Here is a 113,225-nt window from a genome sequence, read left to right as displayed (position 1 = left end):
CGGCGACGATCGGCGCGAGCCAGTCCCGGGACGGGCGGCCGTTCTCGGCGACGTCGATCTGGTCGGCGCGCAGCAGCGCGTTGTTGATCCGCCGCACGACGGCCGGCACCGAGCTGACCGGGTACAGGGACTGGTCCGGGTACGTCTGGCCCGCGTTGTTCGCGTCGGCCGCCACCTGCCACCCGGACAGGTAGATCGCCTCGAGGCCGGCCTTCACCTGCTGTACGGCCTGGTTGCCGGTGAGCGCGCCGAGCGCGGGCACCAGCGTCCGCTCGTGCAGCAGCTCCCAGAGCCGCTCGGCGCCGCGCCGGGCGAGCGTGTGCTCCTCGTGGACCGATCCGCGCAGGGCGACGACGTCCTCGGCCGTGTGGGTGCGGACGATGCCGGCCCACCGGGGGTCCAGCTCCCACTCGGTGGCCAGGTCGGCGGCCGTCTGGGAGTAGCCACCGCTGCGCCGGCCGGTGTGCTCGCCGCTGTGCGTGCTCATCATCGCCTCCGTGAGTGTTCCGGGTTCTTCTCGGCCTCGTCGCCGTGAGATCCAGGTTGAGGCCGCCGCCGCCAGCGGGAACCCCTCGGAGGGGCAGAAGATCGGCACTCCTTCTTCTCGACAGAACAACATCCCGGGTGCGACGGTGGACGGCATGACGTCGACGACGACGACACCGCCCCGCACCCCCTCCACCACGAAGGGCGTCGCGGTCGCGCCCGCCGCGACGCACCACGCCGACGGCCTCGACACCCTGGTGCTCGGCCGGCGCATCCGGCACCTGCGGACGCTGCGCGGCATGACGCTGGACGACCTCGGCGCCGCCATCGGCCGCGCCGCCTCGCAGGTGTCGATGCTGGAGAACGGCCACCGCGAGCCCAAGCTGTCGCTGCTGAGCCACGTCGCGGACGCGCTCGGCGTCCCGCTGACCGACCTGCTGCGCACCGAGCCGCCGTCACGCCGGGCGGCGCTGGAGATCGAGCTCGAGCGCGCGCAGCGCGGGCCCCTGTTCACCTCCCTCGGCATGGGGCAGGTGAAGGTGGGCAAGTCGCTGCCGGGGGACGCCCTCGAGGCGCTGGTGTCCCTGGTCGGCACGGTGCAGCGGCTGCTGACCGAGCACGCGGCGACCCCCGAGGAGGCACGCCGGGCCAATGCCGAGCTGCGCGCGCAGATGCGGTCGCAGGACAACTACTTCCCCGAGCTCGAGGAGCACGCCCGGACGCTGCTGCGCGGCATCGACCACGCCGGTGGACCCCTCGGCCAGCGGGCGACGGCGGACATCGCGGCCCACCTCGGCTTCACGCTGCACTACGTCAGCGACCTGCCGCACTCCACCCGCAGCGTCACCGACCTGGCGAACCACCGCATCTACCTGCCCGCGGGCAACCCGGGCTCGTCCGACTCGCGCTCACCGCTGCTGCAGGCGCTCGCCTCGCACGTGCTGGGGCACGGCGAGCCGCGGGACTACGCCGACTTCCTGCGGCAGCGGGTGCAGGCGAACTACCTGGCCGCGGCGCTGCTGCTGCCGGAGGACAGCGCGGTGCCGTTCCTGCAGGAGGCCAGGTCCGAGCGGCAGCTGTCGGTGGAGGACCTGCGTGACCGGTTCGCGGTGCCGTACGAGACCGCCGCGCACCGGTTCACCAACCTGGCGACCCGCCACCTCGGCATCCCGGTGCACTTCATGAAGGTCCACGAGGGCGGCACGCTGCACAAGGCCTACGAGAACGACGGCGTGGTGTTCCCATCCGACCCGCTGGGCGCCATCGAGGGGCAGCCCGTGTGCCGGCAGTGGACGGCGCGCGTCGTCTTCGGCCTGGCGGACCGGTTCAGCCCCTACTACCAGTACACGGACACCACGTCCGGCACGTTCTGGTGCACGTCCCGGGTGCAGCCCTCGTCGCAGGGGGCGTTCTCCGTCAGCGTCGGGACGCCGTTCGCGCACGTGCGCTGGTTCCGCGGCCGCGAGACGACGGAGCGCACCGCCTCCCGCTGCCCGGACCCGACGTGCTGCCGGCAGCCGCCGGAGCCGCTGGCCGACCGCTGGGCGGACCGCTCGTGGCCGTCCGCCCGGCCGCACGCGTCCCTGCTCGCCGCCCTGCCGGTGGGGGTGTTCCCCGGCGTCGACACCACCGAGGTGTACGAGTTCCTCGACCGCCACGCACCGCAGACCCCCTGACCCCGTCCCGCCCCGTGGGGCCCGCGTGGGCGGGCGCGGGCGTGTGCGGCTGCGGGCGGGTGCGCGCGGGTGGGGGTGCGGGGCAACGTGGGGGCCGACGTGGGCGGGCGCGGGCCGGCGTGGGGGCAGGTGCGGGTGGAGGACGGGATCGGCGTGCCACCCCGCCTCCCGGACTTCCTTTTCGGCTGTACGCCTGGTGTACGTACACCGGGCGTACAGCCGAAAACGAGTGCCCGTCGGCGGGAGCCACGCGTGGACGGTGCGTCGCACGAGGCCGCTCGGCATCCTGCATCGCGGGCCGGAGATCGAGCCGGGCACGTCGGCGAATGCGCCGGGACGGACCGCCAGTCGACGCATCGCGGGCACCGGAGTGTCCGGCTCGACGCACCGCGGGGACCCGACGGTCCCGCTCGGCGCACCGCGGGGTCCGAAGGTCCGGCTCGGCGTCCCGTGGCGGGCTGGCACGCTGGCATCCGTGAGCTCGCCGACGTCGTCGCCGCTGTCGTCGCCCTCGCCGTCGCCCGTGCCGTCGCGGCGGCCCGGCAGCACGCCAGGTCGGCGGCGGCGCGCGCCCGGGTGGGTGCCGCAGCAGCACGGGGCCTGGGCGATGCTCGTGGTGCCGCCCGTGGTGGGTGCGCTGATGTCCGGCGTGACGTGGCGGCACGCGCTGCTGCTGGTCGCCTGGCTGGTCGCCTACCTCGCGTACAACGCTGTGGGCTTGTGGTTGCGGTCCGGACGCAAGGCTCGGTACCTCCCTCCGGTGCGCGCGTACGGCATCGCCGCGGTGCTGGTGGGCGGTGGGCTGCTCGTCGTGACGCCCGGGCTGCTGGTGTGGGCGCCGGCGTACGCGGTGCTGCTCGGCGTGAGCCTGGCTGCCTCCGTGCGGCGGGCCGACCGGTCGTGGTCCAACGACGCGGTGACGGTGGTCGCCGCCTGCCTGATGACGGTGGTCGCGGCCGGCCTCGGGTCCCGGGCACCGGCCGAGGCCGCGCGGTCGGCGGTGGCGTGGGGCCGGTCGTTGGTCGACGGGTCCGGGGTGGCGCCGGGACACGTGGTGCTCGCGGCCGTCGTCCTGCTCGCGTACTTCTGGGGGACCGTTCTGTACGTCAAGACGATGATCCGCGAGCGCGGTCGGCGCGACGTGCTGGCGTGGTCCATCGGGTACCACGTGACGATCGCCGCCGCCGGGTTCGTCGTGCACCCGCTGCTGGGGACGGTGGGGGTGCTGCTCGCCGTGCGGGCAGCGGTCGTGCCGCGGCGCTGGCCCCGGGCCACCCCCAAGGCCATCGGCATCGGCGAGATCGTCGCGACCACCGCGGTGGCCGTCGTCACCCTCGCGGTGCTCTGAGCGCAGAGACCGCTGCTCCGGTCGGCACCGCTCCCGTCCGCCCTGCTCCAGGCCCCGCCCCTCAGCGCGGCGGCAGCTCGGGGGCCAGCTCGAACGCCGCGAACACCTGCGCGTCCTGGAAGACGGCGTTCCGCTCGATCCCCAGCGCCCCGACGGTGAGCACCTGCAGCGTGTGGAGCCGATGCCCCCCGCCGGGCTCCGGGGCGTAGGCCGCCACGGCCGGCTGACCGTTGGCCCGCAGGAGCAGCATCCGCCACCCCGTCCCACGCCTCGCGAACACGCGAGCGATGAACCGGCCGTAGTCGTCGGCACCGAGGAACCACAGCAGCACCGGCGGCATCTCGAGCACCACGTCGGCGGTGAGCAGCCGCACCAACCCATCGACGTCGGCCGCCTCGAAGGCCGCGACGTACCGCTCGACCAGGTCACGGACGGAGCTGTCGTCCGGGTCGCCGAGGAGGTCCTCCTCGGGGGCAGCCGTCGCGATCGTGGCCCGCGCCCGCTGGAGCGCGCTGTTCACCGAGGCGGTCGACGTGCCCAGCTGGGCCGCGACCTCGGCAGCGGTGAACGCGAGGACGTCCCGCAGCACCAGCACCGCCCGCTGCCGCGGCGGCAGCAGCTGCAGCGCCGCGACCAGGGCGAGCCGCACGCTGCGGCGCGCCGCCGACCGCTCCGCCGGGTCCTGCGTCTCGGTCCGCACGTACCGGTCCGGCAACGGCTGCAGCCACGGCACGTCGAGGTCCGGCCGGAGAACGGCGTCCGGATCGGTGCTCGGCGCACCGAGACCTGACGGGAGCGGACGGCGGGCCCGTCCGTCCAGCGCGGTGAGGCAGACGTTCGTCGCGATGGAGTACACCCAGGTCCGCACGGAGGCGCGTGCCGCGTCGTACCGCTCGGCGGCACGCCAGGCGCGCAGCATCGTCTCCTGGACGGCGTCCTCCGCCTCGTGCACCGAGCCGAGCAAGCGGTAGCAGTGCACCACCAGCTCGCGTCGCAACGGCTCGACCGCCGCGACGAGCGCCGTGCCCGTCGTCACCTCCGCCACGCGCGTCCCCCCGTCGTCAGGCTCGCAACCGAGCGACTCACCGGCTCGCACCCGAGCGTGCCGTCACCCACCGATGAGTCTGCGCCGGCCCGCCGGTATCACCCGGTGTCAGGACGAGAGCACGGCCCCCGGGGCCGGGAGGGAAGCGACATGCACCAGGTGATCATCAGCGAGTTCGGCACGCTGGACGGCGTGGTGGAGGACCCGGACGGGTCCGGCGGCGGCGCCGGCGGCGCCTGGGCGTTCCGTTTCGGACCAGAGGCCATCGCGGGTGACGTGTTCCGCCTCGGGCCGCTGCTCGAGACCGGCACGCTGCTGCTGGGCCGGCGGACGTGGGAGCTGTTCAGCCAGCTGTGGCCGACTCGGACGGATCCGTTCTCGCTCGCGATGAACCGGATCGAGAAGGTGGTCGTGTCCCGCGGGACGCCGGACCTCAGCGGCTGGGACCGGTCGACGCTGCTCGCCGGTGACCTGCTCGAGGAGGTGCCCCGACTGCGCGACCGGGCGGACGTGCTGGTGCTCGGCAGCATCGGCGTGGCGCAGAGCCTGGTCGCGCACGACCTGGTGGACGAGTACCGGCTGCTCACCTTCCCGACGCTGGCCGGCACGGGCCGTCGACTGTTCGAGCCGGATCGGCGTCCGGCCGAGCTCACGCTCGGCTCGGCGGAGCAGATCGGCGAGACCGTGCTGACCACGCACCGGCGCCAGCGCTGATCCGGGCGGTCCGGTGCCGGCTGCTGGGCAGTCGGCACCGGACTAGCGTGGCGGAGTGCCACCGCTCGGATCGTCGTCCGTCCTGCTCACCCCGGGTTCGATCCACGGCTGGTCCGGACCGGACGTCGTGCTGCTCGTCGGCCGGGACACCGCCGGCTCCGGGGTGCACACCGCCTTCCCGGTGTGGGCGCGGGCGCTCGGGCTGGGCAACGTGGTGCTGCGGGACGTGGACGTGCACGCCGACGCGGCCCGGCAGGTGTGGCGGGACCTCGTCGGGGCGATGCGGAACAACCCGCGGGTGCGCGGTGCCGTGGTGACCGACGACAAGCTGCGGCTGTACCGCGCGTGCGCGGACCTGGTCGACGTGCAGGAGCCGACCGTCGGCCTGATGGCGGAGATCAACAGCCTGCGGCTGGACGACGGCCGGGTCTGGGCCTTCGCGCGGGACGCACTGGCGCTGCACACGGTGCTGGGGCACGCGCCCCTGCCGGCGGCACCGCCGGCGGTCGTCTGCCTCGGCGCAGGCGGTGCCGCGACCGCGTTGCTCCTGGCCACGGCGTTGGACGTGCCGGCGACGACGGCGGCGACGACCCAGGAACCGGTCGCCGCTCCGGCGATACCGGCGCTGACGTTCGTGGACCGCGATCCCGACGCGCTCGACGCGCTGCGCCGGGTGCTGGACCGGCTGCCCGTCGACGCCGCCGCGGTGCGGATGCTGACGGCACCGACCCCGCAGGCCTGTGCCGAGGTGGTCGCCGCGGCGCCCGCCGGCGCGCTCGTCGTGAACGCCACCGGCCTGGGGAAGGTCGGTCCCGGCTCACCGCTGCCGGACGGTGCCGCGTTCCCGGCCGATGCCGTGGCGTGGGACTTCAACGACCGCGGACCGCTGACCTTCCTCGCGCAGGCCCGCGCCGCCGGGGTCGCTGCCGTGGACGGTCGGGACTACTTCCTCGCCGGCTGGGCGTGCGCGCTCGGGGCTGTGTTCGACCTGGACCCGGCACGGGCGCTGACCGCGATCCGCGGCACCGAGCCGGCGGCCGCCTGACCGCTCAGGGGCTGCGCAGCGCCCGGGACGACCCGGAGGCGCCACGCACGCGCCGGCTCACGGCACCGCCCGGGACGCCGGGCTCACGCGGCCGCGGGGCAGGTGCTGGTCGGGGAGACCCCGGCCAGCCGGTCCTGCGTCCAGGCCAGCAGCACGCCCGTCGCCCGCCGTCGCCGCCGTGCCGTCCCCACCGCCATGTCGCCCCCCGTGTCCCCTGCGGCCGTGCGGCGCACACGGCAGAGCACAGCGCGCGGCCGGTGGCGCGCACAAGAGTCGCTACACCGCCGGCGCGGCCTCCCGGAGCACACGCGCCTCCCACGGCCGGAGGGCGGCCAGCGCGGCGGTCGGTCCAGCGTGGTTGCCGAGCACCTGCTCGGCGTCGGCCCAGCCGGCCAGCTCCGGCGGCAGCTCGCGCGTGGTGCCGGACCAGTTGGCCAGGATGAGCAGGGACGGGTACCCATCGAGCGCCCGCTCGAACACCCAGAGGTGCTCGTCGTCGGGCAGCAGCAGCCGAAACGACCCGAGCGCCACCACCGGGTCCTTGTGCCGCAGCGCGATCAGCGCCCGGTAGTGCTCGAACACCGAACCGTCGGCACCGACCTGCGCCGACGCGTTCAGCCAGCGGTGGTTCGGGTTGACCGGCAGCCAGGGCGTGCCCGTGCTGAACCCGGCGTGCGGGCCGTCGTCCCACTGCATCGGCGTGCGGGCGTTGTCCCGGCCCCTGGTCAGCAGCCCCTCGAACGCCTTGGCGGCCGGCACCCCGGCCGCGAGCGCCTCGGCGTAGTAGTTGATCGACTCGATGTCGCGCAGCTGGTCGACGTGCTCCCACGGCGCGTTCGTCATGCCCAGCTCCTCGCCCTGGTAGACGAACGGCGTCCCGCGATGCAGGTGCAGCACGGTGGCCAGCGCCGTGGCGGACTCGCGCCACCACCGGCCGTCGTCCCCGAACCGCGACACGGCACGTGGCTGGTCGTGGTTGGACCAGTACAGGCTGTTCCAGCCGACGTCGCCGAGCCCCTCCTGCCAGCCGGCCAGCGACCGCTTCAGCGCCGGCAGGGACAGCGGCACCGGGTCGAACTTGGTGCGCCCCTGGTCCAGCGACACGTGCTCGAACTGGAACACCATGCTCAGCTCGCCCCGTGCGGGGTCGGTGAACAGCCGCGCCTCCTCCCACGTCACGCCCGGCATCTCGCCGACGGTGAGCAGGTCGTCGCCGTCGGCGAGCACCTCGCGGTGCATCTCCGCGACGAACTCGTGGATGCGCGGACCGGTGGCGTAGTGCGGGAACCCGTCACCGTGGGCGGCGCCGGGCGCGACGACGCCGTCGGGCAGGGCCGGGTCCTTGGAGATCAGGTTGATGACGTCCATCCGGAAGCCGTCGACCCCCCGGTCCAGCCACCACCGCATCATCGCGTGGACGGCAGCCCGCACCTGCGGGTTCTCCCAGTTCAGGTCCGGCTGCTTGGCCGCGAACAGGTGCAGGTAGTACTCGCCCGTCGCCTCGTCCCACGTCCACGTGGGGCCGGAGAAGAAGGAGCCCCAGTTGGTGGGCTCGGCGCCGGGCGTGCCGCCGACGAACCCCGGACGCGGCGGCCGCCACCAGTACCAGTCCCGCTTGGGGCTGGTGCGCGACGACCGCGACTCGACGAACCACGCGTGCTCGTCCGAGGTGTGGTTCACGACGAGGTCCAGCACGATGCGGATGCCCCGCTCGTGCGCCGCGGCGATCAGCTCGTCCAGGTCGGCGAGCGTGCCGAACATCGGGTCGATCGCCTGGTAGTCGCTGATGTCGTACCCGTTGTCGGCGTGCGGCGAGGCGTACACGGGGGACAGCCAGATCGCGTCGATGCCGAGCGTGGCGAGGTAGTCGAGGCGGGCCGTGATGCCGCGCAGGTCGCCGATGCCGTCGCCGTCCGAGTCGGCGAAGCTGCGCGGGTACACCTGGTAGACGACGGCGGAGCGCCACCACGGCTCGGCGCTCACCGGGCACCGTCCAGGTCCACGACCACCAGCTGCCAGGTCGCCAGGGGCGGCAGCGTGGCGGCGGCGTACTCGCCGTCCGGCACCACCGGGACCGGCGTGAGCCGCCCGGTGCCGTCGGGGTCGGCGACCAGCACGCTCGGCAGCGCCCACCCGGCGCGCCGCACCCGCAACACCCCCGCACCGGGGTCGCCCGGCGGCTGGTGCGGCGCGTCCCACTCGGTGTCGGCCTGCCCCACGAGGTTCACCAGGTGGATCACCAGCCGCCCGTCGACGTCCACCACCCGCCGCCACACGGTCCCCGCCACGGCATCGCTGCTGGTCGCGGCCTCGGGATAGGTCACGTCGAGCGCCTCGTTGTAGGCGCCGACCCACGCCCCGGTCACGTCGGCCGCCTGCGGCGCGAGCAGCAGCTCGTCGTGCTCGGCCAGGAAGTCGTACCAGCGGTGCAGCAGCGCGAGCGTCGACGGCTCGGCAGCGTGGTGGCGCACGTAGTACGGGTCGACCAGCACGTGCCCGGTCTCCCCGGCCAGCAGCTGCGTCGCGCCGTGCGAGAACAGCGTGGCCATGGTGAGGGCGGTCGCCTGGTCGGCCTCCGCGGCCCGGGCCGTCGAGTAGACGTGCTGGTAGGCGGCGATGACGACGGGCCGGCCGGCACCCGCGGCACGGGCGCGCGTCACCACCTCGGCCAGCGACGCCAGCGTCGTGTGCGGCGGCCAGACCTCGATGTACACCGCGTCCTGCGGGGCGTCGGCCGTGGCCCACGTCGGGAAGTCGTTGACGTTGTTGAACACCAGCCGCTGCTCCGGCAGGCCCGCGCGGACCGCCTCGAGGAACGACCGGAACGACCGCGCGAGGTCCACCGGCGTCCCGTCCACCAGCTGCGCGCGGCGCGGGAACCCGTACTGGTCCAGGTGGAACCCGGCGAGGCCGAGGTCCCGGACGGCGCCCTGCAGGTCGCCGACCAGGTGCTCCTGCCAGTCCCGGGCGGCAGGGTCGACCAGCCACAGGAAGTCGCCCAGCGTCCACGGCTCGCCGTCGGTGCGGAGCATCGCCCGGTGCGCCCAGGCCGCCCACTCGTCACGGCCCACCGCGTACACCGCGGCGTACCCGAGCGCGTCGCTCCCGGCGTCCGCGAGCGCGGCGGCCAGTCGCCGCACGGTGGTCAGCGAGATCGTCTGGCCCAGGGCGTCCTGGTACTCCGGGCCGCCGCCGAGCAGGTCGGCGTGCCGGTAGGCCCAGTCGTAGAGCTGGACGGCGTCGAGGTGCAGCCGGCGGGCCAGGTCGACGACGCCGGCGACGTCCTTGTCCTGGCCGTACGACGCGACGAACCCGTACCGCATGCGGGCCCGCGGGTGGTCCGTGACCAGGACGGCCGTCCGCAGCGGGCCGGCGGGTGACGCGTCCGACGAGGCGTCCGACGCGCGGGAGGCGACCAGCCCGTCCGGCCCGTCCGACGAGGGCACGAGCCGCACGCCGTACCCACCCACCGGCAGCGCGCCGAGGTCGACGACCCCGGCAGCGGTCACCGGAACGGTCCGCACCAGCTCGCCCAGGTGGTGCACCTGCAGCTCACCGGTGACGTCTCCGCGCACCTCGACCAGCACGGGCTCGTCGGCGGCGTAGCGCGCCTTGGTCGGCAGCAGGTCGGGCGCGGCGGGCGGGACGGATGACGTGGGCATGGTGCTCCTGCACCCCGGGGGTGCTCGGTCGTGGCGGGAAGGGTCGTGACGGGAAGGGTCGGGACGGACGGGGTCGGTGGTGTGGCCCGCGCGGGTGTGGCGGGGGCCGGCGGGTCAGCTCTTCAGGGCGCCGTTGGTCAGCCCGGCTACGAGCTGACGCTGGAACGTCACGTACACGGCGATGACGGGGACGACGGCGATCACGGAGGCGGCGAACACCAGCCCCCAGGACGTGCCGTGCTGCCCCTGGAACAGCGCGATGCCGATCGGCAGGGTCCGCTTGGACACGTCGTTGATCACGGTCAGCGCCCAGACGAACTCGTCCCAGCTGCCGAGGAAGGTGAAGATCGCCACCGTGGCCAGCGCCGGCTTGGACAGCGGGATCGCCAGGTTCCAGTACCGCCGCCAGGCGCCGGCGCCGTCGATGATCATCGCCTCGTCGAGCTCCATCGGGATCTGCTCGAAGAAGGCGCGGAGCAGGAACGTCGAGAAGGCGATCTGGGTGCCGACGTAGAACGGCACCAGGCCGGGCAACGAGTCCAGCAGGCCCAGGTTCTTGGCCAGCAGGAACTGCGGGATGATCAGCAGCATCGTCGGGATGGTCAGCCCGACCACCACCGTGCCGAACAGGACGCCCTTGCCGGGGAACCGGAACCGGGCGAACCCGTAGGCCATCATCGAGGCGAGCAGCACGGTGCCGACCGTTGTCGCGATCGCCACCGATGCCGAGTTGAGGAAGTACCGGCCGAAGTTGTTGGCCCCCCACGCCTGGGCGTAGTTGTCCAGCGTCGGGCTCTTCGGGATCAGCCGCGGCGGGTACTCCAGCAGCAGCGTGTGCGCCTTGAGCGACGTGGACACCATGTAGCCGAACGGCAGCGCCAGCACCACCGCGGCGCCGACCAGCAGCGCGTACCGCACGCCGGCGACGGTGACCCGCCGCGAACGCGGCCCGGCGATCACTTCGCACCCCCGTCGGCCGTGCGCCGGGCCCACCAGTACTGCAGCCCGGCGATGACCAGCACCAGGCCGGTGAGCAGGAACGAGATCGCCGACCCGTACCCGAAGTCCAGGTACCCGAACGCCTGCCGGTACATGTAGGTCAACGGCACCTGCGTCTGGTCCAGCGGACCGCCGTTGGTCATCAGCAGCACCGAGGTGAACACGTTGAACCCGCCGATGACCAGCAGGATCACCACGGTCACCATGGTCGGCCGGATGAACGGCATCGACACGTGCTTGAACCGCCGCCAGGCACCGGCTCCGTCCAGCGCGGCCGCCTCGTGCAGCTCGCGCGGCACGCCGGTCAGCGCCGCCAGGAAGATCAGCATCGACCAGCCGACGCCCTTCCAGACGCCCAGCGCCCCGATGGCGACCATCGCCGTCCACCGCTGCCCGAGCCAGTTCACGGGGTGGCCCACCACGCCGAGCACGTCGACCAGGAACCAGTTGACGACGCCGTGGTCGGTGGCGAACAGGTACTGGAACAGCAGGGAGACGACCACCCAGCTGGTGACCACCGGCAGGTAGAACAGCACCCGGAACAGGGTGCGACCGGGCAGGACGGTGTCGAGCAGCACCGCCAGGCCCAGGCCGATCAGGATCTGCGTCGGCACCGTGGTGAGCATGTAGACGCCGGCGTTGACGAACGACCGGGCCAGCACCGGGTCGTGCAGCGCCCGGGTGTAGTTCGCGAGCCCGATCCAGGGGCTCTCGGCTCCCGGGGTGATCTTGTAGTCGCGCAGGCTGATCAGCAGCGCCTGCACCGCCGGCCAGCCGATCACCAGCAGGTACAGCGCGAAGCCGGGGACGATGAAGACGAGCCCCGCCCAGCCCGCCCGCCGGCGGGGCGAACCGGGCGTGCGCCGGTCCGTCCCGCCGGGGGCGGTGCGGGTGACCGACCCGATCGCCGGGGTGGTGGTGGTCATGGTCGATCCGTTCTCGTCGTCACTGCGGTCGAGCAGGGTCAGCCGGTGGGGCTCAGCCGGCGTACTTCGCCAGCAGCGGGTCGATCTGCGCGGCCGCCTGGTCGAGGGCGTCCTGCACGCTGACGCCGCCCTGCAGCGCCTTCTGGATCTGGGCCTTGAGGATGTCGTCGATCTTCGGCCAGGCCGGCGTCGGCGTCCGCGGCCGGGCGTTGGCCAGCTGTGTGACGAACGGCCCGTAGTAGGCGTTGATGCTGGTCAGCTGGTCACCGAGGTTGGACAGCACCGGCATCTGGCCGACCTTGGCCATCGCCAGCTGCGCGTCCTGCGAGAGCAGGTAGCGGAGGAACTCGGCCGCAGCGTCCTTGTTCTTGGACGACTTGGTCAGCACCACGGACTCGCCGCCGACCACGGAGATGCTGCCGCCGTCACCGGACGGCACCGGCGCCGCCTTGAGCTGGAACTGCGGGTACTGCGAGGCGAAGATCGGGTACATCCACGGGCCGTCGAGGATCGTGGCGTACTTGCCGGTCGCCAGGCCGTCGGACGTGGCGGTGCCGCCCGTGCCGCCCAGGATGATGTCCGGGATCGCCTTCTGCTTGTACAGGTCCACCAGCAGCTGCACCCCGGCGACGGACGCCGCGGAGTTCAGGTAGCCGGTCGCCTTGGTCACCTTGTCGTCGGTGACGGAGCCGCCGGCGCTCCAGATCCACGGGAGCACGTTCCAGCCCGAGGTGCTGTTGTCGGCGAAGGTCGAGACGCCGGCGGCGGTCAGCTTCGGGGCGTCGGCGCGCAGGTCGGCGAACGTCGCCGGCGGCGCGGTGATGCCGGCCTTGGCCAGGGCGTCGGAGTTGTAGAGCAGCACGCGCGTGTTCGTGTCGAGCGGCAGGCCGTAGTAGTGGCCCTTCCACGCGTTGGTGGCCAGCGCGCCCTTGTAGACCTGGGCGGAGTAGGTGCTGAAGTCGGGCATCTGCTGGTCGAGCGGCACCAGCACGCCGAGGTCCGCCAGCTCGGGGACCCACATGATGTCGGAGCGGACCAGGTCGGGCAGCGTGTCGCCGGCGACGGCCGTCACCAGCTTCTGGTGCAGCTGGTCGTAGGGCACCGCCACGTCCGTCACCTTCACGCCGGGGTGCAGCTGCTCGAACTTGGGGATGATCACCGTCTCGAGCGTCTTCACCTCCTGCGAGTCCGCCGAGTAGGCGTGCCAGAAGGTGACGGTGCCGGAGATGGTGGCGCCTGCGGACGCGATGGGCGTCTGGGCGGCGCCCGCACCACCGCCCGAGCTGCAGGCGGTGAGGGTCAGAGCGAGGGCCGTGGCCGCCCCGAGGGCGGTGAGGGCGGTCCTTCGGGCGGTGCTGAACATCGTCGGCCTCCGGTGTTGGGACGTCATCGTCTCGCCACGCCTCCGGCTGACCCTGCCCCCGCCGGACCCGGTCCGGCAACGGCCACCCTGTGGCGTGTTTTCTTCGTGCCAACACAAAGTGGCAGACGCCCAGGGATCCGTCAAGCCAGGTGAAGTCACGTTCCGATCACGGGGCGGTGGCCGAGGATCGTTCCGTTGCGGCATAATCTGGCCACGTCGTCCGACGCCGAACGAGGGAGCGCCGATGCCCGCCACACCGTCGCGGTGGACCGAGCTGTCCGTGTCCGAGCGCCGGGTCGCCCTCGAGGTGCTGGTGCACGGCCCGCTGGCCCGGACCGAGCTGGCGCAACGGCTCGAGCTGTCCACCCCGAGCCTGACCCGGCTGACCAAGCCGCTGGTCGACACGGGCGTGCTGCACGAGGTCGACGACCCGACGGACCCCGCGGCCCGCAACGGCGGCCGCCCGCTGCAGCCGCTGGACGTCGACCCCGGCCTGGACCACTTCGTCGGCATCAAGCTGACCGGCACGCGCGCGTTCGCCGCGCTCACCGACCTGCGGGCGGAGATCGTGCACGCCGCCGACCTGCCGGTGGAGGACCACCGGCCCGAGGCGGTGGTCGAGCTGCTCGCCCGGCTGGTCGCCCAGGTCAGCGAGGGGCGGCCGGACGCGTGCGTGTGCGCGGTCGGCGTGGGGCTCGGCGGGATCGTGCGCGAGGACGTGCGGGTGGGCCGGGCCCCGTTCCTCGGTTGGCGCGACGTGGACCTCGGGGTGCTGCTGCGCGAGCGGCTGGGCCTGCCGGTGGTGCTCGCCAACGACCTCGACGCGCTGATGGAGGCCGAGCACTGGTTCGGCGCCGGGCGGGACGTCAGCGACTTCGTCGCGCTGACCATCGGGGCCGCGGTCGGCTGCGGCCTGGTGGTGCACGACCGGCTGGTGCACGGCCGCGACTCCGGCCTCGGCCTGCTCGGCCACTTCCCGCTCGACCCGCTCGGGCCGGCGTGCCCCGACGGTCACCGCGGCTGCGCCAACGCGCTGCTGTCCATGGACGCGATCCAGACGCAGGCGGCCCTCGCGTCCGGCCGGGCGCTGACGTACGACGAGGTGCTGGACCTCGCCGAGGCGGCCGACCCGATCGCCGACCAGATCGTCGGCAACGCCGCGCGCGCCTTCGGCGTGCTGATCGCCGACGTGGTCAACATCGCCCAGCCGCAACGCGTGGTGCTGACCGGCGAGGGGATCCGCCTCGCGGAGGTGGGCTGGGACCGGCTGGTCGCGAGCATCCGCGAGCACCGCAACCCGGAGGCCAGCGACGTCGACCTGCTCCTGGTCAAGGACGACCCCACCCTCTGGGCCCGGGGCGCGGCCGCCGTCGCCATCCAGCGCACCGTGCTGGCCACCCTGCCCTGACACCCCCGCCACGCGCGTGGCGCGGGGTACGGCCGCGCGGACCCAGGCTGTTCACCGGCGTCGATCGTGCGCGTACTGGCCCCCGAGCCCTGCAGCCCACGCCCGGCCACCTCAGGACCGCCCACCCCAGTGGCCCTCCACCTCCGTGGCTCTGCACCCCAGCGGCCCTTCACCCTCAGCACCGGTGTCAGCCTGGGGAGGACGCCTCACCCCTTCGCGCTGTACGCCTCGTGTACGTACGCCAGGCGTACAGCGCGAAACTGCACCCCGGTCCCCACCGCGGCGCGCCGGGCGGGCTCCCGAGGGAGACGGCCGCCGAGACGCCTGCGTGATCGCGCGCACGGCGACCGGCGCTCCCGTGGACGCGCGGCGCCCGTGCGCCGGGGGTTCGATGGCGGGGTGGTCAGCACCGAGTGGTGGCGCAACGCCACCGTGTACCAGGTCTACCCGCTGAGCTTCATGGACTCCGACGGGGACGGCATGGGGGACCTGCGCGGCATCGTGCAGCGGCTGGACCACCTGGCCGGCGGGCCGAGCAGCCTGGGCGTCGACGCGATCTGGCTGTCGCCGATCTACCGGTCGCCGATGGTGGACTTCGGCTACGACGTCGCCGACCATTGCGACGTCGACCCGCGGTTCGGCACCCTCGCGGACGCCGAGCACCTGGTCGAGCAGGCGCACCGGCGCAGGCTGCGCGTGCTGCTCGACTACGTGCCGAACCACACGTCCGACCAGCACCCCTGGTTCGAGCAGGCGCGCAGCTCCCGCGACGACCCCTACCGGGACTTCTACGTCTGGCGGGACCCGGCTCCGGACGGCGGCCCGCCGACGAACTGGCTGTCCGCCTTCGCACGCGTCGGCCCCGCGTGGACCCTGGACCCGACCACCGGTCAGTACTACCTGCACTCGTACACCGCCGAGCAGCCGGACCTCGACTGGCGCAACCCCGCCGTGCGGGAGGCGATGCACCAGGTGCTCCGGTTCTGGCTGGACCGGGGCGTGGACGGCTTCCGCATCGACGCCCCGCACCGGCTCGGCAAGGACGCCCTGCTGCGGGACAACCCGGCGGACGTCGCCCACCTGCGGATCGCGACGCAGCTGGACGACCGGGAGCACCGGAGCATGGGCGACCCCTTCGTGCACGACGTGCTGCGCGGCATCCGGGCGGTGGTCGACGAGTACCCGGGGACCGTCCTGGTCGGCGAGGTGGGCGTGCACCACCCGGTGCGGCGGCTGGCGTACCACGGCAGCGGCGACGAGCTGCCGCTGGTGTTCGACTTCGGGTTCTGGAGCAACCCGTGGAGCGCTGACGCGTTCCGGGCGGGCGGCGAGCAGATGGGCGACGTGCTGGCGGTGGGCGGTTGGCCGACTCATGCGCTGTCGAACCACGACATCCCCCGGCACGCCACCCGCTACGCGCTTCGGCAGCCGGATCCGTCGCACGCCGACGAGCCGCACCTCGGCGCGTCGAATCCCGACCCGTCGCAGCCGGACCCCCGCACCCGCGTCGCCGCGGTGATGCTCACTACGCTGCCGGGCGCCACGTTCCTGTACTACGGCGAGGAGATCGGCATGACGGACGTCCCCGTCCCGGCCGAGCTCGCCACCGACCCCAACGGCCGCGACCCCCTGCGCACCCCGATGCAGTGGGACCTGTCCCAGCCGGACGCCGGGTTCACGACGGGTCACCCGTGGCGACCGGTCCCGGCGGCCGGGCTCGACGTGGCGACCCAGGCAAGCGACCCGGGCTCGCTGCTGAGCCTGTACCGAGACCTGCTGCGGCTGCGTCGGACGCATCCGTGCCTGGTCGGCGGGGACTATGCGGCGCTCGACGCCGGCCCCGAGGTGTACGCCTACCGCCGGTCGGCGCAGGGCGCGACGCTCGTCGTCCTGCTCGGCTTCGCCGACGCGCCCCGGCACGTGACGCTCGACGGACTCGCCACCGGCCGCGTGCTGATCGCCAGCCACGGGCCGACCCCCGGCACGCCGGTCGACCTGGCCGCGCTGGACCTCGAGGCGAACCAGGCGCTGGTGGTGGAGCTCGACCGGCCCTAGGCGGCCGCGTGCGGGTCGAGGCGGTTCAGCGTGGCCACCACCTGGTCGTAGTCGCCGCGGGCCTCGCCGTACCGGAGGAACTTCACGTTCTCCACCTGGATCTCGTGCGCGTCGGGGTCCGCCTCGACCAGCGCCATCACCTCGTCGACGAAGTCGTCCAGCGGCATGGCGAAGTCGCTGCTCTCCTGGCCCGGCATCAGCTCGGTGCGCACCGCCGGCGGCTCCAGCTCCATCACCTGCACCGACGTGTCGGCCAGCTGCAGCCGCAGGCTCTCGCTGAGCAGGTGGATCGCGGCCTTGGTCGCGTTGTAGCTGGGCGTCACGCGCAGCGGGGCGAAGGCCAGGCCGGAGGAGACGGTCATGATCGTCGCGTCCGGACGCGAGGCGAGGTGCTCGACGAAGGCGGCGATCAGCCGGATCGGGCCGAGCAGGTTGGTGGTGACGGTCGCCTCGGCGGTGGCGAGGAAGCCGGATGCGGTGTGCCAGTCCTCGGCCCGCATGATGCCGGCCATCGTGATCAGCACGTTCAGGTCCGGGTGCCGCTGGAGCACCTGCGCCGCGGCGGCCGTGATGCTGGCCGGGTCGGCCGTGTCGATCGCGACGGTGTCGAGACCGGGGTGCTCGGCGGCGATCGACGCCAGCAGCTCGGTGCGCCGGCCGCCGATCACCACCGTGTTGCCGCGAGCCTGGAGCCGGAGTGCCAGCGCGAGGCCGATGCCGCTGGTGGCGCCGGGGATGAAGACGGTGTTGCCGGTGATCTGCATGGGACGCAGTCTTCGTCGGGCGCCGTCGGTGCTCCAGGCCGCAGTCGTCCAGGGACCGCCGATCCCTGGCTCAGCACCGGACCGTGCCGCACGATGGCTCGGTGGACCGTGCCGCTCTCGCCGACTTCCTGCGCCGCCACCGGGAGCAGCTGCAGCCGCAGGACGTCGGCCTGCCGGCGGGCCCCCGGCGTCGGGCGCCCGGCCTGCGCCGCGAGGAGGTCGCCCAGCTGGCCACCATGTCCGCGGACTACTACACCCGCCTCGAGCAGCACCGCGGCCCGCAGCCCAGCACCCAGATGCTCGCCGCGCTGGCCCGTGCGCTGCGCCTGACGGACGACGAGCGCGACTACCTGTACCGCGTCGCGGGCCACGCCGCCCCCGACCGGGACGCCGGCTCCGACCACGTCTCGCCCGGCATGCTGCGGGTGCTGGACCGCCTGACGGACTCACCGGCCCAGGTGCTGACGTCCCTGAACGAGACGCTGGTGCAGAACGACCTGGCGCGGGCGCTGTTCGGCGACCAGACGTCGTTCACCGGCCTGGAGCGCAGCGGCATCTACCGCTGGTTCGCGCACCCGGACGACCGGGGCCTGTACCCGCCGGAGGCGCACGAGCGGCAGAGCCGGTCGATGGTGGCGTCCCTGCGGGCCGCCCACGGGATGGCGTCGACCCGGGCGCGGGCCGACCGGCTGGTGCGCGAGCTGAGCCGGATCAGCCCCGAGTTCACCGCCCTCTGGGCGCGGCACGAGGTCGGCCGGCGGTTCGAGGCCCACAAGGTGCTGGTGCACCCGGAGGTCGGAGCGATCGAGGTGGACTGCCAGGTGCTGTTCACCGAGGACGGCTCGCAGACCCTGCTGGTGCTGACCGCGGCGCCACGCAGCGAGGCGGAGGGCCGGTTGCGGCTGCTGTCCGTGCTGGGCACGCAGGCGTTCACGGCGGGGCCGTCGGTCGGGACCGCGTAGGACGCGACGACGCCCCGATGGCGGGTGCTGTCAGGATGACCCCCGGGAAGCCCGACTCGAACAGAACGGATGTCACCTGATGGGTCTGCTCGACGGCAAGAAGATCCTGGTCACCGGCGTGCTGACGCAGGGCTCGATCGCGTTCCACGTGGCACGGCTCGCGCAGGAGCAGGGTGCCGACGTGGTGCTCACCTCGTTCGGCCGGCAGTACAAGCTCACCGAGGTGATGGCCCGCCGGCTGCCGGTCGAGGCGCCGGTGGTGCAGCTCGACGTGACGTCGGACGAGGACCTGGCGGCGCTCGAGGGCCGGCTGCGCGAGCACACCGACCACCTGGACGGCGTGGTGCACTCGATCGGGTTCGCGCCGCAGTCGGTGCTGGGCGGCAACTTCCTCACCGGCCAGTGGGACGACGTGGCCACCGCGCTGCACGTCTCGGCGTACTCGCTCAAGGCGCTGGCGGTGGCGAGCCTGCCGCTGCTCGGCACCGGCGGGTCGATCGTCGGGCTGACGTTCGACGCGCAGTTCGCGTGGCCGGTCTACGACTGGATGGGCGTGGCCAAGGCCGCCTTCGAGTCGACCTCCCGCTACCTGGCCCGCGACCTCGGCCCGCGCGGCATCCGGTGCAACCTCGTCTCCGCCGGTCCGGTGCGCACGACGGCCGCCAAGTCGATCCAGGGCTTCGAGACGATCGAGGGCCGCTGGTCCGACCGCGCGCCGCTCGGCTGGGACATGACCGATCCGGTACCGACGGCCCAGGCGGTCGCCGCGCTGCTGTCCGACTGGTTCCCGGCGACGACGGGCGAGATCGTGCACGTCGACGGCGGCGTGCACGCGATGGGCCAGTGACCGACCCGTCCCGAGTGGCCCCGTCGCCCGAGTGACCCGGCCGCAGAGTGACCCCGTGGCGAGGGTGACGAGGCCGACACCGTTCGGAACGTGAGACCGCCGGTCTCAGGACGAAGGTCACGCGCCATCGTCGCGACCCTCAACCTACGGTGACGTAACTTACGCCACCGTAACCTGCGGAGAGGGTCCTCGTGACCGCCCAAGCCGATGCGCCCGTCTCCGCCACCCTGCCGGGGCGACCCCCGCACGGGTCAACCGTGGGTCCACCCCTGCAGGGGCGACCCCTGCCGAGGGTGATCCAGGGCGGGATGGGCGTCGCGGTGTCCTCGTGGCAGATCGCCGCGTCCGTCGCCCGCGCCGGTCAGCTCGGCGTGGTGTCGGGCACCGCGCTGGACCTGGTGCTGGCCCGGCGGCTGCAGGACGGCGACCCCGACGGTTCGGCACGCCGCGCGCTGGCGGCCTTCCCCGTCCGCGCCGTGGCCGACCGCGTGCTGGCCCGGTACTTCCTGGACGGCGGTCGCCGCCCCGGCACCCCGTACTCCCCGGTGCCGAGGCTGGCGGTGCGGCAGAGCCGACCGGCGCAGGAGCTGGGCATCCTCGGCAGCTTCGTCGAGGTGTGGCTGGCCAAGGAGGGGCACGACGGGCTGGTCGGCGTCAACCTGCTGGAGAAGATCCAGATGGCCACGCCGACGGCGGTGTACGGCGCGATGCTCGCCGGTGTCGACCACGTGCTGATGGGCGCCGGCATCCCGCGGGACATCCCGCACCTGCTGGACGAGCTGGCCGCGCACCACGCCGTCGACCTGCCGGTGGAGGTCTCGGGTGCCGCGGGCGGAGGGCACGCCGTGCACCTCGACCCGCACGCCCTGCTCGGCGCGGAGCTGCCGGCGGTTCGTCGTCCGGCGTTCCTGGCGATCGTCTCGGCGCACGCCCTGGCGTCCTACCTGGCCAAGGACGCGCACATCCGGCCCGACGGCTTCGTCGTCGAGGGGCCGCTCGCCGGGGGGCACAACGCGCCGCCGCGGGGTCAGCTGGTGCTCGACGAGGACGGCCAGCCGGTGTTCGGCCCGCGGGACCAGGCGGACGTGGCGAAGGTGGCCGCCGTCGGGCTGCCGTTCTGGCTGGCCGGCTCGCAGGGAACGCCGGAGGCCCTGGCTGCCGCACTGGCCGCCGGTGCTGCCGGGGTGCAGGTCGGGACCGTCTTCGCCCTGTGCGAGGAGACCGGGCTGACCACAGCCCTGCGCGACGACCTGCTGACCCGCCTGCGCGCCGGCACCCTCACCGTCCGCACCGACCCGCTCGCCTCGCCGACCGGCTTCCCGTTCAAGGTGGCGCAGCTGCCCGGCACCCTCTCGGACCCGCCGGTGGTCGCCGCCCGCGAGCGCCTGTGCGACCTCGGCTACCTCCGCACGCCGTACCTGCGCGACAACGGTGCGGTGGGCTACCGCTGCAAGGCCGAGCCGGTGCACGTGTACGTCCGCAAGGGCGGCGCCGCGGAGGACACCGTCGGGCGGGCCTGCCTCTGCAACGCGCTGACCGCCGACATCGGCCTGGGCCAGACCCGTGCCGACGGCTACCAGGAGCCTGCGCTGGTCACCCTCGGGTCCGACCTCGACGGCGCGCGGCGGCTCGCCGCGCAGCACCCGGGCACCTGGACCGCCCGGGAGGCCCTCGACTGGATCCTCGGAGCGGCCTGAGCCGGACGTGTCCGGACGCGGGGACCACTAGGCGTACGCTTCAATAGTTGTCCCGACAATCTTGGAGCCTGTCGTCATGCCGCTTGCCGTGGAGCTCGACCGTTCCGCCGTCCTGACCGGGGGCGCACCGGCGCCCGCCCCGCTGCTGCTCCTGCTGCACGGCTTCGGGTCCGACGAGCGCGACCTCCCCGGGCTGACCGCCCACCTGCCGGCGCGCGTCGGCTGGGCGTCCCTGCCCGGGCCGTTCCCGGCGTCGCCGTATCCCGGCGCACCGGGCCGCGCCTGGTTCCCGATCACCACCCCCGGCAGCCCCGAGCCCGAGCCCGTGCACGCCGCCACGGCCTCGATCCTCGAGTGGCTGGACCAGACGGTCCCGGCCGACCGGCCGGTGGTGCCGCTCGGCTTCTCGCAGGGCGGCCTGATGGTGACGCAGCTGCTGCGGGCCCGTCCCGAGCGGTTCGCCGCCGGCGCGGTGCTGTCCGGCTTCGTGCTGGCGGACGAGCAGCCGCACGACGACGAGCTCGGGGAGGTGCCCGTGTTCTACGGCCGCGGTGACGCCGACGGGGTGATCGCTGCCGATGCCGTCGCCCGCACGCAGGCCTGGCTCCCGGCCCGCACCAAGGCGACCGTGCGGGTGTACCCCGGCCTGCCGCACTCGGTCAGCGCCGCCGAGCTGGCCGACGTCGCCACCTTCCTCGAAGCGGCCCTCACCGCCTGACCTCGGCTCTCACCGCCCGACCTTGGCTCGCCCCGCCAAGCCCCCGACCTCCTTCTTCGCGTTGGACGCCCGGTGTACGTACACCAGGCGTACGGCGGTCAGCTGCATCCTGATCTCCCCGGGCCACGAGCACGCTCGCGCGTGCGACGACCGCGCACGGCGGCGAGACGACGGTCTCCAGGCCCGATGTCCCCCGGAGCGGTAGCTGCCTGGACCCGAGCCGCCCCGCCTCGTGCGCCCTCTCTGGCTGGCCTGACTGGCTGGCACGGAGCGCGGGCCAGACCGGCTGGGTTGACGGCGAGCGCTCCGTCAGCCGGCCGGGGCCGGGGCCAGCGAGACCGCGAGGATCCGGTCGTCGCCGGGGTGCGGGGTGCCGCGGCCGTCGGTGTTGTCGGTGAGGATCCACAGCCGGCCGTCCGGCGCGCGCACCACGTCGCGGATGCGGCCGTGCCGGCCCTGGTACAGCGGCGTCGACCGGCCGAGGTCCGCCACCGGCACCGCGCGCAGCACCGTGCCTCGCAGGTTGGCGACGAACACCGTGCCGTCCACCACCGCGAGCCCGGAGGGGCTGGCCTCGTCCGTCGGCCACGTCTGCACCGGGTCCACGAAGCCGCGCGCCGTGCCGCCCGTGCCCTCGACCAGCGGCCAGCCGTAGTTCTTGCCCGGCACGATCACGTTGAGCTCGTCCCAGGTGTCCTGACCCAGCTCGCTGGCGACCATCCGCCCGTCGGCGGTCCAGCCGATGCCCTGCACGTTGCGGTGCCCGTAGCTGTAGACGGGTGAGCCGGGGAACGGGTTGTCGGCCGGGATGCCGCCGTCGGGTGTGATCCGCAGGATCTTGCCGCCGAGGAATCCGAGGTCCTGAGCCCGGGACCGTTGGCCGGTCTCGCCGACGCCGACGTAGAGCATCCCGTCGGGGCCGAGCTCGATGCGCCCGCCGTTGTGGATCTGGCCGGACGGCAGCTGGTCGATCAGCGTCGTGGACGGGCCGAGCCCGTACGAGCCTGGTGCGCCGGTGAGCGCGAACCGCTGCACCCGGTTGCCGTCGGCGCCGGTGGAGTACGCGTACAGCCGGTGCTGGCCGTCGACCGCCAGGCCCAGCAGCCCGCCCTCGCCACCGTGCTTCACCCCCGGCACGGTGCCGACCACGCGCGTCCCGCCGTTGCCGGTCAGCTCGACCACCTGGCCGGTGTCCCGCTCGCTGACCAGGGCGGTCGCCCCGACGAAGACGATGGACCACGGAGAGCGCAAGCCGGTGACCACGTCGACCGGGTCGCCGGTCGGGAGCACGGCCGGCGGAGCCGTGGGCGTGGGCGCGAAGGTGCCATCGGGGGCCGGCGTAGACGGACCGCCCGCACCGGCTGACGAAGGACCACCGGACCCGGTGCCGCTGGGGCCGGGCTGGTTCGGCGTGCTCGTCGTGCATCCCGCCACGAGCAGCAGCGCGATCGCGACCGTCGTCACCGCCACCGCGGCACGCACTCGGATCGTCGCACCCCGACCGTCATCCACCGGCCTGCCTGTCGCACCCCAGAGCATCGCCGCTCCCCCCGTCGGCCGGCCGCCTCCTCCGACGATGCGCTCGCGGCCCCTGCTCCGCCAGAGGTGGCGCGAACCGGTTGACACCTGCGGTACTCGGTGTCACCGTGTACCGGTACCTAGTGCTACTGGATACCAGCGACACCGAGTAGAGGGGGTGAGGCGATGAAGGGCCTGACGGAGCTGCTCAAAGGAGCGCTCGAAGGGTGCGTGCTCGAGCTGATCGGGCGCGAGGAGACGTACGGCTACGAGATCACGCGAAAGCTCAACGTGCTGGGTTTCGACGACGTGGTCGAGGGGACCGTCTACACGATCCTGCTGCGGCTGGAGAAGAACGGTCTGGTCGTCGTCACCAAGAAGCCGTCCGAGGTGGGACCGCCGCGCAAGTTCTACGCGCTCAACGATTCCGGTCGCGCCGAGCTGGCGGACTTCTGGGCACGGTGGGATTTCGTCACGTCGAAGATCGACCAGCTGAAGGGGCACAGCGATGTTTAGGTGGCTCACCGTCGCGTACTGGCGCGACGTCTCGCGGCAGAAGCGCGAGTTCAAGGCGACGCAGGCGCGCGTGAACGCACTGCCGGACGACTACCGCTTCGTGTACCGGCGCATCGAGAAGTACCTGTGGCACCGCGCCGGCGGTGACGGCATGGAGATGCTGACCGTGCTCACGGACCTCACCGAGCTCTTCGAGTCCGGGGTGGCCAACGGTCAGACGGTGCTCGAGCTGACCGGCGAGGACGTCGCGGCCTTCGCGGACGAGCTGCTCGCCAGCACCCGCACGTACACGGGCGACTGGCACGAGCAGCTGAACAAGGACGTGCGCCGGCACCTGGGCGGGGGTGAGGGACGATGAGCGCCGCGGCGATCGAGATCCGTGGGCTGCGCAAGTCCTTCGGCACGACGACCGTGCTCGACGGGGTCGACCTGCACGTGCAGCAGGGGCACATCGTCGCGCTGCTGGGCTCGAACGGGGCCGGCAAGACGACGACGGTCAACATCTGCGCGACGCTGCTGAAGCCGGACGCCGGCGAGGTGCTGGTCGCCGGGTACGACGTGCTGCACGCCGGTGACCAGGTGCGTCGCAGCATCTCGCTGACCGGCCAGTTCGCCGCGGTCGACGGGATGCTGACCGGCCGGGAGAACCTGGTGCTGATCGCCCGCCTGCGGGACCAGAAGGACCCGGCCGGCATCGCGCGGCGGCTGCTCGAGCGGTTCGGGCTGACCGACGCCGCCGACCGCCGCGCGGACACCTACTCCGGCGGCATGACCCGTCGGCTGGACATCGCGATGAGCCTGGTCGGCAACCCGTCGGTGATCTTCCTCGACGAGCCGACCACAGGCCTGGACCCGGAGGGGCGGCTCGAGGTGTGGGCGACGGTGAAGGAGCTGGCCGCGGCCGGCGCCACCGTGCTGCTCACCACGCAGTACCTCGACGAGGCGGAGCAGCTGGCGGACCGGATCGCCATCCTGCACGGCGGCCGGATCATCGCCGAGGGCACGCTCGCGGAGCTGAAGGCGCTGTTCCCGCCGGCCCAGGTGGAGTACGTCGAGAAGCAACCGAGCCTCGAGGAGATCTTCCTCGCCATCATCGGAAAGAAGGAGGCGGCGTGATGAGTGCCCTCTCGCACACCACGGCATTGACCGGTCGTTCGATGAAGCACATCCTGCGCAGCCCGGACACGATCATCACGGTGGCGGTCACCCCGATCGCGATGATGCTGCTGTTCGTCTACGTGCTCGGCGGCGCCATCTCGGCGGGTGGCGGTCACTACGTCAACTACCTCCTGCCGGGGATCCTGCTGATCGCGGTGGCCAGCGGCGTCTCCTACACGGCTTTCCGCATCTTCACGGACACCCAGAAGGGCATCTTCGCGCGGTTCCACTCCATGCCGATCGGCCGGTCCGCCGCATTGTGGGCGCACGTGGTGACGTCCGTGGTGTCCAACTTCATCTCGTTGGCGCTGATCGTCGGCGTCGCCCTGCTGATGGGTTTCCGGTCGAGCGCCGGGGTCACGGCATGGCTCGGCGTGGTGGGCATCCTGGCGCTGTTCACCCTGGCACTGACCTGGCTGGCAGTGATCCCCGGGCTCACCGCCAAGTCCATCGACGGTGCGAGCGCCTTCGCCTACCCGCTGATCTTCCTGCCGTTCATCAGCTCGGCCTTCGTGCCGACCGCCACGATGCCGGGACCGGTGCGCTGGTTCGCGCAGAACCAGCCGGTGACGTCCATCGTCGAGTCGCTGCGCCACCTGATGGAGGGGCAGCGAGTGGGCGGCGCGATCTGGACGGCGCTGGCCTGGTGCGTCGGCCTGGCCGTGGTCGCGTACGTCCTGGCGATGCGCCTGTACCGGAAGACGGCGTAGGGGGGATCAACCCCACAGGGACCGCAGCCACGCTGCGGTCCCTGCTACGTGGGCGGCGAGCGGACTGCGCCCCGCATGCGACTGCACCGCTCATCCGGCTGCACTGCTCCATCCGGCTGCGCGTCTCGCCTGACCGAGTGGCCGCACTCACGACCCTCGCACCCTTCCCGCGCCGGGCGCGCGGGAGAGGCGATGTGTCTTCGGGCTGTACGCCTGGTGTACGTACGCGAGGCGTACAGCGTCGGAAGGTGTGTCGGCTCCCGGCGGCGCCCGCCAGCTGCTCACCAGCGCGGCGCGCGGCCCGTGCCGAGCACCGTCTCGCGGAGCCGGCCCGCGGCGTCGAGCTCGACGACGGTGTCCAGGTCGAGGCAGCGCAGGAACGGGTGGTCGTGGCTGACCACGAGCACCGCGCCGCGGTAGGCGCGCAGCGCCTCGACCAGCTGGTCGACGCTGGTCAGGTCGAGGTTGTTGGTCGGCTCGTCGAGCACCAGCAGCTGCGGGGGCGGGTCGGCGAGCAGCAGCCGGGCGAGCGCCACGCGGAAGCGCTCACCGCCGGACAGGGCGGAGACCGGGCGGTCGACGGCGTCGCCGCGCAGCAGCAGGCGCGCCAGACGGTTGCGCAGCTCGCCCGTCGGCACGCTCGGCGCAGCGGCGCGGACGGCGTCGAGCGCGGAGCCGTCGTCGTCCAGACCGTCCAGGCGCTGCGGCAGGTAGCCGACTCGGTCGGTCAGCACCGTGGCAGTGGCGACCCTCGCGCGGGCGGGCGTGCCGACGGACGTCGCGGCGGCGGTCGTCTTGCCTTCGGGGATGCCGCTGACCAGGGCGGATGCATCGCTGGCGCCGTGGACCAGCCGTTCGAGCAGCGTCGTCTTGCCGACGCCGTTGGGGCCGGTCAGCGCCACGCGCTCCGGGCCCTGGATCACCACGGTCCGGTCGGTGCCGACCAGCTCCGCCAGGCGGCGGCTGCGCGGCACGTCGGGATCGGGCAGGTCCAGGCGGATGTGCTCCGTCTCGCGCACCCGCGCGGCGGCCTCGTCGGCCGCGGCCTGCGCTGACGCGATGCGCGCCTCGAGCCCCGTCCTCGTCTTGCCGGACGTCACCTGCGCCTTGCGCTTGCGACCGCCGAGCAGGATCTTCGGCATCCCGCCGTTGTCGCGGTCTGCGCGTCCGGCTCGGTCGCGGCGGGCGATCGCCGTCTCGGCCGCCACGCGTTCACGCTTCTCCACCCGCACCGCCTGCTCCGCCGTCCGCAACGCCTGCTCGGCAGCGGCCTGCTCCGCCTCGAGGTGCTCGCGCCAGGCGCTGTACGGGCCGGCGAACACGGTGAGCCGGTTGGCGTGGAGCTCCGCCGTCTGGTCCATCCGCTCCAGCAGCTCCAGGTCGTGGCTGACCACCACCAGCGTGCCGGGCCAGCGATCGACCAGCGCGGCGAGCGCCGCGCGGGAGGAGCGGTCGAGGTTGTTGGTCGGCTCGTCGAGCAGCGTGATCGGCGTGCGGGCCAGGCGCAGGCCAGTGATGGCGACGAGCATCGCCTCCCCGCCGGACAGCTGCCCGACGCGTCTGTCCAGGTCAGCGGCGGTGAGGCCGATGTCGCGGAGGGAGTCGGCGGCGCGCGTCTCGACGTCCCAGTCGTCGCCGACGGCCTCGAAGTGCCGCTCGTCGACGTCGCCCTGCTCGATGGCGCGCAGCGCCGCCAGCGTGTCGGCGATGCCCAGCAGCTGCGCGACCGTCGTGCCGCTGGTCAGCGTGAGGGTCTGCGGGAGGTAGCCGACGTCGCCGGTGGTGGCGATGCGGCCGGACGTCGGGGTGAGACGGCCGGCGATCAGGCGCAGCAGCGTGGACTTGCCGGCGCCGTTGTCGCCGACCAGCCCCGTGCGGCCGGTGCCGAGGGTGCCGGTGAGGCCCGCGAGCGCCGTGGCGCCGTCCGGCCACTCGAAGGTGACGTCCCGCAGGGTGATGGCGGGTGCGGGAGTGCTGGGGGTGCTCGGCATGGAGTGCTCCGTGGGTCGACGGGGGTCGTCGCGCCACCGGCAGCGCTGGGCTGCGGCTGGCTGGGGGACGACCGGGGCGCCGTCGAGGCGACGGCTGCGGTCAGTCGACGTGGATGAGCACGGCAGCAGGGTGCCGTGGCGGTGGCGCGTGCGTCGAGCGCATTTGCGGGGGGCTCCGAACCCCGGGGCCTGGACATGCAAGTCGTGACTTGCCTATCGTCGGGCCGTGGGTGACGTGTTCAAGGCGCTGGCCGACCCGACGCGGCGCACCATCCTCGACGAGCTCGCCGAGCACGACGGGCAGTCGCTCTTCGAGATCTGCTCGCGCCTGACGATGCGCCACCAGAACACGTCCACCCGCCAGGCCGTCTCGCAGCACCTGGCCGTGCTGGAGGAGGCCGGCCTGGTCCGGTCCCACCGCGAGGGGCGGACCAAGATCCACCACCTCGACACGTCGCCGCTGCGCTCGATCGTCGAGCGCTGGCCCGTGCCCGCCGACCCACCCTCACCCGAGCCCGCACCCGAGCCCCCACCCGAGGAGGAGCAGCCATGCCCCGCATCACCCTGACCAGCGTGCTGGTCGACGACCAGGCGAAGGCCCTCGCCTTCTACACCGACGTGCTCGGCTTCGTCGTGAAGAACGACGTGCCGCTCGGTGAGCACCGGTGGCTCACCGTGGTCGGCGCGGGCGAGCCGGACGGCGTCGAACTGCTGCTCGAGCCCGACGAGCACCCGGCCGCCCGCGTGTTCAAGGAGGCGCTGGTGGCCGACGGGATCCCGTTCGCGTCGTTCGCGGTGGACGACGTGCACGCGACCTACCAGGTGCTCGCCGCGCGTGGCGTCCGGTTCACGCAGCCGCCCGCCTCGATGGGCCCGGTAGTGACCGCCGTGCTGGACGACACCTGCGGCAACCTGATCCAGCTCACCAGCCCGGCGAGCTGAGCACGCCCCCCGTCCGGAACACGGTTCAGCGTCGTCACAACCCCGTCTGGTCGACCCCGTACGTGGCTTGCTCGGCGGTGTAGCCCTCGAACTCCAGCTGTTCGATCAGTCCCGACCTCGAGAAGGACGTGTAGCTCAGGTAGGCCTTCGCCGCCTTGGCGGCCTGAGCGTTCCAATCGGCATTCTGACTGTCAGCTCCGTAGGTCGCGTCCGCCGTGGAAAAACCTTCGAACTCGAGCTGCTTGATCAGACCGGAGCGGGAGAACGCGGTGTAGCCGAGATACTGCGCCGCCGTTTGCGCCGCATTCTGCTGGCTCACCGTCACAGCTGCAGCAGCCGCAGCTGCGTCGGCCGCAGCCTTGTCCGCTGCAGCCTTGGCAGCCGCCACCGCGTCGGCTGCAGCCTTGTCTGCCGCAGCCTTGTCGGCCGCAGCCTTCTCCGCCGCAGCGTTGTCGGCCGCCACCTTGTCCGCCGCAGCCTTGTCCGCCGCAGCCTTGTCCGCGGCTGCCTTGTCGGCCGCCGCCTTCTCCGCCGCAGACTGTGTCTGCTGAGGGCTGGACGACGTACTCGGCGTCGAGCTAGATACGGCCGAGACCTGCGCAACGGGCTTGGCGTCCGGTGCCGCCGCGACAGCACTCCCCACGACCAAGAGCACGAGACCGCCACCGAGGACACCGGCCGCGACTCCCCGCGACGACCGCCCGAGCCAGGACCTGCGGCGGATCAGGGCGTAGACGCCGGTACCCATGACATACAACCCTGCGAAGAGGACTGCGCCACCGAGACCGGCGCTCAAGCCGAGCAGGGCGACCACGACGAGTCCTGCTGCGCCCAGGATCTGCGAGCGCCCGAACCGTGGGGCTCCGCCGGCATTCGCCAGGACCTTCGAGTCCTCGATCCAGAACTGATGGCCCGCCGGGGCCGGCCCCCATGCCGGGTCCGGCGCCCATCCCTCTGGCGGACGCCAGTCAGGCGTCGGCGGCGCCGGCCAGTTCGGTGGTGAGTTGTACCTCTTGTGACTCGACGCGCCGTTCATTGCCGCCGCCCCTGCTCCTCGACATCAGCGCCACATGTTGTGGCTAAATCATGCTGGCAGAGGAGGGTCGAGCGCCGGGCCGGAATGGAGATCTTCATCCTGCCGGCGAGTGGCAGCGTGGAGCGCACCGTCGGGCGCTCTCGCGCCTCGAGCGGGGCTCGAATCAGCGCGCGGGTCTGAGCAGCGACCGCAGCTTCGCCTGCGTCTCCTCGTCGGTGGAGAAGAGCACGGTGCCGACCATTCCGCGGGTGAGCAGCACCTTGTAGACGTTGCGGACCAGGCGGTCGAACGTCGCGTCGTCGACGGTCTTCCTCGACCGGAGGTCGGGGTCGCGGTTGTGCTCGCGACGGGCGACCCAACGGTCGCCGCGCCAGACGAGGTCGGGGCCGAGGATCACCCCGTTCCACGAGTACTCGAACCCCTGTGCCGTGTACACGCAGCCGACCTGCTCGAACCCGCCCTCGGCGGTGGCCCACAACGCAGAGGGCGGCGCGTCGCCGACCGCACGCTCCCCGCGCACGTTCCACGGCCGCGCCCAGTCCCCGACCACGACGTCGTCGACCAGCGTGCCGTCCGGCCGCGGATCGCTCCACGGCCAGCAGTAGCCCGCCGTCATGCGAGCGTTCATCCCCGATGCGAGTCGGTCCCGGAGGCGTGACTCCAGGTCCGCAGGGGAGTCGGCCACCTCGACGACGAACCGGTCGTCGCCCGTCCACGGCTCGGGGCCACCACCGTCGAGGCCGAGCAGCCGCAGCACCCACTCGACCCAGGCGTCGCTGCCGCCTGACCGGAACTGACCCGTGAGGTCTACCTCGAGGACACGCAGACCGCGACGCTCCGCGTGCTCCCGGATCTCGTGCACGGAGCCCATCTCGCCCGGCCGCACCACCTGGTACTGGTCGAGCAGGAACACCGGGACCCGCGCCGCATCGAACAGCTCGTCGACCTGAGGGCGGGCCTCGGCACGGACCTCCTTGCGCGTGTACCGGTTGACCGAGGTGGCCCTCAGGCGGTGCGCCTCGTCGAGGATCAGCACGTCGAGACCGTTGCGCTCAGCGGTCATGAAGCTGTTGAAGTACGCGAACAGGTTCTTGGTGCGCGGTGAGCCGCGCCCGGCGACCGCGCGCAGCGTCTGCGTGAACGACCGCGACCCCGTGCCGTGCATCACCGTCCGACCTTCACGGGCGAGCTCGCCGAGGAGCGACAGAGCGATCACGCTCTTGCCGCTGCCCGGACCGCCGGACACCACCACGACGGTCTTCGTGTCCGCGCGGCTCGCGGTCCGGACGGTGTTCATCACCAGCTCGTACGCCACACGCTGCTCGTCGAGCAGCTCGAACTGCTCACGCTGCCGGATCTCCTCGGCCGCGACGGACAGCAGCTGCCGCGACGGTGCGACGTGCGAGGACAGCAGCCGGTCCGCCGCCCGCACGCCCGACACCGGCGCCAGCCGTGAGCGCAGAAAGTCGTGGAACTCCCCCCGGTGCTGACCGGTGAACAGCCTCGACGCGGCGCCGACGCCCGGAGACCGCAGGTCCGTGATGCCGTCCTCGGACGCATTGTGCAGATAGGCCGCTCCGACGATCGACTCCGGTGCCGACGAGAGGACCGCGGTGAAGTCGCGCAGGTAGTCGACGTAGCCGTCGACCTGCAACGCCGGGTGCAGGACGGGTCGGTAGCGGGCCCCGTCGACGTCGAGCAGCGTCTCGCTGCCTTCCCAGCGTCGCGCGCGACTCCACTGCTTCAGCTCGATGGCGACGTAGCTGGGGTCACCGGTCCTCGGGTGGACTCCTGCCAGGACCACATCCGCGCGCTTGCTCGTCATCGGCATCTGGTACTCCAGCAGCACCTCGACGGCACCGAGGTCCGCCTGACGAAGGTCGTCGGCCAGCACGCTCAACGACGAGCGCCACGACCGGCGCTCGCTCTCGCCCGGCCTACCAGCACCCTGGTACATGAGGAAGTCAGCGAGCGCTCGTTCGATGACGCTGAAGTCCGAGCCCACGTAGGCGATGAGCTCCGCGGCGCTGCGACGCAACGCATCCACGACGGGGTCCCCCAGGCAGCACGAATGAACGTGCGGGGGGACATGTCCGACCGCTCACGCGGGGAAGTCCGTCGATCCGCTGACGGGGGAACACTAGCCAGCCTCACTGGCCTCGCTTCTGATGCTGATGCGCGCGGCGCTGGCGGATGGAGACCGACGGCGTGATTCAGCGGGTTCCTCAGGTGGCTGACGTGCGAAGGGCAGTCTGGAGGCGGGCAATGATCCGCCCGAGCTCACCGGTGGACAGCAGGCCCGGGCCGAGCGGTCCCGACGAGTTCTCGCCGACCGGCGGCAGGGTCAGCAGTGCGGCTCGCACCTCGTCGGACGCGTGGGCGACCTGCCACTCGATCTCCGCGCTCGCCGCATCCGGCTGATCCGGGTGTGCCAGGCCGACGGCCAGCGTGGCGTACCCGGCGGCACCCAATGCGTGCGCGCCCATGTGCGCGACGCCCGACGCCTGCGCCCCCGCTCTCGCAGCCGCCACGGCGGCCGCCCCGTGCACCTCCCGGGCGGCTCGGCCGGCGACGAACCGTCGTGCGATCTCACCGGCTGCGTCGAGCTCTCCCCGGCCGAAAGCGCGGGCACGCGCGATGGCGTCCCGCGGGCGGTCGTCGTCGGGCGCCTCGGCCTCGAACAGGTCGAGCACGCGCTCCGCGCAGTCTGCCGCCCACAGCGCGACGGTGCGGCGGTCGGGCTCGCTGAGCGACTGGGGGGACGGCACGTCGCCACCCTGCCACGGCGGTCCCCGCAGGCCGCCGGAGCGGCGAGCGCGCAGCGAGGCGAGGACGGCCGGGCCTCGGCGGCACCGCCGGCCCGGCCGTCCCGCGTCGGCCTACCGGGCGCTCGCCAGCTGCGCCACCGGTCCCAGGCTCTGCCGCTCCAGCACGGCCACCACCGCGGCCTTCTCCTCGGCGTTCAGGTTCTGCAGCGGCGCCTGGAGCAGGTCGTTCTCGATGATGCCGCGGTGCATCTGGGCCGCCTTGAACGCCCCGAGGGTGGCGCTGAACGGGCTGATCCGCTTCGCCGCGATCTTGGCGATCAGCCGCAGCTTGTGCAGCCGCTCCTGCTCGGCACGGGCGGTGTCCCAGTCGCCGGCCACGGCGGCGTCGTACACGCGGACGAACCCGTGGGGGTCGATGTTGGCGACGCCGACGATCATCCCGTGCGCCCCCTGGAAGATGGCGGCGTCGCCGGTGATGTCCGAGCCGGTGATCACCGCGAAGCCCGGCAGGTCGCGGGTCTCCTCGATGATGTAGCGGAAGCCGTCCTCCTCGTCGCTGGTGTCCTTGACCCCGGCGATCACGCCGTCGTGCGCCAGCTGCACCGTGAGCTCCGCGGGGAGCTTCACGCCGACGAAGCCGGGGATGTCGTAGGCGTACAGCGGCAGGTCGGGGTGGGCGGCATGGATGGCGCGGAAGTGGGCGTCGATCTCGGTCCAGCCGACCGAGCCGTAGAACGGCGGAGTGCTGACCAGGCCGTCGATCGCGTAGCGCACCGAGATGGCGGCGTTGTGCAGCGCCCGACGGGTGCCGATGTCGGTCACGCCGACCAGGACGGGGATCCGCCCGGCGACCACGCGGGTCACCGTGTCGAGCACCGTCTCGCGCTGGTCGTCGGTCAGGTACGGCCCCTCACCGCCGGTGCCGAGGGCGAAGATCGCGTGCACGCCGGCGGACACCTCGAACTCGACGAGGCGTTCCAGGGAGGCGACGTCCACCTCGCCGTCAGGGGTCAGCGGCGTGGTGATGGGCGGGATGACACCGTGCAAGGGCACGTTCGGGTCGATGCTGGTCATGTTCCTGCAATTCTCTAGCGGGTCGGAAAGAACAGAGAAGGCGCTCAGCCCCACTGCGCCTCGGTCATCGGCCGCAGCGCCGTCTCGAGGATGCGGAAATGGCGCGGACGGGTCAGGACGAAGTAGATGAGCTCGGCGATGTCGTCGGGCCGCATCATTCCCTGCAGCTGCTCGCTGCCGTCCGTGCGGCCGCGGTGGTCGTCGATCGCGAAATGCGTCCACACCCCGCCGGGCGCGATGTTGGTGGCGCGCACGCCCTTCTCGCGCAACTCGTTGTCCAGGGCGCGCGTCAGGCCGATCTGCGCGAACTTGCTGGCGGAGTAGACTGCCTCGCCGGGCAGCCCGCGGCGGCCCGCCTCGCTCGCCACCGTCACCAGGTCGCCACCGCCGGCGGCCACGATGTGCGGCACGGCGGCGTGGTAGAGGTTGATGGTTCCCTGCACGTTGGTGCGGATCATCTCGTCCTCGTGCGCCGTCGGGACGTCGAGGAACTGCCCGTAGCTGCCGACCCCGGCGTTGGCCACCGCGATGTCCAGCCGCCCGAACTGTGCCGCGGTGTCGGCGACGAACTCCTCCACCACCGCGCGGTCGCCCACGTCGCCCGCCCGCACCAGCGACCCCTCGAGCCCCAGGTCCTTGCCGGACCGGGACAGCAGCCCCAGCTTCACGCCGTGCGCGTGCAGCAGCCGCGCCAGCGACTCCCCGATGCCGGAGCTCGCGCCGGTGATCACGGCCACCTTGCCGCTCAGGTCCACCGTCTCGTACGTCATGTCAGTGCAGTCCTTCCGTGTGCCAGCGGGTGGGAGTCAGAGAGCCAGCGCGTGCGCGCGCAGGTAGTCGCGGTCGAGCGTCAGCCCGTGGCCCGGGGCTGTGGGCGGGTGGTAGCGGCCGTGCTCGACGCGGCCGGCCGAGGCGACGATGCCCAGGTCGGTCCACGTGCCGCCGTCCGTCATCTCGGCGCTGGCGATGTTCGGCACCGCCGCGAGGATGCTGGCGCTCAGCTCCATGACGAAGTGCGGCGTCATCGGCAGGTTGCGGGTCCGGGCCGCCGCCGCGATGTCGAGGTAGCCGGTGATCCCGCCGACGCGGCCGAGGTCCGCCTGCACGAAGTCGACGGCCTGGGCGTCGAAGTACTGCACGAACTGCGCGGCGGTGTACACGTTCTCGCCCAGGGCGATCGGCGTGCTCACGTGCTCGGCGAGCCGGCGGTGGGACGGGATGTCGTCCGACGGCAGCGGCTCCTCGATCCACAGCAGGTCGAACTGCTCGAACCGCTTGAAGGCGCGCACGGCGGCCGGGTAGTCCCACCCCTGGTTCGCGTCCACGGCCAGCGGGAACATGCCGACGGCCTCGCGGATCTTCGCCAGCCGCTCGACGTCCTCCTCGAGGTCCGGCTTGCCCACCTTCACCTTGGCCGCGACGTACCCGTCGGTCTGCCAGCGGCGCACCTGCTCGACCACCTCGTCGACCGACTTGTTCAGGTTGATGCCGCTGCCGTACAGCGGCACGACGTCCCGCACCCGGCCGATCAGGTCCACCACGTTCACGCCGAGCGACTTGCCCAACAGGTCCCAGAAGGCGATGTCGAACGCGGAGATCGCGTGCGTGGTGACGCCCGCGCCGCCGACGTCGTGCACGTACTTGTACATCTCGTGCCACAGCCCCCGCGGGGACACGGGGCGCCCGACGACGGTCGGCGCGATCTCCCGCGCCAGCGCCCCGATGGTCGCCGCGCCCATCCCGGACGTGTGGCTGAACCCCGTCCCGACCAGGCCGTTGTCGCCCCGGACGTCCACCACCGTGACCTCGATGTCGGTCACCCGGTGGATCTGGTCGCCCCACGGCCCCTCGGGCAGCGGCACGCGGGCCAGGGTGATCTCCACCTCGTCGATCCGCGGCACCGCGACCGGCGCTCTGCGGGCCGACGAGACCTCGGCGGCAAATGCGATATCAGACATTCGTCTTTCCTATCTGTGAAGTCGAGCTCAACCCTTGACGGCCCCCGCCGCCAGCCCCCCGATCAGCTGCTTCTGCACCAGCATGAATCCGACGAGCACCGGAACCGCCGCGATCACGCCGCCGGCCGTCAGCAGGTCCCACCGGATCTGGTAGTCGCCGATGAACAGCTGCAATCCGACGGGAATGGTCTGGCTGGCGGTGCTGGACGTGAACGTCAACGCGTACAGGAACTCGTTCCACGCGAAGATGAAGATGTACGTCCCGGCGGCGGTCAGCCCCGGCCGCAGCAACGGCACGAGGATGTGCCGCACCATCTGCATCGGGCTGCAGCCGTCGACCGTCGCCGCCTCGTCCAGCTCCTTGGGCAGCCCGTCCAGGAACCCCTTGAGCAGGTAGGTGGCGAACGGCGTCGCGAACGTGACGTAGATCAGCACCAGGCCGGCGCGCGAGTTCAGCAGGTGCCCCGAGCGGAGCATCGTCGACAGCGGGATCACCAGCAGCACTGCGGGGAACAGCTGCGCCACCAGCAGGGCGGTCAGCACCGTCGTCCGGCCGCGGAAGCGGAACCGGGACAGCGAGATCGCCGCGGCGCTGGCCACCACCAGGGCGAACAGCACCGTCCCCAGGGCGGTGATCGCGCTGTTCACCATGTAGTGCACGAACGGCGTGGTGGCGAACAGCTCGCGGTACCCCTGCACCGAGAAGTGGGTCGGCAGCCGGCTCATGCCGTAGGCGATCAGCTGGTCCTGCGGCGTCACGGAGGTCACGGCCATCACCACGTACGGCCCGAGCGTGCACACCATCCACAGCGCGATCACCACGTACAGCGCCGGCTTGCCGAAGGTCCGCTTCAGCCCGGCTCCCAGCGGGACCGACCGGCGCTCGGCGACGGCACGCGACCGACGCTCGCCCCGGGCGCGGCCACCGGCGACACCGGCCCTCTCCAGCACCACCATCACGCCTCCCTTCGCTGCGTCAGCCGGATGTAGACGGCGACGAGCACGGCCAGCACGGCCGCCTGCACCACCGCGTAGCTGGCGCCCGAGCCGAGCGCACCCTGCTTGTAGGCGGTCAGGTACGAGGCCAGCGGGATGGTGGTCGAGGCGATCCCCGGACCACCGCCGGTCAGCACGTACGCCAGGTCGATGTAGTTCGCCGTCCAGATCAGCCGCAGCACCAGGGTGATCAGCACCGTCGGCAGGATGCTCGGCACGGTGATGAACCAGAACACCCGCAGGAACCCGCACCCGTCCGTCCGTGCCGACTCCTTGAGCTCCTCCGGAACCGCCTGCAGGGCGGCCAGCACCATCACCGCGAAGAACGGGATGCCCTGCCAGGCGTCCACCACGATCAGCGTGCCCAGCGCGGAGTGCGCGTTGCCGAACCACGCCACGGGCGAGTGCATCAGCCCCGTGCGGGTCAGCACCGCGTTGACCAGGCCGTGGTTTGGGTCCAGCAGCCACATCCAGATCAGCGCGACCAGGACGCTGGGCGTCGCCCAGGGGATCATCGCGAGCCCCCGGACGACGCCGCGCAGCCGGAACCGCTGGTTGAGCAGCAGCGCCCCGATCACCCCGAACACCAGCTGCAGCCCCACCCCGCCGAGCGTCCACACCACCGAGTTCCGCAGGAACGTGCCGAAGCTCGGGTCGGTGAACAGGGCGCGGAAGTTGTCCAGGCCGACGAACCCGAGGGTGCCGCCGAGCAGGCTGGTCTCGGTGAACGAGAGCCAGATCGCCCGCAGGAACGGGTAGGCGACGAAGACGACGAGCAGCAGGAGCGTCGGCGAGAGGAACAGCGGCACGGTCAGGTCGAGCCGCCGCTTCCTCCTCGTCGGCCCCGTCGGCCCGCTCGGCCGGACCGGCCGTCGCGTGGTCAGGGTGGTCATCGGTCGACTACTTCGACAGGTCCGCGGACAGCTTCTGCAGCATCTGCGCACTGCTGGACTGGCCGCCGAACGCCTGCTGGATGGTCGGCGACCACGTCGCGTTGACCACGTTGGTGGTGCCGTTCAGCTGCGGCCAGCTCTGCGCCGTCTGCGCCGCCTTGAGCGCCACCTGGTAGCCGTCGTCCTTGGTGAACGCCGCGTTCGCCGCGACCGCCGTCGTCACCGGCAGCTGGCCCTGCGGCGAGGTGCTCATCTTGAGCATCTGCGCGTCACCCAGCAGCCACGTCTCCCACTGCCAGGCGAGCTCCTGCTTCTTCGACGACGTGAAGACGACGTTGCCGCTCATCGTCTGCAGCGACGACGGCTTCGACGGGTCCTGGGACGGGACGGGGATCACGCCGACGTCCTGACCGAACTGCTTACGGACCGCGGCGAGCGAGCCGACGTGGTGGATCATCATCGCCGTCGTGCCGGACAGGAAGTTGCTCTGCACCTGGGCGAACGCCGCTGTGGCCGATCCCGGCGGCGCGAACTTCACCAGGTCCAGGTACGACTGGTTCACCTGCTCGCCCGTCGGGCTGTCCAGCGTCACCTTGCCGCTGGAGTCGACGAACTGGGCGCCGCCGGCGTACATCCACGCCGCCCACTGGTCCTGGCCACCGGCACCGCCGCGCACGTCGAACGCGTAGTGGCCGTTGCCCGTCAGCTTCGGCGCGTCGGCGATCACGTCCGCCTGCGTCTTGGGCGCATCGAGGCCGGCCGCGCTGAACAGCTTCTTGTTGTAGTACATGTACAAGGCTGTGTTCTGGTGCGGCATCATGTAGATCTCGCTCTTGCCGGGCACCTTGCCGGCGTTCCAGCTCGAGTCGATCACGCTCGACTTGCCGCTCCAGGCGTCGATCTTCTTGCTCAGCGGCGCCAGGACCCCGGCCTTGACGAACTGGCCGATCCACTCGTCCTTCATGCGCGCCGCGTCAGGGCCGTTGCCGCTGCTCAGCGCCGTCTGCAGCTTGTCCAGGTACTGCGCGGCGGGCACCACCTGCAGCTGCACCTTGCCGTGGCCGCTCTCGGCGTTGAACTGGTCGGCCAGCTGCTGCCAGGTCTGGTCGGTGGCGTTGTCCACCCACAGCCAGTAGTTCAGGGTCTGGCCGGTGGTGTCGGTGCTCTGGCTGGCGGCCGGGGCCGACGACCCGGACGGTGAGCTGCTGCTGCAGCCCGCGAGCGCGATGGCTCCGGCCGTCAGCGCCGCACAGACGGCTCCGGCCCGACGCCATGAAGAGTGCTTCATTGCAGTCCTCTCTCTCTTGCGGTTCGGGGGACCTCAACGGCCGGCTTGCGTCGCCTCTCGGGAGGCGGCCGGGCCGAGCGCCCGTTCCTTCGCCCGCAGGGCGGTGAACCGGGCGCGGACGTCGAAGAAGTGCACGTTGAGCTCGTGCGTCGCCAGCGAGGTGTCGCCGGCCTCGAGCGTCTCGACGATGCGCAGGTGGCGCAGCGCCGTGCTCTGCAGGTCGCCGCCCACCTGGAACTGCTCGGACAGCTCGTCGAACAGCCGCCAGAACGCGGCGATCAGACCCTGCAGCGTCTTGTTGCCCAGCTGCTCGTAGAGCGCCTGGTGGAACTGGGCGTCCTCCTGGACGAACGGCTGCCCGCGACCCGCCTTGGCGACCATGCGCTCGGCGATCCGGCGCAGCTCGCGCAGGGTGTTCGCGGACATCTTGGCGACGGCGATCGGGAAGAAGGCCGCCTCCAGCACCCGCCGCACGTCGAGCATCTCGAGCATCAGCTCGGTGGTCGGCTCCATGTAGCGGGTCAGCGACTCGACGACCGTCTCCATGTCGAAGGTGCCGAGCGTGCGCCGTGCCCCCTGCCGCGAGACGACGAACCCGAGGGCCTCCAGCGCGGCCAGCGCCTCCCGCAGCGCTGGCCGGCTGACCTGGAGGTCGTGCACCAGGTCCTGCTCGCGCGGCAGGGGGTCGCCGGGCACCAGCTCGAGCAGGCGGAAGTGGCGGATCAGTCGGAACTCGAGATCGGAAGCCACGGCGCTCACCACCACTTGTCTGACAGGTTCGGGCCTCGTCGCCCTCGCAGCGAGCCTGACTGTAGGAACGACGCGGCGAATGCCTCAATAGCGGGGGCCGGATAGGCCCCACATGTCAGACAGGTGGCCGCTGGCCGGACCCGGGCGTGCCGCGCGGACCACCGGCACCCGTTGGGCGCTGTACGCGCGGTGTCTGGCTCGCCGCAGCTCAGCCGAGCGCGCCGACCGCCCCGCGCAGCTTCGCCAGCGCCTCCCGGACCAGCGCGACCAGTCCGGGTCCGCCGTCGGACGCCGTCCACGTGGCGAACCCGTCCCGGAAAGCCAGCATCCCGATCTCCGCGGCGAGCGACGCCACCGGGTCCGGCACTCCCCGGTCCTGCAGCGCCGCCGCGACGTCCGCCACCAGGCTGACGTGCTTGAGCTGGTCGCGCGCCTGCAGCTCGGCGCTGCTGGCGATCACCGCGCGCACGCGCGGGGCCAGCTCCCGGTTGAACGACGTCATCGAGCCCGCGACGTTGTCGAGGCCTGCCGCGACCGCATCGAGCGGGCCGGCCCCGGCGGGGGCGCCGGCGATCCCCTCGACCAGCAGGCGGGACATCACGGCCTGTCCGGCGGCCAGCACGTCGCGCTTGTCGGGGAAGTACCGGAAGAAGGTGCTGCGGGTCAGGCCGGCGCGCTCGGCGATCTCGGCGACCGTCACCTGGTCGTACCCCCGCTCGGCGAACAGGTCCAGGGCGGCGGCCACCAGCCGTTCGCGTCCGTCCGGTTCCCATCTCGCCATGCGCGCAGCATAGTGATGCGACACCAGTCGCATCGCGGCGCTACAGTGATGGGACACGAGTCGCATCACTTCGATGTCGACCGCGAGATCTGGAGGTCGTCATGCGCGTCTTCGTCACGGGTGCCACCGGCGGGATCGGCTCCGCCGTCGTCGCCGAGCTGCTGTCCACCGGCCACGAGGTGCTGGGTCTGGCCCGGTCGGACTCGTCGGCCGCACGTCTCGAGGCCGCGGGCGGGTCGGTGCTGCGGGGCGACATCTCCGATGCGGACGTCCTCCGGGCGGGCGCGCAGCAGGCCGACGGCGTGATGCACCTCGCGTTCGGCCACGACTTCACCGACTTCGCCGGGGCCATCGCGCAGGAGGGTGCTGCCACGCGGACGCTGGGCGAGGCGCTGGTCGGCACCGGGAAGCCCCTGGTCATGGCCTCGGGCACCCCGGCCGTCCCCGGTCAGGTCACCACCGAGGAGACGGTGGCGAACGAGGGCACCGCCGGCGGTCGAGGTGTGAACGCGCAGCACGTGCTCGGCCTGGCCGAGCAGGGCGTGCGCAGCGCGGTCGTCCGGCTGCCACGCTCCGTGCACCAGGCCGGTGTCGCGTTCGGCTTCGCCGGGATGCTGATCAACGCCGCGCGGCGCACGGGCGTCTCGGGCTTCGTCGGCGACGGCTCGCAGCGCTGGCCGGCCGTGCACCGGCTGGACGCCGCGCACCTGTTCTGCCTGGCGCTCGAGCACGCCGAGCCCGGCACCGTCCTGCACGCGGTGGGCGACGAGGGGGACACCATGCGGTCCCTCGCCGACGAGATCGGCCGCCAGCTCGGGCTGCCCGTCGAGCAGGTGCCGGCCGAGAGCTTCGGCTTCCTCGGCACGATCTTCGACGTCGACCAGCCCTCCAGCTCCGCGCTCACCCGCGAGCGCTTCGGCTGGGAGCCCACCCACCCGAGCCTGCTGGCCGACCTCGCGACGGGCGACTACCCGGCGTGACCCGACGCCCCGCGGAGCGGATCACCCCACGACGCGCGCGGCGAGGCCGCGGATGAACCGCACGATCTCGTCGGGCCTCTGCTCCGCCATGTAGTGACCGGCGTCGATCGGCTCGTACGTCACGTCGGGCGCCCACGCCCGCCACAGGGCGGAGGCGTCGAACCCGAGCTGCGACCCCCAGTCCTGCGAGATCACCCCGACCGGCATGCCCAGGGTGCGGCCCGCGGCACGGTCCTCCCGGTCCATCTCGAGGTCGATGCCGGCCGAGGCCCGGTAGTCCGCGACGATCGAGTCGACGGCCGCGACGGAGCTGTCGACGTAGTGCTGCCGGACCTGCGCGGTCAAGGTCGACCCGTCGGCGTCCCACGCGTCGAGGAACGACGCGAAGAAGTCGTCGGCGACGGCACGGATCATGCGCTCGGGCAGGCCGGCAGGCTGCGCCATCAGGTACAGGTGCCACGCGACCTTGGCGTCCACCCCGTGCAGCACGCCCCAGGTGTCCAGGGTCGGCAGCACGTCGAGGATGCCGAGGTACTGCACCGCCTCGGGGTGGTCGAGCGCCGCTCGGACGCCGACCAGCGCACCGCGGTCGTGACCCACCAGCCCGAACCGCTCGTGACCCAGCGCACCGGCGACCGCCACGACGTCCTGCCCCATGGTGCGCTTGGAGTAGGTGTCGGCACCGTCCTCCGCCGGCTTGCCGCTCTCGCCGTAGCCACGCAGGTCCGGCACCACGACGGTGTGCCGGTCGGCGAGCAACTGGGCGACCTCCCGCCACATGTAGTGGGTCTGGGGGAAGCCGTGCAGCAGCACGACGGCAGGGCCGCTGCCGCCGACCGCGACGTTCAGCTCGACCCCTCCGGCCCCGGGCAGGCGCTGGTAACGGAATCCGTCGATCGTCAGCGTGGTCATGCGGGTCCTCCTGGGGTGGGGACGGTGTGGTGGGCGGTGTGCCCGGAGAAGATGCCGGCGGGCAGGGGGTGGGGCCGGTCCGCCGAGGCCCGGAGGGCCGGGACGAGGACGACGTCGACGAGGTGTTCCAGGTACGCGTCACCGGTGTCGAGGCCGTTGAGCCGCCGCAGCAGCAGCGCCGCGCCGGCGACCTCCTCGAAGGGGAACGGCTGCGCGCCTGCCGGGAGCTCGCCGCGCTGCACCGCGGCCGCGAGGACGTCGGCCGGCAGGCGGGAGCCGGTCGGCCCGACCGCCTGCTCGATGGCGTCGCACAGCTCAGGGTCCTCGAGGCCCGCCTGCAGCAGGAGCAGCGCCGTCTGACCGTCGGTGGACCGCATCGTGGTGATCAGCCGGCGGCAGAGGGCGAGCAGGTCGCCGCGCAGGCTGCCGGTGTCGATCACCTCGCCGGCCTCCCGACGAGCAGGTCCCGCCTTGACCGCGGCGACCACCATCTCGCGCTTCGACGTCCAGCGCCGGTACAGCGTCGCCTTGGAGGCACCGGCACGCCGGGCGACCTCCTCGAACGTGACTCCCTCGTAGCCCCGCTCGGCCAGCACCTCGGTGACGGTGCGCAGCACGTGCGCCTCACGCTCGTCGTCGCGCGGGCGCCCGACGCGATGGGTGGCGAGCTGCGATCGTGGTTCATTTGGATACGGCACGTTCCGTATCGTAGCCCATCGCCGCTCATCGGCGCCTTGAGGTCACGTCCGCACGCAGGTGGGGCGGGGTCGCTTCCCCCTGCGGAGCGACCCCGCCTCACCTGCCAACCGGTTCAGCGCCGGGGCCTCACGGCACCGTCAGCCGCACCGGTGCAGCCTGTACCCGGGTGTCCGTCCCGTCCGGCAGCACCAGGTCGGTGTAGGCGTAGATCGTGTAGCTGCCCGACGGCCAGGTGGTGCCCCATGCCGTCGTGCACGTGTACGGACCGACACTGGTCTCCAGGTCCAGCGAGCCGCCGCTGGTCACCAGCGTGCGGGGCGTCCACGACGTGGTCGGGGCGCCGAGAGAACCGGCGACACTCGTGTCGGGGATGCCGAGGTTCCCGGCGTGCATCACCAGCCCGGCCGCGAGCGGCTGGCCCTTCCCGTCCGGGGCGTACGGGTCCGGAATCGGGTTGTCGTTGACCACGAAGTAGGACGGGTACCTGATCTCGACGTCGTTCACCGCCGCACCCGTGTTGGTCAGGTGCATCCGCACAACAAGGTTCCCGCCGTCGAGCGCGGCCGACGCCTGGCCGGTGACCGCTCCCGTGGACGCCGGCCACGTGTCCGACGAGATGTGGGGATCGAGGGCGCAGAAGGACTGGTCGCTGTGCGAGTCGAGCCGGACGGTGCCCGCAGGCAGGTAGGTCCGCGCCGGCGGCACCCCCACCTCCCCGCCGGCGGTCGACGTGGGAGTCGGACCGACCGTGCCGTAGGCGGGACCCCATGCGGAGCGGGTCTGCCCGTCCTTGACCACCTGGAGCTTGGTCCAGGCGACGTACTCCCCGGCCGGTGGCGGGCCGCCCGCCCCCTTCACGCCGGGGCACATGACGAAGGAGAGGCCGACCGGCAGCTGGACGCCGACGCCGCCCGGACCGAGGAGCGCCTCGGGGGTCGCCGTGAGCACCTGCGGGGAGAGACCCGCCATGGGCTGCGCCGCCACGCCGACCACTCGGGACGACTGACCGCTCCCGCTCGGTTGACCCGGGTCGACCAGCACGGCGGCCACGGGTCCGGCCGACACCTTGTCACCCACCGCACCGCCGAGCATCACCTGGTAGTGGGCGAGCAACGACCCACCGACGTCCGTCGACCACACCTCCGAGCCGAACGCCTGGAAGTCGCCGGACAACACGTCGGGCGCCGCCGTCCCGCACGGCTGCAGGTCGGGCCGGAAGGCGGCGGGGGCCGTCGCCGACGGCGAGCTGCTCGGCGTGGCGGTCGGGGTCGGGGACGCGGTCGGGGACGGCGTGGGCACCGGAGCCGTCGTCGTCACGACCGGGGCGGGCGGCGCGGGATGCTGCTCGAGCCGCCCGCCGAGGCCGACGCCGGCGACGGCCACCGCCGCGGCCGTGCCGATACCCGCCGCGCTGTACCCGGTCCGCACCAGCGCCCGCCGGCGGCGCGCCAGCGTCACCAGCGGAGCCGCGGACAGCTCGGGCGCCCCTCGGCGCGCGTCGTCGTGCATCGACCGCAAGGCGTCACGCAGGTCGGTGGTCATCATCGCCCCCCTACTCGTCCGGCCGCAGGCAGGACGTCGACGGTCTCGCCGGGAGGCGGGGCCAGCGGACCCAGCCGCGTCTCCAGCTTGTGCGTGGCGTTGGAGAGGTATCGCTTGACCGTGCCCTCGGCGAGGTTCAGCTCCCGGGCGACCTCGGCGACGGTGCGGTCCGCGAAGAACCGCAGGACGACGCACGCCCGCTCCTGACGGGACAGGACCGCGAGCGCGGCGCGCACGTCGAGGGCGGCGTCGTCCTCCTGCTCCCGCGTCTCCGGCTCCATCAGAAAGTGCTCGAGCCCGGCGTAGCGGCGTCGGCGCCGGTAGCCGTCGATGTACAGGATCGCGATGGTGCGCCGGGTGTACGCCTCGGCCGACGTGGCGTCGAACCCCGTGCGGAACCGCCCGAACACCTTGACGAACGCGTCCTGCACCAGGTCCTGGGCGGACGCGAGGTCGCCCGTGAACAGATAGGCGTAGGCGACGAGGTCACGGCCTCGGTCCCGCGCCAGACATGTCAACAGCTCGTCGCTGCCGGACATCGAACCCCCCTGCTCCAACTTCCTGCCGCGTCTACGAACGGCGCGGCGGTTTCGTTGTAGCGGAAGGCGAAGCCCAGGACGGAGAGGCGCGGGGAGAGGTCAGTCGGTGGTGGTGGTCCGGGCGCCCCGGCGGTTCGGCGGCTCGACGGGGCCGGCGTCGACGAACGTGCGCGCCAGCACGGCACCGGCGTCGTCGACCAGCCACACGTGCAGCCGCGCGGACGCCACCGGCCCCGGCGCGGGCACGCGGACCGTCGTCGGACCGCTGAGCACGAACGGTTCCACGTCGACCGGCGCGGACTCCGCCGCGGGCGGCACAGGGTCCGCACCGAACGCGGCCCCGGCCGACACCCACGCCGCACGGACGCGCCCGCGCACTGCCGCCCGCCCGTGGTGCGACACCCGCACGACGAGGTCCCACGGCTGCGTCGGCACCGGCACGTCCGCCCCGGCAGCCGCCGGGACGAGGTCCAGCACCAGCACGGTCGTCGCGTTCACGTCCGCCGGGTCCAGCCCACCACGGTCCTTCTCGCGGCGGTCGGCGTCCACCAGACCGGCCGCCTCGTGCTCGACGTCGGTCAGCTCGGTGTAGACGTAGCCCGCGTACCGGTCGTGGCGACGCAGCTCCTGCGTCTGCCAGCGCAGGTGCCAGGCGCGTTCCAGGTTGGTGAACCCGGCGCCGTACTCGCTGTTCAGCAGGGGGATGCCGGTGCGCGGGTGGTCCGCTGCGCCGTACAGCGACTTGTCCACGGTGAAGTCCGGGCCCAGCATCACCGGGAAGTCCTCGCGGCTGCCGTCCGCGAGCGCCGCCACGTTGGCGGCCCACGCCGCGGGGTCCACGTCGTAGTAGTGCCAGTCGACCAGGTCGGTGCGCACGTGCGACCAGCCGGAGTTCTCCACGATCGGCCGGGTGGCGTCCAGCAGCCGCATCACGTCGTAAGCATGGGCGGCGGCCTCGGCACGGTCGGGGCTGCCGGGGATGTCCCAGTCCAGGCCCCACTCCTCGTTGTACAGGCCCCAGACGACGATCGACGGGTGGCTGCCGTCGCGCTCCACCAGGTCCGGCAGCTGCGCCTCGAACGCACCGGCCGCTTCCAGCGAGTAGCGGCTCGGCGCCGGCGGCTCCGACCACACCAGCATCCCCAGGCGGTCGGCGTGGTGCAGCCACCGCGGTTCCTCGAGCTTGATGTGCTTGCGCACCAGGTTGTAGCCGTACCGGCGCGCGAGCTCCAGGTCGCGGACCAGCGCGTCGTCGTCGGGCGCCGTCAGGCCCGTGCGCGGCCAGTAGCCCTGGTCCAGGACGCCACGGACGTAGAGGCGCTCATCGTTCAGCGTGAGGTGGTCGCCCTCGACGGCGATGCGGCGCAGGCCGGTGGTGGCGACGACGCGGTCGGCGGCGGCGCCCGCGCCGGTGGTCAGCTCGACGCGGTACAGGTGCGGGTCGTCGGGCGACCACAGGTGCGGGTCGGTCAGCTCGAGGCGGCCGGCGAAGCGGCCGGTGGCGTCGGGCTCGAGCACGACGGCGGCGGCCGACGAGCGGTCCGCGCCCGACGAGCCGTCGGAGCCGGCCGTCCCCGCCGCCTCGTCGAGCACCCGCACGTGGACCGGCGCCGTCGGCGCGTCGCCCACCACGGTGCCCACCACGTCGATGCCGGTCAGGGAGTCGCCGCGCAGCGCCAGCTCGGCCACGTACGACCGGCCGCGCGCCTCGAGCCACACGCTCTGCCAGATGCCGGACGTCGGCGTGAAGGACACGCCGTCGTAGTCGTCGCGCGGGACCGACCGCTGCTTGCCGTGCGGGATCGACCGCTTGTCCGCGGGTGCCTCGACCTCCACCGTCACCACCACCGACGCCCCGGGCGCCGCCACCGTGGTCACGTCGAGCTCGAACGACGTGTACCCGCCGACGTGCACGCCGACCTCGACGTCGTCCACCAGCACGCGCGCCCGGTGGTGCACCGCGCCGAAGCACAGCAGCACGCGCGACCCGTGCCACTCGGCCGGCACGGTGACCGACCGGCGGTAGGTGCCGCGCTCCAACCAGGTGCGCTGCACGCCGGACGCCTCGGTCTCCCAGGCGAACGGCACGGTGACGGTCGTCGTGCCGTACTCGGACTCGAAGTCCCAGGAGCCGTTCAGCGTGAGCCACGCGGCGGAGCGGTCGCGGTCCGGGCGGGGGTACTCGGGCTTGGGGACGACGACGCCGGTGGGCGCTGCCGTCGAGGCGCTCGGGGTGGTGGAGGCCGACGCCCCGGCCGGCGCGGCGGCCGCGCTCGGCTGGGTCGTCTCGGCGGTGACCGCGACCACGTCGGTCGCGCTCGGCGTCGCAGGGCTCATGGGGGCTGGACCTCTCACGGTCGGCAGTGGGACGAGGGGAAGGAGGTGGGAGGTCCGGTCAGCCCTTGACGCTTCCGGCGATGATCCCGTTGATGAAGTGCCGCTGGAGCAGGACGAACACCAGCAGCAGGGGGACGAGGGCCACCGAGCTGGCGGCGAGCAGCTCGCCGGTGACCGTCGCGTAGTCCGCGCCGATCCGGTTGCCGCTGATGTTCTGGGCGAGGGTGGACAGCACCACCTGGAGGGTCGCCATCCGCTGGGAGCTGGCGATCACCACCGGCCAGACGAAGTCGTTGTAGATGTTCATCACGGTCAGCACCGCCAGGCCGGCCAGGCTGGGCCGGATCACCGGCACGAGGATCCGGGCGAAGATGCCGAACTCCCCGCAGCCGTCGACGCGGGCGGCGTCCATCAGCTCGTCCGGGACCGCCGCGATCACCTGGCGCATCCAGAAGATGGCGAACGCGTCGACCGCCCCCGGGAGGATCAGCGCCTGGTACGTGTTGACCCAGCCGAGCTCCTTCATCTCCAGCAGCAACGGGATGATCAGCACGATCGTCGGCAGCATCAGCGTCACCAGCACCGTGCCGAACAGCGCGTCCCGCAGCGGGAAGCGGTACTTGGCGAACCCGTAGGCGGCCAGCGGCGCGAAGAACATCGTCATCGAGCCCTTCACCGCCAGCACGACCAGCGTGTTGACGAACCCGCGGCCGATCGGCACGTCGGAGAACATCGCGGTGAAGTTGGAGACGGTCAGCTGCGACGGGTCCAGGCTCAGCGGGTTGCTCACGATCTGCCCGGCGGGCTTGAACGCCGAGATGACGGCCCAGACGACGGGGGCGAGGAAGGCGAGGGTCAGCAGGCCGAGGAAGGCGTGCGACCCGACGGAGCCGAGGGCGCGGTGCCGGGGCCGGCGGCCGGACGTCGCGGTGGCGGGCGCGGGGCCCGGACGGGGGGGTGCGGTCAGCGTGGTCACGTCAGTCCTCCGACCGGAGCAGGCGCACGAAGATCAGGGACAGGGCCATCACGACGATGACCAGCAGGAACGAGTTCGCCGCACCGGTGCCTAAATCGGACCGCGTGATCGCGTTGTAGAGGTGCAGCCCTGCCGTCGTCGTGGAGCTGTAGGGCCCGCCCTTGGTGACGACGTAGGGCTCGGCGAACATCTGGAACACCGCCAGCGTCTGCATCACCAGGGCGAACATCAGGGTCCGGCGCATCAGCGGCACGGTGATCGACCACAGCTGCCGCGCGCGGTGGGCGCCGTCCAGCGCCGCCGCCTCGTACACCGACCCGTCGATCGACTGCAGCCCGGACAGCAGGATGATCACGATGAACCCGGTGGTCTTCCACAGGAACAGCAGCGCCAGCGTCGGCTTGGCCCACGTGCTGGTGACCAGCCACCCGACGGCCGGCAGGCCGAGCAGCTTGAGCACGCCGTTGACGGCGCCGTAGTCCTTGTCGAACACCACCACCCAGATCTGCGCGATGGCGACCAGCGGGGTGACGAACGGGACCAGGAAGGCCACCCGGTAGAAGCCCCGCATCCGGGTCCGGGCGTTGTCCAGCAGCACCGCCGCCAGCAGGCCGACCACCAGCTGCACCGGCACGATCAGCAGCCACAGCACCGCCGAGTTGCCCAGCGACTGCCAGAAGGAGGGGCTGGTCAGCAGGTACGTGTAGTTGCCCCAGCCCACCCACTGCGGGGCGCGGGCGCCGTGCCAGTTGGTGAAGCTCAGCCGCAGCGTGAACAGCATCGGGTAGACGCTGAACGCGACGAACAGGGCGAGGAACGGCAGCACGAAGACGTAGGGCGCCAGCCGGCGCCGCAGCCGGGACCGGTGCGATCCGCGCCGGGGCTCGGGACGGCTCGTCCGGGGGACGTCCGTGACGACGGAGCCGAGGGTCATCGAAGGGGTCCTCTCGGACGAGCAGGGTCTCGGTCGGGGCCGGCCCGGCGGTCAGCAGGAGGGCTGCCGACCGCCGGGCGTGCGGCCTACTGCCGGTCGACCAGGTTCTTCTGGATGTCCGCCGTGGACTGGTCGATCACCTGCTGGGGCGTCATCGACCCGTCGAGCATCTTCTGCACGTTGCTGCCCAGGTAGTCCACGGCACCGGCCCACCACTTGGGGATCGGCGTGCCGCCGGGGATCTGGTCGCCCGCCTCGATCGCCGTCTTCCACAGGTCCTGGTTGCCCAGTGCCGGGGAGGGCTTGAACAGCGGCTTGGCCGGGTCGGCCGCGGGCTTGTAGGCCGGGATCGACGTGTCGAGGCCGTTGGGGTACACGCTGTTGGGCCCGTAGACGGCGGTGTAGCCGGCCGGGTCGAACATGAGGAACTGGTAGAAGAGCCACGCGAGCTGGGAGTTCTTCCCGGCCTTCGGCAGGACGAACGACGAACCGCCCATCGCACCGGACCGCGCACCGCCGGCGTTCCACGCCGGCAGCGGCATGGCCCGCCAGTCACCCTTGGTCGTCTTCAGCTGCTGCTCCGGGGCGAAGTCGAACCAGATCGACCAGGGGTAGAACACCTCCTTGGCCGAGTCGAGGGCGCCGACGTCGCTCTGGCTGAGGTACTCCGCCCGGGTGCCGAGCCCCTGCTTCTGCACCGAGTCGAGCCAGCCGAGGATCTGCTTGTACGCCGGGGAGTCCAGCCGCAGCTTCCCGTCGGCGTCGGCCAGGCTGGTGCCCTGCTGGCTGGCGTACATCTCCAGCTGCAGCTGGCCCAGGAAGCCGGTCTGCTCGAGGTGGATCGGCTTGGCGTCCGGCACGGCCGCCTTGTACTGCTTGGCCGCGGCGACCAGGTCGTCGTACGTCTGGATCTTGGTGGCGTCGACGCCGGCCTTCTGCAGCGCGGTGTCGTTGTAGAACAGCAGGCCCGGGTCCAGGTCGAACGGGACTCCGTAGACGCCGCCCTTGACGGTGCTGACGTCCACCTTCTGCTTGGCGATGTCCTTCACGTACGGCTTGAGGACGCCGCTGAGGTCCCAGAGGTAGTCGGAGTACCCCGCCACCAGCGCGTCGTCGAGGAACACGCCGTCCGGCACGTCGCTGCCCGTGATCAGGGTGTTCTGCAGCTTGGCGTTGATGTCGACGGCCTGGTGGTTGACCTTGATGTTCGGGTACTCCTTGTTGAAGGCCGCGATCGCCGCGTCGAACACGTTGTAGAGGTCGCCGGAGCGGTCCCAGATGGTGATCGAGCCGGAGGGGTTCGCGTCGCTCGGCGCCTGGAGCTGGTCCGGGTTGGACGACGAGCTCGCGGTGCCGGTGGCGCCGGAGCCGCCGGCGGTGACCGCCGGGCCGCACGCGGCGAGCGCGATCGCGACGGCAGTGGCGGTGAGTACGGCTGGGACGGTGCGGCGTGCGCCACGAGCCCGGCCCTCGACGTCGCGCGGCAGACGAGGTCGCCGCGGCAGTGCCTGGTGCATGAACACTCCCTTGTGGACATGGGGACGGCCGATCGTCGCGCCGTTTGCCAACGTGCGCAAACCTAGCTCGCCTTTGCACACGTTGGCAAGTAGGCTGGGACCGCGATTCCGGCGCTGCTGCGAGGCGGTTCCCGCCAGGGTGTACGGGACGCGTCCGACCAGGTGCTTGAGCACGAGCAGGGGAGTTCGATGGCCGCCACCCTCCGCGACGTCGCCCGGACGGCGAACGTCTCGATGCGCACGGTGTCCAACGTGGTGAGCGGGTACGAGCACGTCAGCGAGGCGATGCGCCAGCGCGTGCTCGCCGCGATGGAGGAGCTCGACTACCGCGCCAACCCCGTGGCGCGCACCCTGCGGACAGGGCGCACCGGGGTGCTGGCCCTCGTGGTGCCCGAGATCGACGTGCCGTACTTCTCCGAGCTCGCGCGCGAGGTGATCAACGCGGCGGCCGCCGTCGGCTACCGCGTGATGATCGACCAGACCGGCGACGACCACGAGCGTGAGCGCCGGCTGCTCACCGGCGCCGATCGGACCATGCTGTTCGACGGCATCCTGTTCAGCCCTCTCGTCACCGCCACCGAGCTGCTGGAGATGCGCGCCGGGCGGTCCATCCCCCTCGTCCTGCTCGGCGAGCACGACTTCGACGGCCGGTACGACCACGTGGCCATCGACAACGAGCGTGCGGCCTACGACGCCACGGCGCACCTGGTGGCCCTCGGTCGTCGGCGCATCGCGGCGATCGGAGCGCAGCCGCAGGAGGCCTACGCGACCCCCCGCAAGCGGACCGCCGGCTACCAGGACGCGCTGCGCGACGCCGGCCTCGAGCCGGACCCCGACCTGCTGCGCCCCGCCCCCCGGTACAGCCGGGCCGACGGCTACTCCGCCGCCCAGGCCCTGCTCGCCGCACCCGACCGGCCGGACGCGATCTTCTGCTACTCCGACCTGATGGCGATGGGCGCGATGCGGGCGGTGTTCGACGCCGGCCTCTCGGTCCCGGACGACGTGGCGATCATCGGCATCGACGACATCGAGGAGGGCCGGTACTCGCGGCCCACGCTGAGCACCGTGTCGCTGGACATCCCGTTCATCGCGCGCGCCGCCGTCGAGCGGCTCGCCGTTCGGATCGACGAGCCCGACGCCCCCGCGGAGGAGGCGCTGGCGCCGCATGTCCTGCTGCCGCGGGAGAGCACCGGCACAGGTCGATCACCGGGAATCTAGTGACGTGACATCATGTTGTGATGAGCATGGACTTCTTCGACGTGCTGGTCCGCTACGAGACCACCCTGTGGAACCACCTGGACGCCCGGCTCGCCGCTGCCGGCTCGGTGCGACTGGGCACCTTGTCGGCGCTCCGGGTGCTCCGCCGGCACCCCGGTGCGGCGCGCGTGCAGGAGCTGCGCACCGAGCTCGGCATCACCGTGGGGGCGGCGAGCAAGCTCGTCGACCGCCTGGAGCGTGACGGCCTCGCCACGCGCTCGGCCCATCCCGACGACCGCCGCTCGTCCTTGATCACCCTCACGGCCGTGGGCCAGGCGGCGCTCGACGAGGCAGCCGCGATCGTCGACCGAGCGCTGCAGGAGCACCTGGGCGACGAACCGGCCGCAGCTGCGGTCACGACGATCCTCGAGCACCTGCTCACCACGCTGGAGCCGGTCCCGGCGGCGATCCGATGAGCGCCACGATGCGCGCCGTCGTCGTCGACCAGCCCGGCGGTCCCGAGGTGCTCCAGGTGCGTGACGTCCCACGGCCGCACGCGGAACCCGGTCAGGTGCTGATCCGGGTGCACGCCTTCGGCCTCAACCGCTCCGAGCTGCACTTCCGCAGCGGCCGGGCGTGGTCGGGCACCTTCCCCCGGATCCCCGGGATCGAGGCGGCCGGTGTGGTCGAGGACGCCCCGGGTGGAGAGCTGGCCGTCGGCACCCAGGTGATGGCGATGATGGGCGGGATGGGCCGCACCTTCGACGGCGGCTACGCCGAGCACGTCGTCGTCCCGGTCTCCCAGGTGGTCCCGTTCAGCAGCGACCTGCCGTGGGAGGTGCTCGGCGCCGTCCCGGAGATGCTCCAGACGGCGTACGGGTCGCTGGCTGTCGGCGTCCGACCCTCGGCCGGGGACACCCTGCTGGTCCGCGGCGGCACGTCGTCCGTCGGCCTCGCGCTGGCCGTCCTCGGCCGGCTGCAGGGCCTCACCGTCCTGTCCACCACCCGCTCGCCGGCGCGGCGCCCTCTGCTCGAGCAGGCGGGCGCCCACCAGGCGCTGGTGGACGACGGCCACGTCGCCGACCAGGTGCGCGACCTGGTTCCCGACGGCGTCGACGGAGCCGTCGAGCTGGTCGGTTCGGACGTGCTGCGCGACACGCTTCGCGCCGTCCGGCCGGGCGGCACGGTCTGCTTCACCGGCATGCTCTCCGACCGCTGGACGATTCCGGAGTTCTACCCGATGGACTGGCTGCCGAACGGTGTCCGCCTCACCGCCTACTCCGGCCACGCCGCCGATCTGCCGCCCGCCGTGCTGCAGGACTTCCTCGACGCGGTCGCCGCGGGCCGGGCCCGGGTGCCGGTGGGGAAGGTGTACGCGCTGGACGAGATCGTCGAGACCCACCTCGACATGGAGGCGGGAGCGGTCGGGGGCAAGGGCGTGGTGCTGCTGTCGGCCGGCTGACCCGGCATCACGTGCACGGCCCGTGCACCGTCCACGAGAAGTCGAACGACGCGCTCGCGCCGGGCCCGAGCTCGTGGAGCGGTGACAGGATCTCCAGCTCCACCAGCCGCGCCGACGGGTGCAGCCCCTCCAACCCGCCGATCGGCTCGGCCGTCGGGTACTGCATCCACAGCTCCACCTGGCAGCCGCCGTCGGGGTACCCGGCGCCCGCGTCCACGGGGAACATGAGGTCGATCCCCGCGCCGTCGGGGCGGCGGTAGCGGACGGACCCCGTGGCATCGGTGAACCCGACCTTCGCCACCACGTCGCTCACCTGGACGGCGCGGAAGCCGTCCACCACGGGCCCGACGCCGATCGAGCCGTCGGCCTCCACCATGGAGATCGGCGCCGCGGTGCCGGACGAGCCCACCTCGACCGACCCCCCGGCCTGGTGCGCGAACGCCTCCGTGTCCACCTGGCACACCTCCCAGACGGACCAGCGGACGGGTCGGTCGGAGACGTTGGTGAACGTGTTGCGCTGCTCGACCGTGGAGCCCGAGCGGGGGATGACCAGCCGGCGTTCGACCCGCAGGCCGGTGCGCGCGTCGTCCGGGCTGGTCAGCCGGACCACGAGCCCGTCGAGGTCGTCCGACCACTCGTCGGCGACCGCCCAGCGACCGGAGTCCAGCACGCCGTCGGGCGGCCCCGGCCACTCGTCCGGCGACCCCCAGCCCTGCGGAGCGGGCCACGTCTTCGAGCCGCCCACGTTCGCCCACGACCCCATCGCCTCGGTCAGCGGCGCCCAGGTGGACCGCGGCCGCACCGTCCGCAGCTCGTCGTCCAGGTACTCCGGGTTGCGCCACAGCAGCTCGGCACCACCGCAGCGCAGCGAGATCAGCCGACCGCCGACCCCGGGCAGGAAGGCGAGCTCCAGCTCGTCGTTCGCCGCACGGAGCACCTCGAGCCGGTCGTCGTCGCCTGCGGTCCGCGTCAGCGCGGGTCGGCCGTTCACAGCGACGGCACCAGGACGACCTTGCCCGCGGCACCTGCCGCCGCGAGCGCGTAGGCCTCGTCCGCCGTCCCGAAACCGCAGGCGATCAGGGCGCCGTCCACGTGGTCCAGGTCCGAGAAGAGGGGCACGCACGTACTCTCCTCGACCAGCACGTAGTCCGCGTGACCGCCGTCGCACTCCCAGCCCGGCACCGGATACTCGCGGACCTCCGCGGTCGAGTTGCCGGGAAGGAAGACGCCCCGCATCGACGTCGGCATGGGCGATCACTGACCTCTCGTCGTACTTCAGTCGGTGGTGCCGGCCGGCGAGCGCACGCCGGCCGGACAGCGTGACGTTGATCAGGACGGCGAGCACGATGATGGCGCCCGTCACGACCGTCTGCAGGACGAGTTCACGCCGAGCAGCACCAGGCCGTTGCCGATCAGCGTGATGAAGGTGACGCCCAGGAAGTGGCCGAACATGCTGCCGCGTCCGCCGGCGATCGCCGTGCCGCCGACAAGGGCTGACGTCGACTCGGTCGCAGACATGGCACAACCCCGCCGAGAAGGGCTCGGCGAGGTTGCGCGTCGGTGGGTGCAGGCCTCAGCTGTGGTAGATGGGCCAGCACGTGATGATGAAGCTGATGTCCTTGTCCCCGCTGTAGACGCCGCCGTAGATGCCGGGCCACACCTGGGTGACCTCGGTGCCCGCCTTGACCACGATGAACGCGGCACCCGCGGGCACACTGGCGGTGGTGGTGCCGTCCGTCAGCTCCACCTTGGTGCAGGTGTAGAGGCCGTTCTGCTCCCAGTACGACTCATGGTTGAGCGCGGGGTCGACGCCGGCGAAGGCGGGAGTGGCGACACCAGCGATCGCGATTGCGAGGCCGATGGTCGCGGCGGAACGCCTGAAGGTGCGCATGTCGACTCCTTCGTGACGACGGGCCGCCCGGACCCCGGTGTCCCAATTGTCCGGCCTGTCCTTCTCCGCACCCTAGGTCCGGCCGTCGCCCACCCGCTACGCCCCGCCCGGGACTTCACCCCGCGCCTCGGACGCAGACGGAGACGCGCGCTTCACCGCTTCGGGACGGCGCGCGTGGCGGCGCGCTGAGCGCGCGGCCGTCGGGCGGCGCCGTCAGCCGCGGTGGCTGAGCCCGAGGAAGGTGAAGATGGGGGCCGCCACCAGCAGCACCAGCGGAGCGAACACCGCCCACGCGGGACGCTCCAGGTCCGGCCGGCCGGGTGCCTGGACCACCGGCACCACCTGGCCCGGCTGGTACTGGCCGTGCGGCACCTTCTGGTTCACCGGCACACCACGCGGCATCGCCGCGGTGGCCACGACCACGGTGTCCGTCGGAGCCTCGGTGACCGACCGCCGCTGCCAGACTCCCGTGGGCCGCACGTCCACCACCATGGCGGTGCCTCGCAGGCCGCGGGTGAACACGCGGTACCGCCGGTAGAAGACGGCGAACGTGCCGACCAGCACACCGCAGAACACCACCACGACCACCAGGACCAGGGCGGTGCCCGCCTGGCCGGCGAGCGGGCTGGGCGGCACGGTCAGCCCTCGAAGCGCAGCGTGCGCAGGATGGCGAACCCGGCGGAGGTGTCGAGCTGCCCGTGGGCGGCCTCCGCCGACACGCCGACGGTCTTGGTGCCCTTGGCGTCCCGCACGGTGACCAGGATCGTGTCGCGCTTGGAGCCGTCGTCCTGGGTGAGGGTGGCGCCGATCGCCGTGGCGTAGGGCATGCCCTTCCAGGTCGCCGGTGAGAGGGAGACGTCGGACCAGCCCGGGGTGGCGGCGATCTGCGCCTCGGCAGTCTGGGACGACGCATCGACCGCGGTGTCGTTCGCCCCGTGCACCGGCGTCACCGTCACCGTCGCGACGGCGCGCTTCTGCGCCGGGTCGTGCACCACCAGCTGCTTGATGCCGTTGTCCAGCGTGCTGGTCGAGCTGGTGTCGCCCGTGGGGACGTCCACCGTCACCCCGAGGACGGTGACCGGCGTGGTGCCCTGCGGGGTCGCCAGGCTGGTGATGGTCACAGTCCGTCCCGTCGGCCGGACGCCGAACGCCGGCGAGCCGCCGGAGCTCGGGGCCTTGGCCGTCCCGGAACAGCCCGCCAGGGCTCCGACCAGCACCACGACGACCGCCGCCGTCCGGCTCAACGTCCGCATGCCGTCCAGCCCTTCCACCCGTGGTCTCCGAGGTAGTGCGCCGAGGTCGACGTCGTGCTGGAGGTGTCCGCATCGGGGGCCTCCCGTCGGCACCGGCACCCAGTGCACGCCTCCGGCGGCGTGGTGTCGACGACGGTGCTGCGACCCGGCCGGATGACGCGCCCCGTCCGCGGGGGCGCACAGGTGCTCGAGGCGCCGCTGGGAAGCTTCACTCGATGGGGGCTGCGGGTCGGCTCACATATAGAGACGGTCAACGTTCCACCCGGAGGCGGCCGCGCGTGAGCACCTACGTCCTCGTACCGGGCGCCGGCGGCAGCAGCTGGTACTGGAGCTACGTCGCGCGGATCCTCATCGACGCGGGGCACGAGGTGGTCGCCGTCGACCTCCCGGGTCCGGACGAGGCGGCCGGCCTGCCGGAGTACGTCGACCTCGTCTGCGCGGCGATCGGTGGGCGGCGGGACGTCGTGCTGGTCGCCCACTCGCTGGGCGGCTTCACCGCGCCGCTGGTCGCGCGGCGCGTGCCGGTGCGTGCGGTCGTCCTGGTGAACGCGATGATCCCGGCGCCCGGCGAGACGGCCGGCGACTGGTGGGACGTCACGGGTTGGGGGGAGGCGCGGACCCTAGCCGCCGTCCGCGGCGGCTATCCCGTCGAGTTCGACCTGGCGACCTACTTCCTGCACGACGTCGACCCGCGGGTCGCCGCTGCCGGCGAGCCGTATCAACGCCCGGAGGGCGACGCCGTCTTCCGGGCTGTCTGCGACTTCGGGTCCTGGCCCGACGTCCCTCTGCGGGTGCTCACCGGCGCGGACGACCGCTTCTTCCCGGCCGAGTTCCAGCGCCGGATCGCCCGCGAACGCCTCGGCGTGGACCCGGACCTGCTGCCCGGAGGGCACCTGATCGCGCTCTCGCAGCCGCGCGCCGTCGCCGACTACCTGCTGGGCGTGTGAGCTCGCAGACCAGGTGCACCCCTCTGGCCACTTCCGGCAGCAGGCGGCGCCGGTGCAGGGTGCTCCTGTGACCGTGCTCATCCTGCTGCGCAACGGACAGAGCCACGCGGACGCGCGGCAGGCCTATGCGGGACTGCTGGATCCCGAGCTGACGCCGACGGGGGTCGCCGAGGCGCAGACGGTGGCCGACCTGCTCGCGAGCAGGGGAGTGCACCTGGACGTCGTCATGACGTCCCCGCAGGCGCGAGCCGTGCAGACGGCGGACGCGGTGCTGGCGCGGCTCGACCAGGCCGAGCTCCCGCGGGTGACCTCCTGGCGGCTGGCGGCCCGTGACCTCGGCTGCCTGACGGGGGTGGCGAAGCCGCGCGCGATCAGCCTGTTCGGCGCCGAGTCGATGACCGAGTGGCGGTTCTCCCCCGGCGGCAAGCCGCCGGCGGCCAGCCCTGAGCGGATCCGAGCACTGCCGTGGCGGCCGACGGCCGACTTCCTGCAGAGCCTGCCCTTCGGCGAAGGGGAGTCGCTGCGTGAGGTGGAGGAGCGGCTGCGACCGTTCTGGGAGGGCGCGTTGCGCACGGAGCTCGCCGCGGGACGGGCCGTGCTGGTCGTCGCGCACACCGACTCGCTCCGAGCGCTGCGCCGCGTGATCGAGAGCTGCGGCCCCGACGAGGTCGACACCCTGCGCGTCGTGCCCGGGCAGCCGTTGGCCTACCGCACGGACGCGTCGGGAAGCGTTGTCCCACCGGCGCTCTACCTCGAGAACCACGCCTCCCTGTGAGCCGAGCTGCGGCTGCACCTGGGGGGCCGGCATCACGTGGCGGGGGCATCGTGAGCGCTCTGCCCAGACGACGAAAGAGCCGGAGACCATCGGGTCTCCGGCTCTTTCTCTGTCTGTGCGCGAGGCGGGATTTGAACCCGCACGCCCTTTCGGACACTGGCACCTGAAGCCAGCGCGTCTGCCGTTCCGCCACTCGCGCGCGCCGGAGAACATTAGCACGGTGCCGGAGGCCTTTGACGCCAGCGTCATGACCCCCGGATGCGCCCTGCGACCCCCCGCCGCGGGTGCTGACGAGCGCTCCGCACGGCCCCGCGTCGCACCCGTAGCGGTCCCTTCAGGACCGGCACCAACGGCCCACACCAGCGCGCCGAGCAGCACCGACGCCGCGGCCCGGTGCCCACGCGGATACGATCGAGCCGGGTCGTCGCGCACCCACGCTCGCGCACACCCCCTCGCCTGGCCCCTCCGCCGGCGACGACCGGTGAAGGAGGTGGCGTGATGGGCATCCTCGACAAGTTCGAGAACGGGGTGGAGCGCGCGGTCAACAACGCCTTCACCCGCTTCGCCCGGAGCGAGGTCAAGCCGGTCGAGCTGGTCAGTGCGCTGCGCCGGGAGGTGGACGACCGGGCGGCGGTGGTGGACCGCGACCGGACCGTCGTGCCCAACGACTTCGTCATCGAGCTGTCGACGTCGGACTACGACCAGGTCGAGGCGTGGGGCGCCGAGACGCTGGCCGACGAGTTCGCGGCGAACGTCACGGACCACGCGGCGAGCCAGCGGTACGCCTTCGTCGGACCGGTGACCGTGTCCTTCGCCGAGGACCCGGACCTGGAGACGGGCCGGTTCACGGTGAAGAGCTCGACGGTGCGCGGTGCGGTCGCACCCGCCACCACGGCTGCTCCGAGCCCCCGGCACCCGCTGCTGGACATCGACGGTCAGCGGTACCTGCTGACCGGACCGGTGACGGTGATCGGCCGCGGCTCGGAGGCGGACATCATCGTCGACGACCCCGGCGTCTCCCGTCGGCACCTGGAGATCCGCGTCACGCCGGACGGTGTGATCGCCACGGACCTGGGCTCCACCAACGGGCTGTTCGTCGAGGGCCACCAGGTCCCCGCCGCCACCCTGCTCGACGGCAACACGCTCACCATCGGCCGCACCCGGATCCTGTTCTGGACCGGTGGCGAGCCGGAAGCGGACGGGTGACACCCGCGCATGAGCGAGGTCACGGTCACTCTGCTGCGCTGGGGATACCTGGCGCTGCTGTGGGTCCTGGTGCTGTCCGCCATCTCGGTGCTCCGCCGGGACCTGTACGGCACCCGGATCGTCGACCGCCGACGCGCCGCGCAGGCGGCGCGCAACCGTTCCGCGCAGCCGGTCCCGGCGTCGACCATCCCTGAACCGCCGGGCGCCGCGGCACCCGAACCGGCCGCTCCCGCTCGGCAGCCGCGCCGCTCCCGCTCCACCGGCGGCCCCACCCGCCTGGTGGTGACCGAAGGGGCGCTGCGCGGCACGATCCTGCCGCTGGGCTCGTCGTCCGTCCTGGTCGGCCGCTCGCCCAGCTGCACCCTGGTGCTGGACGACGACTACTCGTCCTCCCGCCACGCCCGCCTGTTCCAGCAGGGCGACCAGTGGTTCGTCGAGGACCTCGGCTCCACCAACGGCACGTTCGTCGGCGAGCGTCGCGTCGAGTCGCCGACCCCGGTCCCCACCGGCACGCCGGTGCGGGTGGGCCGCAGCGTCCTCGAGCTGCAGAGGTAACCGGGTGAGCATCGGCCTGCGGTACGCGGCCCGGTCCGACGTGGGGCTGGTCCGCGCCAACAACCAGGACTCGGCCTACGCCGGTCCGCACCTGCTGATGGTGGCGGACGGCATGGGTGGGCACGCCGGCGGGGACGTCGCGTCGTCGGTGGCGGTGGCGGCGTTCGCGCCGCTGGACGACGAGGCGCACGGCCCGGACGACGCGCTCGCCGAGCTGGAGCAGGCGATGGAGAGCGCGCGCGAGGAGATCATCGCCCGCTCCGAGGCCGAGCCGGACCTGACGGGCATGGGCACGACGGTGACGGCGATCCTGCGCACCGGCAACAAGCTGGCGATGGCCCACATCGGCGACTCGCGCGGCTACCTGCTGCGCGACGGCGAGCTGACGCAGGTCACCACCGACCACACGTTCGTCCAGCACCTGGTGGACACCGGCAAGATCACGCCGGAGGAGGCCGTGCACCACCCGCAGCGGTCGGTGGTGATGCGGGTGCTCGGCGACTTCGACACCGACGTCACCCCGGACCTGTCCGTGCGGGAGGCGCGCCGCGGCGACCGGTGGCTGCTGTGCTCCGACGGGCTGTCCGGGTTCGTCAGCGCGGACACGCTCGCCGAGACGCTGCGCGACATCGCGGACGTGGACGCCTGCGCCGACCGCCTGGTGCAGCTGGCGCTGCGCGCCGGCGGCGGCGACAACATCACGGTGATCGTCGCGGACGTCGTCGAGCTCGACGACCTGCGGGACGGCACCGCCCCCGGCACCGCGACCACGGTGGTCGGCGCCGCCGCCAGCTCCCGCAACCGGCCCACCTCGGCGGCGGACGGTCCCGCGGCACGTGCGGCGAACCTGACCAAGCGGGCCGCTCGCGCCGTCGGGCTGGGTGGCGCGGCGCACGAGGCGGAGGACGACGACAACCACGCCGCGGTGGACGACGAGGAGGCGGCCGACGAGCGCGCCGCCGAGTCGGGCCCGACACGGCGAAGCCTGCTGGTGGTGTGGTCGGCGGCGCTCGGCCTGGTGCTGGTGCTGCTCGGTGCCGGCTACGCGTGGAGCCAGACGCAGTACTTCGTCGGCGACGACGGCGGCCGGGTCGGGGTGTTCCGCGGCGTGCCGTCGTCTGTCGGACCGCTGCAGCTCTCGTCGGTGGTGGAGCACAGCGACGTGCAGGTCAGCACGCTGCCGGACTACCTGCAGCAGCGGGTGCGGGCCACCATCCGGGCGACCTCGCTCTCCTCGGCGCGTGACCAGGTGTCGGCCCTCGCCCAGGCGGTGCCGACCCCCGAGCCGTCCGCCGGCCCGACGCCGACGGCATCGGCCACGCCGAGCCCGGACGCGACGTTCACCGCGTCCCCGCTCCCGGCCCCGGTCCCCACCGTCGTCGGCCCGTGATGGCGACCGTCCAGCCCCTGCGGGTCCGCTCCGGCCGTGGCGTCGAGCTCGGCCTGCTCGTGCTCGCCCTGGTGCTCGGGGTGGCCGCGTACGCCCTGGTCGGCCTGGGGGTGAAGGACAAGGTCCCGTCGAACGTGCTCTGGTACGGCGTCGGCATGGCCGTGATGGCCGTCGGCATGCACCTGGTGCTGCGGTGGCGCGCTCCGTACGCCGACCCGGTGATCCTGCCGATCGTGGTCGCGCTCAACGGCATCGGCCTGGCGATGATCTACCGGCTGGACCTCGCCGCCGAGTCCAAGGGCCACCCCACCGACTTCGCCGGCAAGCAGCTGGTGTGGACCGCGATCTCGGTGGTGCTGGCCGCCGTCGTGCTGATCTGGCTGCGGGACCACCGCACCCTGCGCCGGTACACGTACACCGCGGGCGTCGCCGCGCTGGTGCTGATGGCCTCGCCGATGCTGCCGGTGATCGGCAAGGACGTGAACGGGGCCCGGATCTGGGTCCGGGTGGGCGGTGTCGGCCTCCAGCCCGCGGAGCTGGCCAAGATCGCGCTGGCGATCTTCTTCGCCGGCTACCTCGTCACCAACCGGGACACGCTCACGCTCGCCGGGCCGAAGGTGCTCGGGCTGCAGCTGCCGCGCGTCCGCGACCTGGGCCCGATCCTGGTCGTCTGGGGCGTCTCGCTGGCGATCCTGGTGCTGCAGAGCGACCTCGGCACGTCCCTGCTGTTCTTCGGGCTGTTCGTGGCCGTGCTCTACCTCGCCACCGAGCGGATCTCCTGGGTGGCGATCGGCCTGGTGCTGTTCGCCGGCGGCGCCGCCGCGGCGGTCGCGGCGATCCCGCACGTCGCCGTGCGCTTCTCGGCGTGGTCCGACGCGCTGTCCAACGCCGAGTTCAACCGGCCGTTCGGCGGCTCCGGGCAGCTGGTCCGCGGCCTGTTCGGCATGGCCAGCGGCGGGCTGTTCGGCACCGGCTGGGGCCAGGGCCGGCCCGACCTGGTGCCGTTCGCCGAATCCGACTTCATCGTGCCGTCGCTCGGTGAGGAGCTGGGGCTGACGGGCCTGCTGGCGATCCTCGTCCTCTACGCGGTGCTGACCGAGCGCGGGCTGCGCACGGCGATCGGCGTGCGGGACGGGTTCGGCAAGCTGCTGGCCGGCGGCCTGGCGTTCGTGATGGCGTTCCAGGTGTTCGTCGTCGTCGGCGGTGTGACGCGCCTGATCCCGCTGACCGGCCTGACCACGCCGTTCCTGGCGTACGGCGGCTCGTCGCTGCTGGCCAACTGGGTGATCGTCGCGCTGCTGCTGCGGGTGTCCGACGACGCCCGGCGCCCGGCACCCGCGATGCGAGCGGTCGCCACGCCCTCCGGCGGCACGCCCGCGGTCGGCAACCCGGCGGTCGGCAACCCGGCCGTCGGCGGCCCGGTGGTCCGGCGTCCCGCGCCGCGCGGTGCCGAGCCGGACGAGAACCCGACGGAGCGGATCGGGGGCCTGCCGTGAACACCCCGCTGCGCCGCCTCGCGACCATGATGCTGGTGATGTTCGTCGCCCTGATGGGCAGCGCCACCTGGGTGCAGTTCGTCCAGGCGAGCAAGCTGAACAACGACCCGCGCAACGTCCGCACCCTGTACCGGGAGTTCGGCAACCCGCGCGGGCCCATCGTCGCGGGCGGCACGGCGATCGCCTCGAGCACCAAGGTGAACGACGCCTTCGGCTACCAGCGGCAGTACGCCAACGGGGAGCTGTACTCCGCCGTGACCGGTTACTACTCGGTGGCCAACGGCCGCTCCCAGCTCGAGCTGGCGGCGAACTCCCAGCTGACCGGGCGCAGCGACCAGCTGTTCTTCACTCGCATCCGGGACCTGCTCACGGGCAAGGCGACCGAGGGTGCGGCGGTGGAGACGACGATCCTGCCGGCCGCCCAGCAGGCGGCGCGCACCGCCCTGGGCAACCAGCGCGGAGCCGTCGTCGCCATCGAGCCGTCCACCGGCAAGATCCTCGCGATGGTGTCCACCCCCGGGTTCGACCCCAACGCCCTGGCGGTGCACGACACCGCCGCCGCCAACGCCGCCTTCCAGCAGCTGAACAAGGCGGACGGCAACCCGCTGCTGAACAAGGCGATCAGCGACCGGTTCGCCCCCGGCTCCACGTTCAAGCTGGTCACCGCGGCGGCGGCGCTGGCGAGCGGGAAGTACACCCCGCAGACGCAGGTGCCGGCCCCGCTGCAGCTGACTCTGCCGAACACCACGGCCACCCTCAGCAACTTCGGTGGCGAGAGCTGCGGCGGCGCGACCGTCAGCCTCGCGGACGCCCTGCGGGTCTCCTGCAACACCGCGTTCGCGCAGGTGGGCCTGGACCTCGGCGCCGCGGCGATCAAGGCGCAGGCGGACAAGTTCGGCTTCGACGACCCGTCCTTGACCATCCCGATGTCGGTGGTGCAGTCGGTCGTGCCGGCCGGGCTGGACGCCCCCGAGACGGCGCAGTCGGCCATCGGCCAGCGGGACGTGCAGGCCACGCCGCTGCAGATGGCGATGGTCGCCGCGGCGATCGCCAACGGGGGCGTGCTGATGCGGCCCTACCTGATCCAGACGGTGCGCGCCGCGGACCTGACGGTGGTCAGCCAGGCGCAGCCCAGCACCTACTCGCAGGCGCTGTCGTCGGGTGACGCCGCGACGCTGCGCGACATGATGCTCGGCGTCGTCAACAACGGCACCGGCACCGCGGCGCAGATCCCGGGCATGCAGGTGGCGGGCAAGACGGGCACGGCGGAGACGGCCGCCGGTCAGGCGCCCCACGCGTGGTTCACCGCGTTCGCGCCGGCCGACGCGCCGAAGGTGGCCGTCGCGGTGCTCGTCGAGCACGGCGGCAGCCTCGGCAACGACGCCACCGGCGGTGCCGTGGCGGCGCCGATCGCCAAGGCCGTGATCAAGGCGGTGACGGGCAGGTGAGGACGGCACCGGGGGTCGCGCTCGGCGGCCGGTACAGGCTCGCCCGCCGCATCGCGGTGGGCGGCATGGGCGAGGTGTGGGAGGCGCAGGACGAGGCCCTCGGCCGGCCCGTCGCGGTGAAGGTGCTGCGTGAGGAGTTCGCCGGCGACCGCGGCTTCCTCGAGCGGTTCCGCACCGAGGCCCGGAACTCCGCCGCCCTGTCGCACGGCAACATCGCGGCCCTGTACGACTACGGCGAGCAGGACGGCTCGGCGTACCTGGTGCAGGAGCTCGTCGTCGGCGAACCCCTCTCCGACCTGCTGGAACGCGAGCCGGTGCTCGAGCCGCGCCGGCTGCTGCCGATCCTCGCGCAGACGGCCCGCGCGCTGCACGCCGCGCACGAGGCCGGGGTGGTGCACCGCGACGTGAAGCCGGGCAACATCCTGATCGGCCGCGGCAACCGGGTGAAGATCACCGACTTCGGCGTCTCGCTGGCGCAGGACCAGCCGACGATGACCGCGACCGGCATGGTGATGGGGACCGCCCAGTACCTGTCCCCGGAGCAGGCCGTCGGCCGGCCGGCCACGCGTCTGTCGGACCTGTACTCCCTGGGCGTGGTGGCCTACGAGGCGCTGGCCGGCAAGCGGCCGTTCACCGGACCGACCGCGGTCGACATCGCGGTCGCCCACGTCAACGACCCCGTCCCGCCGCTGCCGTCGTCGGTCGACCACGCGCTCGCCGACCTGGTGCTCCGGCTGCTGTCGAAGGACCCGGCCAAGCGACCGCAGTCCGGCGAGCAGCTGGCCGTCACCCTCGACCGGCTGCTGCCGCACACGCCGGTGTCCGGCGTCCCGATGGTGGTCACCGCACCGGAGCCGCCGGTCCGGGTGCCGACGGGCACTGCGACGGGCACTGCGACAGGCACAGCCGCCGGGACCACGACGGGCGCGCCGGCAGGGGCCGCGGCGCGCGCGGGCACGTCGGCCACCGGAACGTCGGACGCTCGCACCGCGACCCCCGCCGCCCGCTCCGCCGACGCCGTCCCTCCGTCCTTCCCGCCGCGCCACCGCGTGCGGCCGACGGAGGCCACGGCCGGCCGGCACACCGCCCGCCGCACGGCTCCGGCCCCCACCGGCACCCGCTCCACCCGCTCGGGACCGGCGCCGTCCACCCCGGGCTGGGTGACCGAGGTGACCACCCGGGGACCGGCCCGGTGGCGCTGGATCGTGGTGATCGCGGTGCTGATCGTGGTGGCACTGCTGGGGGCGGCCCTGGCCAGCAGCCTGACCAGGGCGGACGCGGTACCGGGCGGGACGGGCCCGGGCGTGGTGCTCGCAGCCACGCCGGACAACACCGGTCCGGCCGGCGTGGCGGATGGGATGATCGGGCAGGACGGCCGGTGGCACACCACCGCCGACGGACGACGCTGAAGGGCACCTACGTGGTGGATGAGGGGACCCGCATCCTCGCCGGCCGGTACGAGGTCGGCGAGCTGATCGGCCGCGGCGGCATGGCCGAGGTGCACATCGGTCATGACCGGCGGCTCGGCCGCACGGTGGCGATCAAGATCCTGCGCTCCGACCTGGCCCGCGACCCGTCGTTCCAGAACCGGTTCCGCCGCGAGGCGCAGGCCGCCGCATCGCTGAACCACCCGGCGATCGTCGCCGTGTACGACACCGGCGAGGACGTGGTGACGGAGCCGACCGGCCTGGTCGCGCACGTGCCGTTCATCGTCATGGAGTACGTCGAGGGCCACACCGTGCGGGACATCCTGCGCGACGGCGCCGCCGTGCCCATCGAGGAGGCGGTGGAGATCACCGCCGGCGTGCTGTCGGCGCTGGAGTACTCGCACCACGCCGGGATCGTGCACCGCGACATCAAGCCGGCCAACGTCATGCTGACCCCCACGGGCGCGGTCAAGGTGATGGACTTCGGCATCGCACGTGCCGTGGCGGACTCCGCCGCGACGATGACGCAGACCCAGGCCGTCATCGGCACCGCGCAGTACCTGTCCCCGGAGCAGGCGCGCGGCGAGCAGGTGGACACCCGCTCCGACCTGTACTCCACCGGCTGCCTGCTGTTCGAGCTGCTCACCGGGCGCCCGCCGTTCACCGGCGACTCCCCGGTCGCGGTGGCCTACCAGCACGTCCGTGAGAACCCGCCGGCACCGAGCGACATCGCCTCGGACGTGCCGGACACCCTGGACCGCATCACGTTGAAGGCGCTGGCCAAGGAGCGGGACGACCGCTACCAGACGGCCGGCGAGTTCCGGGCGGACCTCGAAGCGGTGCTGCGAGGCGGTGCGGTGGGCGCACCGCCGGTCGGCGCCTTCGCGGTGGCCGGTGCCGCCGGTGGCCACCCCGCAGGCGAGGCCCCCCAGGTGATTGCGCCGGCCACCGCGGCCCCCCACGCGTTCACCCCGGGCTCGGCGGCCTGGGGGGCGACGGGCATCACGACGCCCGGCGCGGGTATCCCCGAGGACGACGAGCGCGGCCGGCGCTGGCTGGTCTGGCTGCTGGTGGGTATCGCGGTGCTGGCGGTCGGCGGGCTCGTCTGGCTGCTGCTGTCGCAGCGCGGGCCGTCGGGGCCGACCACCGCGGCGGTGCCGAACGTGGTCGGCAAGTCCGAGCAGGACGCCCGTGACCTGCTGACCGCCGACAAGTTCACGATCGGCGGCACCCAGCAGGAGAACTCCGACTCGGTCCCGGCCGGCAGCGCCACGCGCACCGACCCGCCCGCCGGCAGCCAGCAGCCCGTCGGCAGCTCCGTCGTCCTGTACATCTCCAAGGGCCCGTCCAGCCTCAAGGTGCCGGACGTCACCGGCAAGACGGTCGCGGACGCCACCACCGAGCTGAAGGCCGCCGGCTTCGTCGTCGACCCCACGCAGACGTCGGACGACAACCCGAACTTCCCGCAGGGCCAGGTGACCAAGACGGACCCGATCGCCGGCCAGACGGTCGCCGCCGGCTCCACCGTCAAGCTGTCCGTCTCCTCCGGCAACGTGGTGCTCGGCAACCTGGTGGGTCAGAAGCAGGCGGACGCCGTGGCGGCGCTGACGGCGCTGAAGCTGGGCAACAACGTTCAGACGGTGCCGGTCACCGACCCCAAGCAGGTCGGCGTCGTCACCGCCCAGGACCGTCCTGACAAGTCGATCCTCAAGCAGGGCACCGTGGTGACGATCACCGTCGGGGCGGCCCCGACCACGGCGACGATCCCGTCGGGCATCACCGGTCCCACCGTCACCGTGGACGCCGCCAAGACCGCCCTGGCCAACGCGGGCCTGACCAACGTCCAGGTCACCACGCTGGACCCGAAGAAGAACCCGTCCGACCAGCCGGCCGGCACGGTGATCAGCGTCAGCCCGCCGTCGGGCACCAACGTGGCGATCAGCCAGCAGATCACGCTGACCGTCTCGGGCGGCCCGGGCCCCAGCAGCACAACGGCGCCGACCAGCGGCACCGGAGGCTGACCGACTCGACCGCACGCGCGACGGGCGCTCACCGACCTCGGTGGGCGCCCGTTCTCGTCGTCGGACCGGTCAGGTCTGCCGATCAGCGGCGCAGGGTCAGGCGCGCACCAGCGGGTGCAGCCCCTCGGACCGCCCCACCGCCCCGTCGTCGCCGCACATCGCCAGCCAGTTCGCCAGCAGCCGGTGACCACCCTGCGTCAGCACCGACTCGGGGTGGAACTGCACGCCGTGCAGCGGCAGCGTCCGGTGCTGCAGGCCCATGATGATGCCGTTCGCCGTGGCCGTGACCTCGAGCTCGGCGGAGAACGTCCCGTCCACCACGGCGAGCGAGTGGTACCGCGTGGCGGTGAACGGCGACGGCAGCCCCGCGAGCACGCCGCGGCCGTCGTGCTGCACCTCGCTCGTCTTGCCGTGCATGAGCTCGGGGGCGTGCGTCACCACCCCGCCGTACACCTCGCCGAGCGCCTGGTGGCCCAGGCAGACGCCGAGCATCGGCGTCCCCGTCTCGGCGCAGTCCCGGATCACCTGCATCGACGAGCCGGCGGCCGACGGCGTCCCCGGTCCCGGTGACACCAGCACCCCGTCGAAGCCCACCCGGTCGGACACGGGCGGGACGGTGTCGTTGCGCACCACCACCGTGTCGGCACCGAGTTGGTTGAGGTACCCGACGATCGTGTAGACGAACGAGTCGTAGTTGTCGACCACCAAGATCTTCGTCATCACTCACCCACGGTCGTCTGGTTGAAAGGCATGTGCGGGGCGATCGCCGGGTATACCCACTCGAAGCAGGCCGCGAGCACCGCGGCGGCCAGCGCCAGGCTGATCAGTACCCGCACCCACACCGGCCCCGGCAGGTGCCGCCACAGCCACGCGTACATCATGCGCTCCCGAGCAGCTCGGCCGGCACCCCGTCGGAGGCCGGCGCCCAGTAGTCCAGCACGCCGTGCACCACGTACCGCTGGGCGGCGGAGTACATCGGCGTGCAGGTGGTCATGGTGATCGACCGGGCCGTCGGGGTCGCTCCCGGCTTGTCCGGCACCGGCGCGATCACCTCGGTCTGGTTCGGGTAGACGATCTCGGTCGACGCGACCTTGTAGACGTACCAGGCGTCCTTGGTGCGCACGACGAGGGCGTCGCCCACCTGCAGCTCGGCGATCCGGTTGAACGGCTTGCCGAACGTGGTGCGGTGGCCCGCGACGGCGAAGTTCCCGACGGCACCGGGCATCGCCGTCCCCTGGTAGTGCCCGATGCCGAGCACGTCGAGCACGGTGGCGCGGTCGGTGCCCTCGCTGATCGGGCGTTCCGGCTCACCGGCCCACCGGGGCACCTGCAACGTCGCGAAAGTCGTCGCGTGCCCCGGTTCGGCCAGCACGGGCGGGTCGTCGTGCCGCGGCGTCGCCACCTTCGGTCCGGCGACCGCCGTCGCGCCCGCGGCCGCGCTCGGGGCGCTCGTCGGCACGGGCGTGGCCCATGCCAGCGACTGCACCACGCGCGCCTGCCCCGCGTTCCCCTGCACGTCGGTCCACCACAGCTGCCACGCGAGGAACCCGAGCAGCAGCACGCCCACCGTCAGCAGCACCTCGCCGAGCACGCCGACGGCGCCCCACGCCAGCCCCTGCCGACGGGCGGCCCGCCGGGCGACCCGCCGGTTCGGCGCGACGTCGGTGGTCATGCGGCCGCCCCCCGCCTCGTCCGGCACCGCCTCGTCGGGCTCGTCCCGCACCGCCCCGTCCGGCACCGCCCCGTCCCGCGCCACCTCATCCCGCACCGCCGCGGCGGGTCGGTGCGCCGGCGGTCGCGGACGGCTCGGGCAGACCGGGCAGCACCTGCACGCCGGCCGGCACCGAGGCGTAGGTCAGGTCGGTGACCGAGTAGGCGGGCAGCTGCAGCGAGGACGACTCGGCGACCTGCCACCCGAGGCCCACCTGGACCGAGTCGCGCACGTAGGCGCGCACGGCCGGCGCCTGGTCGAGCGCCGCCTGGAGCTTGTGCGGGTCGCCGATCGCCCGGACGGTGTACGGCGGCGAGTAGACGCGGCCGTGCAGCCGCAGCACGTTGCCGACGCAGCGGAACGCGCTGGTCGACACCACCCGCTGGTCCTGCAGCTCCATCGCCTCGGCGCCACCCGCCCACAGCGCGTTCATCACCGCCTGCAGGTCCTGCTGGTGGACCACCAGCACGTCGGGGCTGACGTTGCCGCGCCGGGGAGAGTCCGCCGGCGCGTCGTTCAGCTGCACCGTCAGACCGATGCCGCTGACCGGCACACCACCGCCGGCCACCAGGTAGCCCGTCCCCACGGCGTCCGCCGACGCCCCGGGAAGGGCGCTCTGTGCCGTGAGCACGTCCACCTCGGCGCGGAGCTCGTCCACCTGCGCCGACAGCCGGGCGACCTTGTCCGACTCCGCCTGCGTCAGGCCGCGCAGATCGGTGGGGTGCCGTGAGATCGACCCCGCCGCGCTGCGCGCCGACATGGAGAACAGCACCGCCGAGAGCAGCAGCACCACGCCGACGGACACGCTGCCGCGCGGCAGGCGCAGGCGGTGCGGGCGGTCGCTCACGCAACGCTCCTGGTGACGGGCTGGTGCACGCGGTCCGACGGCGTGCACCGTCTAGGCTAGGTCACGTTGCGCCCGGTCTGTGCGGCTCGCCTCGAGCACCGCAGCACGGGCGACGGCCCCCGGTTCCGCCTCGGCCACCGGCCTGCGACGGCCACGGACGCGGCGGGCACCCATCGCCTGAAGGAGCACCCGGACGTGCCTGAGTCGAGGTCGCGGAAGAAGGTCGCGTACACGCCGCCCCCCGGGAAGGCTGTCCCGCGCAAGCCGAACCCGCCGTGGTTCGTGCCGGTGATGCTCGGGCTGATGGTGGTCGGCCTGGCCTGGATCGTCGTCACGTACCTGACCGCCCAGAGCGGCCACACCTACCCGATCCCCGCGATCGGCCAGTGGAACCTCGCGTGCGGCTTCGGGCTGATCCTGGTCGGCTTCGGGATGACCACCCGCTGGCGCTGAGCCACCCGCTGTTCGCCGCTGTCCCGTCGGGCCGGTTGTCCCCAGTGGTGAACAACCCTGTGGAAAACTACACCGATGTCATTCCGCAGGTCACAGCCTGTGGATGGCTCAGAGGAGCCCGACCGCCCGGTAGGTGAGGAGGGTCGACGCGACGAGCAGGACGCCGACCACCACGGGGGCCGCCACGGCGACCAGCCGGCGCCGAGGTGCCGGCGCGTACGCGTAGGCCGCCCCGATCAGGAGGCCGACGACGAGCCCGCCGACGTGCGCCTGCCACGCGATGCCGAGCCCCGGCACGAACCCGATCACCAGGTTGATCACGATCACGCCGAGGATGCCGCGGGCGTCGGCACCGACCCGGCGCAGCACCACGAGGATCGCGCCGAACAGCCCGAACACCGCACCGGACGCCCCCACGATCCCGACGTTCCAGCTGTGCGTCACCGGCGCGAGCAGCACCGCACCGACGGACCCGCCCACCGCCGCCATCAGGTAGAGCGTCAGGTAGCGCGCGCGGCCGAGCAGCTGCTCGAGCAGCGGCCCGACCGTCCACAGCGCCACCATGTTGAACACGATGTGCAGGAAGCTCACGGGCGAGTGCAGGAACGCCGCGGTGAGGAACCGGTACGGCTGCGAGGCACCGAGCACCGGGCTGAAGAGCCACCTCGACGTCCACGTCGGCGTCGTCAGCTGCAGCAGGTAGCTGAGCGCGTTCAGCCCGATCAGCGTGAAGGTGACCAGCGGCCGCCCGTCCCGCACCCGACCCCCGAGCGCCGTCCGGCGAGCCGGCACCGCGCGGCTCGCCTCGGCCACGCAGTCCACGCAGTGCACCCCGACCGCCGCCGGTCGCTGGCACTGCGGGCACACGGGGCGCCCGCAGCGCTGGCAGCGCACGTAGCTGATCCGGTCGGGGTGCCGCGGGCACACCGGGGGTGCCGCAGTACCGGCACCCAGGGGGTCGGGAGTGGTGATGGTCAGTCCTCGACGGTGATGTAGTCGATCACCACGTCCTGCACGGGACGGTCGCCCGGGCGGGTCGGAGTGGTCGCGATGGCGTCGACCACGGCCTTGCTCGCGTCGTCGGCCACCTTGCCGAAGATGGTGTGCTTGCCGTTCAGCCACGGCGTCGGCGCCACGGAGATGAAGAACTGGGAGCCGTTGGTGCCGCCCATCTTCCCGCTGACCGGGTCGAGGCGCTTGCCCGCGTTGGCCATGGCCAGCACGTACGGCTCGGAGAACGTCAGCTCCGGGTGGATCTCGTCGTCGAAGTTGTAGCCCGGGCCGCCGCGGCCGGTGCCCTGGGGGTCACCGCCCTGGATCATGAAGCCCGGGATGACGCGGTGGAAGATCACGCCCTTGTAGAGGGGGTCGGTGCGCGTGGCGCCGCTCGGGTCCGTCCACTCCTGGGAACCGGTGGACAGCCCGGTGAAGTTCGCCACGGTGCGCGGTGCGTGGTTGGGGAACAGCTCGACACGGATGTCGCCGGCGGTGGTGTGCAGGGTCGCAAACATGGCCTCAGTCTCGCACGGAGCCCTCCTGCGCAGCGGGGCCCGCGGTGGCAGAGTGGGAGGTCACAGCCTCGAGACCAGCAACGACGTCCGGGAGTGGCAGATGACGAAGCACAGCAAGCTCGACGTTGACCCCGACAAGCTGAAGGAGCAGGCAGCCGACCTCGGCGCCACGCTGACGGGCGCCGCCGTGCACGCCAAGGAGTGGACGACACCTCGCGTGGAGGCCTTCATCGACTGGCTGCTTCCGCGCCTCGAGAACGCCTACAACGAGAGCGTCAAGGCCGCGGCACCGCGGGTGGAGAAGGCGGCCGAGAAGGCGGCGCCGGCGATCGACACCGCGCACGACAAGCTGGTGGACGAGCTGATCCCGCGCCTGGTCACCGCCCTGAACGAGGCGGCGGAGAAGGCGGGTGCGGCGGCGGTCAAGGCTGCCGACACCGCGGCCGAGGTCGCCAAGGCGAACGCGGCGGAGCTGAAGAAGCAGGTCCACGTCGCCCCGCCGAAGAAGTCCCACAAGGGCCTGAGCACCTTCATGGTGGTCGGCCTGCTCGTCGGCGCCGGCGCGGCCGGTGCCGCCTGGTTCCGCTCCCGTTCCACGGTGGACCCCTGGGCCGAGCCGTGGGAGCCGACCGACCCGACCGGGGGCACCGGGGCGGACTCGGTGCACACCCACACGCACGACGTGCGCGCCTCCGTGACCGACGCGGTGGGCGACGCGGCCGACGCCGTGGGTGAGGTGGCCGGGTCCGCCGTCGCGAAGAGCCGCGAGGCGACCCGCAAGGCGGCCGAGAAGCTCGACGAGGCCCGCGCCTCTGCCGAGGAGGCGGCCAAGAAGGTGACCCGGCGCACGGCCAACAAGGCGGAGGACGTCGCCGACGCGACCGAGGACGCCGTGGAGAAGGACAACCCCTCGGGCGACATCTGATCGGTCGCCGCGCGGGCGGCAGCACGACGAACGGCGGGGTCCCGGGTGTCCGGGGCCCTGCCGTCGTCGTGCCGGCGTCCCCAGCCTGGCCACCCACCACCGCTCGGCCGCGCGGCCTCCGCGCGAATGCGGTTGACCTGCGCGCGCGGCGGCGGCGACCCTCGACCGATGGACGAGGACCTGACCGAGCTGTGGCCGGTGGCAGGCCTGCGTGTGGTCTCCGGCGACCTCGAGCTGCGCTGGCCGGACGACGACCTGATGGTGAGCGTCGCCCGCGAGGCCGGCCGGGGGATCCACGCCCCCGACGCCATGCCGTTCACCAACCCGTGGTCCCGGGGCGACTCCGCGACGGTGTCGCGCAACGTGCTCCAGTACATGTGGGGTCAGCGGTCGTCCCTGGCGGCCGACTCGTGGTGCCTCGAGCTGGCGGTGCTGCTCGACGGCGTGCCGATCGGCCTGCAGTCGGCCAGGTCCTCCCACTTCCCGGTGACCCGCACCGCGGAGACCGGCTCGTGGTTGGGGCAGCGGCACCAGGGCAACGGGGTCGGCACCCGGATGCGCGTGCTGATGCTCCACCTGCTGTTCGAGGGGTTCGGCGCCCGCGAGGCGACCAGTGGCGCCTTCCTGGACAACGGCCCCTCGAACGCCGTCTCCACCAAGCTCGGCTACGACCGCAACGGTCTGGTGACCGTCGCGAGGGAAGGGGTCGCGGCACAGCAGTGGCGCTACCGGATGGACCGCGAGCGCTGGGACGCCCGGCCCGGCTGGATGCGGCCGGACGTGACGCTGCACGGTGTCGAGCCGGTGCGTGAGCAGCTGGGCATCTCCTGACCGTCCTTTTGCCATCTGCGGACATCTGCGTGGACAACCCACCAGATGCCGGACGTCTGCGCGGTACCGTCTGGCCATGCAGCTGGCAGACCTTCAGGCACGCGTGCGCATCGCGCTGACCAACACGATCGCCAACGAGTGGACGCTGTTCACCCCATCGAGCGGCACCAGCAGCGCCTCGGAACGCACCATCGCCTTCCACCTCGGCTGGTACCTGCGGCCGATGATCGAGAACGCCTGGGACATCGACGCGGAGTACGACCGGTCGGCGATGGCCCTGGAGAAGGCGGTCCGCCTCGAGGACGCGGACTCCGAGGGCCGCCGCATCCCGGACCTGATCGTGCACCGTCGCGGCCACCTGGGCCCGGAGGAGAACCTGCTGATCCTCGAGCTCACCGCCGACCACGCCACCCGCGGCTCGACCGCCGGCGACTTCGGCCGCGCGACGGCCATCCAGCGGCGGTTCGGCTACCGCTACGCGGTGCTGCTCGACCTGCGCCTCGGGCTGGAGGGCGGCCAGCCGACCGTCAAGCCGACCTGGCACTGGGCGACCCTCGAGGAGGGCCCGGTCACCCGGGAGCCCGAGGACGTGTACCCGCCCGAGGTCCTGGCGGACGTCACCGCGCGCGGGGCGGCTTACCGCCGCGGCTGATCGCCGGACCGCCCGGCTCAGTCGGCCCGGCGGTAGTTCAGCAGCCGCTGCACGACCACGACGGTGACCAGGAACGCGCCGCTGACCACGTTGTTCCAGGTGGAGTCGAGCTGCAGCTCGCGGATGAACGCGTTGATGGTTCCCAGCAGCAGCACGCCGGCGGCCGTGCCGATCAGGGACCCAGCACCTCCGGTCAGCAGCGTCCCGCCGATCACCACCGCGGCGATCGCCTGCAGCTCGTACCCGGTGGCGATGATCGGGCTGGCGGACACCAGCTGCGCGGCCTGCAGCATCCCGGCCACGCCCGCGAGCGCCGCCGAGACGACGTAGAGGCTGACCTTGGTGCGACGCACCTTCAGCCCCATCAGCACGGCGGCGTCCTCACCACCGCCGATCGCCAGGGTGGTCAGGCCGAACGGTGTCCGCTCGAGCACCACGTGGAACACCACGTACAGCGCGACGGCGATCAGCACGGGGTAGCCGATCGTCAGGAACACCCCGGTGCCCAGGTGCGCGAAGAACGAGTCGCTCGGCACCGAGTACGTCCGGGCACCGGCCCCGGTCAGCTGGTACACCAGCCCGCGGACGCCGAACAGTGTCGCCAGCGTGACGATGAACGGTGCCATCCGGGCGTAACCGATCAGCATGCCGTTGATCAGGCCGATCAGCCCGCACGCGACGATCGTCGCCAGCACGGCCGCGACCGGTCCCGCCTGGTTGCTCACGTAGACCCCGACCACGCCGCCGAGGGCGAAGACGGAGCCGACCGACAGGTCGATGCCGCCGGTGATGATCACCAGGGTCATGCCGATGGCGACGATCCCGATGTACGAGTTGCCCAGGACCGTGTTCCGCAGGTTGTCCAGCGTGTGGAAGCTCGGCCAGAGCACCGAGCCGACCAGCACCAGCAGCGCCAGCGCGGCGAAGGCCGCCACCCCGTTGCGCTGCAGCGCCGCCGCGACGCGGGACCCGGTGGCGGCGACGGGTTCCACGGGCCGCGCCGCCAGGCCGGTGCCGGCGGTGGCCGGGCCGTCGGGGACGCCCGTCGGTGCGGTGGTGCTCATGCGCGTGCCCTCACTCGCTGGATGTAGACGGCGCCGACGATGACGACGGCGGTGACCATCTGGGACACCGCGTCCGTCGCCGAGTGGAAGATCAGCGTGCTGCGCAGCAGCTGCATGAGGATCGCGGCGGCCACCGTGCCGACCACCCGCACCCGTCCGCCGGTCAGCGGTGTCCCGCCGACCACGACGGCGGTGATGGCGAACAGCTCGTAGTTCAGGCCGCTGGACAGGGCGTTCGCGGACGTGATCGACGCGGTGTCCATCACGCCGGCCCACGCCGCCAGCACCCCGCTGAGCACGTAGACGCCGATCAGCGTGCGCCGCACGGGCACCCCGGACAGGTACGACGCCCGGGCGTTGTCCCCGACGGCGAGCAGCTGGCGGCCGAAGTTGGTCCGCCGGACGGTGAACGCCACCAGGCCGACCGCGACCAGCGCCGCGATGATCAGGCCGTTCACCCCGAGCACGTGGCCGGAGGAGATGCCGAGGATCACCTTGTCGTGGATGCTCGGGTTCTTCCCGGCGAGCAGCAGCTGCGCCAGGCTGCGGCCCGCGAACAGGAACGCCAGGGTCGCGACGATCGGCTGGATCCCGACGACGCCGACCAGGAACCCGTTCAGCACCCCGACGAGGCCGCCGATCACCAGCGCCAGCGCGATCGCCCCGACCCCCGGCACCCCGCTGAACTGCACCAGCAGTGCACCCGACAGGGCCATCACGGCACCGACGGACAGGTCGATCCCGGCGGTGCCGATCACCATCGCCATCCCGAGGGCGACCACGACGATCCGGGTGCAGAGCACCAGCTGCACGTCGAGGTTGTCCCACGTGATGAAGCGCGGGGTGAACAGCACGTTGTAGACGACGATCAGCACCAGGGCGACGTACACGCCGTTGTCCCTGGTCCAGCGCAGGACGGTGGCGCGGTCGGCCTTCGCCGCCGTCCCGGCGACCGCGGTGGACAGGCTAGTCACGGGTGGGGTCCTCCTCCGGGGACGGGACTGCGGCGATCGCCTGCACCAGGTCGTGCTCGCTGATGTCGTCGCCGTCGAGCACCGCGACGACGGCCCCGTCCTTGAGCACCACGATCCGGTCGCTCTCGTCGACCAGCTCCTCGGTCTCGGACGAGATCAGCAGCACCGCGAGGCCTTCCGCGGCGAGCTCGTCGATCGTCTGACGCACCTCGAACTTCGCCCCGACGTCGATGCCGCGGGTCGGCTCGTCGAGCACCAGCACGCGCGGGCTCAGGCACAGCCACCGCGCGAGCATCACCTTCTGCTGGTTGCCCCCCGACAACGTGCTGACCTTCTGGCCCGGCCCGGTGGCGCGGATGTGCAGCCGTGCCATGAAGTGCTCGACGAGCTGGTCGATCCGCTTGTCGGACACCAGGCCGAGGCGGGACATCCGGGGCAGCGCCGCGATGGCGATGTTGTCGCGGATGGACAGGTTCGGCAGGATCCCCTCGAGCTTGCGGTCCTCCGGCAGCAGCGCGACGCCGGCCTCGATCGCCGCGCCCGGCGACCCGGTGCGGATGGGCTTGCCCTCCACGAGCACGGCGCCGGAGTCGAGCTCCTGCGCACCGAGCACGGCCATGCCGGTCTCGCTGCGGCCGGCACCGAGCAGCCCGCCGAGGCCGACGACCTCGCCGCGGTGCACCTCGAGCGAGACGTCGTGCAGGCGGTTGCGACGGGTCAGCCCGCGCAGCTCCAGCACGGGCGGGCCGGCGACGATGCGGTCGCCACCCCCCGGCGCCGAGCGGTGCAGCGCCGTCTGCAGCTCCCGGCCCAGCATCGTCGCGACCAGCTGCACCCGCGGCAGCTCCGCCATCGGCCCGGTGTGCACCAGCCGGCCGTCGCGCAGCACGGACACCGTGTCGCAGATCCGGTACAGCTCGTCCAGCCGGTGGCTGACGTAGACGATCGCCACGCCCTCCGACCGCAGCCGCCGGATGATGCCGAACAGCGTCTCCACCTCGCGGGACTCCAACGAAGAGGTCGGCTCGTCCATGATCACGACGTTCGCGTGCAGCGCGACGGCGCGGGCCACCGAGATCATCTGCTGCGTGCCCAGGCCCAGGGTGTTCAGCGGGACGTCGACGTCGGCGCGGATCTGGTAGTCGTCGAGCAGGGCGTTCGCCTCGCGCCGCATCCGGGCGAAGTCGACCAGCCGCAACCGGGTGCGCGGCTCCCGCCCGAGATACAGGTTGCGCGCCGCGCTCTGCATCGGCACCAGGTCCAGCTCCTGGTAGATGGTGCTGATGCCGGCCGCCTGCGCCGCCCGCGGGTCCGCGAACGTCACCGGCTCGCCGCGGTGCCGCAGCTCGCCGCTGTCGCACTGGTACACGCCGGTGAGGATCTTGATCAGCGTGGACTTGCCGGCACCGTTCTCGCCGACCAGCGCGTGCACCTCACCGGCGCGCACCGTGATGCTGACGTCGCTGAGTGCCTTGACGCCCGGGAAGGACTTGCTCACGCCCCGGGCCTCCAGCACCGGGAGCGCCCCGGCCGTGGTGAGCTCCGCCATCGAGTGCTCTCCCTGGTTGTGCTGGGTGTGGACATCCTGCACCCGCCGCCGTCCGGGCCGACGGCGCCGGGCGGGCGGCGGGTGCAGGTGGGTCGCTCGGGTCAGAACGACTTGGAGAGGTTCGCGGAGGCGTTGTCCGGCGTGTACTCGTTGTTCGAGATGATGATCTTCGCGGGCACCGGGGTGTCGTTCTCGAAGTCGGCGAGCGCCTTGAAGGCGAGCGGGCCGAACCGCGGGTTGGACTCGATGACGCCGTTGTACTTGCCGTCCACCAGCAGCTGCACGGCGTCGTGCGTGCCGTCGACCGAGACGATCTTGATGTCCTTGCCGGGCGTCTTGCCGGCGGCGGCGATCGCGGTCTCCGCGCCGATGCCCATCTCGTCGTTCTCGGCGTAGACGGCCGTGATGTCGGGGTGCGCCTGGAGCAGCGAGGCCATCACCGTCTGGCCGTCGGTCCGCGCGAAGTTCGCGGTCTGCTGCGCGACGACCTGGATCCCGGGCGCCGTCTTGATCTCGTCGACGAAGCCGCTGGTCCGGTCGGTGGTGACGCCGTTGCCCGACGAGCCGAGCAGGATGGCGACCTTGCCGGTGCCACCGGTCTGCTTGATCATCGCGTCGGCGGCGCGCTTGCCCTGGGACACGAAGTCGGAGCCGATGAAGGTCAGGTAGTCGGTGCAGGCCTTGGAGTTCACCAGGCGGTCGACGGTGACCACGGGGATCTTCTTGGCGCGGGCGGCGTCGAACGCCGGCTGCAGGCCGTCCGAGTTCAGCGGTGCCACGATCAGCAGCTGCACGCCCTGGTTGATCATCCCCTGGATGTCCGTCACCTGCTTGGCGATCTCGCTGTTCGCGTTCGTCTTGATCAGCGTGGCGCCCTGCGCGGCCGCCTCGTCGACCATCGACTTGGTCTCGGCGATGCGGAAGGCGGCGGTCTCCGGCTCCGACTGAGAGAAGCCGACCTTGGCGCCCTTGAGGCTGATCTTCGGGTAGCCGAGGGCGCTCGCCGTGCAGCCGTCGGCCGACGCGGACGCCGCGCCGGACGAGGCGACGGTCGGGTTCGCGGCAGCGGCGGCGGTGCCTCCGGAGGTGGATCCGGCGGACGACGACGAGCATCCGGCGGCGGCGAGGCCGACCGCCAGCGCGAGTGCGGTGACGGTCGTGCGCCGCGAGGTCTTCATCGACATGGGTGTGTGGCTCCTTGGACGAGGTGGAACGAGCACCTGCGAGGCGGGCCGGGCCGGACGGCGTCCCCTTCGACGCCCGGCTGCACCCGCGGACGTCCCGCGGTGTCGCACCCTTGCGACGACGCCGGCGGAACGTGTGTGTGATCGATATTGACGAAGTTCTGATCGGATCGTCAACTGCTCGTCCATCACGTGATCAAATCGTGACCTGGCTCGTTCGCCTGCGCCACGTCCGGGGCCACGACCGATCGGGCTCGGAAGCGCCGGAGCACCCGCGAACGCTACCCTTGGGCTGACCAGGCCGCTCGTCCCAGCCTGACGGTTCATCGTGCGGGTCTGACCTGGAGGGGCAAGGAGGGACATGTTCGGCGCCGAGCGTCGCCAGCTGATCCTCGAGCTCGTCCGCGCCCAGGGCGCGGTGTCGATCCGCGACCTCGCCATGGCGGTCAACGCGTCCGAGGTCACCGTGCGGCGCGACGTCACCACGCTGGAGAGCCGAGGGCTGCTCGACCGCAGCCACGGCGGGGCGCTGCTGCCGGACGGCGAGCTCGGCGGGGCACTCCTGTCGAACCGGGAGCCGGGCGGCACGTCCCAGCCGGAGCGGGGCGAGACGCTGGTGCTCGGCGAGGCGGCCGGCCCCGCTCGCACGACGATGTTCGGCGCCGAGCGCCGCCGCCTGATCTGCGAGTACGTGCGGGCCAACCGCGTCGTCTCGCTGCGCGACCTCGCCGCGGCCGTCAACGCGTCCGAGGTCACCGTGCGCCGCGACCTCGTCACGCTCGAGCGGCAGGGGCTGATCGAGCGCGCCCACGGCGGCGCACAGCTGCCGGACGCCTTGATCATCGAGCCCTGGCCGACGGCGCCGCCCGACCCGGAGACGACGGCGAAGTCGGCCATCGCCACGCTCGCCGCGACGCTGGTCGGCGACGCGACGGCCATCATGCTGGGCGCCGGCACCACGGTGTACGAGCTGGCCAGGAGGCTGGCGCCCCGCTCACCGCTGACGGTGCTGACCAACTCGATGCTCGTCGCCCGCGCGCTGGCGCGGACGCCCAACGTCGAGCTGGTGATGACCCGCGGCTCCCTCGACAACTCCACGCTCGCGCTGGTCGGCAGCGCCGCGGAGCACTGGATCGCCGGTCAGCGTGTGACCCGCGCCTTCGTCTCGGGCGGCGGACTGACCACGGAACGCGGGCTGTCCAGCACGCACCTCGCGGTGTCCGAGGTGGAGCGGGCCATCGTCGGCAGCGCCAAGGAGCTGGTGGTGCTGGCGGACCACACGAAGCTCGGCGTGGAGAGCACGTACCCCGTGGCGCCGGTGACCAGGATCGACCACCTGGTCACCGACACCTCCGGCGACACCTCGGTGCTGGAGTCGCTCTCGTCCCGCGGCGTGCACGTGCACGTCGCCCCGTCCGACCTGGCGGGCGCCACCGCCTGAGGCGCGACGGGCCCGGATGGCGACACGGTGAGGCCTCTGAGCCGCCACGGCGCCTGACCACTTCCGACCGGACGGGATCGGTGCCCGACCGTTCCGGCCGCGATCCGACTGCCGCACCGATCCCGTCCAGTACCGTGAGCCCGTGTTCGCGACGGAGCGGCGGCGTCGGATCCTCGAGCACGTGCGCCGTCATGGCACCGCCGACCTGCGCGAGCTGGCCCAGGCGGTCGACGCCTCCGAGGTCACCATCCGTCGGGACCTGCGCGCGCTCGAGCAGCAGGGGCTGATCGCCCGGCACCGCGGCGGCGCGGCGGCGTTGCAGGACCCCGGGGCGGGAGACCCGTCGACCGAGGGCCCCGACCCGGCCGCCCGGCCGGAGCAGGTGGCGATCGCGCGGCTGGCGGCCACCTTGGTGCACGACGGAGACGCCGTGGCGATCGGCGCAGGGACCACCGCCCAGCAGCTGGCCGCGACCCTGGTCGACGCCTCGGACCTCACGGTGGTGACCAACTCGTTGCTGGTCGGCGAGGTGCTCGGCCAGGCCCGCGGCGTGTCGGTGGTGATGACGGGCGGCTCGCTGCGCGGTGCGACGTACGGCCTGGTCGGCAGCGGTGCCGAGCAGTCGTTCGCCGACCTGCGCGTGCGACGCGCGTTCCTCTCCGGCGACGGACTGACCGCCGGCTGGGGACTGTCGACCTCCGACCTCGCGGAGGCCGGTGTCGACCGGGCGGTCGCCGACGCTGCGCAGGAGGTGGTGGTCCTCGCCGACCACACGAAGCTCGGCGCCGACGCACCGTTCCAGAGCGTGCCGATCGACCGCATCGCGCACGTCGTCACGGACGACGGTGCCGACGCCGGCACTCTCGCGACCCTGCGTGCGGTCGGCGTCCAGGTGCACGTCGCCGGCACACGGGACGCCGGGTGACCACCCTGGGGTCCACCGCCGGGGAACCCCATCCGGACCGTGGTCGCCTAGTGTGGGGCGCCAGCACGCCCGACGAGGGGAAGGAGGCGCCCGCCGTGCCCGCCTCTGCCCCGGGACCGCGCTCGTCCACCGTCCTCGAGGCGCGCGCCGTCACCAAGTCGTTCCCCGGCGTGACGGCGCTGCAGGACGTCGACCTGGTGCTGCGCCGCGGCGAGGTCCACGCCCTGGTCGGGGAGAACGGCGCCGGCAAGTCGACGTTGATCAAGGTGCTCACCGGCGTCTACGCACCGGACGCCGGCCAGGTGCTCCACCACGGCCGGCCGGCGACGTTCCGCAGCCCGGGTGCGGCACAGGCCGCGGGCATCAGCACGATCTACCAGGAGGTGAACCTGGTCCCCACGCTCACCGCCGCCCGCAACCTGTTCCTCGGCCGCGAGCCTCGCACCCGCCTCGGCCTGATCGACTTCCGGGCCATGAACAGCCAGGCCCGCGAGGTGCTGCAGCGCTACGGGGTCGATGCCGACGTCGAGGCGCCGCTCGGCTCCCTCGGCCTCGGCACCCAGCAGATGGTCGCGGTGGCGCGCGCCGTCGCCGCGCGCGCCGACATGGTGATCATGGACGAGCCGACGTCGTCGCTCGAGGCCCGTGAGGTCGAGACCCTGTTCGCCGCGATCGACCGCCTGGCGTCCGACGGTGCGGCGGTGCTCTACGTCAGCCACCGGCTCGACGAGCTGTACCGCATCTGCGACACCGTCACGGTGCTGCGGGACGGGCGCCTGGTGCACACCGGACCGCTCGCGGAGCTGCCCCGGCTCCAGCTGGTCGCGGCGATGCTCGGCCGCGAGCTGCTCGCCGAGACGCGCCGCCGGTCCGAGGCCGAGCCGAACGACGGGCTCGACGACGAGGTGCTGACGGAGCCGGTGCTGACGGTGGACGGGCTGACGCGGCGCGGCGTGCTCGACGGCGTCTCGTTCACGGTGCGTCCCGGCGAGATCGTCGGCCTCGGCGGCCTGCTCGGTGCCGGCCGCAGCGAGACCGGCATGGCGGTGCTCGGCGCGCAGCGGATCGACTCCGGCACGGTCACCGTCGACGGTGAGCCGATCCGCACCGGCTCACCGGGGGCGTCCATCGCGGCCGGCGTCGCGCTGCTGCCGGAGGACCGCAAGCTCGAGGGGATCCTGCCCAACCTGTCGATCCGCGACAACATCATCCTCGGCGCCCTGCCGCGGCTGTCCCGAGCCGGCCTGATCTCGAACGGCCGCATCGACGCCATCGTCGACGGGTTCATGAAGCAGCTGAAGATCCAGGCGTCCAGCCCCGACCAGAAGGTCGGCACGCTGTCCGGCGGCAACCAGCAGAAGGTGCTGCTCGCCCGCCTGCTGTGCCTCGACCCGAAGGTGCTGATCCTCGACGAGCCGACGCGCGGCATCGACGTCGGCGCCAAGATCGAGGTGCGGGTGGCCATCGACGCCCTGGCGGCGGACGGTCTGGCGGTGCTGCTCATCTCGTCGGAGACCGAGGAGCTGATCGACGGATCGGACCGCATCGTCGTGCTGCGCGAGGGCAGGGTCACCGACGTGCTGGGCGGCGACCGCCTGACGGAGGAGGACCTGATCCACGCCATCGCCGGGGAGAGCGCGGACCACCCGCAGCCCGAGTGACCGGGCGCGTCATAGGCCGTGGGGGCCGAAGGGTGGAGCCAAGGGGACTCGAACCCCTAACCCCCTGCTTGCAAAGCAGGTGCGCTACCAATTGCGCCATGGCCCCCGGGAGACCGGTCCGCTGAGGGTCCGGTCGCGGCGGGTCACTCGAAGGTGTCGGTGACCTCGGCCCACAGGTCCCGCTCATCGCGGTCCTGCACGTACCTCTGGTAGACGACGTAGCCGACGGCGGCAGCGGCGGCGAGGACCAGCAGCTTCTTCATCGGTACCTCCTCGAGTGGGCCTAACAGGACTTGAACCTGTGACCTCTTCCTTATCAGGGAAGCGCTCTAACCGTCTGAGCTATAGGCCCCGGGCGCGGTGACCGGGAGCCGGGCTGCGCGCGCCGGTCGAGACTACCCCAGCGACGCTTCCCGGCCCAAAACGCGACGGTGCCGCGGCTACTCGTCCGTCATCGTGACGTGCACGCCGCCCACCAGCGCCGCCACGATGTTGTACAGGAACGCGCCGATGGTGGACATCGCCGTCAGCAGGAACACGTCGATCACCGCGACGAGGGTCGCGCCAGAGATCACCTTGCGGAAGCTGATCACGTCGGTGACGTTGACGGCGCTCTCCGGACCGACCACCTGCTTGACCAGGTCGTTGATGCTGGCGAACACGTGCAGGCCGTCGAGCGTGAGCCACACCACCGCGGTCGCCACCACCAGGATGATGCCGAGCGCGAAGGACAGCAGCAGCGACAGCTTCATCACCGACCACGGGTCCAGCCGGGAGATCGCCAGCCGTACCCGCCGAGGTGCGCCCGGTGCAGGCGCGCGCCCGGACACCGGGTGCGGCGGGGGTACCGGTGCCGGCCGCGCGGACGCGGCGGGAGCGGTCGGGTTGGCGGTCATGGGCTCTTCCTGGGGCCGAGGGCGTGTCAACGAAGCGTACGCGGCGCTCAAGCCCGCACCAGCGACACCCGCCGTCTTCTTCAGCCAGACGGTCGAACGGTCGACGGCCTCGAGCAGCGGCGACGGCGAGGGGGCCTCGTCCTGCGGACCCGTCGTGGCATCGCCCTCGGGAGCTGCGGCGCCCTCCTTCGGACCAGCGGCCGAGGCCGCGGCGACGCCGACCACGGCAGCCCCGGCGGTGGCCGTCACGGGGCCGCCGTCCTGCGAGGACGGTGCCTCCGATCCCGCCGGGGGGTGCGCGTCCGTCGCGGCCTGACGCCGTTCGGGTGCGTCCGCGCGGGAGACCGGAGCGCTCGCCGCCCGGTCGCCGTCCGTCACCGACGCGACGGAGGCCGGGTCCTGGCTGACCGGTCCGGTGACCCGCGTGGTGCGCGGGTTGGTGCGGGACCCGCGCATGCCGGCCGGCCGGGCGGTCTCGCCGCTGACCGGCCGCGTCACGGGCCGCGGCGTCCGGGTCGGCGGCACGCTCACCGGCAGGCCACCGTCCGTCGTGCCGGGCACGGCAGCCGACGCCCGCGCACCGGTCTCGACGCGCATGGTGTCGTCAGCCGGTCCGCCCTGGCCAGGAACCCCCCGGACGGTCCGGACGTCACCCTGGGTCGCAGGGGACGGTCGCTTGCGCGGCGGGATCGATGGCGGTGGGGCGTCGGTCATGCGTCCTCCGCGGGCTCACCTTCGGTCGGTGGTTGGGCACCGTCCGACACGGGTCCCGGGTTGGGTCCGATGGCCACGGCGGTGCTGTCCGGCAGGTCTGATCCGTCCGGTCCGCGGCCGTTGTCCGTACCCACGCTACCGGCATCCTCGCCGAGGTGTCGCTCGGTGTTGCGTGCGACGGCGATGATCCGGTCGCCGGAGTCGGGCTTCGCGAAGATGACGCCCTGCGTGCTCCGGCCCGTCGCGTGCACCTCGGAGGTGGCCGACCGGACGACCTTGCCGCGCTCCATGATCACCAGGACCTCGTCGTCGGCGTCCGTCACCAGGGCACCGACCAGGTCGCCGTTGGCCTCCGGCAGGTTGGCCACCTTGATGCCGAGGCCGCCGCGACCCTGCTGCCGGTAGTTCTCGACCGTGAGCGCGGTCCGCTTGGCGATACCGCCCTCGGTGACCGTGAACAGGTACGCGTCCTCGCGCACGACGTCCATCGCCAGCAGCTCGTCGTCGCCCCGGAACTTCATGCCGGTGACGCCGCTCGTCGCCCGGCCCATCGGACGCAGCGCCTCGTCGGACGCCGTGAACCGCACCGACTGACCCTTGCGCGACACCAGGATCAGGTCCTGGTCGGCGTTCACCAGCCGCGCCGAGACCAACGCGTCCGGGTTCCCGTCCTCGTCCTCGCGCAGGTTGATGGCGATCACGCCACCCGAACGGTTGGAGTCGTACTCGGACAGGACCGTCTTCTTCACCAGCCCGCGCTGCGTGGCCAGCACCAGGTACTCCGCCTGGCCGTAGTCACGCAGGTCGAGCACCTGGGCGATGCGCTCGTCCGGCTGGAACGCCAGCAGGTTGGCGACGTGCTGACCCTTGGCGTCGCGGCCGCCCTCGGGCAGCTCGTACGCCTTGGCGCGGTAGACGCGGCCGAGGTTGGTGAAGAACAGCAGCCAGTGGTGCGTCGTCGTGACGAAGAAGTGGTCGACGATGTCGTCCTCGCGCAGCTGTGCGCCGCGCACGCCCTTGCCGCCCCGGCGCTGCGCCCGGTAGTTGTCGCTGCGCGTCCGCTTGGCGTAGCCGCCGCGGGTGATGGTGACCACCATCTCCTCCTCGGCGATGAGGTCCTCCACCGAGACCTCGCCGTCGAAGGGCAGGATGCGCGTGCGGCGCTCGTCGCCGTACTTGTCGACGATCTCCCCGAGCTCGGTCGAGACGATGTCCCGCTGCCGCTGCGGCGAGGCGAGGATCGAGTTGTACTCGGCGATCTTGGCCTCGAGCTCGGCGTAGCGGTCGAGGATCTGCTGCCGCTCCAGGGCGGCCAGCTGGCGCAGCTGCATCCGCAGGATCGCGGTCGCCTGCTCCTCGTCGATCTCGAGGAGCTCCATCAGGCCGTCCCGGGCGGCCTCGGCGCTCGACGACGCCCTGATCAGGGCGATCACGGCGTCCATCTGGTCGAGCGCCTTGAGGTACCCGCGGTAGATGTGGATCTGGCGCTCGGCCTCCGCGAGCCGGTGCCGGGTCCGCCGGACGACGACGTCCAGCTGGTGCGTGGTCCAGTGTCGGATGAAGGCGTCGATGCTGAGCGTCCGAGGGACGCCGTCGACCAGCGCCAGCATGTTGGCGCCGAAGGTGTCCTGCAGCTGGGTGTGCTTGTAGAGGTTGTTCAGCACCACCTTGGCGACGGCGTCGCGCTTGAGGACGATCACCAGCCGCTGGCCGGTGCGGCCCGAGGTCTCGTCGCGGATGTCGGCGATGCCGCCCACCCGGTTCTCCCGCACCAGCTCGGCGATCTTCTTCGCCAGCGAGTCGGGGTTCACCTGGTACGGCAGCTCGGTGACCACCAGGCACTGCCGGCCCTGGATCTCCTCGACCTCCACCACCGCACGCATGGTGATCGAGCCGCGGCCGGTGCGGTACGCCTCCTCGATCGCCTTGTGGCCCAGGATGGTCGCGCCCGTCGGGAAGTCCGGGCCCTTGATCAGCCCGAGCAGCGCCGCGAGCAGCTCCTCACGGGTGGCGTCCGGGTGGTCCAGGTGCCACTGCACCCCGGCCGCGACCTCGCGCAGGTTGTGCGGCGGGATGTTGGTCGCCATGCCGACGGCGATGCCGGCCGAGCCGTTGACCAGCAGGTTCGGGAAGCGGCTGGGCAGGACCAGCGGCTCCTGCGTGCGGCCGTCGTAGTTGTCGCCGAAGTCGACGGCGTCCTCGTCAATGTCCCGCACCATCTCCATGGCGAGCGGGGCCATCTTGCACTCGGTGTACCGCGGGGCCGCGGCGGGGTCGTCGCCCGGGGAGCCGAAGTTGCCCTGGCCGGCGACCAGCGGGTACCGCATCGACCAGTCCTGCACCAGGCGGACCAGCGCGTCGTAGATCGCCGTGTCGCCGTGCGGGTGGAACTTGCCCATCACGTCGCCGACGACGCGGCTGCACTTGGAGAACTGCCGGTCGGGCCGGTAGCCGCCGTCGTACATCGCGTAGAGCACGCGGCGGTGCACCGGCTTCAGGCCGTCGCGCACGTCCGGCAGCGCACGCCCGACGATGACCGCCATGGCGTAGTCCAGGTACGACCGCTGCATCTCCAGCTGCAGGTCGACCTGGTCGATGCGGCCGTGCTCGATCCCGTCGGGACCGGTTGTCTCGCTCATGATGCCCTTCGTCCGTCGTGCGGCTGCTGCGGTGCACGCCGGGGGCGCCCGCCCCCGGCAGCCCGGTCGCCTAGATGTCGAGGAACCGCACGTCCTTGGCGTTGCGCTGGATGAACGAGCGACGCGACTCGACGTCCTCGCCCATCAGCACGGTGAACGTCTCGTCCGCCGCGGCGGCCTCGTCCAACGTGACCTGCAGCAACGTCCGGTGCTCGGGCGACATCGTCGTCTCCCACAGCTCCGAGTAGTCCATCTCACCGAGACCCTTGTACCGCTGGATCGCGTTCTCCTTGGGCAGGCGCTTGCCGCTCGCCTGACCGTCGGCCAGCATCACGTCCCGCTCCCGGTCGGAGTAGACGTAGTCGTGCTCGGCGTTGGTCCACTTGATCCGGTACAGCGGAGGCTGGGCCATGTAGACGTGGCCCTGCTTGATCAGCTCGGGCATGTACCGGAACAGCAGCGTCAGCAGCAGCGTGCGGATGTGCTGGCCGTCGACGTCGGCGTCGGCCATCAGCACGATCTTGTGGTACCGCAGCTTGGAGACGTCGAAGTCCTCGCCGATGCCGGTGCCGAACGCCGTGATCAGCGACTGCACCTCCTGGTTGCCGAGCGCGCGGTCCAGCCGCGCGCGCTCGACGTTGAGGATCTTGCCGCGGATCGGGAGGATCGCCTGCGTGCGCGGGTTGCGGCCGCGGACCGCCGAACCGCCGGCGGAGTCACCCTCGACGATGAACACCTCGCACTCGGCGGGGTTGTTCGACTGGCAGTCCTTGAGCTTGCCCGGCATCGAGTTCGACTCGAGCAGACCCTTGCGACGGGTCGCCTCGCGCGCCTTGCGCGCCGCCATGCGGGCAGCAGAGGCCTGGATCGACTTGCGGATGATGTCGCGCGCCTCGGACGGGTGCGAGTCCAGCCAGTCGCCGAGGCGCTCGTTGACCACGCGCTGCACGAAGGTCTTGGCCTCCGTGTTGCCGAGCTTCGTCTTCGTCTGACCCTCGAACTGCGGCTCGCCGAGCTTGACAGAGACCACCGCGGTCAGGCCCTCGCGGATGTCGTCGCCGGTGAGGTTGTCGTCCTTCTCCTTCAGCAGGCCCTTGTCGCGCGCGTACCTGTTGATCAGAGACGTCATCGCCGCACGGAAGCCCTCCTCGTGCGTGCCGCCCTCGGTGGTCGAGATCGTGTTCGCGTAGGTGTGCACCGACTCGCTGTACGCGCCGGTCCACTGCATCGCGATCTCCACCGAGATGCGCCGCTCGGTGTCCTCCGCCTCGAAGTCGATGACCTCCGGGTGCACCGCCTCGTACTTCTTGGCGGCGTTCAGGTGCTTCACGTAGTCGATCAGGCCGCCCTCGTACCGGTACGAGACGGTGTGGCTGGCACCCTTCGCCTCGTCGGTGTCCGCCCCGCCCGCCACCTCGTCGTCGGCGTCCTGGTGCTGGGCGCGCTCGTCCGTGAGCGACAGCCGCAGGCCCTTGTTGAGGAAGGCCATCTGCTGGAACCGCGACCGCAGGGTCTCGAAGTCGTAGTCCGTGGTCTCGAAGATCTCGTCGTCCGCCCAGAACGTCACGGTCGTGCCCGTGACGTCGGTCGGCTCGCCCTTCTCCAGGGGCGCGACCGGTGCGCCGCGCAGGTACGACTGACGCCAGACGAAGCCCTGCGTGCGGACCTCCACCTCCACCCGCGTGGACAGCGCGTTCACCACGGAGACGCCCACGCCGTGCAGGCCGCCGGACACCGCGTAGCCGCCACCGCCGAACTTGCCACCGGCGTGCAGCACGGTCAGCACGACCTCGACGGCCGGCTTGCCCTCGGACTCGACGATGCCGACGGGGATGCCGCGGCCGTCGTCGACCACCCGGACGCCGCCGTCGGGCAGGATCGTCACCTGGATGTCGGTGGCGTACCCCGCCAGCGCCTCGTCGACGGAGTTGTCGACCACCTCGTACACCAGGTGGTGCAGGCCGCGCTCACCGGTGGAGCCGATATACATGCCGGGACGCTTGCGGACCGCCTCGAGACCCTCGAGGACGGTGATCGCGCTGGCGTCGTACCCCCCGTTCCCTTCCGGGTGCCGGGGGGCCGGGTCGTTCGTCGTGCCGTCCTGATCCTGCGGGGTGGTCTCGTCAGCCACGGGCGGCGCGTCTCCTCAAGGTTTCACATGCCGCGGAGCGCGCCGCCCGGCGACGGACAGGGCGGATCAGTCCACGGTGTTGGAGTTCTCGTCTCAGGACCGGCACGGAACGCGCCAGAAAGACCCTCTCAGTCTACCCTCTGGACGCCTTCGAGCCGGGTCGCCGGGGCGGACGGGCCCCACGTGGTCACGGCTCCGGTCCTGTGGGCGGGTCGACGGGCCGCCTCGGCGTCAGCCCCAGGTGTCGCGCGCACCCCGGCCGCGCACCGTTCGCGGGCCCCGGTTGAACGTCGGTGTGCTGGGACCGAGCACCCGCACCTCGAGCACGACGTCCTCGCCGAGCCGTGCGGCGAAGGCCCGGAGCAGCTCCTGCTCCATGCCCACCAGCTGCGTGCGCCAGGACGTCGACGACGCCTGCGCGACGAGCAGCCCCGCCTCGAACGACACGAACCGCAGGTTCTCGGCCACCATCGGCCCGACCAGCTCCGCCCACCGGTTCTGCAGCTGGCCGGCGACCAGCCCGCCCTGCCAGCCGTGCTCGTTGACCAGTCGGCCGACGATGCGGCCGAGCGGCTGTGGGTCGCGGCCGTCCGGGCCGGCGGCGGTGGGCGGCGCGATGAGCGGAGCGCGAGAGCGCTGACCTGGGCGGACACCACGGGCGCGGGCGGCCTGGACGGCTCGGGCCAGCGCGCGGCGGGCGACCTCGGCCGGGGGGGTCGGCGTCCAGGTCGCAGCTGCGTCGGACGGACCGTCGGACCCACCGTCGGACGGTGCGGCGGCGGGCGCCGTCGGCCGCGAACCCGTTGAGGCCGCCCGGCGCCGGCCGGACGCCTGGGACGGCGCCGGTGCCCGGCGCCGGGGGGACGGTCGGTCCCGGTCCGACGTGTCAGAGGACACGGGCGACCTCGCCGCCCATCACGTCGACCCGCCCCCCGGAGAGCGCCTCGGGCACGTCGCCCGGGACCGCGGCGGTGATCAGCACCTGGCCCGCGGGTGCGACCAGCTCCGCGAGACGGTCACGACGGCGCGAGTCGAGCTCGGCGAACACGTCGTCCAGCACCAGCACCGGGTCGCCGTCCGGACCCCAGTCGGCCGACCAGCCCTCGTCGTCGTGGATGCCCGTGCGCAGCAGCGAAGCGGATCCCAGCCGTAGGGCGAGCGCGAACGACCACGACTCGCCGTGGCTCGCGTACCCCTTCGCCGGGAGCTCGCCGAGGGTCAGCACCAGCTCGTCGCGGTGCGGTCCGACCAGGCTGACGCCGCGCTCGATCTCCTTGCTGCGCAGCCGACCCATCGCCTCGAGCAGCTGCGCCTCGACGAGGTGCGCCTGCGCCGGCTGGCCCGACTGCTGGTCGTCGGCCCCTATCGGGTCCGGCGTGTCCACCGAGGCCCGTTCCGGCGCACCGGTCGCCGCGAGGTTCTGCAGCGACGAGCGATAGACGATCCGCGCCGCGCCCTGCCCCGCGCTGACCTGCTCGTACGCCGCCGCGACGGGTCCGGTGAGGGCGCCCACCAGCCTCCGGCGCGCCACCGTGATCCGCGCGCCCGTCTCGGCGAGCTTCCCGTCCCACACGTCGAGCGTCCGCAGGTCGGCCCCGCGGGACGAGCGCATCGCGGCGCCGGCGGACTTCAGCAGCGCCGACCGCTGTCGCAGCACCCGCTCGTACTCCGCGACCACCGCCGCCATCCGGGGGCTGAGCTGGACCAGCAGCTCGTCGAGGAAGCGGCGGCGACCGTCGGGGTCACCCTTGACCAGCGACAGGTCCTCCGGTGCGAACTGCACGGTCCGCAGGATGCCGAGCACGTCGCGTGCCCGGACCGGCGAGCAGCCGTTGACCCGTGCCCGGTTGGCCCGACCGGGGGTGATCTCGAGCTCGACTGTGGTGGCGCGGCCGTCGCGGACCACGCGCGTCCGCACCACGGCACGCTGCGCACCTGACCGGACCAGCGCGGCATCCGTCGGTACACGGTGGCTGGACAGCGTCGCGACGTAGCCGATCGCCTCGACGAGGTTCGTCTTGCCCTGACCGTTGGGCCCGACCAGCGCCGTCACGCCGGGCTCGAGCGGCAGCTCGACGGTGGCGTAGGAGCGGAAGTCGGTCAGCGACAGGTGCGAGACGAACACTCAGGCCTCGGACGAGGGCGGTGCCGTGGGCGTGACGGTGTCGGCACCGGCGGCTCGGACCGCGTGGCCGCCGAACTGCTGGCGCAGGGCGGCGACAGCCTTGAGCGCCGGCGACTCCTCCTGCCGCGAGGCGAACCGTGCGAAGAGCGCCGCGGCGATCACGGGGGCCGGAACGGCGAGCTCGATCGCCTCGTCGACGGTCCACCGGCCCTCGCCGGAGTCCTCGACCCAGTCGTCGATCTTGTCCAGGCCCGGGTCCTGCTCCAGCGCCGCGACCAGCAGGTCCAGCAGCCAGGAACGCACGACGGTACCGCGCGTCCAGGCCTTGATGGTCCCGTGCACGTCCGTGACCAGGTCCTTCGCCGCGAGCAGCTCGTACCCCTCGGCGTAGGCCTGCATCAGGCCGTACTCGACGCCGTTGTGCACCATCTTCGAGAAGTGGCCCGCGCCGACGGCGCCTGCGTGCACGAAGCTCTCGGCCCGCGGGCCCTCGGGTCGGAGGGCGTCGAACACCGGCATCGCCCTGGCCACCAGGTCGGCGTCGCCGCCGACCATGAGCCCGTACCCGTTCTCCAGGCCCCAGACCCCACCGGAGACACCGGCATCGAGGAAACCGATGCCCCGCTCGGCGAGCAGGTCCGCGTGCGGCTTGTCGTCCTGGTAGTACGAGTTGCCGCCGTCGATGACGGCGTCGCCGGTGGTCAGCAGCTCGGCCAGCTGGTGCACCACCGCGTCGGTGATCGGGCCGCTCGGCACCATCACCCAGACGATCCGCTCGCCGGCCGGCAGCGCCTGGACCAGCGCCTCCAGCGACGGGACGTCGCTGACGTCCTGGTTGCGGTCGTACCCCGTGACCTCCACGCCGCCGCGCCGCAGGCGCTCGCGCATGTTGGCACCCATCTTGCCCAGACCCACCAACCCGATGTGCATGGGCCCCACTGTGCCTTACGCGCGGTGGCGGTGCAGACGCCGGTCAGCCGGCGAAGCGGATGGGGACCAGCAGGTAGCGGTACGCCTGGGAGTCCTCACCGTTCAGCTCCGCCTGCCCGGTGAACTCGACCGGCTTGTTCGGGTGCGTGAACGACAGCCGGACGAACGGCGAGTCCAGCGCGCCCAGGCCGTCGAGCAGGAACTGCGGGTTGAACGCCACCGAGATCGGCTCGCCCACCAGCACCGCCTCGAGCGCCTCGGACGCCTGCGCGTCGTCGCCCTGACCCGCCTCGAGCACCACCTGACCGTCGGTGAAGCTCAGCCGGATCGGGGTGTTGCGCTCGGCGACCAGTGCCACGCGCTTCGCGGCCTCGGTCAGCGCGGGCTTGTCGATGACGGCGTGGATCGGGGTCTCGTCCGGGAACAGCCGGCGCACCGCCGGGTAGTCGCCGTCCACCAGCAGGGACGTGCTGTGCCGGCCACCCGCCTCGAAGCCGATCAGGTCGACACCACCGCCCGTCGACAGCGCGACGGTGACCGATCCGGCGCCACCGAGGGACTTCGCTGCGTCCGAGAGGGTGCGCGCACGGACCAGGGCCACGCTCGAGTACCCCGGCGTCGCCGGCTTCCACGACAGCTCGCGGAGCGCGAGGCGGTAGCGGTCGGTCGCGAGCAGCGTGACCTTCTCCCCGTCGATCTCCATCCGCACGCCCGTGAGCAGCGGCAACGTGTCGTCACGGCTGGCTGCGACCGACACCTGCGCGACCGCGTGGGTCAGCTCCTCGCCGTCGACGACACCTGCCACGGGAGGCATCGCAGGCAGCGTCGGGTAGTCCTCGACCGGCATCGTGAGCAGCGTGAAGCGGCTCGCGCCGCACGTGACCTGCACCTTCGTGCCGTCGAGCACCACGTCGACGGGCTTGGCGGGCAGCGCACGGGAGATCTCGGCGAGCAGCCGGCCGGAGACGAGAACCGTGCCGGGCTCGCTGACGTCGGCGGGGATCTGGGAGCGGGCCGACACCTCGTAGTCGAAGCTCGACAGCTGCAGCGTGCCGGTGGTGTCCGCCTCGATGCGAACACCGGCCAGCACCGGGACCGGAGGGCGGGTCGGCAGGCTCCGCGCGGTCCACGTCACCGCGTCCGCCAGGACGTCACGGTCGACCCGGAACCTCATGCGCCACTCCTCGTCGTCGGACCTCGTGCCACCCGGTGCGCGGTAGGGCCGCGACCATGCCGGTGCATCGGTCGGGGTGGGGCACGGGTTGAGCGGAACACTACGCGACGGCCGTCGGCCGGACAGGAGGCGCCCCGGTCCCGACCGAGCGACGCTGGGGGTGTGGGCGGCTCGGGGTGCAGCAGCCGTCACGGCGCGGGTCGGTCGGCGTCGGGTCGGCGCCTGTCAGACGTCGGTGTGCACCGGATCTGGATGACAAGAAGTGTCGTCGTCGTCATCGCACCTGTGGGCTGTGTGGACGAGGTGGTCTCGTCGCAGGTCGCATGGCACGTCGGCGTGTGGACGCGACCTGTGGGTGACGCGTGCCGGCAGGGGACGTCGGTGGACGTGTGATTCGTCGTCCACGGCGACGCACAGCCGTGTCTGATTCGGTCCACACGATTCGGCAGCTCATCCACCGTCATCCACAGGTGTGTACACAGGTGTTGACGATTCGTCCCATGCAAGTTTCAGGGAGTGGATGAAGGTTGTTCGAGCCCGCCCAAGGGCGCTCCCGGCGGGCGACTCCTGAGGCCGGCGGGGGCTGTACGCCAGCTGTGGAGGGTGGGATGGGCGGCACGTCGCTGCAGGTCAGCGCGGTGCGAGGGCCGGGGCGTCGTGGTCGGGCTCGGTGACGGGCGACGTTTGTCGCAAGCCGTCGGGGGTTATCCCCAGCCTGGGCTCAACCCTGTGGACAACGGGCGGGACGATCGTCCCGTCAGCCCCGGTTCTGCTGCTTGATGCGGTTGGTGAGCTCGGTCACCTGGTTGTAGATCGACCGTCGCTCAGCCATCAGCTCGCGGATCTTGCGGTTGGCGTGCATGACCGTCGTGTGGTCGCGGCCGCCGAACGCCTGGCCGATCTTCGGCAGGGAGAGGTCGGTCAGCTCACGGCAGAGGTACATCGCGATCTGCCGTGCCGTGACCAGCACGCGGGAGCGGCTGGAGCCGCAGATGTCCTCGATGGTCAGTCCGAAGTAGGCGGCCGTCTGGCCGATCACCGCGGTGGCCGTGATCTCCGCGGAGTCGTCGTCCGTGATGAGGTCCTTCAGGACGATCTCCGCGACCGTGAGGTCCACGGGTTGGCGGTTGAGGTTGGCGAACGCCGTGACGCGGATCAGCGCACCCTCGAGCTCGCGGATGTTGCTGGAGATCTTGGACGCGATGTACTCGAGCACGTCGTCCGGGGCCTGGAGGCGTTCCGACCCGGCCTTCTTGCGGAGGATCGCGATGCGCGTCTCGAGGTCCGGGGGCTGGACGTCGGTGATCAGGCCCCACTCGAAGCGGGACCGCATGCGGTCCTCGAAGCCGTTGAGCTGCTTGGGCGGCAGGTCGGAGGTCAGCACCACCTGCTTGTTCGCGTTGTGCAGGGTGTTGAACGTGTGGAAGAACTCCTCCATCGTCTGTTCCTTGCCCTGCAGGAACTGGATGTCGTCGACGAGGAGCACGTCGACCTCCCGGTAGCGGCGCTGGAAGGCGCCGGCCTTGCCCTCGGAGATCGAGTTGATGAAGTCGTTGGTGAACTCCTCCGAGTTCACGTAGCGCACGCGGATCGCCGGGTAGAGGTTCTGCGCGTAGTGCCCGATTGCGTGCAGCAGGTGCGTCTTGCCCAGTCCCGAGCCGCCGTAGATGAACAGCGGGTTGTAGGCCTTGGCCGGCGCCTCGGCGACGGCGACCGCGGCCGCGTGCGCGAACCGGTTGGACGACCCGATGACGAACGTCTCGAACAGGTACTTGGGGTTCAGCCGCGCGTGCTCCACCGGCGGGCGGCGGTGCGCCGCCGAGGGCCGGTCGTCCGCCGAGGCGACGGGGGACGGGGCCGGGGGTACGACGGTGAGCGGCGGACGTCCCACGCCGTCATGACCGAGACCGTCCGACGTGAGGGACGCGCTGGTGCCCGCACCCGTCACCGCAGCAGCTGAGGTGAGTCCGTCGCCGGAGCCCGAGGCGCCCTGCTCGACGGACGGGTCGACCGTGATGGCGAACCGGGCCTCGCGCTGGAGGGACTCGCGGAGGGCGTCGGTCACCTCGGCCCGCACCCGGGTCTCGAGGTACTCCTTGGTCAGCTCGTTGCCGACGGCGAGGAGCAGGGTGCCGTCGACGAGGGCGAGCGGACGGGCGAGGCGGACGAAGGCGAGCTGCCGAGGCGTGATGTCGGGGCTCTGCTCGAGGTTCGCGACCACGTGACCCCACACTGCGGCCAGCTCGTCGTCCTGTGTCACGTCCCGCCCTCGTACTCGATCGCCAAGGTCGCCGAGTCTGGCACGCACGCCACCGTCCACACGGTTGTCCACACCTGTGTGCGAAGCGCAGGGGTGTGCCGCGAGGCGTGCGTGGGGCGATGACGGCGGTTCGTTCGACCGCGCGACGACCACAGATGCTAAACCGTTCGCCGGTGTGGTGGGAGTGTCTGAAAGGGTGAGGTCGGCGAGTCGTCGGTGTGTCGACTGGACAGGACCCTTCCCGAGAGTCAGGGCGCCTGGGCCCATTTGACCCTTCTCCAGCCCCCGGCGTACCGTGGTGCAGCCTTCTGAAGGCTCCTGCTGGCGCGCCCAGACGCCATCGCGCACACGTGGCGCGACACCACGGAGCCGTCCAGCCCGGCACCGGACCTGCACCACCACCTGGTGCGCGTGGCACGCGCGCCGAATGCCCTTTGGAGACCGACGTGACCAAGCGCACCTTCCAGCCGAACAACCGGCGTCGTGCGAAGACCCACGGCTTCCGCCTGCGGATGCGTACCCGCGCCGGGCGCGCCATCCTCTCCGCGCGGCGCCGCAAGGGCCGTGCGGAGCTGTCCGCCTGACAGCTGCGCCGGTGCTGCCAGCAGCGCACCGGATGCGCCGTTCCGCGGACTTCGAGCGGGCGGTGCGAAGGGGTGCGCGTGGCGGGCGCGAGTCGTTGGTGGTCCACCTGACGTTCGAGACCGACCCCGGGCCTGCGAGCCCGGTGGTCGGTCTCGTCGTGTCCAAGGCGGTGGGCAACGCGGTGACGCGGAACCGGGTCAAGCGGCGGTTGCGTGAGCTGGTGCGGGCTCGTCTCGACGTCCTGCCGCAGCGGTCGTCCGTCGTGGTCCGGGCGCTGGCGCCGGCGGCTCAGCTGCCGTACGAGCGGCTGGGCGCCGATCTCGACGGCGCGATCCGGACGGCCGTGCGCCGCGCTGGTCGGGCGGCTGCGGCATGACCGCCGCCACCGGATCCCGCGTCCCGTGGTCGCCGGGGCACGTTCTTCGAGTGGTCGCAGGCATCCCCCGGGCTGCGCTGCTCGGAGCGCTGCGGCTCTATCAGCTCTACGTCTCGCCGATGCGTCCCCCGACGTGCCGGTTCTACCCGTCCTGCTCCCAGTACGCCGTCATCGCGGTGACCCGTCACGGCGCGCTGCGGGGCAGCTGGCTGGCCGCGCGCCGGCTGCTGCGGTGCAACCCCTGGAACCCGGGCGGCGTCGATGACGTTCCTCCTGCCGGTGCCGGGCACCGGCACCATCACGTGGCCCCGGCCACCCGCTGAGTCTCGAGGAGACCCACCGCATGAACTGGTTCGACGGTCTGCTGTGGCCGATCATGGTCGCGGTCGCGTGGATCATGGTGCAGTTCCACAAGCTGTTCACCGCCCTCGGTCTGCAGGAGTCCGGCGGTGCGGCGTGGACGCTGTCCATCGTCGGCCTGGTCATCGTCATCCGGGTGGCTCTGATCCCGCTGTTCGTGCGGCAGATCAAGGCGTCCCGCGGGATGCAGCTGATCCAGCCCGAGATGCAGGCGATCCAGAAGAAGTACAAGGGCAAGACGGACCCCGCGTCCCGCGAGGCGATGAGCCGCGAGACCATGGAGCTGTACCGCAGGCACAACACGAACCCGTTCTCGTCGTGCCTGCCGATCCTGGCCCAGTCCCCCATCTTCTTCGCCCTGTTCCGCGTGCTGAACTCCCTCACGCTGCTGTCGCAGGGCAAGTACGCGGGCGGCAAGACGCACATCGGCCCGCTGACGCAGGAGCTCGCGCGGCAGGCTGAGTCGGCGACCGTCTTCGGTGCGCCGCTGTCCGGCACCTTCATGCGTGCGGCCGGGAACACGCAGGTGCAGGTGGTGACGATCATCCTGATCGTCGCGATGGCCCTGACGACGTTCACCACGCAGCGCCAGCTGACGATGAAGAACATGCCGAAGGCGGCGCTGGAAGGCCCGATGGCGCAGCAGCAGAAGATGCTGCTCTACCTGATGCCGCTGATCTTCGCGTTCTCGGGCGTGAACTTCCCGATCGGTGTGCTCGTCTACTGGACCACCACCAACCTGTGGTCGATGGGCCAGCAGTTCTACACGATCCGGCGGATGCCGGCGCCGGGCTCGCAGGCCGAGGCGCAGCTGAAGGAGCGTCAGGCACGTCGAGCCTCCCACCATGGTGGCGGCGCGGCCGACGCCGCCCCGCTGCTCGAGATGGACGAGAAGCCGCGGCTGAGCGGTCAGCGTCAGCAGCCGAAGCGCAAGGACCGGGCGAAGGCTCGTCCGGGCTCCGGTGAGGCCCAGACCGGTGCTGCCACGTCCGCGTCGGGCGACTCGTCGTCCACTGCGGACTCGGCCGTCGAGAGCTCGCCGGCGCCGAAGGCGGCCTCCACGCAGGCGGCCGATGGCGCGGTGCAGGCGGAGAAGCGCAGCTCAGGTGCTCGAACCGTGCCCGGTGCGGGTGGGACGGACGTGGCGTCGGAGCGTGGAGCGGCGGCCAAGCCGGTGCGGAAGAAGAAGTCTGACGGCGGGTCGACGACGTCCCGTCCGGAGATGTGACGACGTGGCTGGAGCACAGAAGACGATGAACGACGTGACGACCACACCCGACGTGTCCGGCGGGGCCGACCAGCTCAAGCGCCTCGAGGAGGAGGGGGAGATCGCAGCCGACTACCTCGAGGAGCTGCTCGACATCGCGGATCTCGGTGGAGACATCGACATCGACGTGGAGCACGGCCGCGCCGCGGTGGAGATCGTCGCTGAGGACAGTGCCGACCGGTCGCTCGGACGGCTAGTGGGTCGGGACGGCGAGGTCCTCGAGGCGCTGCAGGAGCTGACGCGGCTGGCCGTCCAGACCAAGACCGGCGATCGCAGCCGGCTGATGCTGGACATCGCCGGCTACCGGGCCGGTCGGCGCGCCGAGCTGGTCGCCATCGCCGAGGAGGCGATTGGCCGGGTTCACGCGAGCGGGGCGCCCGTTTCGCTCGAGCCGATGAACCCCTTCGAGCGCAAGGTGGTGCACGACGCCGTCGCCGCCGCGGGGCTGCTGAGCGACTCGGACGGCGAGGAGCCCAACCGGTTCGTCGTGGTGCGGCCCGCGTAGAGCACGTCCAGCCGCCGGTCGGTGGCGGGAGACAGAGACCCTCGGTTTCACGTGAAACCGAGGGTCTCTGCGTGTGTGCACTGGGCATGGACGAGAACGGTGGACGCGCCGCTGGCTGTGCCGCTAACCGTTGCCCTGACCGTTTCGGCTGACTGTGCCGCGAATGGCGGCTGGCGGGGCCGTTTCCTATCCCCGTGGGGACCGAAGGCAAGTGGTGATGCCAGGGCGATCACGGTGCGTTCCCGTCTAGGGCGATCACGTCGGGATTGACGCCCGGCACCGACACCGAACGGTCGGAGCGGCGGCAGCGGCTGCGGGTCCCGAGAAAGTCCACGAGCGCCGTGGTCGGTTGTGCGGTTCCTAGCCAGATGAGCGACGCACCCGGTGTGGCCCGGGCTCCTCGGCCGTTTTGAGAGTTGCCGGTCGGCGCTTGCCGGTTTCCGCTTGCCGCTTGCCTGTCATCGGGGACGAGCTCGACGGTTGACGCGCCGCGGACTGTGCCGCTGACCGTTTGGCGGCAGCTGACGTGGCTGGCCGTGGCCGGCCAGTCGCCGTTGGCTAGGTCCATCGGGAGGGCTCGAGCGGGGTCGGGGGTGAGGTGCGTGGGTGTCGCGGCGCTCGGTGACGTGGCCGCCGGACCATTCCTGTCGGCACCGGGACGCCGTGTTTCACGTGAAACAGCGGAACGCGAAGCCGCGCACCTGCGTGCGGTGGGTGGCAGAGAGCGCGGGTGATGCTGTCATGCCTCCGGACTGCACCGTGGCGGGACGGTCCTCTTCAGGCTCTTGTCGCTGTTCGAACGTGCCGACCTAGGGGCCCCCTGCCCTAGCCTGCGGCGCCGCCGACGCGGAGCGTCCACTGTCGCGCGGGGAACGTTTCTCGAGGTGGGGTGTGGTCCGGCTCGAGGCCGTGCGGTGCCGCTGAGGCACCTGAGGTCGCCTTGGCTACGGGACGCCGCGGGCCCCGTGGGTGCCACGGGGTGGAGTCGGTGACGGGCATCGGTCGGAGAGGGCCCTTGTGCGGACAGGGGCTGACCCAGGTCCCACAGCACGCTTGGCAATGAAACGGCGTTCTGCGCAGCACGCCGGGGTGTCGCGCGCCGTCGCCGTCATCCAGCGCGCACGTCGTCCGCGGGGTGGTCAGGAGGCGCTCTCGACGGAGCCTCGTCCGCTTGCTCGAGCGGAAGGGACAAGCGGTGCGGCAGCGTCGTGGCGAGACGCAGGCCGCGGTGCTCAATGCTGGGCCGCCGGCGTTGCGTGCAAGACGACTCCCTGGTTGCGGCAGTTGCGCCCTTCGCCGGGACAAGCGCCAGGGCAGCTCGCGTAGGGACACTCGCCGCGCGAGCTATCCGAGCGGCGCGCCATGATCCGGGCCCGACTTCCCCTCGGGGCGCGGTCGGCGGCGCCGGTGCTTGTGGTGACGGGCTCGGTCCTCTGGGTCGTCGCATCCGTCCCGCTGGCCGTCCGGGTGGCGCTGGTTTCACGTGAAACATCGCGGTTAGGGCCGACTCGATCTGGTGGAGTCGCTGGAGCGCGCCGCCCCCGGTCAGGTCGGTGAGCTGATGGTCCGCGGGCCTGGGGTGACCGGCGAAGCACAGACCGGCGTCCGGGTGCGTGTGGCGGCCGTGAGTGCCGGACTACGGCACGCGTCGCGGAACGCAGACGGGCCCGGGGGTGACGGCAGCTGGCTCGCAGACCAACGCGTGTGAATCCCCGCGTGACGGTTGGAACCAGAGGCGCCACCCTGGTTGCTCGATGGACGCAGACGGCGGTCGCGAGTGCGTCATCGCCGTGGCGTCGAAGTTTCACGTGAAACCAGCGCGGCAGGGACATGGGCCAAGGCGCTGGGCGGCGTGCTCATCGGACAGGCGGTCGACCATCGGTGGCGTGGGGGTGCGACGGATGAACTGGCTCGGGGTGCCGACCGGGTACCGTGGGCCGGTCTGGTCGCCGAACGCGGCGGCTGGACCCGGACGGCGACGGGTGGAGCGGGGTGCGGGTGGGCGCGGATCAGGACGTGGAACTCACCGACCCGCTGGACGGGGACGCCCGACTTCCCGACGCATTCGGCTCGGCGTGGCCGTCCGTCGAGCGATTCCACCGCCTCCTCGTCGATGAGGGGCCTGTCCGTGGCTTGATCGGTCCGCGCGAGACAGGCCGGCTCTGGGAGCGGCACCTGCTGAACTCGGGGGCGGTGGTCGACCAGCTCGGTGGGGTGGTGACGCTGATCGACCTGGGAAGTGGCGCCGGTCTCCCGGGCGTGGTCATCGCGGCGATGGCGCCCGCCGTCCGCGTCACCCTCCTCGAGCCCATGGCCCGGCGGGTCGCATGGCTGGAACACGTGGTCACGGAGCTCGGTCTCCCGAACGTGGAGATCGTGCGGGCACGGGCCGAGGAGGTCGCAGGCCGGCTGCGGGCTGATGCACTCACAGCGCGGGCCGTCGCACCGCTCGAGAAGCTCTACGCGTGGGCGGCTCCGCTGGTGGTGCCCGGGGGTCAGCTGCTGGCACTCAAGGGAACCCGCGCCGGTGACGAGATGGTGTCCGCGCGGGAGAGTGCTGCGCGGTTCGGCTGGGAAGACCCGGTGATCGTCACCTCGTCGCTGCTCGACGGCGTGGAACCGACCACCGTCGTGAGGGCAGTGCGAGCAGCGGGGGCGCGGCGTGTTCGGTAGGAAGCGGAAGCGGACAGACCCGGTGCCCGCCCAACCGATGAGCACGTCGCCCGATGCCTTGGCGTGGCTCTCGCCTGGCGCCGCGAACGGCCTGCAGAGCGACCCGCGCAACGGTGATCGTTCCGAGCCACCCTCGGATCGGAGAGGGGTGGATCCACACCCCGGTGGCGGCGCCGATATGCACCAGCACGCGTCACCAAGCGCCTTGCCGGCCACCCGCGACGCAGCGCCGACACCAGCGCGGGATGCGAGTGGTCCGGCCATCGACGCGCGAGTCCCCCATGGCGCTACGGCCGCAGGCGAGTCGAGTGTGTCGCCGGCAGCCGGTCCTGTTTCACGTGAAACCATCAGCGTCGTACCAGCAGAAGACCCGGGTGATATCGAGGCACCACCCGACGTCGCGGCACACGGACACGATGGTCCGGATGCGGTTTCACGTGAAACGCCGCAGGGAGCCAGGACCCCGGGCCACGCGGACCAGCCTCCGCAGCAAGCGGGGGACAGCAGCACGACGAGAGGGCTCAGCACCGGCATGGAGACGCCAGCGACAGTCGACACGGCGACGGACGCGCCGGGCACTGACGTGCCGGCACCGACGAGCGCTCCCGTGCCCGGCGGCGCGACGACCCCATCCGACTCCGCCACCGTCTGGTCCGAGCGCACGCCCGCGTCGCCGCGACGGCCCGACGAGCCTGCGGCGAAGCGACAGGTCGATGCACCGGCGCCCGAGTCCGACGAGCAGCGGCGCGCGGCACTCGTGAAGAGCCTGCCGTCCGTCTCGGCCGACACCCCGCTCATGGCGGAGCTCCATGAGGACGCACGACGGCGGATCGAGCTCCGTGGGCGGAGGTTCCCGCGGCCGGCCGCGACGCGGGTCATCACCGTTGCCAACCAGAAGGGTGGCGTCGGGAAGACCACCACAGCGGTGAACCTGGCCGCTGCCCTGGCGCAGTCCGGTCTGACGGTGCTGGTGCTCGACAACGACCCGCAGGGCAACGCGTCGACGGCGCTGGGAGTCGAGCACCGCGCAGGCACGCCGTCGATCTACGAGGTGCTGATCGAGGACCTCCCGATGGAGAAGGCCGTTCAGGAGAGCCCCGAGATTCCCGGGTTGTGGTGCCTGCCGGCGACCATCGACCTCTCGGGGGCGGAGATCGAGCTCGTCTCGATGGTGGCGCGCGAGACGCGCCTACGCACCGCCCTGGACCGGTACCTGGGTTGGCGGCAGGCCAGTGGGCTCCCGGATGTGGACTACGTCCTGGTGGACTGCCCGCCGAGCCTCGGGCTCCTGACGGTGAACGCCTTCGTCGTGGCGAGAGAGGTGCTCATCCCGATCCAGTGCGAGTACTACGCACTCGAGGGTCTGAGCCAGCTCCTCAAGACGATCCAGCTGATCCAGGCGCACCTGAACCCGACCCTGCACGTCTCCACGATCCTGCTGACCATGTACGACGCCCGGACGAACCTGGCCCAGCAGGTCGCCGCCGAGGTGCGCCAGCACTTCCCGGACCGGACGCTGCGCACCACTGTGCCCCGGTCCGTCCGCATCTCGGAGGCGCCCAGCTACGGCCAGACGGTGATGACGTACGACGCCGGGTCGTCCGGAGCGCTCGCGTATCTCGAAGCGGCTCGCGAGGTGGCGGAGCGCGGGGCGGCTCCGACGAACGGTTCCAGCATGGGGATGCCGGCGATGGCGGCCGGCGAGGAGGAGGAACGGTGAGCGAGAAGCGACGCGGTCTGGGACGAGGACTTGGTGCCCTGATCCCGACGAGCCTGGACGGCGCCCGCTCCACCCGGGAGCGACCGGTCGACGTCTTCTTCCCTGATGCGCGCCCGCAGGCTGCCGTCGACGGGACCAACGAGACCGTCGTGGCGACGATCGACCCGGACGATGTGGCCATGGACAGCGACACCCTCGGGACGGCGTCGGACCCGACCGTGAGCGCGACCGAGGCACTGGCCGACCATGTTCCGGAGGCCGCGCCCGTGAGCGTCGACGCTGCCGCAGAGCCGGCCCCTGAGGACGACGACCGGGACTCAGAGGGTGCGGCGGTCGAGCCGGACAGCCCGTCCACGGCGGCTGCTGCGTTCGACGGGCTGCACGGGGAGCTGTCCGCCGTACCGGCTCCTCGTGCATCCGGCGAGCCAGCCTCTGACAGCGCGGGCGAGGGCACCGAGCTGGTGCCTGTGCCGGGCGCCGTGTTCGCAGAGCTGCCGCTCGACGAGATCCGGCCCAACCCGCGGCAGCCGCGCACGGTGTTCGACGAGGACGCCCTGGACGAGCTGGTGGGCTCCATCCGGGAGATCGGTGTGCTGCAGCCCGTCGTCGTGCGGCGAGCGGGCGACGGCTACGAACTGATCATGGGCGAGCGGCGCTGGCGTGCGGCCGGCGCAGCCGGCCTCGACGCGATCCCGGCGATCATCCGGGAGACCGGCGACGAGGACCTGCTCCGGGACGCCCTCCTGGAGAACCTGCACCGATCGCAGCTGAACCCGCTCGAGGAGGCGGCGGCCTACCAGCAGCTACTCGACGACTTCGGCTGCACTCACGACGAGCTGGCATCCCGCCTGCACCGGTCACGGCCGCAGATCTCCAACACGCTGCGTCTCCTCAAGCTGCCGCCGCTCGTCCAGCGCCGGGTCGCGGCCGGGGTGCTCTCGGCAGGTCATGCGCGGGCACTCCTGGGACTGGCCGACGGCGGAGCGATCGAGCGACTCGCGCAGCGGATCGTCGCCGAGGGCCTCTCGGTCCGCGCGGTCGAGGAGATCGTCGCGCTCGGCGGGGACGGACTCGTGGCGAAGCGTCGCACGGCGCCGCGGGCCGGGGTGCGGAACGAGGCGCTCGACGCGTTGGCGACGCGCCTCTCCGACCGGTTCGAGACGCGGGTCAAGGTCGCTCTCGGCAAGAGCCGTGGACGGCTGACGGTCGAGTTCGCCTCGGTCCAGGACCTGAACCGCATCCTGAACACGCTCGCCCCGGAGGATCCTGGCCTGTTCCACGGCTGACGCCGAGGGTTGCTTCAGCGCCGCGCCGGCCCAGCCCGCGTCGACCCCACGTCGCGGCGGGTCCCGTGCCATGGCGGTCACGTGCCGCGGCTCGACCCGACGCCGAGCCGTCGGGGCGGAAGGGGAGACGCTCAGCCTCGAACTGGTGTGCGATATCAGCCGCCACGCCGGGATAGATGCTTGGGTGCGGGGTCGCCCGCTGCGTGCGGGGATAGCGCGGGGTCCGGGTGGGCGGACGTGCCGGGCGGCGATCAGGCGTCGGTGGTGACCCGGGTGTCCAGGTGGTCGGTGGCCGTGCCGTTGTCGTAGGCAGCGATGGCGGCGTCGACCAGTGACCGGTACAGCGGTCCGAGCCCGAACCCGGCCGCCTCGGCCGCCTGCGGCAGCAGCGAGGTCTCGGTCATCCCGGGCGCCACGTTCACCTCGAGGAACCACGGCGTCCCGTCCGCGTCGACGATGAGGTCGGTGCGGGAGATGCGGGCGAGGCCGAGCGCCTGGTGCGCGGCGACGGCCACGGCGCCGACCCGCTCGGCGAGCTCGTCGGACAACCGGGCGGGGGCGAAGTACTCGGTGCGGCCCGGGTTGTAGCGGGCGTCGTAGTCGTACGGACCGTCGGTGACGATCTCGACCGCCGGCAGCGCGAACGGGCCGTCCCCGGTGTCGAGGACGCTGACGGCCAGCTCGGTTCCGATGACGGCACGCTCGATCAGGGCGGTGTCCGAGTAGGAGAAGCACTCCACCATCGCCCGCGGCAGCTGGTCCGCCGACGTCACCAGGGTCATGCCGAGCGCCGAACCCCCGCGGGACGGCTTCACCACCAGGGGCAGGCCGAAGCGGCGCACCACCGCGTCGAGGATCCGGGCGGCGCCCAGCTCGCGGAACAGCGACTGCGGCAGCGTCACGAACTCGGGAGTGGCGATGCCGGCCCGTCCCGCCACGGTCTTGGCGATCGGCTTGCTCCAGGCGACGCGGCTGGCGCGCGGGCCGGTGCCGAGCACCCGGAGGCCGAGCAGGGCGAGCACGTCCCGGACGGACCCGTCCTCACCGCTGGCGCCGTGCAGCAGCGGCCACACGAGGTCCGGGGCGAGCTCGGTGAGGACCGGCACCAGGTCGGCGTCGACGTCGTGCACCGTGACCTCTGCACCCGTCGAGCGCAGCGCCTCCGCGACGCGACGTCCGGAACGGAGCGAGACGTCCCGCTCGTGGGAGAGGCCCCCGGCGAGCACGACGATCCGAGGGGCGGACGGGGTGGGGTTCACGCTGCTGCGCTCCAGTCGAACGGTCCGTCGAGCGGCGGACGGGGAACAAGCGGTGGTGCGAGGACGAACGACGTCGGTTGTGCGCGACCGGTCACCAGAGGCGGGAACCTGTGGAGTCGGTCGGGAGCCGCCGTCAGGCGACGTCCGGACCCGGCGACTGCACCATGTCGTCGGACGCGCCGGCGGCAGTGCCGAACAGCTCGACCAGCTCCGACTCGCCGGCCACGACGGTCGCCAGGCGACGGACACCCTCGCGGATGCGCTCGGGCGTCGGGTAGCAGAACGACAGTCGCATGTGGTCGGCGCCCTGGCCGTCGTAGTAGAACGCGGTGCCGGGCACGTAGGCCACCCGCGCGGTGACGGCGCGGGGCAGCATCTCCTTGGCGTCCAGGCCGTCGGGCAGCTTCACCCAGGTGTAGAAGCCGCCGTCCGGGACGGTCCAGCGGCAGTCCGGCAGGTGCTCGGCGAGCGCCCCCACCATCGCGTCGCGCCGCTCGCGGTACATCTCGCGGTACTTCTTGATCTGGCCGCGCCAGTCGCAGGTGGACAGGTAGGCGGAGATCGCCAGCTGGGAGGCGTTCGACGGGCACAGGATGGCCGACTCGCTGGCGAGCACCAGCTTCTCGCGCACCGCGTGCGGGGCCACCACCCAACCGACCCGGTAGCCGGGGGCGAACGTCTTGGAGAAGGAGCCGAGGTACAGCACGCCCTCGTCGTCCAGGCCCCGCATCGCCGTCAGCGGCTCGCTGTCGAAGCCGAGCAGCCCGTAGGGGTTGTCCTCGAGCACCAGCACGCCGTGCCGGCGCGCGATCTCCAGCACCTGGGGCCGACGCTCCGCCGACAGCGACACACCGGCGGGGTTGTGGAAGTTGGGGACGGTGTAGAGGAACTTCACGCGGCGCCCGGCGGCCTCGAGGCGGACCAGCGTCTCCTCGAGCGCGGCCGGCATCAGCCCGTGCTCGTCGATCGGCGTGTGCACCACGTCGGCCTGGTAGGCGCGGAACACACCGAGCGCGCCGACGTACGACGGCGCCTCCGCGACGACGACGTCGCCCGGGTTGATGAAGATGCGCGTGACCAGGTCCAGCGCCTGCTGCGAGCCTGTGGTGACCACCACGTCGTCCGGGTGCGCGTCGATGCCCTCGAGGCGCATCACCTCGAGGATCTGCTCCCGAAGCGTCTCGTCGCCCTGGCCGGAGCCGTACTGCAGGGCGGTGAGCCCGCGCGTCGCGACCACCCGGGCCGTCATCTCGGAGAGGACGTCCAGCGGGAGGCCGTCGAGGAACGGCATGCCACCGGCGAGCGAGACGACCTCAGGCCGGTTGGCGACCGCGAACAGGGCCCGGATCTCCGAGGCACGCATGCCGTGCGTGCGGTCGGCGTAGGAGCCGAGCCACTGGTCGAGGCGGGTGCCGGTGCCGGCGGCAGCGGACGACGGGGGACGGCCCGGCGTCTCGCGGTCGGGCACAGGCGAAGGAGTCATGCGCGTCAGTGTCGCACGTCACCTGTGCGCGACGGCGGCAGGGGTCGGTGGACGGCTCGGCAGGGGGTCGCCCCCCGGTGGCCGCGCGCGGCGAGCCGGCGACTCGCGGCGGTGCCGCGACGGGTCAGACCGCAGCCAGCAGCTTGCGCACCTGGTCGTTCAGGACGGCCTTGGGCCGGGCGCCGTACAGCACGTCGACCAGCTCACCGCCGGAGACGAACTGCAGCGTGGGCAGGGAGACGATCCCGTACCGGGCGACCAGTGCCGGGTTGGTGTCCGCGTCGACGGTGACGAACCGCACCGCGCCGGCGTAGGTCTCGGCGAGCTCGTCGAGAACCGGTCCGACCAGCCGGCACGGCCCGCACCACTCCGCCGTGAAGTCGACGACGACGGGCAGGGGCGAGGCGAGCACCTGCTCGTCGAACGTCGCGTCGGTGACGGGCTGGGCGCCGCTCACGCGGTGGCCTCGGCGCCTGGCACCGTGACGAGCGCCTCGCCGGCGGGCACCGGGTCGACGACCTGCGGCTCCTCGACCAGACCGGCCAGGTAGTGCTGGGCGTCGAGCGCGGCCGAGCAGCCGGTGCCGGCCGCCGTGATCGCCTGCCGGTAGGTGTGGTCGACGACGTCGCCGCAGGCGAACACCCCGGTCAGGTTGGTGGCGGTGGTGCGGCCGACGACCTTGACGTAGCCGTTCTCGTCCAGGTCCACCTGGCCGACGAGCAGCTCGGTGCGCGGGACGTGGCCGATGGCGACGAACAGCCCGCCGGCCGGCAGCTGCCGCGTCTCGCCGGTCAGCGTGTCGCGCAGCACCACGCCGGTCACCTTGTCGGCGCCCTCGATGCCGACCACCTCGGAGTTCCACGCGAAGCGGATCTTCGGGTCGTTGTGGGCGCGGTCCGCCATGATCTTCGAGGCCCGCAGCTGGTCACGGCGGTGCACCATCGTCACGGTGCGGCCGAACCGGGTGAGGAACGTCGCCTCCTCGACGGCCGAGTCGCCGCCGCCGACCACGACGATGTCCTGGTCACGGAAGAAGAAGCCGTCGCAGGTGGCGCACCACGAGACGCCACGGCCGGACAGCCGCTTCTCGTCCGGGAGCCCGAGCTCGCGGTAGGCGGAGCCGGTCGACAGGATCACCGCGCGGGCACGGTAGGTGTCGCCGCCGCCGGTGACGATCGTCTTGACCGGACCGGCGAGGTCCAGCGAGGTGGCGTCGTCCCAGACCACCTCGGCACCGAACTTCTCGGCCTGCTTCTGCATGGCCTCCATCAGCTCCGGCCCCTGGATGCCCTCGGGGAAGCCGGGGAAGTTTTCCACCTCGGTGGTGTTCATCAGCGCGCCGCCGGCAGTCACCGACCCCGCGATGACGACGGGGGCCAGTCCGGCGCGCGCGGCGTAGATCGCCGCGGTGTAGCCGGCGGGCCCGGATCCGACGACGACGACGTCACGGATATCGGTGGTCTCGCTCACGGGTGCATCCCTCGACTGTCGGAGTTCTGTGGCGCCGGCCGTCGAGGGTGTCCCCGCCGGCCCGTGCGCACGCGTCAACCGATGGTAGGGCGCATCTGTTCCCGTCCCGAGCGCCCGCTCAGCCGAGCTGGACCTCGGTGAGCTCGACGCGGAACGAGCCGTCCGGCATGCTCGGCAGCTCCGTGAACCACAGGCTGAGGGTGCTGGTCGCCGTCGGCGGCTTCAGCGTGAAGGCGGCGTTGGCCGAGAGCGGGCCGGAGGCGAGCACCGTGCCGCCGCCGGGGTTCGAGGCATCGGTCGCGCGGATCTCCACCGTGCCGCCGGTGCCGTTGGTGTGCAGTGTCACGGACGACACGGTGGTCGCCTGCTTCAGGGTGATGACGTAGCCGATGCCCTGCTTGAGGCCGCCGAAGTTCGCCGACTTGTACGTGCGCGACACCCAGAAGGTCGAGGGGTCGCCGTCGAACGCCTTGGCGACCGCCTCCGGGTGGTCACCCTCCGTGCCGTTCGCGTCGACGGAGGCTCCGGAGGCGATCACGGGCGCCCCACCGGCGGGAGCGGCCGAGGCGCTGGAGGAGGCGGACGGCGTGCTGGACCCGGAGGCGCTCGCGCTCGGGCTCGCGGAGTGCGAGTGGGAGGCGGTACCGGCGCCACCACGGGCCGACGGGCCGCTGAGCAGCGACTTCGCCGCGAACGCGACACCGATGATCACCAGCAGCACGACGACGGCGAGCACGATCACCGTCGGGTCGAACCGCCGCCGTCCGACCGGCTCCTCGCGGACCCGTCCGAAGTCGAAGGGGTCGTCGTCCCGGACCTCCGGCTCGTGCAGCACCCCGGGCGGCACCGCGGCCGGTGCGACCGCGGGGGGCACGGCGGGAGGTAGCGGTGCGGGGCCGCGGCCACTGGCGGGACCGGCTGCGGCTGCCGTGACGGGCGGGGTTGCCGCCGGGACGGGCCGCTGCGGTGCCGTCGCTCGCAGCGCCTCGGACGGCGTTCGCACCGGGGGCTGGTTCGCCGTAGCCGGCGTGGGCGGGAACGCCGGCGGCGGGGTCGTGGTCGGGGGCGTCATCGGCCGAGTCTCTGCGGCCGCGGCCGCCCCCGTCGCAGCAGCACCCGGCTCGGGGAACGGCGGACGTGCGGGCGGTGCCGCCGACGCGGCGAACGACGGAGGCTGCTGCCCGACCGCCGGGAAGGCGCTGGTGCGACCGGGTGCCGCGGGCGGCGGCGTGCCCGGGCGGTTGGTCCCCGCGCTGCTCTGGCTGAACGCGCTGCGGACGGACTGCCGCTGGACCTGGGGCGGCGGGCCGCCGGCCGCCGGCCCCTCGGCATCCGGCACCGCCGCACCCCCCGCGGCCGCACCGGCTGCGGCCGCACCGGCGAGCGCACCCGCCGCGGCGGCTCCGGCGGCGCCGAGGTGCCCCGATGGCCGGCTGATGCGGATCTCACCCCAGGGCTCGAGCTCGCGCACCACCTCGGCCGGGCTGTGCGGACCGTCGTCGTACGGGCCCAGCGTCACCGAGCAGAGCGTGTCGAGGTCCGCGGGGACCGCGGTGACCAGGTCGGCCGGCGGGACGGGCACGCCGTCGACCACGGGCGCGACAGGCAGGCCGTCGGCGGCGGCGGCCGGACCCGGCCAGCGTCCCGTCAGGGCCGTGTAGAGCAACCGCACCAGGTCGACGGCGTCGGCCCGGCTGGTGCTGCGCGCGTCGCCCTCGACCCGGCCGAGCAGGGCGGCGTCCAGGGCGAGCCCGGACACGAGCACCCGACCGTCGTCCGCGACGCAGATCGCGGACGGGCGGAGCGCCTGGTGGTGCACGCCGCGGCGCCGCGCGACCTCGAGCGCCGCCGACGCCTCGCCGATCACCGCACGGGCCTGGTCGGCGGTCAAGGGCTCGCGGAGGACCAGCTGGGCGAGCGACGGACCGGACACCTGCTCGGTGACCACGTAGCCGAGCCCGTCGTGCGTGCCGACGTCGAGCACGCGCAGCAGCCGGGGGTCGGTGACCAGCGCCGCGCGCCGGGCCGCGTCGAGCCCGGCGGTCGACGACTCGGCGGCCAGCACCTGCGCCCGCACGGGTCTGTCGAGGATCTCGTCGACCGCCGCCCACGTCTGCAGCACGGGCACGGTGGACGGCTGGGGCTCGAGCACGCGGTAGCGCCCGGCGAGCAGAGTTCCTCGTCCGACCTGGTCCACGCGCAGCTCCCGCACCATCGGCAGGGACGTCCGGCGGGCGCCGGACACGTGCATGCTAGTCGGGACGCCCCGGCCGCCGCCCCGGGAAGCGGGCGAGCACCGACCGCACAGGGCCGGCGAGGACCTCGAGCTCCGGGACGTGCATCGCCCGGAGCACCAGCACGTAGACGGTCACCATCGCCCCGCCGACCACGACGCACTTCGCCAGCGCCGCGACCAGGGACATCTGCGCGCCCGCCCCGAGCAGCAGCAGCAGCGGCACGCCGACCGCCAGGGCGGCCGCGGAGGCGAGGGTGGCGCGCAGGTGCAGCCGGAGCACCCGCGACCCGTCGAAGCTGCCGATCAGCCAGTGCACGTGCCGCAGCGCCATCAGCGAGCCGATCACGTAGGAGAGGCTGACGGCCAGCGCCGAGACGGCCACCCACCACTGCGGCGGCGCGAGCAGCCAGCCGAGCAGGGTGCCGACGACGATGACCACCGCCATCACCACCTGCGGCGCCAGCATGCTGCGCGCGTCCTCGTAGGCGTAGTACACCCGCTGGCACATCGACCAGATGCCGAGCACGGGCAGGCCCAGGACCATCGCGACCGTGACACCGGCCACCGCGGCGATCTCGCCCGGGTGCGGGTGCCAGATGATCAGGCGCACCACGGGCAGGGCCAGCAGCCCGACGATCACCGTGGTGGGGATGGTGAACAGGCCGAGCGCGCGCAGGCCGGTGGACAGCGTGTCGCGCACGCCGGCGCGGTCGCGGTCCGTCGCCTGGGCCGACAGGCGCGTGAACAGCGCCGTCATCAGCGAGACCGTCACCAGCGAGTGGGGAAGGATGAAGACGAGGAACGCGTAGTCGTACGCCGCGTTCCCCGCGACGCCGGTGGTCGACTGGACCGTGGCGAGCCCGTGGGCCCGTGCCAGCGCCGCAGCGGGTGCCGCGGACGCTATCCGGGACTGGACGATGAACGCGAGCTGGCCCACGCCGAGGCCGGCGAAGGTCCACATCGCCACCGAGCCCGCCCGGCCGAGCCCGGTGCCGCGCACCCCCCAGCGCAGCCGGAACCGCACGCCGGCCCTGGTCAGCGCGGGGAACAGCACCAGCGCCTGCGCCACGATGCCGAGGGTGGCGGAGCCCGCCAGCACGGCGACCTTCGCGCCGCTCCAGCCGTCGGCGCTGCTCGACGAGCCGAACATCACGATGAACAGACCGCAGCCCGCGATGGCGACGATGTTGTTCACCACCGGCGCCCACATGTACGGGCCGAACGACTCGCGGGCGTTGAGCACCTGCCCGAGCAGGCCGTACACGCCGTAGAAGAACATCTGCGGGATGCACCAGTAGGCGAAGGTGGTGGCCAGCACCATCTGCTCGCGGTTGCCCGCGTCGGCGTACAGCAGCACCAGCAGCGGTGCGGCGATCGTCAGCAGCAGCGTGGTGCCGGCCAGCACGGCGAACCCGAGGGTGAGCAGCCGGTCGACGTACTGCTGGCCCGCCCGGCGCTTGTACGCCCGCACCACCTGCGGCACCAGCACCGCGTTGAGCGCCCCGCCCGCGAGCAGCTGGTAGAGGATGTTCGGCAGCTTGTTGGCCACCGCGAACGCGTCCGCGGCCTGACCCGTGGCGCCGATGGCGGCGGCGAGGGCGATGCTGCGCAGCAGCCCGAGGGCACGCGACGCGGCGGTGCCGGAGCCCATCAGCGCGGAGGCGCGGCCGATGCTGGCCGACCGGCTCACGACGGACGTCCGGGCGACACGTCGCCACCGAGCGGAGGCAGCGGGGGCGCCTCGTCCTCGGAGGTGCGCCGGGCACCGCGGCGGGCGCTCTGGCCCCGTCGGACGGTCCGCACGATGCCC

At 72.4% G+C, this 113,225-nt stretch carries 105 protein-coding genes and 3 tRNA genes (2 of these 108 only partly in view); 44 read left to right on the top strand and 64 right to left on the bottom strand.

Translation table 11 applies throughout. The annotated features are described in order from the left end of the window. Positions 1–487 carry the 5' end (the start) of an isocitrate lyase gene (gene aceA, locus ACFQTY_RS01560; RefSeq protein WP_378096293.1) on the bottom strand. Its footprint begins 833 nt before the window's first position, so only the first 487 of its 1,320 coding nucleotides appear in the window; it begins with the start codon at positions 485–487; its stop codon lies off the left edge, out of view. 154 nt (positions 488–641) lie between these two features. Here aceA and ACFQTY_RS01555 point away from each other — a divergent pair, with 154 nt between their 5' ends. Then, entirely contained in the window at positions 642–2,162 is a 1,521-nt protein-coding gene (locus ACFQTY_RS01555; RefSeq protein ID WP_378096289.1) for a helix-turn-helix domain-containing protein, read from the top strand. A 475-nt stretch (positions 2,163–2,637) separates the two neighbouring features. After that, positions 2,638–3,510: a YwiC-like family protein gene (locus tag ACFQTY_RS01550; RefSeq protein WP_378096286.1), complete on the top strand. Its 873-nt coding sequence runs from the start codon at positions 2,638–2,640 to the stop codon at positions 3,508–3,510. A 61-nt stretch (positions 3,511–3,571) separates the two neighbouring features. On the opposite strand, the gene ACFQTY_RS01545 is transcribed toward ACFQTY_RS01550, so the two are convergent. Beyond that, entirely contained in the window at positions 3,572–4,555 is a 984-nt protein-coding gene (locus ACFQTY_RS01545) for an RNA polymerase subunit sigma-70 (RefSeq protein WP_378096283.1), read from the bottom strand. 150 nt (positions 4,556–4,705) lie between these two features. Between ACFQTY_RS01545 and ACFQTY_RS01540 the strand changes: the two genes are divergently transcribed. Then, a complete protein-coding gene (locus ACFQTY_RS01540) occupies positions 4,706–5,269 on the top strand; it encodes a dihydrofolate reductase family protein (RefSeq protein ID WP_378096280.1) in 564 nt (187 codons plus the stop codon). Positions 5,270–5,324: 55 nt separating this feature from the next. Further along, entirely contained in the window at positions 5,325–6,314 is a 990-nt protein-coding gene (locus ACFQTY_RS01535) for a hypothetical protein (RefSeq protein ID WP_378096277.1), read from the top strand. Positions 6,315–6,590: 276 nt separating this feature from the next. On the opposite strand, the gene ACFQTY_RS01530 is transcribed toward ACFQTY_RS01535, so the two are convergent. The 5 genes from ACFQTY_RS01530 to ACFQTY_RS01510 all read right to left on the bottom strand — a co-directional run bounded on the left by ACFQTY_RS01530 (position 6,591) and on the right by ACFQTY_RS01510 (position 13,264). After that, a complete protein-coding gene (locus tag ACFQTY_RS01530; RefSeq protein ID WP_378096274.1) occupies positions 6,591–8,297 on the bottom strand; it encodes an alpha-glucosidase in 1,707 nt (568 codons plus the stop codon). Then, entirely contained in the window at positions 8,294–9,976 is a 1,683-nt protein-coding gene (locus tag ACFQTY_RS01525; RefSeq protein WP_378096271.1) for a glycoside hydrolase family 66 protein, read from the bottom strand. The genes ACFQTY_RS01530 and ACFQTY_RS01525 overlap by 4 nt, the downstream gene beginning before the upstream one ends. Before the next feature lie 114 nt (positions 9,977–10,090). Next, entirely contained in the window at positions 10,091–10,894 is an 804-nt protein-coding gene (locus ACFQTY_RS01520) for a carbohydrate ABC transporter permease (RefSeq protein ID WP_378096268.1), read from the bottom strand. 38 nt (positions 10,895–10,932) lie between these two features. After that, positions 10,933–11,901, bottom strand: a complete 969-nt coding sequence (locus ACFQTY_RS01515) for a carbohydrate ABC transporter permease (RefSeq protein ID WP_337973975.1) — start codon at positions 11,899–11,901, stop codon at positions 10,933–10,935. 52 nt (positions 11,902–11,953) lie between these two features. Continuing rightward, positions 11,954–13,264, bottom strand: a complete 1,311-nt coding sequence (locus ACFQTY_RS01510) for an extracellular solute-binding protein (protein ID WP_378096264.1) — start codon at positions 13,262–13,264, stop codon at positions 11,954–11,956. A 244-nt stretch (positions 13,265–13,508) separates the two neighbouring features. Here ACFQTY_RS01510 and ACFQTY_RS01505 point away from each other — a divergent pair, with 244 nt between their 5' ends. Further along, on the top strand, positions 13,509–14,672 hold the full coding sequence (locus ACFQTY_RS01505; protein WP_378096261.1) for an ROK family protein: 1,164 nt from the start codon (positions 13,509–13,511) through the stop codon (positions 14,670–14,672). A gap of 399 nt (positions 14,673–15,071) precedes the next feature. Continuing rightward, on the top strand, positions 15,072–16,727 hold the full coding sequence (locus ACFQTY_RS01500) for an alpha-amylase family glycosyl hydrolase (RefSeq protein ID WP_378096258.1): 1,656 nt from the start codon (positions 15,072–15,074) through the stop codon (positions 16,725–16,727). On the opposite strand, the gene ACFQTY_RS01495 is transcribed toward ACFQTY_RS01500, so the two are convergent. After that, positions 16,724–17,491 carry an SDR family oxidoreductase gene (locus ACFQTY_RS01495; protein WP_378096255.1) on the bottom strand — a complete coding sequence of 256 codons (768 nt, stop codon included), beginning with the start codon at positions 17,489–17,491 and terminating at the stop codon, positions 16,724–16,726. The genes ACFQTY_RS01500 and ACFQTY_RS01495 overlap by 4 nt on opposite strands. 101 nt (positions 17,492–17,592) lie before the next feature. Between ACFQTY_RS01495 and ACFQTY_RS01490 the strand changes: the two genes are divergently transcribed. From ACFQTY_RS01490 to ACFQTY_RS01475, 4 genes are all read left to right on the top strand, one after another. Next, positions 17,593–18,453 carry a helix-turn-helix transcriptional regulator gene (locus ACFQTY_RS01490; protein ID WP_378096252.1) on the top strand — a complete coding sequence of 287 codons (861 nt, stop codon included), beginning with the start codon at positions 17,593–17,595 and terminating at the stop codon, positions 18,451–18,453. Positions 18,454–18,532: 79 nt separating this feature from the next. Further along, on the top strand, positions 18,533–19,300 hold the full coding sequence (gene fabI, locus ACFQTY_RS01485) for an enoyl-ACP reductase FabI (protein ID WP_337973981.1): 768 nt from the start codon (positions 18,533–18,535) through the stop codon (positions 19,298–19,300). Between the two features lie 308 nt (positions 19,301–19,608). After that, entirely contained in the window at positions 19,609–20,997 is a 1,389-nt protein-coding gene (locus ACFQTY_RS01480; RefSeq protein ID WP_378096248.1) for a nitronate monooxygenase, read from the top strand. 76 nt (positions 20,998–21,073) lie between these two features. Beyond that, positions 21,074–21,715 (top strand): alpha/beta hydrolase, encoded by a 642-nt coding sequence (locus ACFQTY_RS01475; protein ID WP_378096245.1) that lies wholly within the window; start codon positions 21,074–21,076, stop codon positions 21,713–21,715. Positions 21,716–22,024: 309 nt separating this feature from the next. Here ACFQTY_RS01475 and ACFQTY_RS01470 read toward each other — a convergent pair whose 3' ends face one another. Beyond that, the gene (locus tag ACFQTY_RS01470; protein ID WP_378096242.1) at positions 22,025–22,978 is read right to left on the bottom strand and encodes a PQQ-dependent sugar dehydrogenase; all 954 of its coding nucleotides are present in this window, start codon (positions 22,976–22,978) and stop codon (positions 22,025–22,027) included. A gap of 441 nt (positions 22,979–23,419) precedes the next feature. Here ACFQTY_RS01470 and ACFQTY_RS01465 point away from each other — a divergent pair, with 441 nt between their 5' ends. The 4 genes from ACFQTY_RS01465 to ACFQTY_RS01450 are packed head-to-tail and all read left to right on the top strand — an operon-like array spanning position 23,420 to position 25,617. Further along, a complete protein-coding gene (locus ACFQTY_RS01465; RefSeq protein WP_337973985.1) occupies positions 23,420–23,749 on the top strand; it encodes a PadR family transcriptional regulator in 330 nt (109 codons plus the stop codon). Continuing rightward, complete coding sequence (locus tag ACFQTY_RS01460; RefSeq protein WP_378096239.1) at positions 23,742–24,107, top strand: DUF1048 domain-containing protein; 366 nt, start codon at positions 23,742–23,744, stop codon at positions 24,105–24,107. Before ACFQTY_RS01465 ends, ACFQTY_RS01460 begins: the two co-directional genes overlap by 8 nt. Beyond that, positions 24,104–24,865: an ABC transporter ATP-binding protein gene (locus ACFQTY_RS01455; protein WP_378096236.1), complete on the top strand. Its 762-nt coding sequence runs from the start codon at positions 24,104–24,106 to the stop codon at positions 24,863–24,865. The genes ACFQTY_RS01460 and ACFQTY_RS01455 overlap by 4 nt, the downstream gene beginning before the upstream one ends. After that, positions 24,865–25,617, top strand: a complete 753-nt coding sequence (locus ACFQTY_RS01450; RefSeq protein WP_378096233.1) for an ABC transporter permease — start codon at positions 24,865–24,867, stop codon at positions 25,615–25,617. Before ACFQTY_RS01455 ends, ACFQTY_RS01450 begins: the two co-directional genes overlap by 1 nt. A 281-nt stretch (positions 25,618–25,898) precedes the next feature. Here ACFQTY_RS01450 and ACFQTY_RS01445 read toward each other — a convergent pair whose 3' ends face one another. Continuing rightward, positions 25,899–27,608, bottom strand: coding sequence for an ATP-binding cassette domain-containing protein (locus tag ACFQTY_RS01445; RefSeq protein WP_378096228.1), 1,710 nt, complete (start codon positions 27,606–27,608; stop codon positions 25,899–25,901). Between the two features lie 226 nt (positions 27,609–27,834). Here ACFQTY_RS01445 and ACFQTY_RS01440 point away from each other — a divergent pair, with 226 nt between their 5' ends. Together ACFQTY_RS01440 and ACFQTY_RS01435 are read left to right on the top strand one after the other, a co-directional pair. Continuing rightward, positions 27,835–28,176 carry an ArsR/SmtB family transcription factor gene (locus ACFQTY_RS01440; protein ID WP_378096225.1) on the top strand — a complete coding sequence of 114 codons (342 nt, stop codon included), beginning with the start codon at positions 27,835–27,837 and terminating at the stop codon, positions 28,174–28,176. Next, entirely contained in the window at positions 28,158–28,550 is a 393-nt protein-coding gene (locus ACFQTY_RS01435) for a VOC family protein (protein ID WP_378096223.1), read from the top strand. The genes ACFQTY_RS01440 and ACFQTY_RS01435 overlap by 19 nt, the downstream gene beginning before the upstream one ends. Before the next feature lie 34 nt (positions 28,551–28,584). On the opposite strand, the gene ACFQTY_RS01430 is transcribed toward ACFQTY_RS01435, so the two are convergent. The 11 genes from ACFQTY_RS01430 to ACFQTY_RS01380 form a co-directional block, all read right to left on the bottom strand. Beyond that, positions 28,585–29,364: an Ltp family lipoprotein gene (locus ACFQTY_RS01430; RefSeq protein ID WP_378096220.1), complete on the bottom strand. Its 780-nt coding sequence runs from the start codon at positions 29,362–29,364 to the stop codon at positions 28,585–28,587. Positions 29,365–29,749: 385 nt separating this feature from the next. Continuing rightward, entirely contained in the window at positions 29,750–31,633 is a 1,884-nt protein-coding gene (locus ACFQTY_RS01425; RefSeq protein ID WP_378096216.1) for a DNA/RNA helicase domain-containing protein, read from the bottom strand. Between the two features lie 178 nt (positions 31,634–31,811). Next, on the bottom strand, positions 31,812–32,354 hold the full coding sequence (locus tag ACFQTY_RS01420) for a putative immunity protein (RefSeq protein ID WP_378096213.1): 543 nt from the start codon (positions 32,352–32,354) through the stop codon (positions 31,812–31,814). 111 nt (positions 32,355–32,465) lie between these two features. Beyond that, positions 32,466–33,428, bottom strand: coding sequence for a dihydrodipicolinate synthase family protein (locus ACFQTY_RS01415; RefSeq protein ID WP_378096210.1), 963 nt, complete (start codon positions 33,426–33,428; stop codon positions 32,466–32,468). Positions 33,429–33,472: 44 nt separating this feature from the next. Continuing rightward, entirely contained in the window at positions 33,473–34,198 is a 726-nt protein-coding gene (locus ACFQTY_RS01410) for an SDR family oxidoreductase (RefSeq protein ID WP_378096207.1), read from the bottom strand. Positions 34,199–34,234: 36 nt separating this feature from the next. After that, positions 34,235–35,386, bottom strand: a complete 1,152-nt coding sequence (locus ACFQTY_RS01405) for a mandelate racemase/muconate lactonizing enzyme family protein (RefSeq protein ID WP_378096204.1) — start codon at positions 35,384–35,386, stop codon at positions 34,235–34,237. Positions 35,387–35,413: 27 nt separating this feature from the next. Continuing rightward, positions 35,414–36,343 (bottom strand): carbohydrate ABC transporter permease, encoded by a 930-nt coding sequence (locus ACFQTY_RS01400; RefSeq protein WP_378096201.1) that lies wholly within the window; start codon positions 36,341–36,343, stop codon positions 35,414–35,416. Continuing rightward, positions 36,343–37,275, bottom strand: a complete 933-nt coding sequence (locus ACFQTY_RS01395) for a carbohydrate ABC transporter permease (RefSeq protein WP_378096198.1) — start codon at positions 37,273–37,275, stop codon at positions 36,343–36,345. Before ACFQTY_RS01395 ends, ACFQTY_RS01400 begins: the two co-directional genes overlap by 1 nt. Before the next feature lie 7 nt (positions 37,276–37,282). Then, positions 37,283–38,563: an ABC transporter substrate-binding protein gene (locus ACFQTY_RS01390; protein ID WP_378096195.1), complete on the bottom strand. Its 1,281-nt coding sequence runs from the start codon at positions 38,561–38,563 to the stop codon at positions 37,283–37,285. A 33-nt stretch (positions 38,564–38,596) separates the two neighbouring features. Then, entirely contained in the window at positions 38,597–39,313 is a 717-nt protein-coding gene (locus tag ACFQTY_RS01385) for a FadR/GntR family transcriptional regulator (protein WP_378096192.1), read from the bottom strand. A 208-nt stretch (positions 39,314–39,521) separates the two neighbouring features. Then, positions 39,522–40,094 (bottom strand): TetR/AcrR family transcriptional regulator, encoded by a 573-nt coding sequence (locus ACFQTY_RS01380; RefSeq protein ID WP_378096189.1) that lies wholly within the window; start codon positions 40,092–40,094, stop codon positions 39,522–39,524. Between the two features lie 101 nt (positions 40,095–40,195). Here ACFQTY_RS01380 and ACFQTY_RS01375 point away from each other — a divergent pair, with 101 nt between their 5' ends. Then, a complete protein-coding gene (locus ACFQTY_RS01375) occupies positions 40,196–41,074 on the top strand; it encodes an SDR family oxidoreductase (RefSeq protein ID WP_378096186.1) in 879 nt (292 codons plus the stop codon). Between the two features lie 21 nt (positions 41,075–41,095). Here the strand turns inward: ACFQTY_RS01375 and ACFQTY_RS01370 are convergent, their stop codons facing one another. The 8 genes from ACFQTY_RS01370 to ACFQTY_RS01335 form a co-directional block, all read right to left on the bottom strand. Then, positions 41,096–41,986, bottom strand: a complete 891-nt coding sequence (locus ACFQTY_RS01370; RefSeq protein ID WP_378096183.1) for an alpha/beta fold hydrolase — start codon at positions 41,984–41,986, stop codon at positions 41,096–41,098. After that, on the bottom strand, positions 41,983–42,684 hold the full coding sequence (locus tag ACFQTY_RS01365; RefSeq protein ID WP_378096179.1) for a TetR/AcrR family transcriptional regulator: 702 nt from the start codon (positions 42,682–42,684) through the stop codon (positions 41,983–41,985). The genes ACFQTY_RS01370 and ACFQTY_RS01365 overlap by 4 nt, the downstream gene beginning before the upstream one ends. Positions 42,685–42,811: 127 nt before the next feature. Continuing rightward, positions 42,812–44,227 carry a hypothetical protein gene (locus ACFQTY_RS01360; protein ID WP_378096176.1) on the bottom strand — a complete coding sequence of 472 codons (1,416 nt, stop codon included), beginning with the start codon at positions 44,225–44,227 and terminating at the stop codon, positions 42,812–42,814. Next, on the bottom strand, positions 44,227–44,766 hold the full coding sequence (locus ACFQTY_RS01355; protein ID WP_378096173.1) for a sigma-70 family RNA polymerase sigma factor: 540 nt from the start codon (positions 44,764–44,766) through the stop codon (positions 44,227–44,229). Before ACFQTY_RS01355 ends, ACFQTY_RS01360 begins: the two co-directional genes overlap by 1 nt. A 99-nt stretch (positions 44,767–44,865) precedes the next feature. After that, positions 44,866–47,103 carry a glycoside hydrolase family 2 protein gene (locus tag ACFQTY_RS01350; protein ID WP_378096171.1) on the bottom strand — a complete coding sequence of 746 codons (2,238 nt, stop codon included), beginning with the start codon at positions 47,101–47,103 and terminating at the stop codon, positions 44,866–44,868. Between the two features lie 58 nt (positions 47,104–47,161). Next, positions 47,162–48,079, bottom strand: a complete 918-nt coding sequence (locus tag ACFQTY_RS01345) for a carbohydrate ABC transporter permease (protein WP_378096168.1) — start codon at positions 48,077–48,079, stop codon at positions 47,162–47,164. Position 48,080: 1 nt separating this feature from the next. After that, the gene (locus ACFQTY_RS01340; protein WP_378096165.1) at positions 48,081–49,013 is read right to left on the bottom strand and encodes a carbohydrate ABC transporter permease; all 933 of its coding nucleotides are present in this window, start codon (positions 49,011–49,013) and stop codon (positions 48,081–48,083) included. An 86-nt stretch (positions 49,014–49,099) separates the two neighbouring features. Then, the gene (locus tag ACFQTY_RS01335) at positions 49,100–50,530 is read right to left on the bottom strand and encodes an ABC transporter substrate-binding protein (RefSeq protein WP_378096161.1); all 1,431 of its coding nucleotides are present in this window, start codon (positions 50,528–50,530) and stop codon (positions 49,100–49,102) included. 189 nt (positions 50,531–50,719) lie between these two features. Between ACFQTY_RS01335 and ACFQTY_RS01330 the strand changes: the two genes are divergently transcribed. From ACFQTY_RS01330 to ACFQTY_RS01320, 3 genes are read left to right on the top strand one after another with little or no spacing between them, the layout of a single operon-like run. Beyond that, positions 50,720–51,748 carry a LacI family DNA-binding transcriptional regulator gene (locus ACFQTY_RS01330; protein ID WP_378096158.1) on the top strand — a complete coding sequence of 343 codons (1,029 nt, stop codon included), beginning with the start codon at positions 50,720–50,722 and terminating at the stop codon, positions 51,746–51,748. 20 nt (positions 51,749–51,768) lie between these two features. Continuing rightward, positions 51,769–52,203 carry a MarR family winged helix-turn-helix transcriptional regulator gene (locus ACFQTY_RS01325; protein ID WP_378096155.1) on the top strand — a complete coding sequence of 145 codons (435 nt, stop codon included), beginning with the start codon at positions 51,769–51,771 and terminating at the stop codon, positions 52,201–52,203. Continuing rightward, on the top strand, positions 52,200–53,189 hold the full coding sequence (locus ACFQTY_RS01320) for an alcohol dehydrogenase catalytic domain-containing protein (protein WP_378096152.1): 990 nt from the start codon (positions 52,200–52,202) through the stop codon (positions 53,187–53,189). Before ACFQTY_RS01325 ends, ACFQTY_RS01320 begins: the two co-directional genes overlap by 4 nt. A gap of 7 nt (positions 53,190–53,196) precedes the next feature. On the opposite strand, the gene ACFQTY_RS01315 is transcribed toward ACFQTY_RS01320, so the two are convergent. The 6 genes from ACFQTY_RS01315 to ACFQTY_RS01290 all read right to left on the bottom strand — a co-directional run bounded on the left by ACFQTY_RS01315 (position 53,197) and on the right by ACFQTY_RS01290 (position 56,351). Then, a complete protein-coding gene (locus ACFQTY_RS01315) occupies positions 53,197–54,180 on the bottom strand; it encodes a hypothetical protein (RefSeq protein WP_378096149.1) in 984 nt (327 codons plus the stop codon). Then, complete coding sequence (locus ACFQTY_RS01310; protein WP_378096146.1) at positions 54,177–54,437, bottom strand: hypothetical protein; 261 nt, start codon at positions 54,435–54,437, stop codon at positions 54,177–54,179. The genes ACFQTY_RS01315 and ACFQTY_RS01310 overlap by 4 nt, the downstream gene beginning before the upstream one ends. Positions 54,438–54,548: 111 nt before the next feature. After that, complete coding sequence (locus ACFQTY_RS01305; RefSeq protein WP_378096144.1) at positions 54,549–54,707, bottom strand: hypothetical protein; 159 nt, start codon at positions 54,705–54,707, stop codon at positions 54,549–54,551. A gap of 55 nt (positions 54,708–54,762) precedes the next feature. Then, a complete protein-coding gene (locus ACFQTY_RS01300) occupies positions 54,763–55,080 on the bottom strand; it encodes a hypothetical protein (protein ID WP_378096141.1) in 318 nt (105 codons plus the stop codon). Between the two features lie 213 nt (positions 55,081–55,293). Continuing rightward, on the bottom strand, positions 55,294–55,716 hold the full coding sequence (locus tag ACFQTY_RS01295; RefSeq protein WP_378096138.1) for a hypothetical protein: 423 nt from the start codon (positions 55,714–55,716) through the stop codon (positions 55,294–55,296). A gap of 2 nt (positions 55,717–55,718) precedes the next feature. Beyond that, positions 55,719–56,351: a hypothetical protein gene (locus ACFQTY_RS01290; RefSeq protein WP_378096135.1), complete on the bottom strand. Its 633-nt coding sequence runs from the start codon at positions 56,349–56,351 to the stop codon at positions 55,719–55,721. A 260-nt stretch (positions 56,352–56,611) separates the two neighbouring features. Here ACFQTY_RS01290 and ACFQTY_RS01285 point away from each other — a divergent pair, with 260 nt between their 5' ends. Continuing rightward, positions 56,612–57,280 (top strand): alpha/beta fold hydrolase, encoded by a 669-nt coding sequence (locus tag ACFQTY_RS01285; protein WP_378096132.1) that lies wholly within the window; start codon positions 56,612–56,614, stop codon positions 57,278–57,280. Between the two features lie 67 nt (positions 57,281–57,347). After that, positions 57,348–58,055 (top strand): 2,3-bisphosphoglycerate-dependent phosphoglycerate mutase, encoded by a 708-nt coding sequence (locus ACFQTY_RS01280; RefSeq protein ID WP_378096130.1) that lies wholly within the window; start codon positions 57,348–57,350, stop codon positions 58,053–58,055. A 116-nt stretch (positions 58,056–58,171) separates the two neighbouring features. Here ACFQTY_RS01280 and ACFQTY_RS01275 read toward each other — a convergent pair. Continuing rightward, positions 58,172–58,254 (bottom strand) — tRNA-Leu (locus ACFQTY_RS01275). A 299-nt stretch (positions 58,255–58,553) separates the two neighbouring features. Here ACFQTY_RS01275 and ACFQTY_RS01270 point away from each other — a divergent pair. From ACFQTY_RS01270 to pknB, 7 genes are read left to right on the top strand one after another with little or no spacing between them, the layout of a single operon-like run. After that, positions 58,554–59,261: a DUF3662 and FHA domain-containing protein gene (locus ACFQTY_RS01270; RefSeq protein WP_263731025.1), complete on the top strand. Its 708-nt coding sequence runs from the start codon at positions 58,554–58,556 to the stop codon at positions 59,259–59,261. 9 nt (positions 59,262–59,270) lie between these two features. Continuing rightward, positions 59,271–59,816: an FHA domain-containing protein gene (locus ACFQTY_RS01265; protein WP_378096127.1), complete on the top strand. Its 546-nt coding sequence runs from the start codon at positions 59,271–59,273 to the stop codon at positions 59,814–59,816. 4 nt (positions 59,817–59,820) lie between these two features. Further along, positions 59,821–61,206 carry a Stp1/IreP family PP2C-type Ser/Thr phosphatase gene (locus tag ACFQTY_RS01260; protein WP_378096124.1) on the top strand — a complete coding sequence of 462 codons (1,386 nt, stop codon included), beginning with the start codon at positions 59,821–59,823 and terminating at the stop codon, positions 61,204–61,206. Next, the gene (locus tag ACFQTY_RS01255) at positions 61,206–62,702 is read left to right on the top strand and encodes an FtsW/RodA/SpoVE family cell cycle protein (protein ID WP_378096121.1); all 1,497 of its coding nucleotides are present in this window, start codon (positions 61,206–61,208) and stop codon (positions 62,700–62,702) included. Before ACFQTY_RS01260 ends, ACFQTY_RS01255 begins: the two co-directional genes overlap by 1 nt. Then, on the top strand, positions 62,699–64,150 hold the full coding sequence (locus tag ACFQTY_RS01250) for a peptidoglycan D,D-transpeptidase FtsI family protein (RefSeq protein WP_378096118.1): 1,452 nt from the start codon (positions 62,699–62,701) through the stop codon (positions 64,148–64,150). The genes ACFQTY_RS01255 and ACFQTY_RS01250 overlap by 4 nt, the downstream gene beginning before the upstream one ends. Next, positions 64,147–65,559 carry a serine/threonine-protein kinase gene (locus ACFQTY_RS01245; RefSeq protein WP_378096115.1) on the top strand — a complete coding sequence of 471 codons (1,413 nt, stop codon included), beginning with the start codon at positions 64,147–64,149 and terminating at the stop codon, positions 65,557–65,559. Before ACFQTY_RS01250 ends, ACFQTY_RS01245 begins: the two co-directional genes overlap by 4 nt. An 11-nt stretch (positions 65,560–65,570) precedes the next feature. Next, complete coding sequence (gene pknB / locus ACFQTY_RS01240; protein ID WP_378099065.1) at positions 65,571–67,598, top strand: Stk1 family PASTA domain-containing Ser/Thr kinase; 2,028 nt, start codon at positions 65,571–65,573, stop codon at positions 67,596–67,598. A gap of 96 nt (positions 67,599–67,694) precedes the next feature. On the opposite strand, the gene ACFQTY_RS01235 is transcribed toward pknB, so the two are convergent. From ACFQTY_RS01235 to ACFQTY_RS01220, 4 genes are read right to left on the bottom strand one after another with little or no spacing between them, the layout of a single operon-like run. Continuing rightward, positions 67,695–68,318, bottom strand: a complete 624-nt coding sequence (locus ACFQTY_RS01235; RefSeq protein WP_378096112.1) for an aminodeoxychorismate/anthranilate synthase component II — start codon at positions 68,316–68,318, stop codon at positions 67,695–67,697. Beyond that, on the bottom strand, positions 68,318–68,476 hold the full coding sequence (locus ACFQTY_RS01230; RefSeq protein ID WP_378096109.1) for a hypothetical protein: 159 nt from the start codon (positions 68,474–68,476) through the stop codon (positions 68,318–68,320). The genes ACFQTY_RS01235 and ACFQTY_RS01230 overlap by 1 nt, the downstream gene beginning before the upstream one ends. Beyond that, positions 68,476–69,354: a class E sortase gene (locus tag ACFQTY_RS01225; protein WP_378096106.1), complete on the bottom strand. Its 879-nt coding sequence runs from the start codon at positions 69,352–69,354 to the stop codon at positions 68,476–68,478. The genes ACFQTY_RS01230 and ACFQTY_RS01225 overlap by 1 nt, the downstream gene beginning before the upstream one ends. A 1-nt stretch (position 69,355) precedes the next feature. Beyond that, positions 69,356–70,156, bottom strand: a complete 801-nt coding sequence (locus ACFQTY_RS01220) for a DUF881 domain-containing protein (RefSeq protein WP_378096103.1) — start codon at positions 70,154–70,156, stop codon at positions 69,356–69,358. Positions 70,157–70,351: 195 nt separating this feature from the next. On the opposite strand from ACFQTY_RS01220, the gene ACFQTY_RS01215 reads away from it, so the two are divergent. Then, on the top strand, positions 70,352–70,609 hold the full coding sequence (locus tag ACFQTY_RS01215) for a cell division protein CrgA (protein WP_263731014.1): 258 nt from the start codon (positions 70,352–70,354) through the stop codon (positions 70,607–70,609). Between the two features lie 108 nt (positions 70,610–70,717). On the opposite strand, the gene ACFQTY_RS01210 is transcribed toward ACFQTY_RS01215, so the two are convergent. Further along, positions 70,718–71,431: a rhomboid family intramembrane serine protease gene (locus ACFQTY_RS01210; RefSeq protein WP_378096099.1), complete on the bottom strand. Its 714-nt coding sequence runs from the start codon at positions 71,429–71,431 to the stop codon at positions 70,718–70,720. 152 nt (positions 71,432–71,583) lie between these two features. After that, positions 71,584–72,120, bottom strand: coding sequence for a peptidylprolyl isomerase (locus ACFQTY_RS01205; protein ID WP_378096096.1), 537 nt, complete (start codon positions 72,118–72,120; stop codon positions 71,584–71,586). Between the two features lie 100 nt (positions 72,121–72,220). Between ACFQTY_RS01205 and ACFQTY_RS01200 the strand changes: the two genes are divergently transcribed. From ACFQTY_RS01200 to ACFQTY_RS01190, 3 genes are all read left to right on the top strand, one after another. Then, complete coding sequence (locus ACFQTY_RS01200; protein ID WP_378096094.1) at positions 72,221–73,045, top strand: hypothetical protein; 825 nt, start codon at positions 72,221–72,223, stop codon at positions 73,043–73,045. Between the two features lie 168 nt (positions 73,046–73,213). Beyond that, positions 73,214–73,876 (top strand): GNAT family N-acetyltransferase, encoded by a 663-nt coding sequence (locus tag ACFQTY_RS01195; protein ID WP_378096090.1) that lies wholly within the window; start codon positions 73,214–73,216, stop codon positions 73,874–73,876. Between the two features lie 76 nt (positions 73,877–73,952). Then, on the top strand, positions 73,953–74,528 hold the full coding sequence (locus ACFQTY_RS01190; protein WP_291760209.1) for a hypothetical protein: 576 nt from the start codon (positions 73,953–73,955) through the stop codon (positions 74,526–74,528). 17 nt (positions 74,529–74,545) lie between these two features. Here the strand turns inward: ACFQTY_RS01190 and ACFQTY_RS01185 are convergent, their stop codons facing one another. The 4 genes from ACFQTY_RS01185 to ACFQTY_RS01170 all read right to left on the bottom strand — a co-directional run bounded on the left by ACFQTY_RS01185 (position 74,546) and on the right by ACFQTY_RS01170 (position 79,299). Beyond that, the gene (locus ACFQTY_RS01185) at positions 74,546–75,592 is read right to left on the bottom strand and encodes an ABC transporter permease (RefSeq protein ID WP_378096087.1); all 1,047 of its coding nucleotides are present in this window, start codon (positions 75,590–75,592) and stop codon (positions 74,546–74,548) included. Continuing rightward, on the bottom strand, positions 75,589–76,566 hold the full coding sequence (locus tag ACFQTY_RS01180) for an ABC transporter permease (protein WP_378096084.1): 978 nt from the start codon (positions 76,564–76,566) through the stop codon (positions 75,589–75,591). The genes ACFQTY_RS01185 and ACFQTY_RS01180 overlap by 4 nt, the downstream gene beginning before the upstream one ends. Next, positions 76,559–78,115 carry a sugar ABC transporter ATP-binding protein gene (locus ACFQTY_RS01175; RefSeq protein WP_291760219.1) on the bottom strand — a complete coding sequence of 519 codons (1,557 nt, stop codon included), beginning with the start codon at positions 78,113–78,115 and terminating at the stop codon, positions 76,559–76,561. Before ACFQTY_RS01175 ends, ACFQTY_RS01180 begins: the two co-directional genes overlap by 8 nt. Before the next feature lie 101 nt (positions 78,116–78,216). Further along, positions 78,217–79,299 carry an ABC transporter substrate-binding protein gene (locus ACFQTY_RS01170; protein ID WP_378096081.1) on the bottom strand — a complete coding sequence of 361 codons (1,083 nt, stop codon included), beginning with the start codon at positions 79,297–79,299 and terminating at the stop codon, positions 78,217–78,219. Between the two features lie 361 nt (positions 79,300–79,660). Between ACFQTY_RS01170 and ACFQTY_RS01165 the strand changes: the two genes are divergently transcribed. The 3 genes from ACFQTY_RS01165 (at position 79,661) to ACFQTY_RS01155 (ending at position 83,326) form a co-directional block, all read left to right on the top strand. Then, on the top strand, positions 79,661–80,740 hold the full coding sequence (locus ACFQTY_RS01165) for a DeoR family transcriptional regulator (protein WP_378096078.1): 1,080 nt from the start codon (positions 79,661–79,663) through the stop codon (positions 80,738–80,740). Positions 80,741–80,882: 142 nt separating this feature from the next. Next, positions 80,883–81,665: a DeoR/GlpR family DNA-binding transcription regulator gene (locus tag ACFQTY_RS01160; RefSeq protein WP_378096075.1), complete on the top strand. Its 783-nt coding sequence runs from the start codon at positions 80,883–80,885 to the stop codon at positions 81,663–81,665. A gap of 95 nt (positions 81,666–81,760) precedes the next feature. After that, positions 81,761–83,326 carry a sugar ABC transporter ATP-binding protein gene (locus ACFQTY_RS01155; protein WP_378096072.1) on the top strand — a complete coding sequence of 522 codons (1,566 nt, stop codon included), beginning with the start codon at positions 81,761–81,763 and terminating at the stop codon, positions 83,324–83,326. A 33-nt stretch (positions 83,327–83,359) separates the two neighbouring features. Here the strand turns inward: ACFQTY_RS01155 and ACFQTY_RS01150 are convergent. From ACFQTY_RS01150 to dnaA, 11 genes are all read right to left on the bottom strand, one after another. Next, positions 83,360–83,432, bottom strand: a tRNA-Ala gene (locus tag ACFQTY_RS01150). Between the two features lie 37 nt (positions 83,433–83,469). Beyond that, positions 83,470–83,589, bottom strand: a complete 120-nt coding sequence (locus ACFQTY_RS01145; protein ID WP_263731002.1) for a DLW-39 family protein — start codon at positions 83,587–83,589, stop codon at positions 83,470–83,472. A 15-nt stretch (positions 83,590–83,604) separates the two neighbouring features. Next, a tRNA-Ile gene (locus ACFQTY_RS01140) sits at positions 83,605–83,678 on the bottom strand. An 88-nt stretch (positions 83,679–83,766) separates the two neighbouring features. Then, positions 83,767–84,819, bottom strand: a complete 1,053-nt coding sequence (locus tag ACFQTY_RS01135) for a DUF3566 domain-containing protein (RefSeq protein ID WP_378096069.1) — start codon at positions 84,817–84,819, stop codon at positions 83,767–83,769. A gap of 113 nt (positions 84,820–84,932) precedes the next feature. Beyond that, positions 84,933–87,575, bottom strand: a complete 2,643-nt coding sequence (gyrA, locus tag ACFQTY_RS01130; protein WP_378096066.1) for a DNA gyrase subunit A — start codon at positions 87,573–87,575, stop codon at positions 84,933–84,935. A gap of 70 nt (positions 87,576–87,645) precedes the next feature. Continuing rightward, the gene (gene gyrB, locus ACFQTY_RS01125) at positions 87,646–89,706 is read right to left on the bottom strand and encodes a DNA topoisomerase (ATP-hydrolyzing) subunit B (protein ID WP_378096062.1); all 2,061 of its coding nucleotides are present in this window, start codon (positions 89,704–89,706) and stop codon (positions 87,646–87,648) included. 231 nt (positions 89,707–89,937) lie between these two features. Continuing rightward, positions 89,938–90,603, bottom strand: a complete 666-nt coding sequence (locus ACFQTY_RS01120; RefSeq protein ID WP_378096059.1) for a DUF721 domain-containing protein — start codon at positions 90,601–90,603, stop codon at positions 89,938–89,940. Continuing rightward, complete coding sequence (gene recF / locus ACFQTY_RS01115; protein ID WP_378096056.1) at positions 90,593–91,831, bottom strand: DNA replication/repair protein RecF; 1,239 nt, start codon at positions 91,829–91,831, stop codon at positions 90,593–90,595. The genes ACFQTY_RS01120 and recF overlap by 11 nt, the downstream gene beginning before the upstream one ends. Further along, complete coding sequence (gnd, locus tag ACFQTY_RS01110) at positions 91,832–92,761, bottom strand: phosphogluconate dehydrogenase (NAD(+)-dependent, decarboxylating) (RefSeq protein ID WP_378096053.1); 930 nt, start codon at positions 92,759–92,761, stop codon at positions 91,832–91,834. Positions 92,762–92,804: 43 nt separating this feature from the next. Next, positions 92,805–93,935: a DNA polymerase III subunit beta gene (gene dnaN / locus ACFQTY_RS01105; RefSeq protein ID WP_378096050.1), complete on the bottom strand. Its 1,131-nt coding sequence runs from the start codon at positions 93,933–93,935 to the stop codon at positions 92,805–92,807. Positions 93,936–94,692: 757 nt separating this feature from the next. After that, entirely contained in the window at positions 94,693–96,195 is a 1,503-nt protein-coding gene (gene dnaA / locus ACFQTY_RS01100; protein WP_378096047.1) for a chromosomal replication initiator protein DnaA, read from the bottom strand. Between the two features lie 446 nt (positions 96,196–96,641). On the opposite strand from dnaA, the gene rpmH reads away from it, so the two are divergent. The 8 genes from rpmH to ACFQTY_RS01060 all read left to right on the top strand — a co-directional run bounded on the left by rpmH (position 96,642) and on the right by ACFQTY_RS01060 (position 104,967). Beyond that, on the top strand, positions 96,642–96,779 hold the full coding sequence (gene rpmH / locus ACFQTY_RS01095; protein ID WP_263730993.1) for a 50S ribosomal protein L34: 138 nt from the start codon (positions 96,642–96,644) through the stop codon (positions 96,777–96,779). Positions 96,780–96,790: 11 nt separating this feature from the next. Then, entirely contained in the window at positions 96,791–97,156 is a 366-nt protein-coding gene (rnpA, locus tag ACFQTY_RS01090) for a ribonuclease P protein component (RefSeq protein ID WP_378096042.1), read from the top strand. Next, positions 97,153–97,479, top strand: a complete 327-nt coding sequence (yidD, locus tag ACFQTY_RS01085; protein WP_378096039.1) for a membrane protein insertion efficiency factor YidD — start codon at positions 97,153–97,155, stop codon at positions 97,477–97,479. The genes rnpA and yidD overlap by 4 nt, the downstream gene beginning before the upstream one ends. Before the next feature lie 20 nt (positions 97,480–97,499). Continuing rightward, entirely contained in the window at positions 97,500–98,744 is a 1,245-nt protein-coding gene (gene yidC / locus ACFQTY_RS01080) for a membrane protein insertase YidC (RefSeq protein WP_378096036.1), read from the top strand. Positions 98,745–98,769: 25 nt separating this feature from the next. Next, positions 98,770–99,288 carry a protein jag gene (locus ACFQTY_RS01075; RefSeq protein ID WP_378099063.1) on the top strand — a complete coding sequence of 173 codons (519 nt, stop codon included), beginning with the start codon at positions 98,770–98,772 and terminating at the stop codon, positions 99,286–99,288. A gap of 2,016 nt (positions 99,289–101,304) precedes the next feature. Continuing rightward, on the top strand, positions 101,305–101,961 hold the full coding sequence (rsmG, locus tag ACFQTY_RS01070) for a 16S rRNA (guanine(527)-N(7))-methyltransferase RsmG (protein ID WP_378096034.1): 657 nt from the start codon (positions 101,305–101,307) through the stop codon (positions 101,959–101,961). A 796-nt stretch (positions 101,962–102,757) separates the two neighbouring features. Continuing rightward, positions 102,758–103,681 (top strand): ParA family protein, encoded by a 924-nt coding sequence (locus ACFQTY_RS01065; protein ID WP_378096031.1) that lies wholly within the window; start codon positions 102,758–102,760, stop codon positions 103,679–103,681. Further along, complete coding sequence (locus ACFQTY_RS01060) at positions 103,678–104,967, top strand: ParB/RepB/Spo0J family partition protein (protein ID WP_378096028.1); 1,290 nt, start codon at positions 103,678–103,680, stop codon at positions 104,965–104,967. Before ACFQTY_RS01065 ends, ACFQTY_RS01060 begins: the two co-directional genes overlap by 4 nt. 251 nt (positions 104,968–105,218) lie before the next feature. On the opposite strand, the gene ACFQTY_RS01055 is transcribed toward ACFQTY_RS01060, so the two are convergent. From ACFQTY_RS01055 to ACFQTY_RS01025, 7 genes are all read right to left on the bottom strand, one after another. Beyond that, a complete protein-coding gene (locus tag ACFQTY_RS01055) occupies positions 105,219–106,226 on the bottom strand; it encodes a D-alanine--D-alanine ligase (protein ID WP_378096025.1) in 1,008 nt (335 codons plus the stop codon). A 133-nt stretch (positions 106,227–106,359) separates the two neighbouring features. Further along, positions 106,360–107,709 (bottom strand): PLP-dependent aminotransferase family protein, encoded by a 1,350-nt coding sequence (locus tag ACFQTY_RS01050; RefSeq protein WP_378096022.1) that lies wholly within the window; start codon positions 107,707–107,709, stop codon positions 106,360–106,362. Between the two features lie 124 nt (positions 107,710–107,833). Continuing rightward, a complete protein-coding gene (gene trxA, locus ACFQTY_RS01045) occupies positions 107,834–108,166 on the bottom strand; it encodes a thioredoxin (RefSeq protein WP_378096019.1) in 333 nt (110 codons plus the stop codon). After that, positions 108,163–109,179, bottom strand: coding sequence for a thioredoxin-disulfide reductase (gene trxB / locus ACFQTY_RS01040; RefSeq protein ID WP_378096016.1), 1,017 nt, complete (start codon positions 109,177–109,179; stop codon positions 108,163–108,165). Before trxB ends, trxA begins: the two co-directional genes overlap by 4 nt. Before the next feature lie 118 nt (positions 109,180–109,297). Further along, positions 109,298–111,424 (bottom strand): protein kinase family protein, encoded by a 2,127-nt coding sequence (locus ACFQTY_RS01035; protein WP_378096013.1) that lies wholly within the window; start codon positions 111,422–111,424, stop codon positions 109,298–109,300. A 7-nt stretch (positions 111,425–111,431) separates the two neighbouring features. Then, positions 111,432–113,105: a murein biosynthesis integral membrane protein MurJ gene (gene murJ / locus ACFQTY_RS01030; protein WP_378096009.1), complete on the bottom strand. Its 1,674-nt coding sequence runs from the start codon at positions 113,103–113,105 to the stop codon at positions 111,432–111,434. After that, a protein-coding gene (locus tag ACFQTY_RS01025; RefSeq protein ID WP_378096006.1) for a DUF6049 family protein crosses the window boundary here: on the bottom strand, positions 113,102–113,225 show its final stretch. Its footprint extends 2,123 nt past the window's final position; only the last 124 of its 2,247 coding nucleotides appear in the window; its start codon lies beyond the right edge, outside the window; the stop codon is at positions 113,102–113,104. Before ACFQTY_RS01025 ends, murJ begins: the two co-directional genes overlap by 4 nt.

Origin of the sequence: Cellulomonas sp. T2.31MG-18 (genome assembly GCF_964266755.1) — a bacterium.
Classification (GTDB): domain Bacteria; phylum Actinomycetota; class Actinomycetes; order Actinomycetales; family Cellulomonadaceae; genus Cellulomonas.
This window is presented reverse-complemented; position numbering and strand designations above follow the sequence as displayed.

What these genes read in the sequence shown, in the direction of transcription:
- ACFQTY_RS01325 (WP_378096155.1), top strand. Translation starts at nt 51,769, where the DNA reads ATGAGCATGGACTTCTTCGACGTGCTGGTCCGCTACGAGACCACCCTG.
- ACFQTY_RS01405 (WP_378096204.1), bottom strand. Translation starts at nt 35,386, where the DNA reads ATGTCTGATATCGCATTTGCCGCCGAGGTCTCGTCGGCCCGCAGAGCG.
- ACFQTY_RS01390 (WP_378096195.1), bottom strand. Translation starts at nt 38,563, where the DNA reads ATGAAGCACTCTTCATGGCGTCGGGCCGGAGCCGTCTGTGCGGCGCTG.
- ACFQTY_RS01410 (WP_378096207.1), bottom strand. Translation starts at nt 34,198, where the DNA reads ATGACGTACGAGACGGTGGACCTGAGCGGCAAGGTGGCCGTGATCACC.
- ACFQTY_RS01360 (WP_378096176.1), bottom strand. Translation starts at nt 44,227, where the DNA reads ATGACCACCGACCTGCGTGACGCCTTGCGGTCGATGCACGACGACGCG.
- ACFQTY_RS01350 (WP_378096171.1), bottom strand. Translation starts at nt 47,103, where the DNA reads ATGAGCCCTGCGACGCCGAGCGCGACCGACGTGGTCGCGGTCACCGCC.
- ACFQTY_RS01340 (WP_378096165.1), bottom strand. Translation starts at nt 49,013, where the DNA reads ATGACCCTCGGCTCCGTCGTCACGGACGTCCCCCGGACGAGCCGTCCC.
- ACFQTY_RS01525 (WP_378096271.1), bottom strand. Translation starts at nt 9,976, where the DNA reads ATGCCCACGTCATCCGTCCCGCCCGCCGCGCCCGACCTGCTGCCGACC.
- ACFQTY_RS01205 (WP_378096096.1), bottom strand. Translation starts at nt 72,120, where the DNA reads ATGTTTGCGACCCTGCACACCACCGCCGGCGACATCCGTGTCGAGCTG.
- ACFQTY_RS01255 (WP_378096121.1), top strand. Translation starts at nt 61,206, where the DNA reads ATGGCGACCGTCCAGCCCCTGCGGGTCCGCTCCGGCCGTGGCGTCGAG.
- ACFQTY_RS01195 (WP_378096090.1), top strand. Translation starts at nt 73,214, where the DNA reads ATGGACGAGGACCTGACCGAGCTGTGGCCGGTGGCAGGCCTGCGTGTG.
- ACFQTY_RS01165 (WP_378096078.1), top strand. Translation starts at nt 79,661, where the DNA reads ATGTTCGGCGCCGAGCGTCGCCAGCTGATCCTCGAGCTCGTCCGCGCC.
- ACFQTY_RS01145 (WP_263731002.1), bottom strand. Translation starts at nt 83,589, where the DNA reads ATGAAGAAGCTGCTGGTCCTCGCCGCCGCTGCCGCCGTCGGCTACGTC.
- ACFQTY_RS01370 (WP_378096183.1), bottom strand. Translation starts at nt 41,986, where the DNA reads ATGACCACGCTGACGATCGACGGATTCCGTTACCAGCGCCTGCCCGGG.
- ACFQTY_RS01505 (WP_378096261.1), top strand. Translation starts at nt 13,509, where the DNA reads ATGCCCGCCACACCGTCGCGGTGGACCGAGCTGTCCGTGTCCGAGCGC.
- ACFQTY_RS01265 (WP_378096127.1), top strand. Translation starts at nt 59,271, where the DNA reads ATGAGCGAGGTCACGGTCACTCTGCTGCGCTGGGGATACCTGGCGCTG.
- fabI (WP_337973981.1), top strand. Translation starts at nt 18,533, where the DNA reads ATGGGTCTGCTCGACGGCAAGAAGATCCTGGTCACCGGCGTGCTGACG.
- ACFQTY_RS01395 (WP_378096198.1), bottom strand. Translation starts at nt 37,275, where the DNA reads ATGACCACCCTGACCACGCGACGGCCGGTCCGGCCGAGCGGGCCGACG.
- ACFQTY_RS01230 (WP_378096109.1), bottom strand. Translation starts at nt 68,476, where the DNA reads ATGTACGCGTGGCTGTGGCGGCACCTGCCGGGGCCGGTGTGGGTGCGG.
- ACFQTY_RS01235 (WP_378096112.1), bottom strand. Translation starts at nt 68,318, where the DNA reads ATGACGAAGATCTTGGTGGTCGACAACTACGACTCGTTCGTCTACACG.
- ACFQTY_RS01555 (WP_378096289.1), top strand. Translation starts at nt 642, where the DNA reads ATGACGTCGACGACGACGACACCGCCCCGCACCCCCTCCACCACGAAG.
- ACFQTY_RS01320 (WP_378096152.1), top strand. Translation starts at nt 52,200, where the DNA reads ATGAGCGCCACGATGCGCGCCGTCGTCGTCGACCAGCCCGGCGGTCCC.
- ACFQTY_RS01375 (WP_378096186.1), top strand. Translation starts at nt 40,196, where the DNA reads ATGCGCGTCTTCGTCACGGGTGCCACCGGCGGGATCGGCTCCGCCGTC.
- ACFQTY_RS01460 (WP_378096239.1), top strand. Translation starts at nt 23,742, where the DNA reads ATGTTTAGGTGGCTCACCGTCGCGTACTGGCGCGACGTCTCGCGGCAG.
- ACFQTY_RS01435 (WP_378096223.1), top strand. Translation starts at nt 28,158, where the DNA reads ATGCCCCGCATCACCCTGACCAGCGTGCTGGTCGACGACCAGGCGAAG.
- ACFQTY_RS01475 (WP_378096245.1), top strand. Translation starts at nt 21,074, where the DNA reads ATGCCGCTTGCCGTGGAGCTCGACCGTTCCGCCGTCCTGACCGGGGGC.
- ACFQTY_RS01400 (WP_378096201.1), bottom strand. Translation starts at nt 36,343, where the DNA reads ATGGTGGTGCTGGAGAGGGCCGGTGTCGCCGGTGGCCGCGCCCGGGGC.
- ACFQTY_RS01480 (WP_378096248.1), top strand. Translation starts at nt 19,609, where the DNA reads ATGGGCGTCGCGGTGTCCTCGTGGCAGATCGCCGCGTCCGTCGCCCGC.
- yidD (WP_378096039.1), top strand. Translation starts at nt 97,153, where the DNA reads ATGACCGCCGCCACCGGATCCCGCGTCCCGTGGTCGCCGGGGCACGTT.
- dnaN (WP_378096050.1), bottom strand. Translation starts at nt 93,935, where the DNA reads ATGAGGTTCCGGGTCGACCGTGACGTCCTGGCGGACGCGGTGACGTGG.
- ACFQTY_RS01200 (WP_378096094.1), top strand. Translation starts at nt 72,221, where the DNA reads ATGACGAAGCACAGCAAGCTCGACGTTGACCCCGACAAGCTGAAGGAG.
- ACFQTY_RS01050 (WP_378096022.1), bottom strand. Translation starts at nt 107,709, where the DNA reads ATGACTCCTTCGCCTGTGCCCGACCGCGAGACGCCGGGCCGTCCCCCG.
- ACFQTY_RS01075 (WP_378099063.1), top strand. Translation starts at nt 98,770, where the DNA reads ATGAACGACGTGACGACCACACCCGACGTGTCCGGCGGGGCCGACCAG.
- ACFQTY_RS01300 (WP_378096141.1), bottom strand. Translation starts at nt 55,080, where the DNA reads ATGCGCACCTTCAGGCGTTCCGCCGCGACCATCGGCCTCGCAATCGCG.
- ACFQTY_RS01445 (WP_378096228.1), bottom strand. Translation starts at nt 27,608, where the DNA reads ATGCCGAGCACCCCCAGCACTCCCGCACCCGCCATCACCCTGCGGGAC.
- ACFQTY_RS01450 (WP_378096233.1), top strand. Translation starts at nt 24,865, where the DNA reads ATGAGTGCCCTCTCGCACACCACGGCATTGACCGGTCGTTCGATGAAG.
- ACFQTY_RS01455 (WP_378096236.1), top strand. Translation starts at nt 24,104, where the DNA reads ATGAGCGCCGCGGCGATCGAGATCCGTGGGCTGCGCAAGTCCTTCGGC.
- ACFQTY_RS01510 (WP_378096264.1), bottom strand. Translation starts at nt 13,264, where the DNA reads ATGTTCAGCACCGCCCGAAGGACCGCCCTCACCGCCCTCGGGGCGGCC.
- ACFQTY_RS01170 (WP_378096081.1), bottom strand. Translation starts at nt 79,299, where the DNA reads ATGTCGATGAAGACCTCGCGGCGCACGACCGTCACCGCACTCGCGCTG.
- ACFQTY_RS01185 (WP_378096087.1), bottom strand. Translation starts at nt 75,592, where the DNA reads ATGAGCACCACCGCACCGACGGGCGTCCCCGACGGCCCGGCCACCGCC.
- ACFQTY_RS01355 (WP_378096173.1), bottom strand. Translation starts at nt 44,766, where the DNA reads ATGTCCGGCAGCGACGAGCTGTTGACATGTCTGGCGCGGGACCGAGGC.
- ACFQTY_RS01540 (WP_378096280.1), top strand. Translation starts at nt 4,706, where the DNA reads ATGCACCAGGTGATCATCAGCGAGTTCGGCACGCTGGACGGCGTGGTG.
- ACFQTY_RS01310 (WP_378096146.1), bottom strand. Translation starts at nt 54,437, where the DNA reads ATGCCGACGTCGATGCGGGGCGTCTTCCTTCCCGGCAACTCGACCGCG.
- ACFQTY_RS01175 (WP_291760219.1), bottom strand. Translation starts at nt 78,115, where the DNA reads ATGGCGGAGCTCACCACGGCCGGGGCGCTCCCGGTGCTGGAGGCCCGG.
- yidC (WP_378096036.1), top strand. Translation starts at nt 97,500, where the DNA reads ATGAACTGGTTCGACGGTCTGCTGTGGCCGATCATGGTCGCGGTCGCG.
- gyrA (WP_378096066.1), bottom strand. Translation starts at nt 87,575, where the DNA reads ATGAGCGAGACAACCGGTCCCGACGGGATCGAGCACGGCCGCATCGAC.
- ACFQTY_RS01135 (WP_378096069.1), bottom strand. Translation starts at nt 84,819, where the DNA reads ATGCGCGTCGAGACCGGTGCGCGGGCGTCGGCTGCCGTGCCCGGCACG.
- ACFQTY_RS01190 (WP_291760209.1), top strand. Translation starts at nt 73,953, where the DNA reads ATGCAGCTGGCAGACCTTCAGGCACGCGTGCGCATCGCGCTGACCAAC.
- ACFQTY_RS01305 (WP_378096144.1), bottom strand. Translation starts at nt 54,707, where the DNA reads ATGTCTGCGACCGAGTCGACGTCAGCCCTTGTCGGCGGCACGGCGATC.
- ACFQTY_RS01465 (WP_337973985.1), top strand. Translation starts at nt 23,420, where the DNA reads ATGAAGGGCCTGACGGAGCTGCTCAAAGGAGCGCTCGAAGGGTGCGTG.
- ACFQTY_RS01495 (WP_378096255.1), bottom strand. Translation starts at nt 17,491, where the DNA reads ATGCAGATCACCGGCAACACCGTCTTCATCCCCGGCGCCACCAGCGGC.
- ACFQTY_RS01065 (WP_378096031.1), top strand. Translation starts at nt 102,758, where the DNA reads ATGGCGGAGCTCCATGAGGACGCACGACGGCGGATCGAGCTCCGTGGG.
- ACFQTY_RS01330 (WP_378096158.1), top strand. Translation starts at nt 50,720, where the DNA reads ATGGCCGCCACCCTCCGCGACGTCGCCCGGACGGCGAACGTCTCGATG.
- ACFQTY_RS01515 (WP_337973975.1), bottom strand. Translation starts at nt 11,901, where the DNA reads ATGACCACCACCACCCCGGCGATCGGGTCGGTCACCCGCACCGCCCCC.
- ACFQTY_RS01380 (WP_378096189.1), bottom strand. Translation starts at nt 40,094, where the DNA reads ATGGCGAGATGGGAACCGGACGGACGCGAACGGCTGGTGGCCGCCGCC.
- ACFQTY_RS01335 (WP_378096161.1), bottom strand. Translation starts at nt 50,530, where the DNA reads ATGCACCAGGCACTGCCGCGGCGACCTCGTCTGCCGCGCGACGTCGAG.
- gnd (WP_378096053.1), bottom strand. Translation starts at nt 92,761, where the DNA reads ATGCACATCGGGTTGGTGGGTCTGGGCAAGATGGGTGCCAACATGCGC.
- ACFQTY_RS01415 (WP_378096210.1), bottom strand. Translation starts at nt 33,428, where the DNA reads ATGACCAGCATCGACCCGAACGTGCCCTTGCACGGTGTCATCCCGCCC.
- ACFQTY_RS01270 (WP_263731025.1), top strand. Translation starts at nt 58,554, where the DNA reads ATGGGCATCCTCGACAAGTTCGAGAACGGGGTGGAGCGCGCGGTCAAC.